Consider the following 111,325-nt stretch of genomic DNA (forward strand, 5'->3'; position numbering starts at 1 on the left):
ATGAGTCATTGCGTGTTAAGCTGAGGCCAGTTTGGTGTCTCGTGCGGGAATGGAAGTATATCCTCGGCAATCACGACACCGACAAACGTATGTTTTACGAATATCTGGTCGGCGATTATCCGGAAGGGAATTTGCACGGTCATGTTGCAATGGTCGACGGCAGGTTGATTTCGGGCCTTGGCGGGGTCTTCAAGGCAAAAATCTGGGTGTCCCGGCGTGAAGGTGAAGCGAACGTGGCCAGATATGATTCGGCGGCAGATATGATCCGCCGAGCCGCCCGCGCCGATCGGTGGCAGGCCATGGGCGATGAAATTCCAGGGCTGCTGCTGTCACATCGAGACACGATCTTTCCCGCGGATGTTGCTTGGCTCAAAAACGCGACATGCGATACCCTTGTAACTCATGAAGCGCCCGCCAGTCCCCCATATGGATTTGAGGAGCTCGATGCTTTGGCGCGGGATATGCGTGCGCGACTGTTTGTCCAGGGCCACCAGCACGTCGATTATACTGGCCGGTCGAAATATGGAACGGTTGTGCGAGGTGTGGCGGATTCGACGGTATGGCTGCTCGACGATGGTATCTTGGATGGTGCGTAGCCCGACAATTTGGCTGAAAATGAAGGGGGCATCGTGAACCAAGCGCTTCTCGCTAAATGGCCCTGATTTCATGATCTCTTGCCCATGCGCATAGTTTTTTATGGTGAGGCGACCGCGTCTCTTGCGTTGTATCTGGACGGTCTGGCGCCGGACCTTGCGGCCCAGTGCACACTCATGCCGCCGCGACGGATGGCAGCGGATTTCCCGCTCCTGGCCCGGGCCGGAATGGTCGTCTTTGTGCGCGGCTTCGAACAGGTCTGGCGCAGCGGATTGCTTGCCGCGCTGGACCGCGCCAGGGTGCCCTGCGCATGGTTTACCGACGATGACTTGACCGCGCTGCGCCATGAGCAACCGGGCTTTGGCTTCTACAGTTCCCGCCGCGTTCAGGCATTTGCGGAGAGGATGACGGCGCTGATCGGCACGACGCCAGGTATGTGCGCCCGGTTGGCGGCGTTTCATGCGAATGTGCTGCATTGGCCGTGCACACTGAATGAAGCCGCGCTTGACGGCATATCCCCCAGCGGCCAAGAGCGGCCCACAGTTGTGGCGTTTACCGGCGGCGCTTGCCGGGTTCAGGGGTTGCGGGACTATGTTGTACCGGCGCTCAACGTCATTCAGCGCCATGAATTATGGGTCGCCAACGGGCCGGCCGCCGCCATTCCGGGGACGCACGCCATCCCCTTTCAGCCTGTTTTTGCGCGCTTTCTGTCGGCTTGGCGCGACGTCGGCCCCCATATCCTGGTTCATCCCCCCGGAAAGACCCGAAACCTCGCTTACAAGAGCCCTGGAATTCTTCTTTGCGCTTTGTATCTCGGTGCAGCGCCGGTCGTTGCCTCGGAGCCGGCCTTTAAAGGCATTGGGGCTGATCAGGGATTGACGCGGGCGGATAGCGTCGCGGCATGGCGCGCCGCGTTCACCGCCCTGGCGGCGGCACCAGCACGGGAGCGGGCTCTTGCCCGCCTGCTGGTCCATGCCCGCAAGGCTTGGCCACCGGACGGTCCGCGGGCAACCATTAGCGCGCTGCTGGCCCTCGCAGCCCCCGGCGGCGATGCCGCCAAGGCGCGATATGATGCAGCCCTGGCCATGCGCTGGGCGCCTCTGGCGGGTTTTATGTGGCGCGAACGGGTGCGGCGCTTCGCCAGCCATAACCAATGAGCCGGGGCGGGCGCATTTCAATGCGGATCGTTACCTCCCGGCAGTCCGCGAGCAACACCTCCCGCATGGCTTGGGGGCTGAACCGGTAATAATCGCCTGGGTAGTCGTGGCGGACGAGCGTTGGCGTGGCGCTCTCCCAGCCTGGAGATAGGCGTTGCAAAAGCCGGCCCATGCCAGGAAGCCGAGCGGCGCCGAGGGCCCAGCGGCGCAAGGGGGAAGCGAGCGCGTCGGTATAGCCTGGCACGCCGATCACAATCAGCGCCCCCGGCCGCGCGACGCGCCCTATGCCCGCTAATGTGCGCCAGAACTGCGGGTCGTGCTCAAGCACCGAATTGCAGAGAACCGCGTCAAACCCGGCATCGGCGAAGGCCACCAGCCCGTCCGCCGCCACTTGGACAAAGCTGTGTCCGCTGGTCTCCGTTTCGCACGTAAGGTTGACACCCACCCGCAGTCCCGCGCCGCGCAGGGCGGGGAGGTTGAGCAGCGTATCCGGTGTGCTGGTCGCACCGACCTCCAGCACGCGCGCTCCGTCCGGCAAGTGCCGCCGGCAAATTTCCTCGAACACATTGAAGATGGCGGGATGCATGCGCTTAACCAGACACGGGTTGCAAATTGGCGTAGAGCGCTTCGATCCGGTCCACATTGCAGGAAAAATCATGCCGCGTGGCCAAGCGCCGGGCGGCTTGGCCCATCTCCGCCCGGCGCGCGGGGGCGCGCAGTTCGGGCAGCATTGCCGCCAGCGCGCGGCCATCGGGCCGATCGAGCACAAACCCCTCGCGGCCGGAGACCATGCCATCAGCCGCGCCGTTGCGCCGGGTCGTGACCACCGGCAGGCCCGAGGCCAGCGCTTCCAGCGTGGCTAGGCTGCAGGCATCATGCGCCGTGAGATGCACGAACACGTCAGCGGCTGAGAACAGCGCGGACATGTCATTGCGCTGGCCAAGAAAGCGTATGCGCTCAGCGACGCCGAGGCGGTGCGCGAGCGCGGCGAAGGCAGGGATGTCGCCTGCGCCGGCGACCAGCAAGATCGTCTCCCCGCTGTCTCGCGCCTCATGGGCAAGCGCGTGGAGCACATGATGCACGCCTTTGAGATGAAAATTGCCCGCCGCGGCGAGCAGCACCAGCGCCGTTGGCGGCAGGTTCAGGCTTTTACGCATGGCCTCACGCAGCCTCGGGGTGTGGCCGGGGTGGAAGCTGGCCGTGTCGATGCCGTTGGGAATAAGTACGATCCGCGCCTTCGGCACACCATAGCGGCTGCGAAACTGCGCGGCACTCTCTTGGGATACCGCAACGATTTGGCGCGAGCGCTCGAGTTGCAGGCGTTCGAGCCGCCGCAATGCTGACCGCCAGCGCCATTGCCGGGGCGAGACTGCACGGCGGAACCGCTGCGCTATATCCTGTGCCGCGTTGTCGCGCTCCAAATTCAACAGGCGGCACCCCGTCTGCGGCTGCAAAATATCCGCGCCAAGCCCCGCGCCGGTGTCGTGGATGATCCATCCCGGCAGGGTTTGCCGCGCTTCGGCGAATAGGCTTGCCTGCTCCAGCAGCCGCGGCGAACGCGGGATTAGCTGAATGCTCACCCCTGGCGGGCGACTCTCCGCCTCCGTGGTGATGATGCGCACATTATGCCCCCGGGCGGTGAGCTCCACAGCCAAGTCGTGAGACCATGACTCCAGCCCGCCCAGCTTGGGTACAAACCGTTCGACCATCAATGCGATCCGCGAGCCGTTGCCTTCATTGACCATTGAAGCCGCCTGTGTGTAGGAGTTTGAGGAAGAGTATCGCCCAGGGGGCAGTGACAAACAATGTGGCGCCCAGATTCGGGCGTTGGGGGGCGCTTCATGGGGCTCGACCTGGCCATTTCGTCTACCCTTGCCGCCCTGCCGCCACCGGTCATCGTGTTCAACAAGTCGCATTCGGGCAGCCGCTTGCTGGCGGCATTGCTGCGCGGCCAGGGCATATTCATGGGCAGCGTGCTGAACGAATCGCTTGACGCTTTGCCGTTCCTGCCTCTCGTTGAACACCTCGTACTGAACTATTACCCCGATTTTCAGCCGTTATGGCGACGGGCGACCTTGCCCGAGCCTGTGCAAACCCTGCTCGCGGCAGCTCTTGACGCGCATCTCGCCACGCATCCCCCCGGCGCCCCGTGGGGATGGAAGCTGTGTGAAACAGGCTATATTCTGCCGCTGCTGGCGGCGCTGTTTCCAAAGGCGCGTTATCTGCATCTGATTCGTGATGGCCGCGACGTGGCGTTTTGCGATCATGTCGCCCCCGAGCAGCCGTTTTGGCGGAAAATCTACTTTGGCGCCGATACCATGCAAAGCTGGCGCGGCATGAGCCTGACCCAGGCCGCCTATGAGCGGCGATCTTATTTATACAATGCCCGGCACTGGCAGGAGAGCGTCCGGGTGGGGCGTGCGTTTGGGGCAATGCTGGGGTCGGCTTATCGGGAGGTGCGGTATGAGGCGCTCTGCGCCGATTTGCCCGCTGAGGGACGCAAGCTGATGGAGTGGCTCGGTCTGCCAACCGATGAGGCAGCCTTGGCGGCGCTCGCGGCGCGCGTCGATCCCTCGTCGATTGGCAAACATCGCCGGTACAAACGTTCCTGGCAGCGGGCTGTGCAGGGCGTGGTCGAACCCACCTTGCTCGCCTGCGGCTATGATTGCGCGCCGTTGCCGCCGGGTCCTGGTGACAGGCTTGCCGCTTTGGCGCAGCGTTTTCGGCGGCGGTTGGCGCGCCAGGTCCATGGTTAAGCGGCGGCTCCCGGAAGCCTGGCGCGCCCCGTTGCGGCGGTGGCGGGACCATGTGCTCCGCAGCCTCGACCGGATGGCCACCGCCTATGCTCGCCCCAGCGGGCGGCAGGGCGTGGCTATTTTCATGCCGCATGGCCTCGGCGATCTGATCCTTTTCACCGCCGCTTATCAGCATCTGCGCGCCCATTATGCGGGACAGCCGGTCACGCTCATCTGTTCGCCTGCCAACATCGCTTATGCGCGGGCTTTTCTTGAGCCGGAACACGCCATCACACTGAACCGCCTGCGCTTCCGGCGCGACCCGCTCTACCGGTGTGGCGTGGTTCGCGCGCTCCACCGGGCTGGTGTTGCCATCGTTGTGCAGCCGGCGCGAAATCGCGAGCATATGGTCGAGGACGCGCTCGTTCGCGCCAGCGGCGCGCCGGTACGGATCGGGGCCGCCGGATCAGCGGATTTCATAACCGCCGCCGACCGGGAGGCAGGCGATCCGTGGTACACGAGCTTATATGCCGACCCGTGCACCATCACCCATGACGCCGAGCATTACGCCGCGTTTACGGCATGGACCACAGGTCGCCGCCCCACACGGTTGATCGCGCCGCTTCCCCGCCCGCCGAGGCCGGCCAGTGTGCCACAACGTCCCTATCTGGTTGTGGCCGGAGAGGCGTCGTCGCCCGTGAAGGCGTGGCTGCCAGAAAATTTTGCGCTGGCAGCGCAGCGGATCGCCGGTCTTGAGGGGATGCGGATCGTGCAGGCGGGAAGCCGCGAGAGGTATTCCATCCGGGAGTTCGCCGCCATTCTCGCCCATGCCCGGCTGGTGCTGTGCAACGACAGCGGCCCCGTCCATCTCGCGGCCGTGCTGGGTGTTCCTGCCGTGGCGGTGGGCAATGGGGGGATGCCCGGGCGTTACTTGCCTTACCCTGCGCCGCTGCTCGACGTGACAACGCCAGTACCCGCATTTGCGGATACCGTGTGCCCGGCTTTCGGCTGCGGCTGGCGCTGCCAATTCTTGCCAGAATCCGGCGGCCCGGTGCCCTGCGTGGCCGACGTAACGGTGGACGCCATGGTTAACGCCGCGCTTTCGGTTCTGCGGCAGGCTGATGGATAACTCTGGGTGGTGATGATGCCTTGGTCCTTATTGGCCTGCCTGCTGCGGCCCGTTTGTCAGCCTGCCCGGCCAACCCCCTCAAGCGCAGCGCGGGACGAGGTGATCATCCGTCGCCTGCGCGTGCGCGGCGCGGATATTTTTGATGGGTTCAGGCTGGGTGAGTCGGCGCGACGGCGGCTTATCATCGAGGATAGCAGGCTGCCTGACACGCCGGAGACCGGCCCATGACCAATCCAGCAACCGTACTGCGCTCGGATCCGGCGCGCGATCCACTTGATTTCGTTCGGCTGAGCGAGGCGATCGACGGTCTACGCGGCACACCGATCAGCGACGAAGCGGCGGCAGCGGCCGTCACCGTGGCCGACCTCATCGGTCTGCACGAAAACCTGCCGCCATGATTCTTATCACCGGCGGGGCCGGTTTCATCGGCTCCAACCTACAAGCGGCGCTGTTTGCGCGCGGATGCGAAACAATCGTGGTCGACCGGCTGCGCAACGAGGAAAAACGGTACAACCTCGCCAAGCATCCGCCCGCCTTGATGCTGACCCCGGAGGCGCTGGAAGATTTTCTCGGCACAGCGCCGCCGGTTGACCTAATCTTTCATTTGGCCGGCGGGGCCCCCACGCTGGATCCGGATGCCGATGCCCTTCTCGCGGCCCATTTGGAGCAGTCAAAATGGCTGTGGCAATGGTGCGCACGGCATGATCGCCGCTTTATCTACGTATCCACCGCCGCCACATATGGCGATGGCCGCGCTGGTTTTTCTGATGGCATCGCAGTTGCGGATCTTGAGCATTTGCGCCCTCTGAGTCCGTATGGCCAAGCCAAGCATGCATTTGATCTATACGTTGCCGGACAGGTCGCCGCCGGTACTCGGCTCCCACGCCAATGGGTGGGGCTAAAGCTGTTCAATGTTTATGGCCCCAACGAGTACCACAAGGCGCAATCAACATCTTTGGTGAAGGTCATTTATGATCAAATCCAAGTGGGACAGGTGCCACGCCTTTACCGCTCGAACCATCCCGAGATTGCCGACGGTACATATCAGCGCGATTTCATCTTTGTCGATGATGTGGTTGCCGTGATGCTGTGGTTCCTGCAAAGACCTTCGCTTAGCGGATTGTTTAACCTGGGCACTGGCGCGGCGCGTAGCTATCAGAGCCTCGCCCTTGCCGTATGCCGTGCCTTGGGGGCGGAGCCGCGGATTGATTTCGTCGATATACCGAAGGAGCTGCGCGGCAAGTATGTTGCGTTTTCTCAGGCTGAAATTCGGCGATTGCGGAGCGCGGGCTACACGGCGCCATTTGTGTCCCTTGAAGACGGGGTGGCGCAGTACATCAATACGTTTCTGGGCCAGGCTGACCCGTACCGGTGAGAAATGCGTAAAAACGGCCGGTAAGCAAAGCGGTTGTAAAGGAAGTATGTCTGTTTAACCGAGATTGGCAGTTGACCGGCACATGCTCGCTAGAAAAATTTCATCTGCCTGGAAAATCAATTTGAGCTGCTGTTTGTCAAAGAGCCTCATCGGCACAGCCGGCCAAACAACCGAATCCATATCGCAATGAAATGGGGCGTGTGTGGATGCCCCCGTTTTGCAAGAAGATTTTTTGATCATTTTTGCGGTCGGCACTTGTATCGGTCGTGTGCCAAGTCTGTTTTGTGGCGGTGTATATGTCTTGGCCGGTCCTTTGGCAATGCTCACGCCAAACTCGGCGAAGTGCCCGCGCAGCGCGGCCTCGGCAGTCGCTGCCGCGTCGGCGGCAGCAGCCACACCTCAGGGCTACAGGATTGCGCCACCCGCCCCAGCCTTGTGCGCGATAATAGAACCGTCCCCACCGATCGGTAGCGCAGATCTGGAAACGTCTTTTGGCAAGGTCAATCGCCAAAACATGAACATCCGGCATATTCCCCTCTTCCAGGGCGCCACCATGGCGCCAGACAGACAGCATATAATGCCGCCTAGGTGGGGGCATCGACCCCATCAGTTCAGGGCGGCAGCACACTATCTCCAAATTTAGCCGGATTGATGTTTATGGCCATCTTTGCCGAAATGGCCAAAAGCTTGGTCTTTACTCCCACAATGACCTTGTTCGCTATCTGAGAGATCTGCATTTGTCTTCTCTGGAAGAGGGGGCAGAAGTCAGATGGCTAACGAGCCTTTGCAATTTGTCGTGTCGTCGGAGATTCCTGATACGCGGCACATGATTGCCGGAGACGACAATGTCGGGTTCAGCGCGACCATATTGCCGTTCCTTTTGACCCATGCCGATTGAGAAGGAGTGGCACGATGACGGAACCTAGTTCGCGCCCCTCACGTGAGGAGACCTTTGCTCGGTATATGAAGGGAGCTTCGCGGGTGGCTGGCTTCACCCGCGACATGCCTTTGCTGGTACCCGACCGGTTGGAGGAGCGCGCCGCTGATAATGCCAGCACCCCCTTCATCCTGTTTGAGGAGCAGAGCATCACGTTTGCTGAGGCGAACCGCCGCGCCAACCGGGTAGCCCATGCGGCTTACGCTCTCGGCCTGAGGCGAGGTGATGTGGTGGCTCTGCTGATGAGCAACCGGCCTGAATTTGTTCTGACGTGGCTTGGTCTGGCAAAGGCGGGCATCGTCACCGCCTTGATCAACACCAGCGCGACCGGCAGCGTGTTGGGCCACGCCTTGTCGGAAGTGAAGGCGCGCGCCATGATCGTGGGCGGCGAATTGCTAGAGCTGCTCGATACGCTCGATGGTCCAGTAGGGATACCCGTCTTGGTGGACGCCGAGGCTGGACAGATTTTTTCGGTGGATTCCGAACGGAAGGACTTGGCGCCCCTTTTGGCCGCCGCATCTGACGAGAATCCCCCGAAATCATGGCGCGAGGGGTTGGTTGCCGCGGATACGCTTTATCTGATCTTCACGTCGGGAACCACCGGGCTGCCCAAAGCTGCAAAGATGAGCCATCTGCGCTTCCTTAACAGTGGCGAGATGATGGGCGGGCTGTTGTCTTTTGGCAAAGACAGTGTTTTTTACTGTGTTTTGCCATTATATCATGGTGCTGGCGGCATGGTTGTGCCCTCGGCCTGTCTGGCTTTTGGTATCCCCTTTGTGCTGCGCCGCCGGTTCAGCCGTTCAGGATTCTGGAGCGATGTGCGCCGGCACAACATCACGGCGATGTATTATATCGGTGAGATCATTCGCTATCTTCTGGCCACGGAACCGAGTGCCGGCGAGCGGGATCATAGTCTTCGCAAGATGGCGGGCGCAGGCTTGAAGTCTGACGTCTGGCGCGCCTTCACCGAACGATTTGGTATCGAACTGGTGATTGAAGGTCTTGGCGCGACCGAGGCGAATTATGGCCTGACCAATATAGACAATGTGGTTGGCGCCGTGGGCCGCATCACTCATCCCGAATACACCAATATACGTGTGCAGCGCTGGGATTTCGAAACCGACCAGCCGATGCGCGATGCCGCGGGGCGCCCACTGCTTGCGGGTCCGGATGAGGTGGGGGAGCTGATCGCGGAAGTTTTGCCGGGCAATGGCGTGGCGGGCTTTTTTGAAGGCTATACTTCGCAAGAGGCGACCGAGGCCAAGCTGGCGCGTGACTTGTTCCATCCTGGCGATACCTGGGTGCGCTCGGGTGATCTCGTGCGGGTGGATGCCGATGGCTATGTCTGGTTCGTGGACAGGGTGGGAGACACCTTTCGCTGGAAAAGCGAGAATGTTTCCACCCAGGAAGTCGAGGCCGTTCTTGTCGCGTTTCCCGGACTGGACATGGTCAATGTCTACGGTGTGCGGGTGCCCGGAACCGAAGGCCGGGCGGGGATGGCGGCGCTTAAATTCCATGAAGGAAACGTCTTTGATCCAGCCGTATTCTACGCTTTCGCCCGTGAGCGGCTGGCGTCTTACGCGGTCCCTGTGTTCGTTCGGCTTTGCCGGGCCATGGACATGACCACCACGTACAAGCTGCGAAAACTTCCTTTTCAGCGACAGGGATACGACCCTGCGTTGATAGGTGAGCCGGTTTTTATCGCCGATCCGCAGCTTGGAACCTATGTGCCCGTTACCCCTGAAACCCTTGAGAGGCTGGGGATTCCGCCATTTCAGAAAGAGGACGTCTGAGCGATGCATGTCGATTACAGCGCGGATCAGCGGCGCATACGCGCTGAATTCCGCGCCTATCTCAACGAATTGGTGACGGATGAAGTCCGCGCTGAGACCACTGGCGCGGAAGGCGGTCCGTGCTACCGCGAGGTTATCCGGCAGATGGGCCGGGATGGCTGGCTAACGCCGGGCTGGCCCGTGGAATATGGCGGACGGGGGATGGATCCGCAGGCGCAGAAGATCCTGCTGGAGGAGTTGGTCCTGGCCGATGCGCCCTATCCCTTCGTCACGGTGAACACTGTCGGCCCCGCCCTGATGCGGCTGGGAACGGACGAACAGAAGCGCCGTATTCTGCCGCGTATCGCCGCGGGCGATCTGATCTTCGCCATTGGGTATACCGAACCCGGCGCGGGTACAGACCTGGCCGCGCTTAAGACGCGCGCCGTGCGCGAGGGCGATCACTATCGGGTCAACGGACAGAAGATCTTCACCAGCGGCGCGGAAGGGGCGGATTATGTGTTTCTTGCGGCACGCACCGATCCCGATGCCCCGGCGCATAAGGGGATATCCATTCTGATGCTCGATACGCGCGATCCTGGCTTCTCGGTCTCGCCGATTATCACCGTGGGCGGCATCCGCACCAATGTGACCTATTACCAAGACGTCATGGTGCCCGCCAGTATGCTCATCGGGCAGGAAAATGCCGGCTGGCGACTGATTTCGGAGCAGCTGAACCATGAACGCATCGGGCTGGCCGCGCTGATTTATGCGGCGCATGGCATGTTCGACAAAGTGGCTAGCTGGGCGCGGGAAACCGCCGTTGGCGGCACCGGCGCGCGCGTGATGGATCTGCCCTGGGTTCAGAGCACGCTTGCTGAGGCCTATGCCCTGTTGCTGGCCAGCGAAATCATGGGCAACCGCGTGGGCTGGGAAGTGGCTCAAGGCATAACCCGGCCAGATTTAGCCGGCGCGGTCAAGGTTTTCGGCACTGAGGGCATGATCAAGATCATGCGCCTGTTGCTTGACGTGCTCGGCGCCGCCGGGCTGGTGCGCGCCGGGTCACCGGGGGCAATCCTCAAGGGCCGGATCGAACGTGAATACCGGCTTTGCCAGATCAATACATTTGGCGGCGGGACCGCCGAGGTGCTGCGCGACATGGTGGCGCAGTTCGGCCTCGGCCTGCCTCGCGCCGCACGCTGACCAAAGGAAGCCTGCATGAACGAAGCATCCGATCTTTATACTCAGGCCCTCGCCTGGCTTGGCAAGGAAGCCACGCGTCCCGTCGAGGCCCGTGATCCGGTCAATGTGCCGATGATCCGCCGCTGGTGTGAGGCCATAGGCGAGGAAAACCCGATCTATGTCGATGCCGAGGCGGCAGCGGCGCAGGGTTTTCCAGCACCTGTCTGCCCGCCTGCCATGCTGGAAGTGTGGACGATGGCGCGCTTTCGCCATACCGGGCGGGCGGTGGAGGATTCTATTCCCGTCCTCACCTTGTTCGACGAGGCCGGCTACACTGGCGTAGTCGCCACCAATATCGAACAAGAATACGACCGCTACCTCCTCGAAGGTGACCGCGTCTCTTACACCGCCATCGTCGATGAAGTATCGCCGGAAAAACGGACGGGCCTGGGAATCGGCCACTTCGTCACGATACGGTATGAATTTGCCGACCAGAACGGAGCTCCGGTGGGCCGGATGCTGTTCCGCGTGCTGAAGTTTAAGCCCAAACTCGCCCAACCCGCCACTGCGCCCGCGGCTCTGGACGCGCCGAAGCACCCGCGGCCGGCGATCACACATGATAACGCCCATTACTGGGAGGGTATCTCCCGGCGTGAATTGCTGATTCAGAAATGTTCCTCGTGTGGGCATTTGCGCCATCCGCCTGGGCCGGGCTGCCCCAAATGCCGGTCTCTTGACTGGGTGGCGGTCAAGGCTTCGGGGCGGGGCACGCTTTACAGCTTTGTCACAGTGCATCAGCCGCGCATTCCCGGCCTGCAATATCCCCTGCCAGTATTGCTGGTCGAATTGGAGGAAGGCGTGAGATTAATCGCCAACGGGCTGGATCTGCCCCCCGAGGATATCGCCATAGGCATGCCCTTGCGGCTTGACTGGGTGGAGGTCGAACCAGGCTATGTTCTGCCCGCCTTCCGGCCAGATGCCGGGGAGGGCTGAGCCATGGAATTCGGACTTGATCGCGATCAGGAGGCGTTGGTCGAACTGGCCCGCGCGATCTTCGCGGACCATAGCGGCGATGATCAGCTGCGTGCCTTCGCCGCTTCTGATAAAGCGTATGACGCCCATCTGTGGCGCCTGTTGGCTGAGGCTGGGCTTGTCGGGGTCGGCATCGAAGAGGCTCTCGGTGGAACCGGTTTTGGCATGATGGAAATCGCTTTGCTCCTGGAGCGCGCCGGCGCGGCGCTGGCCCCGGTGCCCCTGCGCGAAACGCTGATCTGCGCGCGGACGCTAGCCGTGGCGGGCGAACCCCATGCCCAGCTGGTGGCCGAAGCGGCGGCGGGCCAGGCGATCCTGAGCAGCGCCTGCGACGAGACTGGCAATGCCTGGCGGCATCCGGCCATGCTGGCGCGGCGCGACGATGACACCGGTGGCTGGCGGCTGGAGGGCGTGAAGGAGGCGGTCGCCTGGGGCATGGAGGCGCGCGCGATCCTGCTATCGGCACGGTTCGACGGGACCGACGGGGCGGGACTATTCCTGGTTCCGGCTGCATCCGCGGGGCTTGTCCGCGCAGCCCAGCTTGGTACAGATGCCACGCCGCTGGCCCAGCTCACGCTGGCTGATATACGGCTACCCGCCGATGCCCTGCTTGAGGGAGAAGACGGGCCGGGAGAGTTGCTGCGCTGGCACGTTGGCCAGATGCGCGTTGCTCTTGCCGCCAGCCAGCTCGGCATCGCAAGCGAGGCCTTGCGCCGCACCGCCGCCTATACCAGCGAACGGGTGCAGTTTGGCCGCCCGGTCGGCACGATGCAGGCTGTGCAGCAACGGGCGGCTGATGCCTACATCGATGTGGAGGCGATGCGCTCAACCGTCTGGCGCGCGGCTTGGCTGATCGACCAGGGCGTCTGCGACGACGCGGAAATCGCCGTGGCCAAATACTGGGCGGCGATCGGCGGGCATCGCGTTACTCATACCGCCCAGCACCAGCATGGCGGCATGGGCGCCGATGTAACCTATCCCATTCACCGGTTTTTTCTGGCCGCAAAGGCGGTGGAGATCGCGCTTGGCGGTACGCAACCAATGCTAGCCGAACTGGGCGGCGCCATTGCCACGGGAAATGCCCGTAAGCTTTCGGCTATCGGAGGAGGTCTTGATGCGCTTTGAAGACATCGTAGAGGGGGCGGAACTGCCCGAATTCGTGTTTCCCGTCACCGCTTCGGCGATTGCCGTTGGTGCAATCGCAACGAATGATTACGAGACGGTCCACCATGATAAGGCAGCGGCGGAAGCGTCCGGTGTGCCGAACATCTTTATGAATATCCTGACCACTAATGGTCTGGTGCAGCGCTTTGTCGGTGAATGGGGTGGTCCGGGCGCCAGGATCCGAAAGATCAAGATCAAGCTGGGCGCGCCAAACTTTGTGGGCGACACCATGCGGATCAACGGCAAAGTCAGCCGTGTCAATATGGACGCGGGTGAGGTTGATGTCAGCGTATCGGGCCGCAATGCCCTCGGTGAGCATGTCGGTGCGACGGTTACTCTCTATTTTCCAGAAAGGAATGCCGCATGAACGGGCTCTCTGGCAAGGCTGCTATCGCCGGTATTGGCGCGACTGAGTTTTCCAAGAATAGCGGGCGTTCCGAACTGCGTCTTGCGGTTGAGGCGGCGCTTGCGGCATTGGAAGATGCAGGTATCGATCCAGCCGAGGTTGACGGAATGTCGACCTATACCATGGATAACAATCCCGAAATTGAGCTCTTCCGCAATATCGGCGGGCGGGATCTAAAATTTTTCAGCCGCATTCATTATGGTGGCGGCGCCGCGTGCGCGCCGATCATGCATGCAGCCATGGCCGTCGCTACCGGCGTGGCACAAGTTGTTGTATGTTACCGGGCAATGAATGAGCGCTCGCAGTATCGTTTCGGTGCGGCGTTCACGCCCAATGCCCTGCCTACGGCTGAAATCGCCCATTACGGCAACTATGTGCCATTTGGTCTAGCCTCCCCGGCCAGTTGGATTGCCATGTCAGCCCAACGCTATATGTATGAACACGGCGCGACATCAGAGGATTTCGGCCGTATTGCCGTTAGCTTTCGTGATTTTGCGGCCACCAACCCTAAGGCGTGGTTCTATGAGCAACCGATCACGCTGGAAGATCATCAAGCGTCACGTTGGATCGTGGAGCCGCTGCATCTATTCGATTGCTGCCAAGAATCGGATGGCGCGGTGGCGGTTGTTGTCACAACTGCCGAACGTGCGCGCAAGCTTAAACAAGCGCCCGTCGTTATCCGGGCGGCGGCGCAAGGGGCGTGCGATGACCAGCAGATGATGACAAGCTATTATCGGCCGGATCTAACGTCGCTGTCGGAAATGAATCTCGTTGCGCGTCAGCTCTATGGCATGGCCGGGATAGGGCCGGATGACGTGCAGGCAGCTATCCTGTATGACCATTTTTCGCCATTCGTTCTTCCCCAAATTGAGGCGTTTGGCTTCGCTAAGAAAGGACAGGCCAAGGATTTTGTCCGCGAAGGGAATATCGCCCGCGGCGGCCGGCTACCCGTGAATACCAATGGTGGGCAGCTTGGCGAAGCTTACATTCACGGATTGAATGGTGTGGCGGAAGGCGTAAGACTTGTGCGTGGTCAGAGCGTCAATCAGCCGGGTGAGTGTCGTAACGTGATTATCACTGCCGGCACCGGCGTGCCGACTTCGGGACTGATACTTTCGTATGACTGATTGGGGAGTGAGGTGCTAAAAAATTCATGACAGACACGGTGACGCTAGGGGCGTGCAAAACTCAAATACTCGCCAGCATGACCACGCCTTGCATGATTGCACAGACGTTGGATATGGAGGTTCGACCCGAGAACGAGCTGCTTCTTAATGAGACGATGCATACCATAGCTCTGCAAAGGCAGGTGAAGCAGAATTTCGCGGCTGGACGATTCGAGAATGATTCTGGCCCATACCGTTATGCCGATATTGGAAGGCTTATGTTCGTTCCAGCAAAGACACCATTGCGGATAAAGTTTGAGGGAGAGCAGGTCAGTATCGCGCGGTGTATGTTTCCAGTCTCAACCTTTGCCGATCTGTTCGCTCATGAGAAAGGATTGATCAAAAGCAAAACAATGAGCATTTTAAATATTCGCAGTTCTTCAATTAGAGGTTTGGTTATCAGAATTGCAAGTGAAATTGAAAATCAACTCGATGATGCTGAAGAAATTGTCACATATTTAGGTCATATTCTAGTCATAGAGTTGAAGCGTTATTTTGACTCTCGCTACGCGGCTGATGGAGTCTCGCGAGGCGGGCTGAGCAGGGCAGCTTGGCGGAAAGCGATACAAAGGATCGAAGCGGATGCCCTGCCGCCCACCTTAGACGAATTGGCGCAATTGACAGGTTTGAGCAAGCGGCACTTAACCCGAGCGTTTCGCCAAAGTACAGGGCAAACTGTGCAAGAGAAAATCAATGAGGCGCGTTTCAATAGAGCAATCAATGAGTTGAGCAATAATTCAATTACAATCGATCAATTGGCACTCAAATCGGGCTTCTGTTCGGCATCGACGTTTTCAAATGCTTTCAAAAAATGGACGGGAAAAACGCCGGGCCGATACCGCAATAGTCATTAGGCTTTGTGTCGCATCAGTTTTTGAAGCAGAACAGAAATAAACATTTGGTTAGGGGAGTGCCGTCGGCGGCATCGCCTTATAGCGGACTGCGCAGTTCCAGCACGTCATCCGCCAGTCGTAGCGCCGCCGGGCGGTGGGTGATGAGGATGCATGTCCGCCCCCGACGCAGCCGTTCCAGCGCCGCGAGCACTCTCTGCTCGGTTGCGTGATCCAGCCCTTCGGTCGGCTCATCCAGGAGCAGTATCGGGCCGCTTTGCAAAAAGGCGCCGGCCAAGGCCAGCCTGCGGCGCTGCCCTCCTGAGAGCGCCGCGCCCTGCTCGCCCACAAGCTGTTCAAGCCCCGCCGGCATGGCGCGCACCTCATCAGCCAAGGCGGCCGCCTCCAGTGCCCGCCACAGCGCGGCCTCATCCGCGGCCGGGTTGGCCAAAAGCAGATTCTCCCGGATCGTCGTGTTGAACAGATACGGCGACTGGGCGACCACCGTGAACAGCCGCCGTCGGCTGGCAAATGATAGCGCCGCGAGCGGCACTCCTCCGACGGCGACCTCCCCCGCGCGTAACGGCCAGAACCCCTCAAGCGCGTTGAGGATGCTGGTTTTCCCGGCCCCGGATGGGCCGGTGATGGCCAGGCAGGTGCCGTGCGGCACCGTGAAGCTGAGGCCGGCGACGGCGGGCGGCTGTCCGGGCGCATAGCCCAGGGTCAGTCCACGCGCCACGAGGCTGGTGTCACATGGCAGGGCGGCGGGGCGGGCAGGCTCAGGCACCGGCGGTTCGGCGTCCGCGAGTTCGAATATCCGCGCGGCCGCGGCGCTGACCTCGGTGCGGGCCTTGAACGATGCTGGCAGTCCGGCGACAGCCTCAAAACTGCCCAGCACCAGCAGCGTGGCCAAGGCCAAGCCGGGGCCGGCCAGCGCCCTCTGCGCGACGGGCGCCGCCAGCGCGAACAGCACCGCCACCAGCATGGTGCCCAGAACCAGCATGGCAGCCGCGTTGCCGGCGGCATTCCACCAGGCCAGCCGCCGCTCCAGCACTTGCGCGGCTAGAGCGTTGGCCTCGGCCCGCGCCGCCAGCCGTTCCAGCGCGCCATCCACCAGCCATTCCGCGTAGCCGCGGGTCAGATCGGTGAGATCGGCGGCGTAGGCACCGCGCCGTTCGGGCAAAGCATTGCCGAAATGGCGATTGAGCCAGATCAGGCAAGCCGGCACGCCGAACCCTGCCAGGATCAGGCCAAGGCAGAGAATCCCTCCGGCGGCAGGAGCGATGCGGCCAGCCACCAGCGCCAGTAGCGGAATAACCGCCACCGCAACGCCCACCGGCAGCACAACGCGAAGATAAAAGCCCTCCAGGCTGTCGACATCCGCGCGCAGCCTGTTCAGCAGGTCGCCGCCGCGATAGCGCTGCAAGCCCGCCGGGGCCAATGGCTCCAGCCGTTGATAGAGCCATACGCGGAGGCGGGCGAGCAGGCGCAGCGTGGTGTCATGCGTTTGCACACGCTCGCCGTAGCGGCCCAATGTGCGCAGAATGGCCAGCCCGCGAATGGCGGCGGCGGGCGCGAAATACTCGATCCGCGGCCCGCCATGCCCGCTCAACGCCATGGCGGCGATGAACCAACCCGAGAGCGCCAGCAGCGCCACGTTGGACAGTGTGACACCGGCGCTCAGCGCCACGCCAGCCAGCGCCCGGCGCCATTCGGGCAACAGCAAAACGAGCAACCGGGTCAGCACAGCCGCCCCTCCGACAACTGGAGCACCCGGTCGAACCCGGCCACGGCCTCCGGCCGGTGGGCCACGACCAGCACCGCATGCTCGCGGGCCAGCTCGGTGCTCAAGGCGTTGATATGCCGGATCAGCGCACCATCGAGGCTCGCCTCCGGCTCGTCGAAAACATACAGTTCGGCGGGTTTGAGCAGGGCGCGGGCCAGGGCGAGGCGGCGGATCTGCCCGCCGGAGAGACCTGCCCCATGCTCGCCCAGCCGCGTGGAAAGCCCATGCGGCAGCTTGGCCAGAACCTCCTCCGCCCCAGCGCGGCGCAAGGCGGCGTAAAGCTCTTCGTCGCTCGCCGTGGGGCGGCTGAGGCGCAAAATCTCGGCCACGCTGCCAGCGCAGAGGGTCGGCGCCTGCGGCAGCCAGGCCACACGCGAGAACCAGGCGGCTTGGGCAGCATCGCGCAAATTGACGCCATCCACCAAGATCCGCCCGGCATTGGGCGTCTCCAGCCCCAGCAGCAGGCGGACCATGGTGGACTTGCCGCTGCCCGTCGCGCCCAGCAACGCGACGCGCTCACCCCGGCGCAGGGTGATGGAAAGATGGTCGAGCACCGGCCGCGCGGGTTGGTAGGCGAAGCTGACATCCTCAAGGCGGATCTCTCGTACTGAGCCATTCAGCGCCACAGCGGCGGTCGGGGATTCCGGCTCCGGCGTGTCGAGCAGGGCGGTGATCTCCTCCGCCACGGCCAGGGCCTCCATGCGCGCATGGTGCTGCGCGCCCATGGCTCGCAGCGGACGATAAAATTCCGGCGCCAGCAGCAGCACGAAGAATCCGGGCAAAAACGCTATCCCGCCGTAATAAAGCCGGAAGCCGACATACACCGCGACCATGGCGACGCTGAGCGTGGCGAAGAACTCCAATACGAGCGCCGAGAGAAAGGCGACACGCAGCACCGCCATCACGCTGCGGCGGTAATCCTCCGAGACCTCGGCCACGACCCGCGCCTGCATCGCGCTGGCATTCAGGCGCTTGAGCGTGGTCAGCCCCGCGATCACGTCGAACAAATGCGCGCCGAGCAGACTGAGCTGGTGCCAGGAGCGTTTATTCAGGGCTTCGGCCCCCTTGCCGACCACGATCATGAATAACGGCAGCAGCGGCGCGCTGAGCAGCATGATCACGCCCGCGACCCAATCAGCCGGAAACACCATCGCCAGCAGGGCGAATGGCAGAAATGCCGCCATCGCCGCCTGTGGCAGATAGGCGGCGTAGAACGGATCGAGCTTGGCGATGCCCTCGGTGAGGAGCGTGGCGACGCCGCCGCTGGGGCGCGCGGCTATCTCGCGCGGGTGAAGCCGGGTGAGCTTACGCAGCAATTCTGCGCGTAACCCGGCACGGACGGTCAACGCGGCGTCCTGGGCCAGCCCCTCGGCCATCGCGCCGAGCGCCGCGCGCGCGGCGAACACGGCCAGCAATGCCCAGAGCAAGGGGGTCTCGGCGCCCAGAGGCCGGTGATGGGTCAATACGCCATCCACCACCCTCGCCAGCAGCCAGGCTTGCGGCCCAAGCAGCAACCCGGCCAGCGCCGCGCCGCCAACCGCGCCGGCGAGTTCCTGCCGGGCGCCACCCGCCCGTCTGCGCAGCCAACGGCCCAGGCGGCGGCTCTCGGCGGCATCCAGCGGCGCGGCGTGGGCGGCCATCGCGGCTCAGTGATACGCGGCCAGGGCCGAGATGCGGGCGCGGAACACCCAGATCTGGTAGGCGTTGTACATGATCATGATGGGAATGAAGCCGCCCATGGCCAGAGTGAAGGTGAACAGGGACACCGCCGGGCTCGCCCCGGCATAGATCGTCCACGTGCCCGGCACCAGCCAGGGATACATGGTGGCCAGCATCGCCCCCGCCATCAGCGCCACACCCGCATTGAACCACAATATCGCCGCCAGATCGCGTTCCACCCGCATGGCCGCGCGCATGCGCACCACCACGAACAGCACAGCCAGCGGGATCATGGCCCATAGCGGCGTATACGGCCCGAACCAGCGTGCCTGCGCCCACGGAAACAGCAGCGCGCTGGCCAAGAGCGTGACGCCTACCGCCGCCAGGGCGAGATAGAACACCGCGTTGGTCCAGGCGGCCGCTTGCCGGCGGATCGGCTCGCCCTTCTCGAAGCGCGCCCGCACGAATAGCAGCCCGGCAAGCAAGACCGCGACCACCGCCGCCACGCCGGTCCACAGGCTGAACGGCGAGATGAAGCGCAGCGCCCCGCCAATATAGGTCGGCACTTGGCCCGGCGCGTTGGTGAGCGGGTAGCCCTGCAACACCGCCCCCACCGCCATGCCGCCGAAGAAGGTCGTGGTCAGGCTGCCGAAGCCGAAGGCGAAATCGGTGAAGCGCAGCCAGCGCTGATGCGCGAGATGGCGGAACTCGAGCGCCACCGCGCGCGTGATCATGCCCCACAGCGCGAGCGCCAAGGGCAGCATGAGATAGCTGAACGTCGCTCCGTAAACGAAGGGAAACGTGCCGAACAGCACGCCACCGGCCACGATCAGCCAGGTCTCGTTGGCGTCCCAGGTGCCGGCCATGGCCGACATGATCGCCCCGCGCTCAGCCTCGTCGCGCACGAAGAGCGAGAATATGCCGGCGCCCAGATCGGCGCCATCCAGCACCACGTAGAGCAACACGCAGAGATCGAGCGCCAGCCACCAGGCAAAGGTGACGATGGTCTCGATTTGGGTGAGATTGTCCATGTCCGGTCTCCCTCAGATCGGGCGGATGTAGGAGGGCGTCGCGATCGGCCCGTGTGGAGCCGGCTCGAGATGACCGAGCGGCTGCTGCCCCTCGGCGACCACGGGAGTTGTGACGTCCGGCCCCCGGCGGACGATTTTGGCCAGGAAATACCAGACGCTACCCCACACGGTGAGCTCAAACGCCATGTAGCCAACCAGCCAAAAGGCTGCTGCGGCGACACTCATATGGCTCACGCCTTGCTCGGTGCGCATCAGACCATAAACCACCCAGGGTTGGCGGCAGACCTCACGCACCCACCAGCCGCACCACACCGAAACATAGGGCAGCACGCCGCCCGCCAGCACCGCGCGCAGGAACCAGCGCTGCGCCGTGACGTTTTGCGCGCCCAAGCGTCCGCGCAGCAGCAGGAACAGCCCCCAAAAGGCCAGCGGCACCAGGGCGAACCCGGCGGCCACCATCACGCGGAAGGCGTAAAAGGGAACCACCACCGACGGGCGAGCCTGGGCTGGAATATCGTCAAGTCCAGTCACCTTGCCGTTCCATGTGTGGGTCTCGATCAGGCTGAGCGCGTGCGGAATGCTGATCGACCAGGCAAAATCATCACCTTTGGCATTCGGCCAGCCGATCACCTGCCAGGAGGTGTCGACCGAGCCATCGGCGTTGTAGGTGTGATAATGACCCTCCATCGCCGCCAGAGCGGCGGGCTGGTCATCGGCCACCACGCGGCCTAGGCCGTCGCCCAGATAAACCTGCAGCGGCGCCACCACCGCAAGCGCCGCGACGGTGTAAACGAGGCTCCGCCGGAACAGCGCGACATGCCGCTTATTCAAAAGGAACCAGGCGGAAATGGCGGCGACAAAGCACAATGCCAGTTCCAGCGCGGCCAGCAGCATATGCGGAAAGCCCAGCCATACATCCGGGTTGAGCAGCGCCGCCGCCCAATCGGTGACCTGGAAGATGCCGTTTTTGAACAGCACGCCGGCGGGCGTCTGCATCCAGGAATTGGCGTCCATGATCCACATGGCCGAGAGGCTGGAGGACAGCGCCACGTTGAAGGTGGCGAACAGATGCATGCGCCGGCTGATCTTGCCCCAGCCGAAGATCATCAACCCGATAAAGCCGGCCTCATACATGAAGGCGGTGATGGTCTCGTACCCCAGAACCTGGCCGAAAAACGGCCCCGCCGCCTGCGAGAACGGACCATAAAGAATGCCGAACGCCATCTCCATGGTGATGCCCGTGGCAACGCCAGCAGCGAAATTCACGACGAAGAGCTTCTCGAAAAAGCGCGTGAGCCGGTACCATGCCTCATCTTGGCTGTTCAGCCAGCGCCATTCGGTGAAAAACAGCAGCATCGCCAGCCCGATGGTGAGCGGCGGGTAGAGGATGTGCATGGAGGTGATCCAGGCAAAGTCGAGCCGCGACAAAAGCACGGCCAGCGGGCTGTCTTGCATATCTAGTCCCCAGTGATATGAACGGCCGGTTCTCCGGCCTTTATACGATCCGGCGAGCGGATCAGATCTGTGCGGCGCTGTCCTCAGGCGGGGACGTCTCGCGGCGTTTTTGCCCGATGAAGGGCAAACGGTGCTTGAGTTCCAGCAGGCCCACCACCCGGCTGCCCAGCTTCAGCAGCGACACCAATTCCGCCGTGTCGAGTTTTTGCACCTCATCGGCCCAGCCCGTGAGCAATTCGATGAGATCGTGCATCTGGCGCAGCTTATCCTGGGCCCGGCGCTCATCCTCGTTGCTGGGCTGCGCGACGATGAGATCGCGCAGCACGCTCAAAGTCGGGTCGATCTCGCGGCGGCGGCGCTGTTCGGCCAGGGTGCGCACGATCTGCCAGATATCGTCGGGGGTGGAGAAATGCTCGCGGCGGTCGCCAGGCAAATGCTGCAACTTCACCAGCTGCCAGGATTGCAGCTCCTTGAGCCCCATGGAGACATTCGAGCGGGAGAAATTAAGCGTTTCCGCGATCTCGTCAGCCGGCAGCGGGCGGCCGCTAATATAAAGCAGCGCGTAGATCTGCCCAACCGTCCGGTTGATTCCCCACCGGCTGCCCATCTCGCCGAAGTGCAGCACAAAGGCTTCAGCTAAAGGTGACATCCCTAATTCCGTTCTTTCAGAAATTTCTGAAAGTTCAGATATGCCAAGCGCTGACCCTCGGCAATATCGGAGAATGCGTGTTTTTCGCATTTACCCATGCGCGGTACGCATGATCCAAATCGTGCAGGGCCGGGAGGGCAGGTTAAGTCGCCGCTTACCCCTTGCCCCGCGGCTGGAGACGCGCACCGCCACCTCATTGCGCCGGAGGGACGGGATCGTCCAAGGTGGATCATAAAACCAAATCGCAGGCTCGCCCTGGGCCTGCCACGGACTATTTTCGAGCCCCGCCAGCAGGGTCTGCGTTTTGCGGGCGACGCGCGCCGGGGCAGGCCGCCCCGCGAAGCGCACCACCGCGTAGATCTCGGGCGGCACTTGGACCAGAGCGACCCGCGGGTCGGCCGGGTGCGGCAAGGTATCGAGCGTGTAGCTGGCGGGCATGAAAAATCTGATCGTCCACGTTTCGCCCTGTGCGCGGCTTTGCGCGACGGGCGCCGTCATGGCGATGGTTTCCGCGCCCTGCGCCACGGGGGCTGTCATCGCGATCTTCGTGCGCGCCTGGTTGGCGCCAAAAATATACCCGGCGAGACGGCGGAAGCCTTCGTATCGCGCGCCCGTCTCGGGGGCCGCGACCACCGTCTCCGCCGCGATGCGTGCGTGGTATTGGCGGATCTCGGCCGCCCCCGCGCGCCCCAGAAGATCATATCGCGGCTCCTCGATCCCCGACCGCCTGCCAAAGAGGGCACCGGCCATGCGCCACATCCCCGCCAACCGCACGGCGCGCTCGTCCTTGGTCATGGCTCATCTCCGAAATGCTTTTGAGGGCACAAAAATCCGAAGCAGTAATGTGGACCGGTCTCATTAATCGCACCGCTAGGCGTCGCTCTGCGGGGGGCGCACCGTCAGCCAGCCAAGCGCCCACAGGTTCTGGACCTAACCAATCGCCGCACAAACTCAGCCCCCTGCTCTCCCGCCCACAGCCTCTCGGCAACAATCAGCGCCTTCTCCTCCGGCCACCGCCGACGGTGAACCAGACGGGTCAAGACTTCAATCCACGCACCCCACCCGTCGCGTTGCCCTGCAGTACGCCAGAGCGACCGCGCGACACCGAATCGGCGCATCGATCGAGCGCAAATCACTTTGTACAGTTTGAACGATCATCGCCCAAAAATGCCCCACCATGTGTCGTTTTATTGCGGAACTGGCGTCAGGGCGCCTCCGGCGCCCCGTCAGCCCCCGGCGTAACCCGCGCCTCGCCCGCGCTCAGCTCCTTGCCCAGCGCATCCAGCCGCAGCATGGCCAGCGCCAGACGCCCGGCGGTGGAGCGGATCTCGCCCACCTCCTGCCCCTCGGCCAGCACCTTGCTGCCGGGCGGCACCGGGGCGGAGAGCGTCACCGGCAGCAGGCGGCGCTTCACCAGCCCGCGATATTTGGTCCGCGCCGTGATCTCCTGGCCCATGTAGCAGCCCTTGTCCCAGGCGATGCCGTGCAGCTCGTCGAACCCAGCTTCCAGCAGCAGGGTCTTGTCCGGCTCCAGATCGGGCGGGCCGTCGGGCAGGCCGAGCGCGATGCGGTGGGTGGCGTAATCCGCCGCGCTGACGTTGGCGGGCAGCGCGGCGGGGCTGAGCAGGCGCCATCCGGCCTCGGGGCGGCGCGGGTCGGGCGCGGCGATGGCGGCCTCCGGCGGCGGGCCGTCCCAGGCGGCGTACACGGCGTAGTCGTCCGCGGCGTCCGCCAGCTCCACCTGGGCGCGCAGCCGGTAGCGGCGCAGCTTGGTCAGCAGCGCTTCGATGCCGTCGCGCGGCGTGTCCAGCAGCAGCGCGTCGGCGGTGGCGAACACGAAGAAATCGGCCAGATATTTGCCCTGCGGGGTGAGCAGCGCGGCCCATACCGCGCGGCCGGGGGCGGCGCTGGCCACGTCGTTACTGACGAGGCCGTTGAGGAAGGCGACGCGGTCGGGGCCGGTGAGGCGCAGCACGCCGCGCCCGGGCAGAAGGGCAAGTTTCGTCATGCGCCGAAGATGGGCGCGGCGGCGCGCGGCGGCAAGCCCGGTTTGCGGCGGCGGACAAACGCGCTAGAGGCGGCGTTGCATGAAGAAAATCCTGTTCATCACCTCCTCGCGCATTGGCGATGCGGTGATCTCCTGTGGCATTCTGGAGCGGCTGCGGCTTGAGCACCCGGAGGCGCGCTTCACCATCGCCTGCGGGGCGGTGGCCGAGGGCGTGTTCGCCCGCTTCCCGGCGCTGGAGCGGCTGATCGTGTTCGAGAAACGCCGCTTCAGCCTGCATTGGCTGTGGCTGTGGCGGCAAGTGGCCGGGCAAATTTGGGACCTGGTGGTGGATGTGCGCAGCTCCGGCATCTCGCTGTTTCTGGCGGCGCGGCGGCGGGTCATTATCAAGGGCGGCCGGCGCCCGGGGCGGCGCTATCAGCAGCTTGGCGCAGCGCTGGGTTATGAGCCGGCGCCGCTGCCAGTGACCTGGACCGCCCCGGCGGACGACGCCAAGGCCGCGGCGCTGCTGGGTGATGGCCCGGTGATCGCGCTCGCCCCCACCGCCAATTGGGACGGCAAGATCTGGCCGCCGGAACGCTTCGTTGCGGTGTTCGAGGCGCTGGCGGCGGCGCTGCCGGGGGCGCGGGCGGCGATATTCGGCGGGCCGGGGGCGGATGAGGCGCGCCGCGCCGCGCCCGTGCTGGCCGCGATTCCCGGGGCGGTTGATCTTGTCGGCAAGCTCAGCCTGCCCGAGGCCGCCGCCTGTCTGCGCCGCAGCGCGATCTTCATCGGCAATGATTCCGGGCTGATGCATCTGGCCGCCGCCGCAGGCACGCCGACGCTGGGGCTGTTCGGCCGCTCCAAGGCCAGCGAATACGCCCCGGCCGGGCCGCGCACCGCCATCGCCGTGGCGCCGGGGCCCGAGGGCGAGGCGCCGATGACGGGCTTGCAGGTGACAGATGTGCTGAAAGCGGCGAGAACGCTGTTATGCGCATAGCCCAGGTGATGGCAGGTGCCGCCAATGGCGGGGCCGAACTGTTCTACGAACGCATGACCGGGGCGCTGGCCCGCGCCGGGCAGGAGGTTCTGCCGGTGATCCGGCGCGAGCCGGGGCGCGCCGCGCGCCTCGCCGCGCTGGGGTTGCACCCGGTGCAACTGCGCTTCGGCGGCAGGCTGGACCTACTCACCAAGCCCCGCATCGCGGCCGCCCTGCGCGCCTTCAAGCCCGATATCGCCATGGCCTGGATGAGCCGGGCGGCGGCGCATCTGCCGCAGGGGGATTGGGTGAATATCGGCCGTCTCGGCGGGTATTACGATCTCAAATATTTCCGCGCCTGCCGCTATCTAGTCGGGAACACGCACGGCATTGTCGATTACATCGCCGGCACCGGTTTTCCGCGTGAGCGCACCGCGTATCTGCCGAATTTCGTCGCCGATTTCGCCGCCGAGGTTCCGGCGGCGCGGGCGGAGTTCGGCATCCCCGAGGGCGCGCCGCTGCTGCTTGGGCTGGGCCGACTGCACAAGGTGAAGGGGTTCGATACGCTGATCCAGGCGCTGGCGCGGCTGCCGGAGGTGTATTGCGTGATCGCGGGCGAAGGTCCGGAGCGCGCGGCGCTGGAGGCGCTCGTGGCCGAGCTGAAACTGGGCGCGCGGGTGAAGCTGCCGGGCTGGCGGCGCGACACCGGGGCGCTGCTGAAGGCGGCGGATATGTTTGTCTCCTCCTCGCGCCATGAGCCGCTGGGCAATATGGTGCTGGAGGCGTTTTCCGCCGCCACCCCGGTGCTGGCGGCGCGGGCCGAGGGGCCAGGCGAGGTGATCCGCGACGGCGAGGATGGGCTGCTGGTGCCGGTGGATGATGCCGGGCGTCTGGCCGAGGCGGCGCGCGGGCTGCTGGGCGATGCCGGGCTGCGCGCCAGGCTGGCCGCCGCCGGGCGGGCGCGGTTCGCGGCGGAATTCGCGGAGCCGGCGGTGGTCGCCGCGTGGCTGGATTTCTTTAACAAGGTGCGTCGCTGATGTGCGGCATCGCCGGAATCTCGCTGCGCCCTGGCGCCACGCTGGACGAGGCGATGCTCACGCGCATGCTGGCGGCGCTGGCGCATCGCGGGCCGGACGGGCAGGGGCGCTACACCACCGCCACCGGCGCGCTTCTGCACACCCGCCTCGCCATCATCGACCTCGCCACGGGCGACCAGCCTTTGGCCGACGGCCCGCTGCGGCTGGTGGCGAATGGCGAGATCTATAACTACCGCGAGCTGCGCGAGCGCTTCGGCGGCGACTACGCGACGCAGAGCGATTGCGAACCGCCGCTCAAGGTGTTCGCCCGCGCGGCGCTGGATTTCGGGCGGCATCTGCGCGGCATGTACGCCATTGCCATCCACGACGCCGCGTTCCGCACTCTCACCCTCTCGCGTGATCTGTTCGGCATCAAGCCGCTTTATATCGCCGCCGGGGCGGATGGGCTGGCCTTCGCCTCGGAGCCGGGGGCGCTGCTGGCGGGCGGCGTGGCGCGGCGCGAGATCGACCCGCGCAAGCTGGGCGAGCTGCTCAATTTGCAATTCACCACTGGGGCGCAGAGCATCTTCCCGGACATCCAGCGCGTGCTGCCGGGCGAGACGCTGGAAATCCGGCGCGGCCAGGTGAGCCGGCGCCAGCGCCTTGAGATGCCCACGGCCTGGAACGCGCCGAAGGACGAAGAGACCGCGCTGGCCGCACTGGACGCGGTGCTGACCGAGGCGGTGGACCTGCATCAGCGCTCGGATGTGCCTTATGGCATGTTCCTCTCGGGCGGCATCGACAGCGCCGCCATCCTGGCCCTGATGGCGCGGCTGAACACCAGCCCTGTGCTGGCCTTCACCGCCGGGTTCGACGTGCCCGGCGTGGCCGATGAGCGCGACGCCGCCGCCGCGATGGCGGCCAGCGTCGGCGCGCGGCATGAGCGGCTGGAGGTGACCCAGGCGATGATGTGGGCGCATCTGCCCGAAATCGTGGCCGGGATGGATGATCCGGTGGCCGATTATGCCATCATTCCCACCTGGTTCCTGGCGCGCGAGGCGCGCAAGAGCGTGAAGGTGATCCTCTCCGGCGAGGGCGGCGACGAGATGTTCGCCGGCTATGGCCGCTACCGTGCGGCGGCCCGGCGGTTCTTCCCCAGGAAGATGCGCGCGCGCGGCGTGTTCGACGGGCTGGACGTGCTGCGCGAGGCCCCGCGAGGCTGGCGCGAGGGCATCGCCGATGCCGAGCGGGCGGCGCGGCACCTGACCCGGCTGAAGCGCGCCCAGCAGGCCGACATGGCCGATTGGCTGCCGCATGACCTGCTGCTGAAGCTCGACCGCTGCCTGATGGCGCATGGCGTGGAAGGGCGCACCCCGTTTGTGGATAAAGAGGTGGCCGCCTTCGCCTTCTCGCTGCCCGATTCGCTGGCCGTGCGCGGGCGGCTGGGCAAATATCTGCTGCGCCGCTGGCTGGAGACGGCGCTCCCGGCGGCGCAGCCCTTCGCCCGCAAGCAAGGGTTCGACGTGCCGGTGGGCGCCTGGATCGCCGCCCAGGCCAAGCCCCTAGCCGAGTTGCTGGCCCGCCAGCCGGTCATTCAGGATCTGGTGGCGCCCGACCGGCTGCGCCCGCTGCTGGAACGCGCGGGCGAGAAGCGTGCCGGAGCGGCGGCCTGGGTGCTATTATTCACCGCGCTGTGGCACCGGCGGCATGTGCTGGATTTGCCCGCCGCGGGCGACGTGTTTTCCACATTGAGGCAGATATGAGCTTTGACCTTCTGATCCGTGACGGCATCGTGGTGCTCCCCTGGGGCGAGGTGGAGGCCGATATTGGCGTCAAGCGCGGCAAGATCGCCGCCATCGGCAAAAATCTCGGTCCCGCCGCCGAGGAATTCAACGCCGCCGGGCTGCATGTGCTGCCGGGCATCATCGACCCGCATGTGCATTTCCGCGATGGCGGCTATGGCGGCATTCCGGGGGTGGAGGATATGCGCTCCGGCTCGCTGGCCGCCGTGCTGGGCGGGGTGACCACGGCGCTGGACATGCCCAACACCAAGCCGCCCACCACCTCCGAGGAGACGGTACGGACCAAATACGACTACATCCCCGGCCACGCTTATTGCGATTTCGGCTTCTATGTGGGCGCCACCAAGGAGAACGCCGATGATCTCGGCCGCCTGGAGGAGATGCCGGGCGTGTGCGGGATCAAGGTGTTCGCGGGCTCGTCCACGGGCGATCTGCTGGTCGAGGATGACGAGAATATCGAGCGCGTGCTGCGCGCCTCGCGCCATCTCGTCGCCTTCCATTCCGAGGATGAATACCGCCTGCAGGAGCGCAAGCCGCGCTTCCAGGTGGGCGACCCCTATGCCAGCCACGCCGAATGGCGCGATCCGGAATGTGCCTATCGCGGCACGCGGCGCATCGCGGCGCTGGCGCGCAAGACCAATAAGCGCGCGCATATCCTGCATGTCTCGACGCGCGAGGAATTCGCCTTCATCAAGGACCACAAGGACCTGATGAGCGGCGAGGTGCTGGTGAACCATCTGCTGCAATGCGGGCCGGAGGCGTATGAGCGCCTGGGCGGCTATGCGGTGATGAACCCGCCGATCCGCTCCAAGGAGCATCAGGACGCCGCCTGGGCCGCGGTGGCCGATGGCACGGTGGACACCATCGCCACCGACCACGCCCCGCACGCCGCCGAGGCCAAGGAGCGCCCCTGGCCGACCTGCCATTCCGGCCTGACCGGGGTGCAGACCGCGCTGCCGCTGATGCTGACCCAGGTGAATGCCGGGCGGCTCTCGCTGTTGCGGCTGGTGGATCTGATGTCGGCCGGGCCGGCGCGGATTTACGGCGCGGTCGGCAAGGGGCGCATCGCCGCCGGGTACGACGCCGATTTCTCCATCGTCGATATGAAGGCCAAGCGCCGGATCGAGAACAGCATGATCGCCAGCCAATGCGGCTGGACGCCCTTCGCCGGGACGGACTGCACCGCCTGGCCGATGGCGACCATCATCCGCGGGAGCGTGGTGATGTTCGAGGGCGTGGTGCCGGGCGAGCCGCAGGGGCGGGCGGTGACCTTCCGGCATTGACATCGCCGCGCCGCCGCCGCACCTCCGCGCCAATATGTGAGGAGTGATGACATGACGGCGCGGACCGAGCCAACCAGCCTGCAGGTGAATCTGGCGCTGTTCGCGCTGGCGATGGGCGGGTTCGCCATCGGCACCACCGAATTCGGCACCATGGGGCTGCTGCCCTATTTCTCGGCCGGGCTGGGGATGAGCGCGCCGCAAGCGGGGCATGTGATCAGCGCCTATGCGCTGGGCGTGGTGGTGGGCGCGCCGGTGCTGGCGCTGCTGGCGGCGCATCTGCCCCGGCGCGATGTGCTGGTCGGGCTGATGCTGCTCTACGCGCTGGGCAACGGGCTCACCGCCTTCGCCCCCTCGGCCGGCTGGATGCTGGCGTTCCGCTTCATCGCCGGGCTACCGCACGGGGCGTATTTCGGGGTCGCGGCGCTGGTGGCGGCCTCGCTGGTGCCCGAGCATAAACGCGCTCAGGCGATGTCGCGCGTGCTGGCCGGGCTGACCGTCGCCACGATTTTCGGCGTGCCGCTGGCCAATTTCATCGGCCAGACGGTGGGCTGGCGCTGGGCTTTTGGGCTGGTGGCGCTGCTGCCGCTGCTCACCGCCGCGCTGGTGCAGGCGCTGGCGCCACGGCAGAAGCGGCATGGGGGCGACGCGCCCTCGCCGCTGGGCGAGTTGGCGGCGCTGGGGCGGCGGCAGGTCTGGCTGGCGCTGGGCATGGGCGCCATCGGCTTCGCCGGCATGTTCGCGGTTTACACTTATCTGGCCTCCACCCTGCTGGGCGCCACCCATGCCTCGCCTTATGTGGTGCCGGTGATGCTGGCGCTGCTCGGCACCGGCTTCACCGCGGGCAATCTGGTCAGCGCCTGGTGCGCCGACCGCGCGCTGATGCCGACCATCGCCGGGGTGCTGGTGTGGACCATCGCCTGCCTCTGTTTATACCCGTTCATGATCCATGCGCTGTGGAGCATGGCGGTGATCGTGCTGCTGATCGGCGGTATTGGCGGGCTGGGCACGCCGCTGCAGGCGCGGCTGATGCAGGTGGCCGAGGGCGCGCAGACCCTGGCCGCCGCGCTCAACCACTCGGCCTTCAACACCGCCAACGCGCTGGGGCCATGGCTGGCGGGGATGGCGATCGCCGCGGGCTGGGGCTGGGGCGCCTCGGGCTGGGTGGGGGCGGCGACCGCCACGGGCGGCCTCGTGCTATGGGGCGTGGCGATGCTGGATGAGCGCCGCCGCCCGGCCTGAAGGCCGGAGCCGCCGGGGCTTCATGGTTTCGCCGCAATCGGGCTGCATGTGGGGGCGCTCTTGCCATTGCCCGATGACCCCGCCAGAAACTCACGCCATGCCGCGCCGCCTGCACCTCACCCGGATCGACCGATATATCGGCACCCAGCTCAGCGTGGCGCTGCTGCTGGTCACGCTCGGCTTCGTCGCGCTGATCTGGCTCACGCAATCGTTGCGCTTCATCCAGATCATCGTCGCGCATGGGTTGTCGCCGCTGGTGTTCATCCGCCTCACCTCGCTGCTGGTGCCGAGCTTCATCGCCACCATCCTGCCGATCACCAGCTTCATCGTGGTGCTGTTCGTCTATGGCCGCCTCTCGGGCGACCGCGAGTTGACGATCATGCGCGGCATCGGCCTCTCCGATCTCTCGCTCGCCCGCCCGGCGCTGGGCGTGGCGGCGGGGGCGGTGCTGCTGGGCTATGCGCTCACCCTGGGCGTGGTGCCGGCCTGCCTCGGCGCCTTCCGCGACTACCAATACGAGATCCGCAACCAGATCGCCGCCTTCCTGCTGGAGCCGGGCGTGTTCACCCCGGTCACCGGCCAGATCACGGTTTACGTGCAGGCGCGCGGGCCGGATGACGCGCTGCGCGGCATCCTTATCGAGGATGGGCGTGACCCCAACGCCCCGGCCACCATCCTGGCCCGCACCGGGCGGCTGATTGTTAACCCCGATGGGCCGGTGGTGGAGTTGGAGAATGGCTCGCGCGAGCAGATCGACCCCAAGACCGGGCAGCTCGACGTGCTGAGCTTCAAGAGCAACATCCTCTCGCTCGCGCAGCCGGCCAAGCTGGGCGGGCGCGACTATGTCGATGCCTCGGAGGCGTCGCTGCCCGCGCTGCTGCATCCGAGCCCTGAGCTGCGCCCCGATGAGCGCGGCAAATGGCTGGTTGAGGCGCAGCGCCGGCTGACCGCGCCGCTGAGCACGCTGAGTTACACGCTGGTCGGGCTGGTGGCGGTGCTGGGCGGGGCGTTCCGCCGGTATGGCGGCATTCTGCGCCCCGCCGCCGCGGTGGCGGTGGTGACGGTGCTGGTCGCGCTGGGGTTGGGGGTGAGCAATCTGGCCGCGCGCGATGTGCGGCTGCTGCCGCTGATCTGGGCGGTGACGCTGCTGCCCGGGCTGTGGGCGGCCTATCTGCTGGCGCGCCAGGGCGCCCCGCGCGCATGAAGTTGCCTTTCACCCTGTCCCTCTATTTCGGCCGCAGCTTCGCGCTCGCGGTGCTGGTGATGCTGTTCGCGCTCACCGGGCTGGTCTCGCTGTTCGATTTCCTGGAATTGCTGCGCGAGGCCGCGACGCGCCCGCAGGCCGGGCTCGGGGTGATCTTGGAAATCGAGGCGCTGCGCGTGCCCTGGAGCGTGATGCAGATCCTGCCCTTCGCCGTGCTGCTGGGCGGCATCTTCGCGTTCTGGCGGCTGGCGCGCTCCTCGGAATTGGTGGTGGCGCGCGCGGCGGGCATCTCGGCCTGGCAGTTTCTGGCCGGGCCGGTGCTGCTGGCGGCGCTGCTCGGGGCGTTTGGCACGGGCGGGATCAGTCCGATTTCGGCGCTGATGTATGGCCGCGCCGAGACGCTGGACAATGTCTATCTCAAGCCCGGCGGCGGGCCGCTCTCGCTCAATGGCGGCGAGTTATGGGTGCGCCAGGCCGATTCGGGGATGGTGCCCGACGGCGTGGCGGTGCTCCATGCGAGCAATGTGGTGCTGCACGGCAACTCGCTGGAGGCCGATAAGGTGATGGTGCTGCGCCTGGATGGGCAGACCACGCTGCTGGCGCGCATCCAGGCGGCGCATGCCACGCTGGATCCGGGCGCCTGGACGCTCACCGATGTCAGCGTACTGGCCCCGGATAGCGCGCCGCAGCATGCCGATACGCTGGAATTCCCCACCGATCTCACCGTGCACCGGGTGCAGGAGAGTTTCGCCTCGCCGGATTCGCTGTCCTTCTGGGCGCTGCCGGGCTTCATCCGGCTGCTCAAGCAATCCGGCTTCTCGGCCACCCAGCATGAGCTGGCCTTCCAGGCGCTGGCGGCGCTGCCGCTGTTCTGCGCCACCATGGCGCTGGTCGCGGCCGGGTTCTCGATGCGCCCGTCGCGCCGGGGCGGGGCGCTGCGCATGGGCGTGCTGGGCGTGGGCAGCGGCTTCGCGCTGTTCATGGTGTCAGAGGTCGCCAACCAGTTCGGCACCTCGGGCGCGGTGCCGGTGGTGCTGGCCGCCTGGGCCCCGGCACTGGCCGGATTGTTTTTGGCGCTTGCGTTGTTGCTGCATCTGGAAGATGGCTGAAGCATGACCCGCACTGGCAAATTTCTGCTCCTGCTCGCCGCCTCCACCAGCCTGGCCGGCGTGGCCGGGGCGCAACAAACGCCATCGGCGCCGGTGGCCTCATCCCAGGCGCCGGTCAGCTTCACCGCCGATTCGGTGAGCTATGACAAGACCGGCAACATCGTCACCGCCAGCGGGCATGTGCGCGCGATCCAGAACGGGCAGACGCTCTATGCCGACGAGGTGACGCTGGACCGCACCACCGGCGAGGTGACGGCGAGCGGCCATGTCGCGCTGAGTCAGCCGGGGGGCGACACGGTTTATGCCAATCATGCGGTGCTGGAGCGCGGCATGAAGGACGCCGTGATGCGCGGCGTGGCGGCGCGGCTCGGCGATAATGCGCGGCTGATCGCCAATGGCGGCGAGCGCTATAACGGCCAGGTCGATGAGCTCGCCAAGGTGGTGTATTCCGCCTGCGACCTGTGCAAGACCAACCCGCGCGCCGCGCCCACCTGGCAGATCAAGGCCGATAGCGCGACCCGCGACCTGCAGCACCACATGATCGAATTCCGCGGTGCGCGCATGGAGTTTGAGGGCGTGCCGGTGTTTTACCTGCCCTACATGACACAGCCCGACCCCTCGGTGAAGCGCCAGAGCGGGTTCCTGATCCCCGGCATCGGCGCCACCTCGCGGCTCGGCGCCTTTGTCAGCCTGCCGTATTACTGGGTGCTTGGTCCCTCCTCCGACCTCACCCTGACCCCGATCATCGCCAGCAAGCAGGGCCCGGCGCTGCGCGCCGAATACCGCCGCGCCTTCAATGATGGCGCGTTGAACATTACCGCCTCGGGCGGGCAGGATCGCGGGCATTTGGGCGATGCGGTGTTCGCGCAAGGCACGTTCGACCTCAACCAGGATTGGCGCGCCGGCTTCCAGTACAACCGCGCCTCCAGCGCCTTGTATCTGGATGATTTCACCATCCTGCCGAACGCCTCGTTCCTGACCAGCAATGCCTATCTCGAAGGCTTCTCGCCCGGCGCCTATGCGCGGCTGGATGCCGAGACCTTCCAGGGCCTGGTGGCGAGCGTGGATCAGGCGCGCCTGCCGATCGTGCTGCCTTATGGCCAGTATCACTTCGTCTCGGCGCAGGATTCGCTGGGCGGGCAGTTCAGCGTTGATGCCAGCGTGTTCAACGTGTTCCGCAAGGTCGGCACCAACACCGTGCGCGCCGCGGTGGTGCCGGGCTATGCGGTGCCGTTCATGCTGCCCGATGGCATCACCGGTACGGCGCGGGTGCAACTCATCGCCGCCTCATATGAAGCGGGCAAGCTCTACCAGCAGCCCAATTACGGCCGCTTCGGCTCGGCCAGCACCGGGCGGGTACAGCCCTATGGCGCGGTGATGCTGCGTTGGCCCTGGGTGCGCAGCGCGGGGCATCTGGGCACCCAGCTGATCGAGCCGGAGGTGCAGCTCGTCGCCTCGCCCAATGTCGGCATCAGGCAGAATATCCGCATCCCGAACGAGGACAGCCTCGATCTCGAATTCTCCGACGCCAATCTGTTCGACCTCAACCGCTACCCCGGCATCGACCGGCTGGAGGGCGGCGAGCGGGTGGATTACGCGCTGCATGCCGCGTGGTATCTGCCCTCGGGCGCGAGCGTGGACGGGATGCTCGGCCAGTCCTACCGCTTCCATAAGGATCACAACTACCTGCCCGGCTCGGGGTTGACCGATAATGTCTCCGACATCGTCGGGCATCTGATCGTCACCCCGGCGCCGTGGCTGAGCCTTTCCTACCGTACCCGGCTGTCGCATACCGATCTCGGGGCGCGGATGATTGATGGCACCGCCAGCGTCGGCACGCATTTGCTCACCGTCACGGGCGGCTATCTCTACACCAACACCGACCCGTATGTGCTGTATGACACCGCCAGCCCGACCGGGCAGATCACGCTGAACCCGCCAGCCGGGTATTTTACGCCGCGGCACGAATTCACCGCCGGCGTGACCACCAATTTCGGGCCATGGTCGTTCTCGGCCGGGACCCAGCGCAATTTGCAGACCGGGCGCTTCGACAACGCCAATTTCAGCGCCGGCTGGCAGAATAATTGTTTCGGTGTGAACCTGATTTACAGCCAGCGCTTCACCTCGTTCAACCTGGACACCGGCAATACGCTGGTGCTCGTCCAGTTCAATTTCAAAACCCTCGGTAATGTTGGATTCAGCGCCCTATGAAGCATTTTCTCCGCGCCGCCCTGCTCGCCTCAGCCTGCCTCGCCGCCCCCGCCGGGGCGCAGACGGTCTCGCTCGCCAGCGCCGCGCCGCAATCGGCCAGCATCGCCGCGGTGGTCAACGGCCAGGTCATCACCTCGCAGGACGTGTATAACCGCGCCCGGCTGCTCGCCATCTCCACCGGCATGAATCCGACGCCGGACGTGATCACCCGGCTCTCGCCGCAGGTGACCAAGCAGCTCATCGACCAGACGCTGGAGCAGCAGGAGATTGCCAAGCGCAATGTCACCGTCAGCGATGACGACGTGGCGCAGGCGGTGGCGCATATCGAGCAGGGCAACAACATGCCGGCGGGCGGGCTGCGGCAGCGCCTCGCCGCGGTTGGCGTGCCGTTTAGCACGCTGCTGGCGCAGATCCGCACGCAGCTCGGCTGGCAGCAGGTGCTGCACCAGGTGCTCGGGCCGGGGCTGCAGCCGACTCCGGGCGACATGAATGCCGAGAAGGCGGCGCTGAAGGCGACGATCGGCAGCACGCAATATCACCTGGCGGAAATCTTCATCCCCGTCACCGGCCCCGATGACGAGGTCACGGCGCGCAACTTCACCAACACGGTGATCGCGCAGCTGCGCGCGGGCGCGCCGTTCCCGGTGATCGCGGCGCAGTTCAGCCAGGACCAGACGGCGCTCTCGGGTGGCGATCTCGGCTATGTGCAGCTCAGCCAGCTCGACGCCCCGGTGGCGGCCACCGTGAGCGAGATGCCGGTGGGCGCGATCTCCAATCCCATCCGCGTGCCCGGGGGGTATGAGGTGGTGCAGCTGCTCGACAAGCACGAGGTCGGCAACCAGCCGCAGACCGTGCTGAACATCCGGCAAGCCTACGCCCCGTATCCGACGCCGATCACCTCCGGTCAGGTCGGCCCGGCGCAGGCGGCGGTGATCAACCAGCTCGTCGCCAAGTCGCACCAGGTGCAGTCCTGCGACGACATGACGGCGCTGAACGCCACCTATGGCAATGTGCGCCCCGCCGATCCCGGCCCGGTCAACCTCGCCACCGTGACCCCGCCGGCGTTTCAGACGCTGTTGGGCGACCTGCCCATCGGCAAGGTGAGCGAGCCGCTGGTGTCGCGCGATGGCGTGTCGGTGGTGATGGTGTGCTCGCGCCAGCAACAGGCCGAGGCGCTGCCCTCGGATGAGGATATTGGCAACATGATCATCCAGCAGCGCGTGCAGATGGAGTCGCAGCAATTGCTCGACGATCTGCGCCACCGCTCGGTCATCGTGCAGGACTGAGCCGCCATGCTGCGCCGGAGCTATGACCGCGTGCTCGCCCTGGCCGAGCGGCCCACGGCGCCGCTCTGGCTGTTCGCCATCGCCTTCGCCGAGGCCAGCTTCTTTCCGGTCCCGCCGGATGTGCTGCTGATTCCGATGGCGCTGGCGCAGCCGCGCCGGGCACCATGGCTGGCCCTGGTGGCGACGCTGGGCAGCGTGAGCGGCGGCGCGCTCGGCTATCTGATCGGCTACGCGCTATTCGCCAAGCTGGCGCAGCCGATCATCCATTTCTACCATTACGAGGCGGCCTTCGCCGCCTTTCAGCACAAATTCGCCGAATACGGCGTCGCCATCATCCTGATCAAGGGTCTGACCCCGATCCCGTACAAGATCGTCACCATCGCGGCCGGGGCGGCGGCGTTCAGCTTTCCGCTGTTCATGGGCGCGAGCGTGGTGACGCGCGGCGGGCGGTTCTTTATCGAGGCCGTGCTGCTGCGCCTGTTCGGCGCTCCGGCGCGCGATTTCATCGAGGACCGGCTGGGGTTGATCACGGCGGGCATCGCGGTGCTGATCGTCGCCGGGTTCGTCGCGCTGAAATTCGCCTGACGGCGGCTATTGCAGGGCGGCCTCGATGCGCGCCAGCGCGGCGCGCGCCTTGTAGAGCGTATAGCCGAAATTCGCGCCATGGGCGCAGACGAACACCGCCCCGTAATCAGGATAAAGCCGCCCGCGCAGGAATAAATGCGTCGAGGTCTCGCCATTGACGATGAGTTCGCGCGGCGTGGTGGGAAAGCTGGCGCCGGTCAGGCGGGCATCGAACAGCGCCAGCGGGCCGGGGGTGAACAGCCCCATCCAGGCCAGCGGCAGGTTTTCGCGCAGCGCCGGCGTCAGCGCGTCGCGCGCCGCCATGTGCAGCGCCACCCCGGCGGCGAGGTCAAGATAGGCGGCGGCGAGGCAGCCCGGCACTTCACCGATGGCCGCCTCGACCGCGCCATGGATATCGGCGGCGCTCATGCGCCTTGTTACCTCCTGGCGGGGGGCAAGGCCAAGCCGCGCCGGGTCAGATCACCAATTCGCGGTCGACTTCCTGCACCTTGCGCCGGGTGAGAGCGAGGTTGCTGCCGTCGCGGTCGAACACGACGTAGAGGAACAGGTCGCGCGAGCACTGGATGGGGCGCAGGATCTGGTATTGGCTGTCGAGGGTGACGATGATGTCCTCGATCCCGCCTTGCAGGCCGAGATCCTTCATCGTGCGCAGCTTGGCGCGGATCACCTCGGTATCGCCCGCGGCGGCGACATCCATGTCGATGCCGTTACCCTTGCTGCCGATGATCATGCCGCTATTGGAATCCACCACCGCCGCGCAGATCGCGCCGGTCATGTTCATCAACGCGCTGAGTGACGATTCCAGATTGCTCATTCCCGGCCCCTTCAATTTTACCGCGAACAGGCTAGGTGCAGAGGCGGGAAACTGTCAACATCGCCAGCGCCTGCGGGGGAGTTTGTGAAGCCGATGAAAACCTTGCTGATCGTGTATCACAGCCGCACCGGCGGCGCCGCGCAGATGGCGCGGGCGGCGGCGCGCGGGGCGGCGGCGGAGGCGGCGCTCCGCACCCGGCTGCTGCCCGCGGCGCAGGCGCGGGGCGAGGATGTGCTGGCGGCGCAGGCCTATATTTTCGCCGCGCCCGAGAATTTGGGGGCGCTGAGCGGGGCGATGAAGGAGTTTTTCGACCGCGCCTATTATGCCGCGCTCGGGCGGATCGAGGGGCGGCGCTATGCCAGCCTGATCTGCGCCGGAACCGACGGCGCCAACGCCGCGCGGCAGATCGAGCGCATCACCACCGGCTGGCGGCTGCGCCCGGTGGCGGAGCCGCTGATCATCTGCACCGGGGCGCAAACGCCCGAGGCGATCTGGGCCGAGAAAACCCTGCCGCAGGCGGCGCTGGCGCAATGCGCCGAGCTAGGGGTGGCGATGGCGGCCGGGCTGGCGGCGGGGATTTTCTAGCCCGTCACCAGCTGCACCCCGGCGGCGGCGCAGCGTGCGGCGAACTCCTCGGGCGGGGCGGCATCGGTCACGATCTTCTGCACCTGGGCGAGCTCGCACACTTTCACCGGCGCCTCGCGGCCAAATTTGGAATGGTCGGTGATCACCCAGCTTTCCGCCGCCTGGGCCATCGCCGCGCGGGAGAATTCGGCCTCGAACAGGTGGAAATCGACCAGCTCGCTGCGCGCATTGATGCCCGCCACCGTGATCAGGGCGCAGCGCACCTCGAACTGCTTCAGGAACTCGATGGAAGCCGGGCCGAAAGCGGCGGCGTCGTCGCCGCCCAGCTCGCCGCCGGCCATGAACACGCGGTTATTGTTGCGGTTGGCGAGGCGGCAGGCGATCTGCGCCGAGTTGGTGACAACCACGAGATTGGCGCGCGCGGTCAGCGCCTCGGCGACATAGGTCGCCGTGGTGCCGTTATCCAGGATCAGCGTGTCGCCATCGCGCACCATGCCCAGCACCAGCGCCGCCACCTGGCGCTTGCCATTGCGGTTGAGCTGCATGCGCCGCTGGAAGGGCGGATCGTCCATGTGCTCGGGGCTCATGATGCCGCCATGGAAGCGCAGCACGCTGCCCTGCGCGATCAGCGGCTTCAGGTTCCGCCGGATCGTTTCGGTCGAGACGCCCAGCCGCGCTGCCAGATCGGTGATGCTGGCGCTGCCGGACTCGCGCACGACTTGCAGGATGTCGGATTGGCGTTTCAAGGACATTTTGTAACCCGCTCGAATTGAAATGCATATTCGGGGGTTTCGTCAGCGAATTCAAGCGCGGGCGGAATGGTCGCGGTAATGTTGCGGAGCGATGAAATTCGCGCGCCGGGCTCGCCCCGCGGCGCGGGGTTGGCTATCCGGGCGCGCCATATGCCGTTGAGGTTGGACAGATGAAATTTCGGACTGCCATTGCCGCGCTGCTGCTGATCAGCGCATTCACCGCGCCCGCCGCCGCCGCGCCGCTCTACCATCTGGCGCGGGAGGTGCAGTTGGCCGGGCCGGTGCGCTGGGATTATCTCCGCCTCGACGCCGCCACGCACCGGCTATTCATCTCCCATGGCCCCGTGGTGACCGTGCTGGATGCGCGCAGCCTCAAGGTCGTTGGCGCGCTGAATGTAGGCTCCGGCAGCCATGGTATCGCTATAGACCCGGTGAGCGGCACCATCTACGCCGATAGCGGCGACAAGGCCGAGGTCATCGCCTTCAATCCACGGACATTCGCGCCCATCGCCACCATCCCCGTGGTGCGCGACGCCGATGGCATGCAATACGATCCGGCCAGCAAGCGGATTTACGTCGTCGGCGGTGATGGCCAGGGGATTACCGGCATCGATCCCGCGGAGAACAAGGCCCTGCCCACCGTGGCGCTGGGCGGCACGCCGGAATTCTTCGCGCCGGACGGCAAGGGCGCGCTGTATATCGCCATCAACGACAAGAACGAGATCGCCCGGTTCGACACCGCCACCAACACCATCACCGCGCGCTGGCCAACCACGGGCTGCGCCGCCCCGACGGGCTTGGCCGTGGACCCGGTGAAGCGGCTGGTGTTCACCTCCTGCCGCTCCGGGGTGATGGATGTGTTGAACGCCGATACCGGCGCCGTGGTGGCGGTGCTGCCGATCGGCAAGGGGACGGACGCCGCCGCCTTCGACCCGGCGCGCAGCCGCGCCTTCTCAAGCAATGGCGTGGGTAGCCTGAGCGTGATCGGCGACAGCGCCGCGCCGGTCTTGCTGGGCACCGTGCCAACCCAGCCCGGCGCGCGCACCTTGGCGGTCGATCCGGCGAGCGGGGATGTGTACACCGTCACCGCCAAGGTCACTGGGATGAAGCCGCCCCAGGGGCCGGCTGGACGGCCTTATTTCACCTTCGCGCCGGACAGCCTGGAACTGCTGGTCTACGCTCCCGCCGGCTGACCGCCTTATGCCGCGAAGGGCTTGCTGCCGGTGAAAGCTTTCCAGCGTTTTTCCAGCAGCGCGTTATCGGCCAGCGCGGCATGCGTGCACCAGCCGAGCACGATGCCGATGGCCCGCGCCGTTTCGGGGCGGCTGCCATCCAGCCGGGCCAACAAGTCGCGGGCGGTGGCGAGGTCGTTGAGATGGCCGAGCTCCTCCTGCAATTCGGCGGCGGTCTCGGCGTAGGCTTTCACCTTGCCCTTGGTGTCGAACAGCCCGCCGAACAGATCGGTGGCGTAGCGCAGCTTTTTCAGTTCGATGCGCACCAGATGCCGCTCTTCGGGCGAGAGGTGCAGCAGATGCCTGCCGCGTTTGCGCACCTTGCGGTGCAGGCGCAGCAAGTTGGCGGCGGCGAAATCGCGCGCCGGGGCGGTGAGCAGTTCCAGCGCCTCGGCGGGCACGGCGTTGCGCCAGCCATGCCGGGCCAGGAAGGCTTCGACCGTCAGCACGAAGCGCGAGGTCGCCGGGGCGGCGAGCAGCGCGTGCGCGGCCTCATACCCGGCGGCGCGGAACTGGCGGCATTGGCCGAGGATCGCGGCGATGCCCGGCTCACGGGCGAAGGCGGCGGCGGGGCCGTCCTGCAACAGGCGGATGAAGACGTCCCAGTTGCGCGCCTCGCCCATCACATTGGCGATGCGCTTGGCCTCGGCCCGGAAGGCGGCGATCTCGGGCGCGGGCAAGGCGCGGTTGAACAAGCCCAGCACCGAGCGCAGCCGCCGCATGGCCACGCGCATCTGATGCACCGCGCCGATCTCGTCGCCGCGGTAGAAGGCGGGCCAGTTGGCCAGGAATTGCGACAGGCAGGATTGCGTGAGCGCGACCACCGCTTCGTCGAGACTCGGTGTTCCGGACAGCCCCGCCCCGGCCTTTACCTGCCGGGGCGCGGGGGCGCCGGCGAGCTGCGCGCCGCGCCCGGCCAGGCTGTCGGCTTGCAACGGCATCGGGAATTTCCTGGTCAGCGCCAGGGCGAAGGGAAACAGCGCCAAGGCCGGGCCGGTGAGGGTGATCTCGCGCACCGGCTGCGTTTCCTCCCCGGCGGCGATGCTGCCGGTTTCCAGCCCGATCTCGACCTCGCCCGCGCGCCGGGTGAGGCGGCGGATGATCGTGGTGAACACGGGATGCAGCGCCGCCCCGCCCAGCCATTCCGCCAGCTTGGCCTCCCAATCCGGGTCGAATCCGGCGGGGTCGGGATGCGGGCCGGGAATATCGGCGGCGGTGTCGCCGTCCGGCGTGCGGAGCTCCATGCGCTGGCCGCGCCGGGTCTTGCTCAGCCGCAGAAAGACATGGTGCCGGGCGAGCGTGAAATCGGCGGTATCGTAATAGTTATGCACCGTGCGGCGGGCACGCACCGGGGCGGGCGGGGTGTCGAGCAGCGGGCTTGCGGGCAAAGCCGACATAATTTCGGCGCTGGCAAGAAAGCGCAGGGTCAGGGCGGGCGCGGCGGTTGTGTCGGACATCTCGGGCGGCCGTGAATAGGGGATGCGCGCAGCATAAACCGGCCGTTAGCGTTGTCCAGCGCGCTTTGGGGGCTCAGCCGAGCGCGTATTCGGCTTCCGGCGTGTAGGTCGGCTGGTCCTTGCCGAGAAAGGAGCTGAACAGGGTGACGTTGTCGGCCCGGATGGGCGCGGAACGGTAGAGGTTATGCGCCTGCACGAAGCTGGTGAGCGCCGGGGTGACCTGGCTATCCATGCGCGCCAGGGTGACATGCGGAGTGAATTTGCGCCGGTCGGGCGGCAGGCCGCAGCGGTGCAGCGCGGTCTCCACCTTGGTTTGCAGACGGGCGAGGTCGTCATTGCGCTCCACCCCGGCATAGAGCGTGTTCACCCGCCCGTTCTTCTCGAACCAGCCAAGGCCGGAGAGGCAGAACTCAAAGCTGCGCCCGCGCAAGCTGGCGAGGGCGAAGTCGATCTCCTCGGCTTGCAGGCGGTTGGCCTCGCCGATGAAGCGCAAGGTGAGGTGGAAATTATCGGTGGGCACCCAGCGGGCGCCGGGCAGATTAAAGGAGAGATCGCTGAGCTCTTCTTTCACCTCCCAGGGGAGGTCGAGGGCGACGAACAGGCGCATGGTCCGGCCTTTCTGCTAGAGGTCAGCGACTCGCTTGCTAGAATTTTGCAATGCCGGGCCAAGCCCGGTCAACGGTTATATGGGGGCGGTGGCGGCGTGCAGCCAGCGCCGCGCCGGCTCGTCCAAGGCCGGGGCCAGGGTGTCGTAAACCCGGGCGTGATAGGCGTTGAGCCAGTCCAGCGCGTCGCGCCCCAGCAGCGCGGGGTCGATCAGTGCGCGGTCGAACGGGGCGAGGGTGAGCGTCTCAAAGCACAGGAAGGGCTTGCGCGCGGCGGGGAACTCGGCTTGCTGCACCAGCACCAGGTTTTCCAGGCGGATGCCGTAGGCGCCGGGCAGATAATAGCCCGGCTCGTTGGACAGGATCATGCCCGCCGCCAGCGGCACGGGTTTGGCGGCGCGGGAGATCCCGGTCGGGCCCTCATGCACCGAGAGATAGGAGCCGACGCCATGGCCGGTGCCGTGGTCGTAATCCAGCCCGGCGCGCCACAGCTCCTGGCGGGCGAAGGCGTCGAGATGCGCCCCGGCCACGCCCTCGGGGAAGACCGCGCGGGCCAGCGCGATATGCCCGGCGAGGACGCGCGTGACATGCGCCCGCACCTCGGCCGGGGGCGGGCTGGGGCCGGTCCAGATGGTGCGGGTGATGTCGGTGGTGCCGTCGAGATACTGGCCGCCGCTATCGATCAGATACACCTCGTCCGGGCGGATCGGGCGGTCGCTCTCGGGGGTGACGCGGTAATGGATGATGGCGCCATGCTCGCCGGCGCCAGAGATGGCGGGGAAGCTCTCGCCCTTGAACAGCGCGCCCTGGGCGCGCAAGCCGAGCAGCCGGGCGGCGGCGGAGCGCTCGGTCTCGCCCTGGGCGGTGCTCAGCCAGGCCAGGAATTTCACCATCGCCACGCCGTCGCGCTGATGCGCGGCGCGCGCCCCCGCCTGCTCGGTGGGGTTTTTCAGGGCGCGGGGCAGGGCCACAGGGTCCGGCCCGGCGGCGAGGCGCGCGCCGGCGGCGGTGAGCGCCGTCTCAAACCAGGCGGGCTGGCTGGCGGGGTCAAAGCGCACGCATTGCCCCTTGAGCGCGGCGATGGCCCCGGGCAGGGCGGCGCGGCCCAGCACCGTCACCTCGGGGCCGAGATGCGCCAGCAGATCGGGAGAGAGTTTCTCCGGCGCCATGAAGATCGTGGCCGAGGCGTCGGCGCGCAGCAGCGCGTAGCCGAGCGCGAAGGGGCAGAATTCGAGATCGGCGCCGCGGATGTTGAACAGCCAGGCGAGCGAGGCGGGGTCGGTGAGGATGGCGGCGTCCTGCCCGGCCTCGCGCAGCTGGGCGGCCAGCCGGGCGCGCTTGGCGGCGGCGCTCTCGCCCGCGAATGGCGCGGGGTGCGCCACCGCTGGGGCCAGCGGTGGGGCGGGACGGTCGGGCCAGATCGCGTCCACCGGGTTGGTCTCCACCGCCACCAGCTCCACTCCGGTGAAGCGCTTCAGCCCCTCCGGGCTGATCAGCCAGGGGTCGTAGCCAATGCGCTTGCCGGCGGCGCGGGCCAGCAGCCAGGCTTCGGGCTTGTCCTCGATGATGTGCAGGCGCTGCCACAGCGCCGGGTCGGTCTCCTGCGCCAGTTGCAGTGTGTAGCGGCCATCGGAGAACACCGCCGCCTCCCCGGCCAGCACGATGGCCAGCCCGGCGCTGCCGGTGAAGCCGGTGAGCCAGGCGAGACGCTCGGCGCTGGGCGGCACGTATTCGCCCAGATATTCATCGGCGCGCGGGATGATGAAGCCATCCAGCCCGGCGGCGGCGAGGTGGGCGCGCAGGGCAGCGAGATGGCGGCTATGTTCTGAGTTCATGCGTCAACTCCATGACATGCGGGGGATGCAATGCTGCATCGCCGCAAAATATTCCCGGAAACGGCCTGTTCCGCGGTATAAGCGCCGCCGAGGAGAGTTGAACCTCTCCATTTGCGGAGTGCCGCTGGGTCGTGGTGACTCGGCCGCTCCCCGGTAAAACAGGTGAACCATGTCTGCGACTATCCATAACCCGACCACCCTGGGCAAGTTCGGGGCGTTCGTCTTCGCGCGGGAGCCGCGCCAGACGGGCGACAACCCCCGCATGACCTTGGCTGAACGCTTCCGCGCCTGGCGCGAGCGCCGGGCGGCGGTGGCGGAGCTGAGCCGGCTTTCCGACCGCTGCCTGGCCGATATTGGCCTGACCCGCGACGGGATCGAGGAGCTGGTCCGCGCCGCACATTAAGGCGCCCCGGCCCGCCAGATACAAAAAACGCCGCCCGAGAGTTTCGGGCGGCGTTTTTATTGGGGCTGTGCCCCGCCGGATCAGCGGCGCAGATTCAGGCGGCCGATGAGGTCCTGGTAGCGCTTGACGTTCTTGCGCTTCAGGTAGTCCAGCAGCGAGCGGCGCTGGCCGACCAGCACGAGCAGGCCGCGGCGCGAATGGAAATCCTTCGCGTGGGTCTTCAGGTGCTCGGTGAGGTTGGCGATGCGCTCGGAGAGCAGGGCAACCTGCACTTCCGGGCTGCCGGTGTCGTTGGCGGCGGTGGCGTATTCCTTGATGAGCTCCGTGCGGCGCTCTGGCGTGATCGACATCGTGATGTTCCTTAAAAACAGAGGTTAAAACAAGCGTTCCGGCTTCAGCCAGCCCTCATGGAGCCGGGCCAGCGCCGCAACGCGCCCCGCCGCCGTAATGCGTACCAGCCCGTTATCGGGGTTGGCGCTTTCCGGAATCCGCCCCATCAGGTCCACCAGGCTGATCGCCTGGCCCTGAGACAGGGCGTGGAACTCTGCGGCGTTCAGGGCCAGAGCCGGGATGTCGTCCAGCGCGGTCGAGAGTGGCAGCAGCGTTTCGGCAAGAGTGGCGGGCGTATGCGCCGGATCGAGGAATTTGTCCAGCGGAACCGCCATTTTTTCAAGAAACGGGCCGACCCGCAGGCGGCGCAGCTTGGCGATATGGCCCACCGTGCCGCAGGCGCGGGCGAGGTCGCGGGCGAGGGCGCGCATATACACGCCCTTGCCGGACTGCACCTCGAACTCGGCATGGTCGGCATCGGGGCGGCCGATCAGCTCGAAGCGGTCCACCTGCGCCGGGCGCGGCGGCAATTCGGGCGGGCGGCCTTCGCGCGCCATGTCATAGGCGCGCTCGCCCTCCACCTTCAGCGCCGAAAACACCGGCGGCACCTGCATGATGTTGCCGATGAACTGCGGCAGGGCGGCGCGGATCTGCGCATCGCTGGGCCGGGCCTCGGAGGTTTCGGTCACCTCGCCCTCGGCGTCGTCGGTGTCGCGCGCCTCGCCGAAGCGGATGGTGAAATGGTAGATCTTGGTGCTGTCCATCACATAGGGGACGGTTTTGGTCGCGGCGCCGAAGGCGATCGGCAGCACGCCGGTGGCCAGCGGGTCCAGCGTGCCGCCATGGCCCGCCTTCTGCGCGTCGAGCGCGCGTTTGATCTTGTTCAGCGCCTGCGTGCTGGTGATCCCTTGCGGTTTGTCGAGGATGATCCAGCCGTCGAGTTTGCGGCCTTTTTTCTGCCGAGCCATGCGAATCCTGAGTCGTGGTGAAGCGGCGCTGATAGGCCATGCCGCGCCGCGGGAAAAGAAGGCAAAGCGAAATACCTGCCCCCCGCGCCATGGTCGTTAATGGGAGAGCAATCATTGTCTGCTCAGATCGGGGCGTCAGGAAAAATTCCGGCACCGTGCTTCCGCCCGACCCCGTTTCCCCGATCCAGCCCGAGGATTGCCGCCATGCCAGATGACAGCCGGACCCTTACCGCGCCGCCCGAGCGCCCCAGCTTCGCCATGCCGGCGCTGCCGCGCCCGGCGCTGGGGAAGCGGGAGACATTCATCGGCTTCGTGCGCGACGAGGCGAGCGCCGCGCTGCTGCATGAATGCCTGGCCGGGCGCATCCCCAATGATAACCGGGTGCATGTCGTTGATTTCCGCGCCAGCCTGGAGATTTTGGCGGCGATGACGACGCCGGAGGTGGTGCTGGTCGATCTCTCCGGCGAGGCCCAGCCGGTGAACGCGATCATGGATCTGGCCGAAATGGTGGAGGAAGGCACGGTGGTGCTGGCCGTCGGAGAGCACCAGAGCATCAATTTCTACCGCACCGTGACCAAGGGCATGGGCGTGCGCGAATATCTGCAAAAGCCGCTGACCAGCGAGGCGGTGGCGCGCAACTTCCTGCCCTGCTTCGCCGCGGGCGGCGCGCCACCCGCGGCGGCGCAGGCGCGGGGCGGGCGCATGGCGGCGGTGGCCGGCACGCGCGGCGGCGTGGGCACCACCACCATCGCCGTGAATCTGGCCTGGTATATCGCCACCGAGCTGCGCCGCCACACCACCTTGCTGGATGGCGCTCTGAATAACGGCACGGTGGGGTTGCACCTCAACCTGCCGCCCTCGCGCGGGTTGACCGCCGTGCTGGAGGCGCCCGAGCGGGTGGATGGCTTGCTGCTCGAACGCTCGATGCAGGACGCGGCGGACCGGCTGCATGTACTGGCCGGGATGGAGGAGCTGGAGCGCAATGCCGCGTTTTCCGCCGAGAGCGCGGTGAAATTCATCCAGCTGATCCGGGGGCGCTATAATTTTGCCGTGGCCGATGCCGGGGCGCGGCTGGAGCCCTTTGCCCGCGACCTGCTGTTCAACGCGCAGCAGCGCATCATCGTCATGGACCCGAGCATGATCTCGGTCCGCAATCTGGAGCGGCTGGCCACGCTGCCGGGCGGCTCGGCGCAGGCGCCGCGGCCGCTGCTGGTGCTCAACCGCGCCGGGGCGCCGGGCGGGCTGGCGCAGAGCTATATGGAGCAGACCATGGGGTTGCGCTTCGACGCTGTGATCCCCGATTTGCCGCGCATCGTGCCGCGCAGCACCCAGCTCGGCACCCCGGCGGCGGCGTTGCGCGGGCCGTTCCGCGACGGCATCGCGGCGCTGGCCAAGGCGGTGGGGGAGGTCCATTTCTCCGGCTAAAGCCGGTTGCCCGTCAGGACGCGGATGGACAACGCGGCGCTGTGCGTTAAATATCGAAATCCTGCTGAATAGCGAAAATTTCCGAGGAGTTTCGTATGACCGCACAACTGCCCCCGGCGCCGACGCTGCGCCTCGCCAATGGCGTGGAGATCCCCCAGCTCGGCCTCGGCACCTGGCCGATGGACGACGCCCAATGCGCCGTGGCCGTGACGGCCGCCATCGAAATGGGCTACCGGCTGATCGACACCGCCGAGAATTACGGCAACGAGGCCGGGGTGGGCGAGGGCGTGCGCAATGCCAGCGTGCCGCGAAGCGAGGTGTTCATCACCACCAAGTTCAACCGCAAATGGCATAGCGCCGCGGGTGTGCGCGAAGCCTGTGAGGCCAGCCTGAAGCGCTTGGGCACCGATTATATCGACCTGTTCCTGATCCACTGGCCCAACCCGGACCAGGACCGCTATGTGGAAGCCTATGAGGCCCTGACCACGCTACTGGCCGAGGGCAAGCTGCGCGGCATCGGCGTGTCCAATTTCAAGCCCGCGCATCTGCGGAAGCTGTTCGAGGCCGGCTTCGTGCCGCATCTCAACCAGATCCAACTCGACCCGTACCGCCAGCGGCGGGACATCGTGGCCATCCACCAGGCCAAGGGCATCGTTACCGAGACCTGGAGCCCGATCGACCGCAACGGGCCGATGCTGCACGACCCGGTGATCGCGGGCATCGCCAAGGCGCATGGCAAGACTGTGCCGCAGATCGTGCTGCGCTGGCATGTGCAGTCGGGCTATGTGACCACGCCGAAATCCGCCGATCCGCGCCGCCAGGCGGAGAATCTAGACATTTTCGGCTTCGCCCTGAGCGCGGCGGAGATGGCGGCGCTGCACGCGCTCGACAACCCGGCCGCGCCGGTGCTGAACGCCGACGAGTTCGGGCATTAGGCAGCAGGGGGAAATTCTGCTAGAAGCGGGGCTCCAAACCCGATCCTGGAGCCCCCGGAGCACGAATGTCTGACGTTACCCCGCCGACCCCGCATGACGATGCCTATGACGCCGCTTCGATCAGCGTGCTGAGGGGGCTGGATGCCGTGCGCAAGCGTCCGGGCATGTATATCGGCGACACCGATGACGGCTCGGGCCTGCACCATATGGGCTTCGAGATCATCGACAACGCGGTGGACGAGGCCCAGGCGGGCTTCGCCGACCGCGTCGAGGCCGTGCTGAACGGCGACGGCTCCATGACCATCCGCGATAATGGCCGCGGCATCCCCACCGACATTCACCCCGAGGAGGGCATTTCCGCCGCCGAGGTGGTGCTGACCAAGCTGCATGCGGGCGGCAAGTTCAACCAGAACAGCTACAAGGTCTCGGGCGGGTTGCACGGCGTGGGTGCGGCGGTGGTGAACGCGCTCTCCGAGTGGATGGAGGTGCGGATCTGGCGCAATGGCCAGGAGCATTTCATCCGCTTCGAGCATGGCGACACGGTGCAGCCGCTGATGGTGGTCGGCGCCTCCGACCGCCCGACCGGCACCGAAGTCACCTTCAAGCCCTCCGCCGCCACCTTCACCCATACCGAGTTCGATTACGCGGTCTTCGAGCGCCGGCTGCGCGAGCTGGCCTTCCTCAATTCGGGCCTGGCCATCCAGCTCAGCGATGAGCGGCACGAGCCGGCGCAGCGGGCGGAATTCCATTATGATGGCGGCATCGCCGAGTTCTGCAAATGGCTGGACCGGGCCAAGACCTCGCTGATCCCGGTGCCGATCACCGCCGCCTCTGAGGTCAAGGAGTCGGGGATCAAGGTCGAGTTCGCCTGTTCGTGGAATGATTCCTACCACGAGACCATGCTGTGCTTCACCAACAACATCCCGCAGCGCGATGGCGGCACGCATCTGGCCGGGTTCCGCGGGGCGCTGACGCGCGTGCTTGGCAATTACGCCAAGAGCATGGGCAAGAAGGACGGCACGGAAATCTCCGGCGAGGATATGCGCGAGGGGCTGACCGCGGTGCTCTCGGTGAAGGTGCCGGATCCGAAATTCTCCTCGCAGACCAAGGATAAGCTGATCTCCTCCGAGGTGCAGCCGGTGGTGCAGGCAGCGGTGGCCGACGCGCTCGGCCATTGGTTCGAGACGCACCCCAAGGAAGCCAAGCTGATCGTGCAGAAGGTGATCGACGCCGCGGCGGCGCGCGAGGCGGCTCGCAAGGCGCGTGAGCTGACGCGGCGCAAGGGCGTGCTGGACATCTCCTCGCTGCCCGGCAAGCTGGCCGATTGCCAGGAGCGCGACCCGGCGAAATCCGAGCTGTTCCTGGTCGAGGGTGACTCCGCCGGCGGCTCAGCCAAACAGGGGCGCGACCGCAAATTCCAGGCGATCCTGCCGCTCAAGGGCAAGATTCTGAACGTGGAGCGCGCGCGCTTCGACAAGATGCTGGCCTCGGCCGAAATCGGCACGCTGATCACGGCGCTAGGGGCGGGCATTGGCCGGGCCGAGCCGGAGCAGGGCGGGTTCGACGAGGGCAAGCTGCGCTACCACCGTATTGTCATCATGACGGACGCCGACGTGGACGGCTCGCATATCCGCACGCTGCTGCTCACCTTCTTCTACCGGCAGATGCCGGCGCTGATCGAGAAGGGCTATCTGTATATCGCGCAGCCGCCGCTCTACCGCGCCAAGCGCGGCAATGACCAGCGCTATTTGAAGGATGACGACGCGCTGGAAGCCTTCCTGCTGGAGCGCGCGATGGGCGAGGCGGCCCTGGTCTCCGGCGCCCTGACCCTGGCCGGGGACGAGCTGCGCGCCGAGACAGGCTGGATCGGCCAGGTGGTGCACCGGCTGAAGGCGCTGAGCAGCCTGCTGCCGTTGAATTATCTGGAGCAGATCGCCATTGCCGGGCTGTTCGCCCCGGCGGCGCTGGGCGATGCAAGCAAGGACGCGGCGCTGGTGGCGCGGCTGAACGCGCTTTCCCACCCCACCGAGCGCGGCTGGGTCGTGACCTCCGACGCCACGGGCGTCACGCTCGGGCGCACCGTGCGCGGCGTGGCCGAGCGCTACCATCTGGACGCCGCCGCCCTGCGCACCGCCGAGGCGCGCTATCTGGCCGAGCGCGCGCCGCGCCTGGCCGAGCTGTTTGGCGGCGGCGCGACCCTGGCCATCGACGGCCCGGCCAAGCCCGTGCATGGCCCGGCCGCGATGTGGGAGGCGCTGCTCGCCTATGGCCGCAAGGGCCTGACCATCAGCCGCTTCAAAGGCCTGGGCGAGATGAACCCGGAGGAGCTGTGGGCCACCACGCTCGATCCGTCGGCGCGGCGGCTGTTGCAGGTGAAGATCTCGGATGCCGAGGATACCGACCAGATCTTCGCCACGCTGATGGGCGATATCGTGGAGCCGCGCCGGGAGTTCATCGTCTCCAACGCGTTGAAGGTCGCCAATCTGGACGCCTGAGCCCCCGCGGCATTGAATCCATGCCCGGCCGGGCATGGATTCCCCGGGGGCGCGTGCCTAACTCTCAGGGCGCGGGCTGGCATCGGCGCCAGCCGCTCGAGGAGAGTGATGATCTTTCGCCCCCGTTTCTGGCTGCCGGGTTTGGCGGCCCTGGTTTTCTCAGCCGCGCAGGCGCGCGCCGCCGTGCCACCCCCGGCTTATGACCCGCCTGACGCCGCCAGCACGGAAACGGCGATCCTCTCCGGGGGCTGCTTCTGGGGCATGCAGGGCGTGTATGAGCATGTGCGCGGTGTGAGGAAGGTTTATGCCGGATATACGGGCGGCCCGGCGGCGGCGGCCAATTATGAGAGTGTCAGTACCGGCGCCACCGGCCATGCGGAGTCGGTGCAGATCATGTTTGACCCGCGCGTGATCTCCTATGGCCGCATCTTACAAATTTATTTCGCCGTGGCGGCCGACCCGACGGAGCTGAACGAGCAGGGGCCGGATGTGGGCACGCAATACCGCGGCGAGATCTGGTACGAGACCCCGGCGCAGCACCAGATCGCCATCGCCTATATCGCCCAGCTTTCCGCCGCGCATAACTTCGCCGCACCGATCGTCACCCGCGTCGACCCGGCCATGCCGTTTTACCAGGCCGAGGCGTATCACCAGGACTTCCTGGAGAACCATCCCGACTACCCGTATATCGTGATCAACGACCTACCCAAGCTGCAGGCGTTGCGGGCGTTGTTTCCGGCGGATTACCAGGCCCAGCCGGTGCGCGCGCTGCCTGCGCCCTGAGGGTTACAGCGTTGCCGCCAGCTTGCGCAGCGCGCCGTCGTCGAAATCGCGCTGGACGATGTGGATCGGGCAGGAGATGAAACGCGCCAGCGTGGCGGCGGTCTCCTCGGGCAGCACGGGGGACACCTCGCTCTCGCTCAGCACCACGGCGGCGACGCGGATGCCATGCGCGGCCAGGAACGCCCCGGTGGTGACGGTGTGGCTGATGGTGCCGAGATACGTGCCCGCGACCAGGATGGCGGGCAGTTTGAGCGCCACCATGAGGTCGACGATCAGATGCTGGTCGTTCAGCGGCACCGCCGCGCCGCCGACGCCCTCGATGAGCAGCGTGCCGCGCGCGGCCTCGATGGCGGCCTGGCAGAAGATGGTGACATCGTTGAACACGATCCGCCGCCCCTCGCGCACGCCGGCCATGTCGGGCGAGAGCGGGGCGGCGAAGCGCCAGGGCGAGATGGTGGCGATATTTTGCGCGGTGATCGGCCGGCCCATGGCGGCGAGCAGGCGGGCGGGGTCGGTGCCGGAGACATCTTGCGGGTCGTAGCCGGAGAGCACCGGCTTGATCGCCGCGAAATCGCGCTTCAACTCACGCCCGGCCCGGATCAGCCCGGCGGTCACATAGGTCTTGCCGACATCCGTCCCGGTGCCGGTGATGAAATAGCTTGCCATACTCGTCCTTTTGCCTCTCTTGAAGCATGGGATTAACCTGTGCCGCAATTGAGTGATGGAGTTGAAGCGTGCCTGAGAGCCATATCGCCACCAAGCCGCGCTGGAGCCGCGCGGATGTCGCCGCCCTGCTGGCGTTGCCGTTTCCGGAGCTGCTGTTCCGCGCCATGAGCGTGCACCGCGAGCATTTCGACCCGACCAAGGTGCAGATCTCCACGCTGCTTTCCATCAAGACCGGCGGTTGCCCGGAGGATTGCGGCTATTGCCCGCAGGCCGCCGGGGCGGAGACGGGGCTGAAGGCGAACAAGCTGATGGAGGTGGAGACGGTGCTGGCGGAAGCCCGCGCGGCCAAGGAGAAGGGGGCCTCGCGCTTCTGCATGGGCGCGGCGTGGCGCAGCCCCAAGGACCACGATCTGGACGCGGTGTGCAGCATGGTCTCGGGCGTGAAGGCGCTGGGCATGGAAACCTGCGTGACGCTGGGCATGCTCACCCCCGCGCAGAGCGGCAAGCTGAAAGAGGCCGGGCTGGATTACTACAACCACAACCTCGACACCTCGCCCGAGTATTACGGCCAGATCATCACCACCCGCACCTATCAGGACCGCTTGGACACGCTGGAGGCGGTGCGCGACGCGGGCATCAATATCTGCTGTGGCGGCATCGTCGGCATGGGCGAGGATGAGACCGACCGCGCCGGGCTGCTGGCCACGCTGGCCAGCCTGCCGGAGCCGCCCGAATCGGTGCCCATCAACGCGCTGGTGGCGGTGGAGGGCACGCCGCTCGCCAAGGCCGAGAAGATCGACCCGATCGATTTCGTGCGCGTGGTGGCGGCGGCGCGCATCACCATGCCGCGCAGCTATGTGCGGCTCTCCGCCGGGCGCGAGGCGATGACCGACGAGGCCCAGGCGCTGTGCTTCCTGGCCGGGGCGAACTCGATCTTCCATGGCGAGAAGCTGCTGACTACCAAGAACGCCACGGTGCCGCATGACGAGGCGCTGTTCGAGAAGCTCGGCCTCTCGGCCGCGTGAGCAGATGAGCTGGCTGGAGACGGGCTGGCGCCATGTGTGGCTGCCCTATGCCCAGATGCAGACCGCGCCGCTGCCCCTGCCCGCGATGCGGACCGAGGGCAGCCGCATCTTTCTGGAAGACGGGCGCGTGCTCATTGACGGCATCGCCTCCTGGTGGACGGCGGCGCATGGCTACAACCACCCGCATATCATTGGCGCGGTGGCGGCGCAGCTGGAGCGTATGCCGCATGTGATGTTCGGCGGGCTCGGGCATGAACCGGCCTATCAGCTGGCCACGCGCCTCGCCGCGCTGCTGCCCGGCGCGCTCAACCGCGTGTTCTTCACCGATTCCGGCTCGGTGGCGGTGGAGGTGGCGATCAAGATCGCGGTGCAGGCGAGGCTCAACCGGGGCGAGCGCGGGCGCACCAAGGTGCTGGCCTTCACCGGTGGCTATCATGGCGATACGTTGGGCACGATGGCGATCTGCGACCCCGAGGAGGGGATGCACGCCATGTTCACCGGGCTGCTGCCGGAGCATCCGGTGATCCCGCTGCCGCGCGAGGCGGCCAGCATCGCGGGGTTCGAGGCTTTTCTGGAACGCGAGCATCAGAGCCTGGCGGCGATCATCGTGGAGCCGCTGGTGCAGGGCGCGGGCGGCATGGTGCTGCACCCGTCCGAGGTGCTGCGGCGGCTGCGCCAGGCGGCCGATCATTACGGGCTGACGCTGATCTTCGACGAGATCTTCACCGGCTTCGGGCGCACCGGCACGATGTTCGCCTTTGAGCAGGCGGGGGTGGCGCCGGATATCATCACGCTGTCGAAGGCGCTCACCGGCGGCACCTCGCCGCTCGCCGCCACCATCGCCACGGATGAGCTGTTCGACGCCTTTCTCTCCGACAGCCCGATGACGGCGCTGATGCACGGGCCGACCTTCATGGCCAACCCGCTGGGCTGCGCGGCGGCCAATGCCTCGCTCGATTTGTTTGAGACCGAGCCGCGCCTCGCCCAAGCCGCCGCCATCTCGGCGCAGCTGGCGCGTGAGCTGGCGCCCTGCCGCGGCTTGCCCGGTGTGAAGGATGTGCGCATGCTGGGCGCGATCGGCGTGGTGGAGCTGGAGCGGATCGAGAACCCGGCGGCGCTGCGCCAGGCGCTGGTCAGGCAGGGCGTGTGGATCAGGCCGTTCCGCAACATCCTCTACCTCACCCCGGCGCTGACCATCGCCGCGGACGAGTTGTCGGCGCTGACCGGGGCGATCAGGGCCGTGCTGGCGGGTTGACCAAACCTGCCTCGTCTGCAACCTGACCGGGCAATGCCGCGCCCCGCCCATGAGATTCTCCGCCCCGATTGCCCCGTGAAGCCCGCCTGGGGCGTGTTCGACGCGGGCTGGTATCTGCATCATTACGCCAAGGCCCGTGAAGCCTGCGCGGGGCAGGGGACGGAGGCGGTGCTGGATTATTACCTCGCCACCGGGGCGCGGCTGGGCCACAGCCCCAACCCGGTATTCGACGAGGCGTATTACCTCGCCGCCAACCCGGATATCGCGGAACTGGTGCGCGCGGGGGGGTATGCCTCGGGCTTCGACCATTTCTGCCAGAGCGGGCATCGCGGCGTGTCGCCACATTGGCTGTTCGACGACGCGCTCTATGCCGATCTCTACGAGGATATGACGCTGGAGATCCTTGACGCGCATGGCTGTTTCGGGCGCTACGATCATTATCTACGCTCCGGCCAGCGCGAGCGACGGATGGGGCATTTTCTGTTCGATGGTGCCTTCTACCGCGCGCGGGCGCTGGAGGCGGGGATTCCGGCGGACCAGATCGACGGGCCGGGGCCGTATGCGCACTTCCTGGCCACGCTGGGCGGTGGCGGGGATGAGCTGGCACCCGCCGTCTATTTCGACACGGCTTGGTATGTGGAGCATCATCCGGGGGCGAAGGCGGAGATCCTGCAGGGGCGCTACCGGGGCGCGCTGCATCATTACCTCACCAACCCCGCCCCGGTGCATTTCGACCCGGTGGCGCAATTCTCCGAGGCGTTCTACCGCCGCCGCTACCCCGATATCGCCGCCGCCATCGAGGCCGGGCTGTACCGCAACGCCTATCAGCAATTCGTGCAGTTCGGCTGTTTCGAGCTGCGCCAGCCCGCGCCGGATATCGATCTCGCCTATTACCGTGACCTGCATGAGCGGGTGCGCAACGATCTCAACGCCGGGACGGTGCGCGACGCCTTCGCGCATCTGCGCCTGATCGGGCTGCCCGAGGGGCTGGCCTATTGCCCGCCCGAGGCGCCGCCAGCGCTGGACGAGGCCGGCACGCGCGAGGCGTTTTTGAAGAAGGCGCGGGCGGATCTCGCGATTTTCGCCCGCCAGCGGCTGGATTTCAGCTTTGCGGGCGCGCCGGCGGTGAGCGTGATCATGGTCGCGCATAACCGCTTCGAGCTGACGATGCGCGCTTTGGCCTCGCTGCGGCGCAATTTCGCTGGGGCGATCGAGCTGATTCTGGTGGATAACGGCTCCGGCGACGATACGCGCCGGATCGGCACCTATGTGCAAGGCGCGCGGATTTTGCGGACGGGGCAGAATTTCGGCTTTCTGCGCGCGGCGAATCTGGCGCTGGCGGAGGTCTCGGCTCCGGCGCTGCTGTATCTGAACAACGATGTCGAGCTGGGATACGGCGCGGTGGCGGCGGCGCTGGCGCGGCTGGAGAGCGCCCCGGAGATCGGCGCGGTGGGCGGCAAGGTGGTGCGCTCCAACGGGCTGTTGCAGGAGGCCGGCTCGATCATCTGGAATGAAGGCACCACGGCCGGCTATCTGCGCGACGCGCCGCCGCTGGCGCCGGAGGCGAATTTCCTGCGTGCGGTGGATTACTGCTCGGCCGTGTTCCTGCTCTGCCGCACGGCGCTGGTGCGCGCGCTGGGCGGCTTCGACGAGGATTACGCCCCCGCCTATTACGAGGACGCGGATTTATGCGTGCGCATGCTCGGCGCCGGATACCGCGTGATTTACGACCCGGCGGTGACGCTGGAGCATATGGAGTTCGGCAGCGCCGCCACCACCGAGGCGTCGATGGCGCTGATGCGCCGGGGGCGGCGGCTGTTCCGCGCCAAGCAGGCGGCCTTCCTGCAAGGTCAATATCCGCCCGCGCCGGAAAACCTGGTGCTGGCGCGCGGGCGCGGCGGCCGGAAGCGCGTGCTGTTCATCGAGGATACGGTGCCGCTGCGCCGGCTCGGCTCGGGCTTCGTGCGTTCGGCCGATATCGTGCGGGCGATCACGGCGGCAGGGTATGAGGTGCATGTCTTCCCGATCAACGGCGCGCCCTATGACCATATGAGCCTGTATGGCGAGCTGCCCGAGGGGGTGGAGGTGATGGCCGGGCGGGATTTCGTCAGCCTGCCGGAATTTCTGGCCGGGCGGCGGGCGGTTTACGATCTGGTCTGGGTGGCGCGCACGCATAACCTCGCCCGCGTGCGGCCCTTGCTGGAGGAAGCCGGGATCGCGGTGCCGGTGGTGCTGGATACCGAGGCGATCGCCACCGGGCGCGCGGCGGCGCTGGCCGCGCTGCGCGGCGAGGCGTTTGACTTCGCCGCCGCCTTCGCCACGGAATTCGCCTGCGCCGGGGCGGCGGCGAAGCTGCTGGCGGTGAACGCGCCTGAGACGGCGCTGCTGCGTGCCGCGGGGCTGGATGCGGAAATGCTGGGCACCGCGCGCCGCCCCGCGCCCACGCCGCGCGGCTTCGCCGGGCGGGCGGGACTGCTCTTCGTGGGCGCGATGCACCAGCCGGACAGCCCGAATCTTGATGCGCTGCGCTGGTATGTGGATGAGATCTACCCGGCCCTAGCGGCGGCATTGGACGAGGCGCCGGTGCTGCACGCCGCCGGGCACATGGCGCGCGGCGTGGCGCTGGCGGGGATCGCCGATCATCCCGGCATCGTCTGGCATGGCGAGCTGGATGATTTGACCCCGCTCTACGACGAGGCGCGGCTGTTCATCGCGCCCACGCGCTACGCCGCGGGCACACCGTATAAACTCTACGAGGCCGCCGCCTTCGGCCTGCCCTGTGTGACGACAACGCTGCTCGCCGGGCAGCTGGGCTGGGCGGACGGGCGGGAGCTGCTCGCCGTACCGGTGGGCGATGTGCGCGGCTTCGCGGTGCAAATCGCGCGGCTCTACCGCGACGAGGCGCTGTGGACGGCGCTGCGCGAGGCGGCCCTGGCGCGGCTGGCGGCGGCGCATCGGCCGGAGGATTTCGCAGCCGAGGTGTCGGCGATCCTGGCCGGGGTGCTGGGCTAGGCGCTGGGCGCGGGGGCGCGGCCGGGCTGGCGGTGGCGGTAGGCCAGCGCCTCGGCCACGTGTTGTTTATGCACCACCTCGCTGCCGGCGAGGTCGGCGATGGTGCGGCCCACGCGCATCGCGCGGGTAAAGCCGCGGGCGGAGAGGCGCAGCCGCGTGGCGGCATGTTCGAGGAAGTGCCGCGCCTCGTCGGTCAGCGCGATCAGCTCGCCCCCGGCCTCGGCATTGCTGGTGGGGCCATCCTCGCCATAGCGGGCGCGGGCCAAGGCGCGGGCGGCGGCGACGCGCGCGGCCACGGCGGCGCTCGGCTCGCCGGGCGGGGCCCAGGCCAGCTCCTTGGGCGAGAGCGGTGTGATCTCGATGACGATGTCCATGCGGTCGAGCAGCGGGCCGGATAGCTTGTTCTGGTAATCCTCGCCGCAGCGCGGGGCGCGGCTGCATTCGCGCGCGCCATCGCCCAGATAGCCGCAGCGGCAGGGGTTCATGGCCGCCACCAGCTGGAAGCGCGCCGGGTAGGTGATATGCGCGCTGGCGCGGGAGACGGTGGTGTGCCCGGCCTCCAGCGGCTGGCGCAGGGCCTCCAGCGTGGCGCGGGGGAATTCGGGCATCTCGTCGAGGAACAGCACGCCGCGATGCGCCAGCGAGACCTCGCCCGGCCGGGCGCGGTTGCCCCCGCCAGCGATGGCGGCCTGGCTGGCGGAGTGGTGCGGCTCGCGGAAAGGCGGGCGGGTGATGAGCTGGCCGTCGCGCAGCAGCCCAGCGACGGAATGCACCATGCTCACCTCCAGCGCCTCGCGCGCCGACAGCTCGGGCAGCAGCCCCGGCAGCCTTGCCGCCAGCATCGACTTGCCGCCCCCCGGCGGGCCGATCATCAGCAGGTTGTGCCCGCCCGCCGCCGCGATTTCCAGCGCCCGCCGTGCGGTTTCCATGCCGCGCACATCGGCGAGGTCGAGCGCGGGGCCGCCGCCGCCGAGCTGCCCGGCGGGCGGGGCGGGCATGAGCTGCGTGCCGCGGAAATGGTTGACGAGGCTGAGCAAGTCCGGCGCGGCGAGCACCTCGATCTCCCCGGCCCAGCCCGCCTCGGCGCCCTGGGCCTGCGGGCAGATCAGCCCCCAGCCGCGCCGCGCCGCGCCGATGGCGGCGGGCAGCACCCCGGCCACGGGGTTGATGCGGCCATCGAGCGAGAGTTCGCCCAGCGCGGCGAATTGCGCCAGCTCCTCGGCGGGCAGCACATCCATCGCCGCCAGCACGCCGAGCGCCACCGGCAGGTCGAAATGGCTGCCCTCTTTCAGCATGTCGGCGGGGGCGAGGTTGACCAGCACGCGCTTGGGCGGCAGCGCCAGCCCCATGGCGGTGAGCGCCGCGCGCACCCGCTCGCGCGCCTCGCCCACGGCTTTGTCCGGCAGCCCGACCATCAGGAAGCCCGGCAGCCCGGCGCTGATCTGCACCTGCACCTCGACCCGCTGGGCCTCGATGCCGGCGAAGGCGAAGGAGTTGACGCGCGTGATAGCCATGACCTGCCCGCAAAAGTTACGGGCAGGTTAATAATGCGACTGGAAGTTGTCTAGCCGCGCTTGATGACGAACGGCCCGGTGGATTGGCAGGTCGGCATCATCTCGATGCGGTTGATGTTCATGTGTTTGGGTAGCGACACGATCCAGGACGCGGCCTCGGCGATGTCGTCGGGCGTCAGCGGCGTGGTGCCGGCATAAACTGCGGCGGCTTTTGCCTCGTCGCCATGGAAGCGCACCTGTGAGAATTCCGAGCCGCCGCACAGGCCGGGCTCGATATCGGTGACGCGGATGTTCCGCCCGACCAGATCGGCGCGCAGATTGAGCGAGAACTGGCGCACGAAGGCCTTGGTCGCGCCATACACATGGCCGCCGGGATAGGGGTATTCGCCCGCCACCGAGCCGAGATTGAGGATGGTGCCCTCATCGCGCGCCACCATTTGCGGCAGGATCGCGCGGGTCATGTGCACGAGGCCGGAGATGTTGGTGGCGATCATCGTGTCCCATTCGGCGAGATCGGCTTCCCAGGCCGGGGAGAGGCCCAGCGCCAGCCCGGCATTGTTGATCAGCACGTCGATGCGCCGCCAGGCTTCCGGCAGGCTGTCCACGAAGCCGGTGACGGCCGTGGCGTCGGTCACGTCCAGCGCCACGGGCAGCAGCTTGTCGCCCAGCTCCGCCGCCAGCTCTTGCAGCCGCTCGGCCCGCCGCCCAGTGGCGATGACGCGATGGCCATCGCGCACGAACCGCCTTGCGATGGCGGCCCCGAACCCGGCCGTGGCGCCCGTTACCAGAATTGTCTTCATGTTCACCCCAGATTTGCGCGTGTGAAATCGATGGCTAGGTCAGCGCCGTCCACCCGCACCCGGCTCTCACGCGGGGCGGTTTGGGCGATGACCTGGCCACGCCGGATAACATAGAGGCGCTCGGCGCGAATGCGAATCGCCTCGAACGCGTTTTCCGCCTGCAGCACCACCAGATTCGCATCGCATCCTGGCGCCAGGCCGTAATTCGGCAAGCCGAGAATTTTCGCCGGGGTCTCGGTGACGGCGGCGAAGCTGGCGCGGATCTCGCTCTGCGCGGTGAGCTGGCCGACATGCAGGCCCATGCCCGCGACTTCCAGCATGTCATGCGTGCCGAACGAGTACCACGGGTCCATCACGCAATCATGCCCAAAGGCGACCGGCACGCCCGCCGCCATCAGCTCCTTCACCCGCGTCATGCCGCGGCGCTTGGGGTAGGTGTCGTGCCGGCCCTGCAAGGTGATGTTGATGAGCGGGTTGGCGATGACGCCGACCCCGGCCTCGGCGATCAGCGAGATCAGCTTGGAGGCGTAATAATTATCCATGGAATGCATCGAGGTGAGATGCGATCCGGCGACGCGCCCCTGCATGCCGTGGCGCACGGTTTCCGCGGCCAGGGTCTCGATATGGCGCGAGAGCGGGTCGTCGGATTCGTCGCAATGCATGTCCACCCGCGCGCCGCGCTCGGCGGCGATGCGCATCAGCGCGCGCACGCTCTCCGCGCCGTCTTGCATCGTGCGCTCGAAATGCGGGATGCCGCCGATCACGTCCACGCCCATGTCGAGCGCGCGTTGCAGGTTGATGGCGGCGTTGGGGTAGCGCAGATAGCCGTCTTGCGGGAAGGCGACGAGCTGGATGTCGAGATAGGCGCGCAGATCGCGGCGCAGGCGGGTGAGCGCCTCCACCGCCAGCAGCCGGTCGTCGCAGATATCGACATGCGAGCGGATGGCCAGCGTGCCGCGCGCGATCGCCCACAGGCAGAGCTTCTTCGCGCGCTCGTAAATCGCCTCGACGGTGAGATGCGGCTTCAGTTCGCTCCATAGCGCGATGCCCTCCAGCAGCGTGCCGGATTCGTTGAGCCGGGGCTGGCCGAGCGAGAGCGCGGAGTCGAGATGCAGATGCGCGTCGGCGAAGGGTGGGGTGACGAGGCGGCCGGTGGCGTCGATCACCTGGCCCGCCTCGGCCTGGAGGTTGGGCTGCACGGCGGTGATGCGCCCGGCCTGGATGCCGATATCGGTGTTGGTGCGGCCATCCGGCAGGGCGGCGCCGCGGATGATCATGTCGAGCATGGTCTGGTGAAGTCCTCCGGCTGAAATGTCCGGCCCAGCATGGCCGCCTGCCTGTTGCCGCGCAAGCCGCCTGTGGCTACACGGAAACCATGCGCGCCCTTGCCCTTCTGGCTGTTCTGCCTCTCGCCGCCTGCGCCCTGCCGGGGCGGGAAACCCTGGCGCCCAACCCGGTGACCCCCGGCATGGCCGAGATCGCCGCTGCCGAGGCCTTCGCCGGGCGCATTCCGCTGGTCAGCATCCAGCCCGGCACCACCGATTTCGCCGCGCCGCTGAAGAGCGCGGTGGCGCAGGCACTGGCGATCAAGCCGCAAGCGTTGTTTGAGGTGGCGGCCGAAGCCCCCGCCGCCAGCCCCGATGCGCAGGCGCAGGCGCTGCAGAGCCTCGCCCCGCAGGCGCAAGCCGTGGCCCAGGCGATCACCGCCGATGGCGTGGCGCCGGGGCGCGTGAGCCTGGCCGCGCGCGGCGGCGGCGCGGCACCGGTTATCCTTGTTTACGTGAAATGAGTTCTGATGCTCCCGTCCTCCCTGCTAATGCCGGCGCTGCGCCGGCTGGACCCGGAAACCGCGCATAATCTCTCGATCCGGGCGCTGAGCCTGGGTCTGGGCGGCGAGGATGCCAGCCCCGCCGACCCGGTGCTGGAGACCCGCGCCTTCGGCCGCACGCTCGCCAACCCGATCGGCCTCGCCGCCGGGTTCGACAAAAACGCCGCCGCGGTGAACGCGCTGGCGCGGCTGGGCTTCGGCTTTGTCGAGGCCGGGACGGTGACGCCCCGGCCGCAGCCGGGCAATCCGCGCCCGCGCCTGTTCCGCCTGACCGAGGACCGCGCGGTGATCAACCGCATGGGCTTCAATAATGAGGGGCTGGAGGTGTTCCTGCGCAATCTGCGCCAAGCCGACCGCCGCCGCGTGGTGCTGGGCGCCAATGTCGGCATCAACAAGGAGGGCGCCGACCCCGAGCGCGACTACCCGGCGCTGGTGCAGGCGGTGTCGCCGCATGCCGATTACATCACCATCAACATCTCCTCGCCCAACACGCCCGGGCTGCGCGACCTGCAATCCGGCCAGCGCCTCGCCGCGATCCTCTCCGGCATCCAGGCGGCCAAGCCGGTATTCGTGAAAATCGCGCCGGATCTCGACGAGGAAGCGCTGGAGGCGGTGATCTCGGTGGCGGTGCAGCATGGGGTGACGGGGCTGATCGTCTCCAACACCACCATCGCCCGCCCGGCCAGCTTGCAAAGCCGCTTCAAGGGCGAGACGGGCGGGCTTTCGGGCGCGCCGCTCTTTGCGCCCTCCACCGCCATGCTGGCCAAGGCGTATAAGCTGGCCGGGGGGCGGCTGATGTTCATTGGCGCGGGCGGGATTTTCACGCCAGAGGACGCGCTGGCCAAAATCCTGGCCGGGGCGTCGCTGGTGCAGCTTTACACCGGCTTCGCCTATCAGGGCCCGGCGCTGCTGCCCCGGCTCAAGGCCGGACTGGCGGCGTTGTTGCGCGCGCGCGGCTTCGCCAGCGTGGCCGAGGCGGTGGGGGCCGGCGCGTGAGCGGGTTCAGCGAACTGGCGCGCCGCTATGACGGCTTCATCGTCGATCTCTGGGGCGTGGTGCATGACGGCGTGCGGCCCTTGCCCGGTGTGCTGGACTGCCTGGCCCGGCTGCGCGAGGCGGGCAAGAGGGTGGTGTTCCTCTCCAACGCGCCGCGCCGCCCGCATGGCATCGCCGCGCAGCTCGCCAATATGGGCGTGGTGCCGGAGCTGTATCACGGCATCATGTCGAGCGGGGAGGCGGTGTTTTTGATGCTGCGCGACCGCACGGATGAGGCGGCGGCGCTCGGGCGGCGGCTCTATCACCTCGGCCCGCCGCGTGACCGCGACGTGTTCGACACCCTGCCCTATGAGGAGGCGGGCGACCCGGCGGCGGCGGATTTCATCCTCAATACCGGGCCGGACGATGTGCTTGGCCCGCAGGACCCCGAGCTTTACCGCCCGGTGTTGGCGGCGGGGCTGAAGGCGGGGATTCCGATGATCTGCGCCAACCCGGATTACGAGGTGATCCGCGCCGGGCAGCGCATCATCTGCGCCGGGCTGCTGGCCGAGCTGTATAAGGCCGAGGGCGGCGTGGTGATCCAGCGCGGCAAGCCGGACCCGGCGATTTACGCCCCGACCCTGGCGATGCTGGGTACGGCGCCGGAGCGCACGCTGGCGGTGGGCGATTCGCTGCGCACCGATATCGCGGGGGCGACGGCGGCGGGGATCGATGCGTGCTGGGTGCTGTCGGGCATCCACGCTTTACACCCCGAAAACGCCCCGGCCGAAGCGGCGGCGCATGGCCTGACCCCGCGCGCGGTGCTGCCGGGGCTGGGGTGGTAGCGGGTTAGCGCGCCGCGTCTCGCGCCGTGGCGATGACGCTGCCCACTGGCCGGAGGACACAGGCCGGATGCCACGGCGGCCCCGGCCTGTTTTTTGTGGCAAAGGACAATACGTCTCAGTACGGGTCGACGTAAATCTGCACTGTCTGGCCATCGCGCTGGGCGGTGCCGTTCCAGCCCTGACGGACAAATACGCTGCCCTGGTTGTTAGGGGTGTTCAGTTCCGGGTGCGGATTCTGCCGGCTGGGCTCATGGGCCGTAAGGCTGACATTGGTATACCCCTTGCCGTTGAGTTGCTGAGCCAGCTGCGCCTGCGATTCATCGGCCGAGACCGTGAGGGCAACGCTGTTCGCCGGGGTGAACGGGCCTGCGGCACAAGCGGGGAACGCGGCAGCCAAACCGGCAACCAGGCTCAAGGCCGACACGGCCTTGCGCGTCATAGACATGCGGAACACTCCTGAGGGAAAATGTTGGTGGAGGTGATTTGGTCTGGAGCCAAATCTTCGCGCCAGCCTGAGCATGGAGAAAAGCCTGCGCAGAAAAATGATAAGCCCAGAAAAATGCAAAACACTATGAACCAAAAGTTTATATTAACGTTTGTGCGCCGCTCTCACGCCCATTGCTGCCCAGGCGATACCCCCTCCGCTTTTAACGGAGCCTGTTCATAGATTTCACGCGGCGCGGTTGCGTTTCTGAGCGGACGTCATCTCACCGAATCCTCATGTTCGGGCTTTTTGTTGTAAATAAAAAACGATTACGGTCGAGCATCACGGTGCAGACGGCCTACGCCGCCTTCGGCCACGATCCGCCTGAACCCGCCAGGCTTTCAATGATGCGCCGGGTACTGTCAGGCCGCCGCGCTGCCCCCCGAAAACGCCCCGGCCGAAACGGCGGCGCATGGCCCGCCCCCGCGCGCGGTGCGGCCGGGGCTGGGGTGGTAGGGGCTGGCCGGCAGGACCGCGGCTCAGACGAGCCGCGACTGTTTCACCGCGGCGGCGATGAAGCCCTTGAACAGCGGGTGCGGATCGAACGGCTTCGACTTCAGCTCCGGGTGATACTGCACGCCGATGAACCAGGGGTGATCCGGGTATTCGACGATTTCGGGCAGCACGCCGTCGGGCGAGAGGCCGGAGAAGCGCAGGCCGGTGGCTTCGAGCTGCTCGCGGTAATGGATGTTGACCTCGTAGCGGTGGCGGTGGCGCTCGGAGATGGTGGCGGCGCCGTCATACACCTCGCGCACCAGCGACTCGGCGGCCAGCGCGGCGGGGAAGGCGCCGACGCGCATGGTGCCGCCGAGGTCACCGCCCTCGCGGCGGCGCTCGATCTCGTTGCCGCGCGCCCATTCGGTGAGCAGGCCGACGATGGGGATCTCGCACGGGCCGAACTCCGTGGAGGAGGCCTCCTTCAGCCCGGCCAGATTGCGCGCCGCCTCGATCACCGCCATCTGCATGCCGAAGCAGATGCCCAGGAACGGCACCTTATGCTCGCGGGCGAAGCGCACGGCCTCGATCTTGCCCATCGCCCCGCGCTCGCCAAAGCCGCCGGGGACGAGGATGCCATGCACGCCCTCAAGCTGCTCGATCGTGTCGGGCTGCTCGAAGATCTCGGAATCGACCCATTCCAGCTTCACCTTCACCTTGTTGGCGATGCCGCCATGGGTGAGCGCCTCGGCCAGGGATTTATAGCTGTCCAGCAGGTTGATGTATTTGCCGACCACGGCGATGCGGACCTCGCCCTCGGGGTGGCGCACGGTGTCGACGATGTGCTGCCAGCGGGCGAGATTGGGCTCGGTCTCGAAGGGCAGGCTGAAATGGCGCAGCACTTCGCGGTCCATCCCCGCCTCGTGATAGGAGATGGGCACGGCATAAATATTGTCGATATCCAGCGCCGGGACCACGGCTTCCGTGCGGACATTGCAGAAACTGGCGATCTTACGCCGCTCATTCTCGGGGATCGGGCGGTCGCAGCGGCAGATCAGCATATGCGGCTGGATGCCGACATTCTGCAGCTCCTTCACCGAATGCTGGGTCGGCTTGGTCTTCAGCTCGCCAGCCGAGGGGATGTAGGGCACCAGGGTGAGGTGCACGAACATTGCGCGCTCGGGCGACAGCTCGTTGCCGAGCTGGCGGATGGCCTCAAGGAAGGGCAGCGACTCGATATCGCCCACCGTGCCGCCGATCTCGACCAGCACAAAGTCGAACTCCGAGGTCTTGTGGACGATGACATCCTTGATGGCGTCGGTGATGTGCGGGATGACCTGCACGGTGGCGCCGAGATAATCGCCCCGGCGCTCCTTGGCGATCACCTCGGAATAGATGCGCCCGGTGGTGGCGTTGTCGGCCTTGGTGGCGGCGACGCCGGTGAAGCGCTCGTAATGGCCGAGGTCGAGGTCGGTCTCTGCCCCGTCATCGGTCACGAACACCTCGCCATGCTGATACGGGCTCATGGTGCCCGGATCGACGTTGAGATAGGGGTCGAGCTTACGCAACCGCACGGAATAACCGCGCGCCTGCAACAGGGCGCCGAGCGCCGCCGAGGCAATGCCCTTGCCGAGCGAAGACACCACGCCGCCGGTGATGAAAACAAACCGCGTCATGGAATCCAACCTTACACGAGTCGTTGAGAAAACGGGAGGGGGCGGTCTTACTGCGCGCTGCCGGGCGCCGGGGCGCTCGGTGCGGGCAGGGCATCGGCCGGGGTTTGCGGCAGGGTGCTCGGCAGCGGCGCCGGGGTGGGCGCGGCCGGGGCGGGCACGGCCGGGGTGCCTTGCGCCGGGGCGTTGAGGATGGCGGCGGCGTTATTGGCCGCGCTGCCCTTGTAAAGCATCGCCAGCGAGAGCGAGAGCACGAAGAACAGCGTGCCCAGCACCGCCGTGGTGCGGGTAAGCAGATTGGCGGTGCCGCGCCCGGTCATGAAGCTGCCCATGCCCTGGCCGCCGCCCAGACCCAGCCCGCCGCCCTCGCTGCGTTGGATCAGCACCACGCCGATCAGCGCGATGGTGACGAAGACATGCAGGACAAGGAGAACTTTGATCATGAGCGGGCCTGGCTGGAAAAGGTTTCGCGGCTTCTAAAGCGCCCGGGCCGAATGTTCAACCACGGGCGCGGGCGGGGCTCAGCCGCGCGGGGCGGCGGCGGCGATCGCCAAGAGGTCTTCGGCCTTGAGGCTGGCGCCGCCGACCAGCGCGCCACCCACCTCGGGCAGGGACAGCAGGCTGGCGGCGTTGCCCGGTTTCACCGAACCGCCATACAGGATGCGCAAGCCCTTGCCGGCTTCGCCCAGCTTTTCCACCAGCGCGGCGCGGATGGCGCCATGCATGGCGACGACATCGGCCTCGGTCGGGGTGCGCCCGGTGCCGATGGCCCAGACCGGCTCATAGGCGATGACCCCCGCGAAGCCCGCGGGCAGGCTGTGCGCGAGCTGGCTGCGCACCACATGCTCGGCCTCGCCGGCATCGCGCTCGGCCTCGGTCTCGCCGACGCAGATAATCGGCGTCAGCCCGGCGGCAATGGCCGCCTGGGCCTTGCCGGCGACGGTAGCGCTGGTCTCGCCATGGTCGTGCCGACGCTCGGAATGGCCGAGGATGACGAAGCTGGCCCCCGCCTCGGCCAGCATGGCGGCGGCGACATCGCCGGTATGCGCGCCTTGGGCGGCGCCATGGCAATCCTGCCCGCCCACGCCGACGCCCGCCCCCGCCAGCGCCGCCGCCAGACGCTCGATGAGCGTGAAAGGCGGGCAGATCAGCAGATCGGTATGCGCGCTGGCGGCGCGCAGGGCCGCGGCATAGGCCGGGATGTCGGCCAGGCGGCCATGCATTTTCCAGTTACCAGCAATAAGTTGCCGCATGTCGTGAGCTCCCATGATCAATAGTGCAATTTGTCGCGAAAATCGATTTTGCTGTTATGCAGCATAAACATTGGACAGCGCCTGTTGCATTGCAGCATAATGCCTCCGAACGTGTAAGGAGTGCGATCGATGCTCATGTTTTTGGCGATCCTGTTTGGTTGCGTGGCGTTGCTGCTGGCGGCGCAGGCGATGGACGTTGAGTGCCAGAAGCCGCGCGCGCGCCGCCGCGCCATGGGGCGCAGCGCCGCCACGCAGAGCGGCTACCCGAACCACCACGCCATGGGCGGTGCCCGCTAAGCGCGGGCCGCGATCAACCTCGCCGCGGCCCAGGCTGGCGGCGATAGGTAAACAGGGCGCCCCTCGCCGGGCGCCTTTATTTTTTTCGGCCATCTCGCACATCCAGGCGGTCATTCCATACATCATTTGCCCAGTTCCGGGGGCCTAGCTATAGAGGCGACGGTTTTGGGTAAAGAGAGCCGATGCTGGTCTGGGTCCGTAATTTGATGAGCAGCTGGGTGGCGCGGGGGTTTTTTGGCCTCCTGATCGCCGTTTTCGTGCTGTGGGGCATCTCCAACGTGTTCACGCTGACGGGTGGCAGCACCACGGTCGCGCATGTCGCCGGGCAGCCGGTGGATATGGCGGCGGTGCAGGCCGCGTATCAGGCCGGGCTGAACCAGGCCGCGCAAAACGGCCAGGCGCAGCCTGACCTCGCCACCCGCCAGCAGATCGCGGGGCAGGCCCTGGCGCAGGTTTTGCGCAAGCAGGTGCTGGCGCAGGAGGCGGCGCATCTGGGTCTCGCGGTGCCCGATGACGCGGTGCGCCAGATGCTGGACAACATCCCGCAATTCCAGACCAACGGCGCCTTCGACAAGACGAAATTCACCCAGGTGCTGGCGCAGAACAATATGTCGCCCGACCAGTTCATCGGCGATGTGCAGAATGATCTGCGCAACCGCCAGCTGCTCGGCCCGATCTTCGCCGGGGTGCAGGCGCCGGATGCGCTGCTCAAGCCGCTCTTCACGGCGCTGGCGCAGCAGCGTTTCGCCAGCCTGGTGCAGATCCCGGTGGCGGCGCAGCCCATGCCGGCGGCGCCGGATGACGCGGTGCTGCAACGCTATTGGCGCAACCACCCGGACCAGTTCACCGCCCCGGAATACCGCAAGATCAAGCTGGTGATTCTTTCCCCGGCGCTGCTTGCCCCGCATGAGCAGGTGGCGCAGGCGGATGTGGATGCCGCCTATGCTCGCGCCCAGGCGAGCGCGCCGAGCGTGCCCGCGCGCAGCGTGCAGGTGCTCTCGGTCGGTGATCTCGCCAGCTCATCGCGGCTGCAGGCAGCGTGGAAAAAGGGCGCCTCCTGGGACAAGATGCAGGCGATGGCCAAGAGCTACGGCGCCAGCGCGATCGTGCTCGACCACGCGACGCAGACGCAGATCCCCAACCCCAGCCTCGCGGCGGCGGTGTTCGCGGCGCAGCCGGGCGCGGTGGTCGGGCCGGTGGCGGGCGATACCGGCATGTATGTGTTCAAGGTGACCGAGGCCGGACAGGGCGGGCCGGACGAGGCGGCGCTGAAGGCGCAGATCACCCAGCAGCTGCAATTGCAGAAAGCGCAGGCCGATGTCGCGCAGGCTGTGGACGCGGTGCAGGACGCGCTGGCCGGGCAGACGCCGCTCGACCAATTGCCCGGCAATCTTGGCCTGACGGCGGTGGAGGGCACGCTGGACGCCAATGGCAACACCCCGGATGGCACGCCCGCGCCGCTGCCGGGCGGCGATGACCTCCGGCAGGCGGTGCTGAAGGCGGCGTTCGCGGCGCATCAGGGCGACCCGGCGCAGCTCACCAACGGCCCTGATGGCAGCTATTTCGCGCTCACCGTGGATCAGGTGATCCCGCCCGCGCTGGCGCCCTTCGCGCAGGTGCGCGGCAAGGTGCTGGCCGCCTGGACCGCCGACGCGCAGAGCCGCGAGGCCGAGCAGAAGGCGGCCGACATGTTTTATGCCGTGAACCACGGCCAGGCGCTGCCGGCGCTGGCCGCCGCCGGGCATGAGAGCGTGACCACCACCGCCGCCATCACGCGCGACGGCCAGCCCCCCGCCGGGCTCGATTCGCAATTCGTCTCGGTGATCTTCAGCCTGAAGCCGGGCGAGGCGACGATGGTGCAGACCGCGACCGGCTTCACCGTGGCGGTGCTGAGCCAGGTGGTGAACCCGACGCCGGAGCAGGACGCGGCGGATTACGCCCAACTCGGCCAGGCGATGACAAAGCTGCTGCAGCAGGATATCGGTGGCAGCTTCCTTGACGGGCTGCAGCAGCGCGACAAGGTGAATGTGAACCAGAAGCTGTTCTCGCAGCTTTATCAGTGACGTTGGACAGAGCATGAACGCCGTTTCCCCCGACCGTTTCGAGACCTTCCGGGCCGCCTATGAACAGGGACGCGGCGCGCTGGTCTGGCGGCACGGGATCGCCGATCTGCTGACCCCGGTGGCGGCATTCCTCAAGGTGGCGCACGGTCAGCCCTACTCGTTCCTGTTTGAGAGCGTGGAGGGCGGCGTGGCGCGCGGGCGCTACTCGATCATCGCCATGGCGCCGGACCTGATCTGGCGCTGCGAGCACGGCATCGCCTCGATCAACCGCGACGCGCGGACCAGCCCCGATGCCTTCGCGCCGGTGGGCGAGGCGCCGCTGAAAAATCTGCGCGGACTGATCGAGCAGGCGCGGCTCGACGTGCCCGAAGGGCTGCCGCCGATGACCGGCGGGCTGCTCGGCTATCTGGGCTATGACATGGTGCGGCTGATGGAGGAGCTGCCGGCGCTGAAGCCGGATGTGCTCGGCATCCCCGACGGCATTCTCGCCCGCCCCGGCCTGTTCATCATCTTCGACGGCGTGACCGACGAGATGACGCTGGCTGCGCCGGTATATCCGCGCGAAGGCGTGAGCGCCGCCGCCGCCTATGCCGCCGCCGAGGCGCGGTTGAACGGGCTGGCCGAGGCGCTGGACCGCCCCGTGCCGCCGCTCACCGGGCGGCTGCTGGAGCCGCTGGAGCAGAGCTCCAACATGGACAAGGATGAATTCCTCGGCGTGGTGGAGACGGCGAAGAACTACATCCGCGCCGGCGATGCTTTCCAGATCGTGCCCTCGCAGCGTTTCGAGGCGAAATTCTCGCTGCCGCCCTTCGCGCTCTATCGCAGCCTGCGCCGTATCAACCCGGCGCCGTTCCTGTTCTTCCTGGATTTCGGCAGCTTCACCGCCGTCGGCTCCAGCCCGGAGATCCTGGTGCGCTGCCGCGATGGCAAGGTGACGATCCGCCCGCTGGCGGGCACGCGCCGCCGCGGCGCCGATACCGCCGAGGATCTGGCGCTGGAGGCCGAATTGCTGGCCGATCCCAAGGAGCGGGCCGAGCATCTGATGCTGCTCGATCTCGGGCGCAACGATGTCGGCCGGGTTTCTGAGATCGGCTCGGTGCGGGTGGTGGAGAGCTTCGTGATCGAGCGCTTCTCGCATGTGATGCACATCTCTTCGACCGTCGAGGGCAAGCTGCGCTCCGATCTCGACGCGCTGGACGCGCTGATCGCCGGCTTCCCCGCCGGCACGCTCTCGGGCGCGCCGAAGGTGCGGGCGATGGAGATCATCGAGGAGCTGGAGCCCTCGCGCCGCGGGCTTTATGCCGGGTGCATCGGCTATTTCGCCGCCAATGGCTCGATGGATACTTGCATCGGTCTGCGCACCGCGGTGGTGAAGGATGGCATGATGTATGTGCAGGCGGGGGTTGGCGTGGTCGCCGATTCGGATGCCGAGGCCGAATACATGGAATCGGTGCAGAAGGCGCGCGCGCTGTTCCGCGCCGCGGAGGACGCGGTCCGCTATGTCACCGCGCCGGAGGCTTGAGCCATGATCCTGCTGATCGATAATTATGACAGCTTCACCTTCAACCTCGTGCAGTTCCTGGGCGATCTGGGGGCGACCTGCGTGGTGAAGCGCAACGACACGCTGACAGCCGAGGAGGCGCTGGCGCTGAACCCCGAGGCCGTGGTGCTCTCGCCCGGCCCGTGCACGCCCAATGACGCGGGGATTTGCCTCGACATGGTGAAGCTGGCGGCAGAGCGGCGGGTACCGCTGCTGGGCGTGTGCCTCGGCCATCAGTCGATCGGCCAAGCCTTTGGCGGCGAAGTGGTGCGCGCCGCCGAGCCGGTGCATGGCAAGACCAGCCCGATCTTCCACGACAATACCGACGTGTTCGCCGGGCTGCCCAACCCGTTCACCGCCACGCGCTACCACTCGCTGATCGTGCGCCGGGCCACCCTGCCGGAGAGCCTGGTGGTGACCGCCTGGACCGAGGATGGCACCATCATGGGTCTGCGCCATGCCACGCTGCCGATCTATGGCGTGCAGTTTCATCCCGAGAGCATCGCCACCGCAGGCGGGCACCAGATCCTGGGCAATTTCCTCAATCTGGCGCGCGAGGCGCGGAGCGTGGCGGCGTGAGCACCTCGCTCAAACCGGTGCTGGCGCGGCTGGGCCGGGGCGAGACGCTGAGCCGCGCCGAGGCCGAGGTGGCGTTTGGCGTGATCATGGACGGCCAAGCCACCCCGGCGCAGATCGGCGGCATGCTGATGGCGATGCGCGCGCGCGGCGAGACGGTGGCGGAGCTGACCGGGGCGGTAACGGCGATGCGCGCGCGCATGACCCGCATCGAGGCACCCGACGACGCGATCGACGTGGTGGGCACGGGCGGCGACGGCGCGGCCAGCCTGAACATCTCCACCGCCACCAGCTTCGTGCTGGCCGGGTGCGGCGTGCCGGTGGCCAAGCATGGCAACAAGGCGCTGTCGTCGCGCTCGGGCGCCGCTGATGTTTTGGCGGCGCTAGGCGTGAATATCGAAGTGCCGATCGAGCGGCTCTCGGGCATTTTGCGCGAGGTTGGCTGCGTGTTCCTGTTCGCGCCGCGCCACCATCCGGCGATGCGCCATGCCGCGCCGGTGCGCGTGGAGCTCGGCACGCGCACGATTTTTAACCTCACCGGCCCGATGGCCAACCCCGCCGGGGTGAAGCGCCAGCTGGTGGGTGTGTACGACCCGGCCTGGGCGCGGCCGATGGCGGAGACGCTGCGTGATCTGGGCAGCGAATCGGCCTGGGTGGTGCATGGCGGCGGACTGGACGAGTTGGTGCTCTCGGCCCCCAACCATGTGGCGGAGCTGCGCAACGGGGTGATCCGTGAATTCACCGTGTCGGCCGCGGATGCGGGGCTGGACGAGGTGCCGCTGGAGACGCTGAAGGGCGGCGATGCGGCGGAGAACGCGGCGGCGCTGCGCGATGTGCTGCGCGGCGCGCGCAATGGTTATCGCGACACGGTGCTGTTCAACGCCGCGGCGGCGCTGGTGGTGGCCGGGCTGGCCGCGACCCTGCCCGATGGCGTGGCCCGCGCCGCCGTGGCCATCGACCGGGGCGCTGCGGCGGATGTGCTGGAGCGGCTGAAAACGATGTCCGGACAATGAGCGGAACAGTGAACGAAACAGATGTGCTGGCGCGGATTTGCGCCGATAAGCGGGAGGAAGTCGCCGCCCGGCAGGCCCTGGTGCCGCTGGAGGCGATGAAGCAGGCGGCGCGCGAGGCGGATAAGCCGCGCGGCTTCGGCCGGGCGCTGATGGACGCGGTAGCGGCCGGGCGGCCCGGGCTGATCGCCGAGATCAAGAAGGCGTCGCCCTCGGGCGGGCTGATCCGGCCCGATTTCGAGCCCGGCGCGCTGGCCCAAGCCTATGCCGAGAGCGGCGCGGCCTGCCTCTCGGTGCTGACTGACGAGAAATATTTCCAGGGCACGGCGGAATATCTGCGCGCCGCCCGCGCGGCGGTGAAGCTGCCGGTGCTGCGCAAGGATTTCATGCTCGACCCGTGGCAGATCTATGAAAGCAGGGCGATGGGCGCCGATTGCGTGCTGCTGATCATGGCCGCGCTCGATGACGCGCAAGCCCGCGAGCTGGAGGGGCTGGCCCGGGCGCTGGATATGGACGTGCTGGTCGAGGTGCATAACGAATCCGAGCTGGACCGCGCGCTTTGCCTGCAAACGCCGCTGCTCGGCATCAATAACCGCAATCTCAAGACCATGCAGACCTCGCTGGCGACCTCGGAAGCACTCTCGCGCCTGTGCCCGCCGGATAAATTCCTGATCTCGGAATCGGGGATCAAGACGCATGACGACGTGGTGCGGCTGCAAGAGGCCGGGGTACAGGGCTTCCTGGTCGGCGAGTCGCTGATGCGGGAAGCGGATGTTGGCGCCGCGGTGCGCCGCCTGCTCGGCACGGCGTGAGCGGTCTCACCCATATCGGGGAGACGGGCGAGGCCTGCATGGTCGATGTGTCGGCCAAAGCGGAAACGGTGCGCGAGGCCGTGGCCAAGGGCCGGGTGGCGATGCGCCCCGAGACCTGCGCGCTGATCGCGGCGGGGGACATGAAAAAGGGCGACGTGCTGGGCGCGGCGCGAATCGCCGGGATTATGGCCGCCAAGCGCACGGCGGAGCTGATTCCGCTCTGCCACGCCTTGGCGCTTGACGCGGTGAAGCTGGACCTGACCCTGGCCGAGGACGCGGTGGAGATCACCGCTACGGTGAAGACCACCGGGCGCACCGGGGCGGAGATGGAGGCTCTGACCGCCGTGAGCGTGGCGGCGCTGACCGTGTATGACATGGCCAAGGCGGTGGATCGCGGGATGCGAATCGAGGCGGTGCGGCTGGTTTATAAATCCGGCGGCAAGACGGGGGAGTTCAGCCAGCCATGATCAGTGTGGACGAGGCGCGCGGGCGGATTCTGGCGGGGCTGCGACAGGTGGGTGACGAGATCGCGCCGCTGGCCGAGGGGCTTGGCAGAGTCTTGGCCGCACCGGTGGTGGCGCGGCTGACGCAGCCCCCGGCGGATGTCTCGGCCATGGATGGCTATGCGATTCGCGCGGCGGATGGCGCGGCGGGAGCGCAGCTCAGGCTGATCGGCGCGGCGCCGGCCGGGCGGCCCTTCGCCGGGCGCGTCGGGCCGGGCGAGACGGTGCGGATCTTCACCGGCAGCTTCGTGCCCGAGGGCGCCGATACCATTCTCATCCAGGAAGATGCCGAGGTCGCGGGCGAGGTGGTGAGCGTGCGCGACAACCCAGGGCCGGGGCGGCATATCCGCCGCGCCGGGTTGGATTTCGCGGCGGGCGATGTGTTGCTGCCCGCTGGCCGGCGGCTCGGCCCGCGCGAGATCGGGTTGGCCGCGGCGGGTAATCAGCCCTCGCTGCGCGTGCATCGGCGTCCGCGCGTGGCGATCCTGGCCACGGGGGACGAGATCGCGCTGCCCGGCACCGAGATCCGCCACGGCGGCATCGCCAATTCCAATTCACCGATGCTGGCGGCTTTCGTGGCGGCGCAGGGCGGCGTGCCGCTGGTGCTGCCGCCGGTGCCGGATGACGGCGCGGCCATCGCCGCCGCGCTGGCTGGCGCGCGCGGGGCGGATATGCTGGTGACCACGGGCGGCGCCAGTGTCGGTGCGCATGATCTGGTGCTGGAGGGGCTTTCGGCCGAGGGCTTCGTACTGGATTTCTGGAAAATCGCCATGCGCCCAGGCAAGCCGCTGATCTTCGGCCGGGTGGAGGGGATGCCGGTGCTCGGCCTGCCGGGCAACCCGGTCTCGGCCTATGTCTGCGCCGCGTTGTTTCTGGAGCCGGCGCTGCGCGTATTGGCGGGCGGCGCGCCGGCGGGGCCAGTGCTGGAGCCCGCGCGGCTGGGGGCGGCGTTGCGCGCCAATGACCAGCGCGAGGATTATCTACGCGCCACCCTGACACGCGAGGCCGGGGGCTGGGTGGCGACGCCGCTGCCGGTGCAGGATTCCTCGATGCTGCGGGCGCTGGCGGCGGCCCAGGCGCTAATCCGCCGCCCGCCGCACCAGGGCGCGCTGGATGCCGGGGCGATGGTCGACATCATCCGCCTGGACGCCGCTAACGCTTGACGTGTAAACGAGAACCAAACTAGAACATTACGCGAGTTAGCGCTTTGTTCCCGGTATGGCCGGGCTGGTTTGGAGAGATGCATGCTGACGACGAAGCAACATGAGCTGCTGGTGTTCATCGACAAGCATCTGCGTGAGACCGGGTGCAGCCCGAGCTTCGAGGAAATGAAGGCGGCACTGGATCTGCGCTCGAAATCCGGCATTCACCGGCTGATCACGGCGCTGGAGGAGCGCGGCTTTCTCAAGCGCCATAAACACCGCGCGCGGGCGCTGGAGGTTGTGCGCCTCTCGGAGGATCTGGCCCCGCCCACGCGTGGCGCTTCGCGCTTCGCGCCGAATGTGATCCAGGGTAATTTCTCGGGCAAGCTGCCGGGCGTGCGCGCCGCCAACGAGGCCGGGGCGGTGAGCCTGCCGCTCTACGGCAAGATCGCCGCGGGCCTGCCGATCGAGGCGCTGCGTGACGAGGCCGAGCAGGTCGAGGTGCCGATGGCGATGCTTGGCCAGGGCGAGCATTTTGCCCTGCGGGTGGAGGGCGACTCGATGATCGAGGCCGGGATTTTGGACGGCGATATCGTGATCATCCGCAAGGGCGAGACGGCGGAGACCGGGCAGATCATCGTGGCGCTGGTGGATGAGAGCGAGGTGACGCTGAAGCGCCTGCGCCGCCGGGGCAACTCGATCGCGCTGGAGCCGGCGAATATCCGCTATGAGACGAAGATCTACCCGGCCGAGCGCGTGCGCGTGCAGGGGCGGTTGGCGGCGCTGCTGCGGCAATATTGATGTGAATGTTCCGGGCGCCGCCTTGTTGCCAAGGCGGCGTTTTCCGTACCCCGGAAATTCAGGTTATTTCAGGCCCTTGGCGGATTTGTTCTGGCGTCGGCGCTGCTGCTCGTTTGGCGGGCCAGCGTGGTCGCGGGCTGGGTTGGTGCGGGGTTTGCCCATGGGCTTGCCGCCCGGCATGCCCGGCCCGGATGACGGGCTGGGCGGGCTGGCGGGTTCGATCGGCAGATCGGCCGGCGTGGCCTGGCTGGCCGCGGCGTAGAACGATTCGGCGGCCGGCGCCGCGATCTCGAACTTGGTCTCGCGGTCGAAGATGCGGATGGCGCCGATCTCGGCCTTGGTGATGCCGCCGCGCCGGCACAGCAGCGGGATCAGCCATTTCGGATCGGCATTGTTCTTGCGCCCCGCCGGTAGGCGGAACCATACGCCATGACCGCTGCCGGTGACCGCCGCGAGGGGGTGCGCCTTGGCAGGCTTGGCCGGGCGCGCCGGGGCCAGCGGCAGGATGGTGACGGCGGCGGCCTCGGGCAGATGCGCCTGGGCGAGGCTGATGAAGGCCGCGGCGATGGCCTCGGGGCTGAACCGTTCCAGCAGGGCCAGGGCGGTGCGCTGCCGCTCCTCATCCGGGATTTGGCTGAGCAGCGGGTGTTCGAGCAGGCGCTGCCCGTCCAGGGCGCGGATCTCCTCGGGCGCGGGCGGGTTGTGCCAGCTGGCCTCGATATTGGCCGAGGCGAGCAGCATTTCGGCGCGGCGGCGCTTGACCGGCGAGACCAGCAGCAGGCACACGCCTTTGCGCCCGGCGCGGCCGGTGCGGCCCGAACGGTGCAGCAGCGTGGCCTTGTTGGTCGGCAAATCGGCATGGATGACGAGGCCGAGATCGGGCAGGTCCAGCCCGCGGGCGGCCACGTCGGTGGCGATGCAGACCTGGGCGCGGGAATCGCGCAGCGCGTTGAGCGCGGCGGTGCGTTCGGCCTGCGAGAGTTCGCCCGAGAGCGCCACGGCGTTGAAGCCACGCGCGAGCAGGCTGGCATGCAGGTGGCGCACGCCGTCGCGCGTGGCGCAGAACACGATGGCGCGCGAATCCTGCGCGCGCAGCAGGTTGACCAGCGCCGCCTCGGTCTCATGCCCCGGCACCAGAATGGCGCGATATTCGATATCGGCATGCGGCTCGGAGCGGGAGACGGTGTCGATGCGCAGGGCGTTATGCTGATAGGCGCGGGCCAGGGCCGCGATCTCGCGCGAGATGGTGGCGGAGAAGAGCAGGGTGCGGCGGCTCTCGGGGGCGCTGGAGAGGATGAAATCCAGCTCGTCCTTGAAGCCGAGATCGAGCATCTCGTCGGCCTCGTCGAGCACCACGGCCTCGAGTTCGGCGAGGCTGAGATTGCCGCGGTCGATATGGTCTTGCAGGCGGCCGGGCGTGCCGACCACGATGTGGCAGCCAGCGGCGAGCTGGCGGGATTCGCGGCGCGGGTCCATGCCGCCGACGCAGGCGACGATGCGCCCGCCCGCCTTTTCATACAGCCAGGTCAGCTCGGCATGCACCTGCAAGGCCAGCTCGCGCGTGGGGGCGATGACCAGCACCAGCGGGCGCAGCGTGGCGGGCAGGGCCGGGTTAGCGCCGAGGATGGTGCTGGCCAGGGCGAGGCCGAAGGCGACCGTCTTGCCCGAGCCGGTCTGGGCGGAGACCAGCAGGTCGCGCCCCTCGGCTTCGGGTTGCAGCACGGCGAGCTGCACGGCGGTGGGGGTGGCATAGCCGCGCGCGGCCAGGGCTTCGGCCAGGGCGGGATTGTCGATGGGGAAAGTCATGCAGGCTCTTACGGCGCCCCGGCGGGCGGGACAAGCGCGCTAAACGCCGGGCAGTCGTGAAAAACCGGTGAAAATAACGGCGAATTATGCCGGGCGGCCGGGCCTTGCCCGCATTTCAGGATTGAAGGCCCTGTCTGCCTGCCCTATGCTGTTTCCCGTCCGGTTTCCACCTGGACGCCCCGAACGATCACAGAGGACAGTTTTTATAGTGCGACCCCCGAAAAACGACCGCCAGCGGCAGAACCGTCGCCGTGGTTTCGATGACGATAATTTCTTTGGCAACGCTCCCTTTCCCCCGCCGTCTTTTTCCGGGTTTGGGTCCGCATCTTCCTCTCCTGAGGCGAAGGCAACGGTGAAATGGTATAACCCCGAGAAGGGGTTTGGTTTCGTCGAGATGGCCGACGGCTCGGGTGACGTCTTCCTGCATGCGAATTCGCTGCAGAATGCTGGCTTCCAGTCTGTCACGCCGGGCTCCATCCTGCAGGTGCGGGTGGGTCAGGGCCAGAAGGGCCGCCAGGTCGATCAGGTGATCTCGGTCAAGGAAGGCGATGCGCCGCCGCCGCAGGCCCGCCAGGGCGGGTTCGACCGTCCGCGCGCGCCGCGCCCGCCCCGGCAGCAGGCGAGCGGCCCGGCCGTGGAGATGAACGGCATCGTCAAGTGGTATAACGCCACCAAGGGCTTTGGCTTCATCAGCCCGGAGAACGGCGGCAAGGATGTGTTCGTGCACGCCACCGCGCTGGAAGCTGCCGGGCTCGGCCCGCTGCAGGAAGGCCAGGCGGTGCGGATGAGCGTGGTGCAGGGCTCCAAGGGGCCGGAAGTCTCCGCCATCAACGTCGATTGATCGTTCTGACCGACGGATTTGGGAAAAGCGGCCTCCGGGCCGCTTTTTTCATGCCTGCAATTCAGGCGGCAGGGCGCCGCTGGCGAGGCGCCGCACCCCGGACGCGGTGAGCCGCGCCCAGGCGGCGGCGAGCGAGCCGTCGAGATCGATGGCGCGGCAGGCATCCTCGATGATGGTCGCGCTGAAGCCGGCGCGCACCGCGTCCTCCGCCGACCAGGCGACGCAGAAATCGGTGGCGAGGCCACAGAGATAGAGTTCGGTGACGCCGAGATCGCGCAGATAGCCCGCGAGCCCCGTGTGGCTCACGCGGTCGGCTTCCAGAAAGGCGGAGTAGCTGTCCACGAGCCGGTTACCGCCCTTGCGCAGAATGAGCCTGGCATGGGGGATGTGCAGCACCGGATGCAGCGCCGCGCCCGGCGTGCCCTGCAGGCAATGGGCGGGCCACAGCACTTGCGGGCCGTAGGGCAGGTTGATGGTCTCGAAGGGCTGGCGGCCGGGATGGCTGGCGGCGAAGGAGATATGGTCGGCGGGGTGCCAGTCCTGCGTGAGCACGACATTGGCGAAGCGGGCGGCGATGCGGTTGACCAGTGGGATGATGGCGTCGCCCTCCGGCACGGCCAGCGCGCCGCCAGGGCAAAAATCGGGCTGGATATCGATGACGAGCAAGGCCGCGCGGTTCTGCATGGCAGGCATTATAGAGGGAAACCGGCGCGGGGATATAGACAGGGGAGAGGGGATGGGCTAAGGCTTCGCCCCTTACCGGAACGTGGGAGGCTTGGCGAAGGTTCGCAGGGCCGGATGTACCACGGTCCATTGGCGTGCGCCAAAGGATAAGGAGCCAGAGATGGCAAAGAAGGTTGTAGGCTATATCAAGCTGCAAATTCCTGCAGGCAAGGCGAATCCGTCGCCGCCGGTTGGTCCGGCGCTCGGTCAGCGCGGTCTGAACATCATGCAGTTCGTGAAGGAATTCAACGCGGCGACGCAGCAGATGGAGCCGGGCATGCCGGTGCCGGTGGTTATCACCGCCTATGCCGACCGCACGTTCTCCTTCATCATGAAGACTCCGCCCAACACGTACTTCCTGAAGAAGGCGGCGAAGATCGACAAGGGCACGACGACCCCCGGCAAGGGCGCGGCCGTCGGCAAGGTGACGATCGAGCAGCTGCGCGAGATCGCCAAGGTCAAGATGAAGGACATGAATGCCAATGACGAGGATGCGGCTGTGCGCATGCTCGCTGGCTCCGCCCGTTCCATGGGCGTGACTGTGGTGGAGGGCTAATCCATGGCACATGATAAGCGTATGGCCGCCGCCCGCGCCACGGTTGAGCGCGCCAAACTGTATCCGCTGACCGAAGCCGTGGCTCTGGCCAAGGCGAACGCGAAGGCGAAGTTCGACGAGACCATCGAGATCGCCCTGAACCTGGGCATCGACCCCCGCCATGCCGACCAGATGGTCCGCGGCCTGATCTCTCTGCCGAATGGCACGGGCAAGGTGCTGCGCGTGGGCGTGTTCGCCCGCGGCGCCAAGGCTGAGGAGGCGCTGGCCGCCGGGGCTGATGTGGTGGGCGCTGACGATCTGGCCGAGAAGGTGCAGGCGGGCGACATCCAGTTCGACCGCTGCATCGCCACCCCGGATATGATGGGTCTGGTCGGTAAGCTCGGTAAGATCCTGGGCCCGCGCGGCCTGATGCCGAACCCGAAGCTCGGCACCGTGACCATGGATGTGAAGGGCGCGGTAACCGCCGCCAAGTCCGGCCAGGTTGAGTTCCGCGCCGAGAAGGCGGGTATCATCCATGCCGGTATCGGCAAGGCGAGCTTCGCCGATGATAAGCTGGTGGAGAACGCGAAGGCGCTGATCGACGCCGTGCAGAAGGCGAAGCCGACCGGCGCCAAGGGCACCTACCTGCAGAAGGTGGCGCTGTCCTCGACGATGGGCCCTGGCGTCCGCGTGGATGTCAGCACCGTCGCCTAAGTTGTTTTGACGAGATACGCGGCGCCCGCGAGGGCGTCGCGGGCAGGGGCGGGAAACCGCCCCGACCTGTCCGAGACCGTATGTACCGCGAGGTTTGATGGGGCTTGCCCCGCATCCGGTAGAGAGGTGCCAAAGACTTTCCGTAAGCGGTGGGGCTTTGGTGGTTCGACGATAAGGACAGGCGAAAAGATGCCCGGGATGGTCCCGGCATCTTCGGTAACCTGGCGGTGCGCGGGGCTATCCCGCATATCGCCGCAAGTTGGAGACGGATGTGGATCGCATAGAGAAGCGTGAATTCGTCGCCGAGCTGTCTTCGGTGTTTGCCGAGACCTCGATGGTGGTTGTGACCCAGAACAAGGGCATGACCGTCGCCGAAGTCACCGAGCTGCGCCGCAAGATGCGCGAGGCTGGCGCAAGCTTCAAGGTTGCGAAGAACCGTCTGGCCCTGCTTGCCCTCGATGGAACCCGGTTTGATGGCATTAGCCCGCTCCTGAAGGGGCCCACCGCGCTCGCCTGGTCGACTGACCCGGTGGCGGTGGCGAAGGCTGCTGTCGACTTCGCCAAGACCAATGACAAGTTTGTGCTGCTCGGTGGCTCCCTCGGGAGCCGGGTGCTGGACGCCAATGGCGTGAAGGCCCTTTCCGAGCTGCCGTCGCTCGACGCGCTGCGCGCCAAGCTGCTGGGGCTGCTCCAAGCCCCGGCGACGAAGGTGGCGGGCGTGCTGCAGGCGCCGGCGGGTCAACTTGCCCGGGTCTTTGCGGCGTATGCCGATTCCAAGAAGGGCGAGGCGGCCTGATAACGCTTCAGACCCTTGTCGCATGAAATCTGGCAAGGCCGCATGGTGCGCCTTGCCTTGAACCAACCGAAGTCTAGTTATACGAAAGAGTGTAGAAATGGCTGACCTGAACGCGCTCGTTGAAGAGCTGTCGAAGCTGACCGTGCTGGAGGCCGCTGAGCTCTCCAAGCTGCTCGAAGAGAAGTGGGGCGTTTCCGCCGCCGCTCCCGCCGCCGTGGCCGTTGCCATGCCGGCTGGTGGCGCCGCCCCGGCTGCCGCCGCCGAAGAGCAGACCGAGTTCACCGTGATCCTCGCCAATGCCGGCGACAAGAAGATCAACGTGATCAAGGAAATCCGCACCATCACCGGTCTGGGCCTGAAGGAGGCCAAGGATCTGGTCGAGGGCGCGCCGAAGACCGTCAAGGAGAACGCCACCAAGGATGAGGCGGCGGCGATCAAGAAGACTCTGGAAGAGCAGGGCGCGACTGTCGAAGTCAAGTAACCCTCTTCCCCGCCGGGCCGGTTTCGGCCTTGGCGTGCAGATGGCCTAAAGGGCAGGCGATCACCTCCGGGCGATCGCCTGCCACCCGTTTTTGTGTGACTGAGCTGGATTTTTTTTCGAGGGTGATGCGATGAACGCGATCAGTGGTGGTTTGGGTAAGGGGTCTTTCACCAACCGGAAGCGCATTCGTAAGAGCTTCGGCCGCATCCCCGAAGTCGCGCCGATGCCGAATTTGATCGACGTGCAGCGCGCCAGCTATGATTTCTTTTTGCAGATGCATACCAAGCCGGATGCGCGCTCGCATTCCGGGTTGCAGGAAGTTTTCAAATCGGTCTTCCCGATCGACGATTTCGCCGGCCGCGGCCGGCTTGAGTTCGTGCATTACGAGCTGGAAGAGCCGAAATACGATGTTGAGGAGTGCATTCAGCGCGGCATGACCTATGCCGCCCCGCTGAAGGTGATCCTGCGCCTGATCGTGTGGGATCTGGACGAGGATACCGGCGCGCGCTCCATCCGCGATATTAAAGAGCAGCCCGTTTACATGGGCGACATGCCGCTGATGACCGATAACGGCACCTTCGTCGTGAACGGCACCGAGCGCGTGATCGTCTCGCAGATGCACCGCAGCCCGGGCGTGTTCTTCGACCATGACCGCGGCAAGACCCATTCCTCGGGCAAATATCTGTTCACCGCCCGCGTGATCCCGTATCGCGGCTCCTGGCTCGATTTCGAGTTCGACGCCAAGGATCTCGTGTATGTGCGCATCGACCGCAAGCGCAAGCTGCCGGTGACGACGCTGCTCTACGCGCTACCGAGCCTGGCGACCGAGAAGCTGAGCGAGGCTCGCGCCGCCAAGGGCGAGCAGGTCGAGATTGGCGAGATCAAGGGCATGGACGCCGAGGAGATGCTGAATTTCTTCTACGGCCAGGTTGTGTACACCGCCCGCAACGGGCAGTGGGCGCGCCCGTTCGAGGCTGATGCGTTCCGCAATGTGAAGCTGATCGAGGATCTGGTCGATGCCGAGACCGGCGAGGTCGTGGCCAAGGCCGAGGAGAAGCTGACCGCGCGCGCGGTGCGCAAGATCGCCGAGAAGACCAAGAGCGTGCTGGTGGCACGCGGCGACTTGATCGGCCGCTATGTGGCCGAGGATCTGTATGACCCGGCGACGGGCGAAATCTTCGCCGAGGCGGGGGAGGAGCTGACCGAGCCGAAGCTGGCGCTGCTGGAGGATAAGGGGATCGACGCCCTGCCGACGCTGGCGATCGACCAGAATAACGGCCCGTGGATCCGCAACACCCTGGCCGCCGACAAGAATAATAACCGCGAGGATGCGCTGATCGACATCTATCGTGTCATGCGCCCCGGCGAGCCGCCGACCAGCGAGACCGCGGAAGCGCTGTTCAAGGGGCTGTTCTTCGACGCCGACCGCTACGACCTCTCGGCCGTGGGCCGCGTGAAGATGAACATGCGCCTGGGCATCGACGTGCCGGATACCGTGCGCGTGCTGCGCAAGGATGACATCCTGCGCACGATCAAGATCATGTGCGAGCTCAAGGACGGGCGCGGCGCCATCGACGACATCGACAATCTCGGCAATCGCCGCGTGCGCTCGGTGGGCGAGCTGATGGAGAACCAGTACCGCGTCGGCCTGCTGCGTATGGAGCGCGCGATTCGCGAGCGCATGGGCTCGGTCGATATCGACAGCGTGATGCCGCACGACCTGATCAACGCCAAGCCGGCGGCGGCGGCGGTGCGCGAGTTCTTCGGCTCGTCGCAGCTCTCGCAGTTCATGGACCAGACCAACCCGCTCTCCGAGGTCACGCATAAGCGCCGCCTCTCGGCCCTGGGGCCGGGCGGTCTGACCCGCGAGCGCGCCGGTTTCGAGGTGCGCGACGTGCACCCGACGCATTATGGCCGCATCTGCCCGATTGAGACGCCGGAAGGCCCGAATATCGGCCTGATCAACTCGCTGGCCACCTACGCCAAGGTGAACAAATACGGGTTCATCGAGACGCCGTACCAGATCGTCAAGGACGGCGTGGTGCAGCCCGATTACAAATATCTCTCCGCCATGGAGGAGGAGCGCCTGACGGTGGCGCAGGCCGACGCGGTCAAGGATGAGTCCGGCCGTCTGGCCACCGATCTCGTCTCCGTGCGCCGCAATGGCGACTTCCTCATGGTCAAGCCGGAGGAGGTGACGGCCATTGACGTGTCGCCCAAGCAGCTCGTCTCGGTGGCGGCGGCGCTCATCCCCTTCCTGGAGAATGACGACGCCAACCGCGCGCTGATGGGCTCGAACATGCAGCGTCAGGCGGTGCCGCTGGTGCAGTCCGACGCGCCGATCGTGGGCACCGGCATGGAAGCCGCCGTGGCGCGCGACTCGGGGGCGACCATCGTCGCCAAGCGGGCGGGCATCATCGACCAGATCGACGGTGCGCGCATCGTGGTGCGCGCCACCGCCGAGGATGGCGCGACCATGGGCGTCGATATCTACCGCCTGCGCAAATATATGCGCTCCAACCAGAGCACCTGCATCAACCAGCGGCCGCTGGTGAAGGTGGGCGACCGCGTGGCCGCGGGCGACATCATCGCCGACGGCCCGTCCACCGAGCTGGGCGATCTGGCGCTGGGCCGCAACGCGCTGTGCGCGTTCATGCCCTGGAATGGCTATAACTTCGAAGACTCCATCCTGATCTCCGAGCGTATCGCGCGCGATGACGTGTTCACCTCGATCCATATCGAGGAGTTCGAGGTCATGGCCCGCGACACCAAGCTGGGCCAGGAGGAAATCACCCGCGACATTCCGAACGTGGGCGAGGAGGCGCTGCGCAACCTCGACGAGGCGGGCATCGTGTATATCGGCGCCGAGGTGAACCCGGGCGATATTCTGGTCGGCAAGGTGACGCCGAAGGGCGAGAGCCCGATGACGCCGGAAGAGAAGCTGCTGCGCGCGATCTTCGGCGAGAAGGCCTCGGATGTGCGCGACACCTCGCTGCGCCTGCCGCCGGGCACCTCGGGCACCATCGTCGATGTGCGCGTGTTCAACCGCCGCGGCGTGGACAAGGATGAGCGCGCGTTGGCGATCGAGCGCGCCGAGATCGAGCGCCTGGCCAAGGACCGCGATGACGAGAAGGGCATCCAGGAGCGCGCCTTCCTGAACCGGCTGCGCGAGTCGCTGCTGGGTCAGGTCGCGGGTTCGGGCTTCAAGGGCATCAAGGCCGGCACGGTGCTGACCGAGGAGGTTCTGGCCGAGCATCCGCGCGGCGCGTGGCGCAATGTCGTGGTGCAGGACGACACCGTGATGGCGCATATCGAGACGCTGAAGCGCGAGTTTGACGCCGCGGTGAAGCGCTTGCAGGAGCGCTTTGAGAGCAAGGTCGAGAAGCTGCAGCGCGGCGACGAGCTGCTCCCCGGCGTGATGAAGATGGTCAAGGTGTTCGTGGCGGTGAAGCGCAAGCTGCAGCCGGGCGACAAGATGGCCGGCCGTCACGGCAACAAGGGTGTGGTCTCGCGCGTGGTGCCGGTGGAGGACATGCCGTTCCTTGAGGACGGGACCACGGTGGACCTAGTGCTGAACCCGCTGGGCGTGCCCTCGCGGATGAATGTCGGGCAGATCCTGGAGGTGCATCTGGGCTGGGCCTGCGCCAATCTCGGCAAGCAGATCCACCGCGCCATGGAGGAATACCGCCGCACCGGCGAGGCCAAGGAGGCGATGCTGGCGCAGCTCAAGGGCGCCTATGGCGAGGAGATCTTCAACGAGCAGATCGCACATCTGGACGATGAGGAGCTGTTCGAGCTGTGCAGCAACCTGAAGAAGGGCGTGCCCATCGCCACCCCGGTGTTCGACGGCGCGCGCATCCCGGATATCGAGGAGATGCTGGCGAAGGCGGGCATCGACGTGTCCGGCCAGTCCACCCTGATCGACGGGCGCACGGGCGAGCCGTTCGAGCGCAAGGTGACGGTGGGCTACATGTACATGCTCAAGCTGCACCACTTGGTCGATGACAAGATCCATGCCCGTTCGATCGGCCCGTATTCGCTCGTCACCCAGCAGCCGCTGGGCGGCAAGGCGCAGTTTGGCGGCCAGCGCTTCGGCGAGATGGAGGTGTGGGCGCTGGAAGCCTATGGCGCCGCCTATACGCTGCAGGAAATGCTGACGGTGAAGTCCGACGACGTGTCCGGCCGCACCAAGGTCTACGAGGCCATCGTGCGCGAGCAGGACAATTTCGAGGCCGGCATCCCTGAAAGCTTCAACGTGCTGCTGAAGGAACTGAAATCCCTCGGCTTGAACGTCGATCTGGAACAGGACGCCACCTAAACTTCATTTTGCCGGGCGCGAGCGCATGCTCCGCCTGGCTTTGCAAGGATGACGCAGATGAGTGACTTGATGAAGATTCTGGGCCAGCCGGGGCAGGCCACGTCTTTCGACAAGATGAAGATTCAGATCGCCTCGCCGGAGCAGATCCGTTCCTGGTCCTATGGTGAGATCAAGAAGCCGGAGACGATCAACTACCGCACCTTCAAGCCCGAGCGCGACGGCCTGTTCTGCGCCCGCATCTTCGGGCCGATCAAGGATTACGAGTGCTTGTGCGGCAAGTACAAGCGCATGAAGTTCCGCGGCATTATCTGCGAGAAATGTGGCGTTGAGGTGACGCTGGCCAAGGTGCGCCGCGAGCGCATGGGCCATATCGAGCTGGCCTCGCCGGTCGCGCATATCTGGTTCCTGAAGTCGCTGCCGAGCCGCATCGCGACGATGCTGGATATGACGCTCAAAGACGTCGAGAAGGTGCTGTATTTCGAGAGCTACATCGTGCTCGAGCCGGGCACGACGGATCTCAAGCTGTATCAGCTCATCTCCGAGGACGAGCTGTATAACAAGCAGGATGAGTTCGGTGAGGACGGCTTCCGGGCCGGCATCGGCGCCGAGGCGATCAAGGTGATCCTGAACAGCATCGACCTCGCCGAGGAGCGCGCGAGGATGCGCGCCGAGCTGAAGGAGACCACCAGCGAGACCAAGCGCAAGAAGCTGGTCAAGCGGCTGAAGCTGGTCGAGAACTTCCTCGAATCCGGCACCCGCCCGGACTGGATGGTGCTCGATGTGGTGCCGGTGATTCCGCCCGAGCTGCGCCCGCTGGTGCCGCTGGATGGCGGGCGCTTCGCCACCTCCGACCTCAACGACCTGTATCGCCGCGTGATCAACCGTAACAACCGCCTCAAGCGGCTGATGGAGCTGCGCGCGCCGGACATCATCGTGCGCAACGAGAAGCGCATGCTGCAGGAGTCGGTTGACGCGCTGTTCGATAATGGCCGCCGCGGCCGCGCCATTACCGGCACCAATAAGCGCCCGCTGAAGTCGCTCTCCGACATGCTGAAGGGCAAGCAGGGCCGCTTCCGCCAGAACCTGCTCGGCAAGCGCGTGGACTACTCGGGCCGTTCGGTCATCGTGGTGGGCCCGGAACTGAAGCTGCACCAGTGCGGCCTGCCGAAGAAGATGGCGCTGGAGCTGTTCAAGCCATTCATCTACGCCAAGCTGGAGAAATACGGCCTCGCCACCACCATCAAGGCGGCCAAGCGCATGGTGGAGAAGGAGCGGCCGGAGGTTTGGGATATCCTCGAGGAGGTGATCCGCGAGCATCCGGTGATGCTGAACCGCGCGCCGACGCTGCACCGCCTGGGTATCCAGGCCTTCGAGCCGGTGCTGATCGAGGGCAAGGCGATCCAGCTGCACCCGCTGGTCTGCACCGCCTTCAACGCGGATTTCGACGGCGACCAGATGGCGGTGCATGTGCCGCTCTCCATCGAGGCGCAGCTCGAAGCCCGCGTGCTGATGATGTCCACCAACAACATCCTCTCGCCCGCCAACGGCAAGCCGATCATCGTGCCCAGCCAGGACATCGTGCTCGGGCTCTACTACCTCTCGCTGGAGACGCCGGAATTCCTGGCGACCAAGGATGAGGAGGCGAAGGCCTTCGGCCATGTCGGCGAGATCGAGTTCGCGCTCACCGCGGGCGTCATCAAGCTGCATGACAAGATCCGCGCCCGCGTGAAGTCGGTCGACCATGACGGCAATGTGAAGACCTCGATCGTGGTGACCACGCCGGGGCGCATGCTGATCGGCCAGATCCTGCCGCTCGACCCGAACGTGCCGTTCGCGGTGGTCAACAAGATGCTGACCAAGAAGAACGTGCAGGATGTGATCGACCTCGTCTACCGTCATTGCGGGCAGAAGGAGGCGGTGATCTTCTGCGACCGGATGATGGGGCTGGGCTTCCGCCATGCGGCGAAGGCCGGCATCTCCTTCGGCAAGGATGATATGCGTATCCCCGCCTCCAAGGCCGAGCTGGTTGCCACGACCCAGGCCGAGGTGCGCGAGTATGAGCAGCAATACCAGGACGGTCTGATCACCGCCGGCGAGCGCTACAACAAGGTAGTGGACGCGTGGTCGCGCTGTAAGGACCTCGTGGCCGGGGCGATGATGAAGGAGATCTCCAAGCAGGAGTCCGGCAAGCCGACCAACTCCGTGTGGATGATGAGCCATTCCGGCGCGCGTGGTTCGGCGGCGCAGATGTCGCAGCTGGCCGGTATGCGCGGGCTGATGGCCAAGCCCTCGGGTGAGATCATCGAGCAGCCGATCATCGCCAACTTCAAGGAAGGCCTGACGGTTCTCGATTACTTCAACTCCACCCACGGCGCCCGCAAGGGTCTGGCCGACACCGCGCTGAAGACCGCGAACTCGGGCTACCTGACCCGCCGACTCGTCGATGTGGCGCAGGATTGCATCATCATCGAGGATGATTGCGGCACTGAGCGCGGGTTGAGCGTGAGCGCGGTGCGCGATGGCGGCGAGATCGTTTCCTCGCTGGCCGAACGCGTGCTGGGCCGCACCGCCGCCGCCGATGTGGTCGATTTGGCCACGGGCGAGGTGATTGTCGCCGCGAACGAGCTGATCGAGGAGGCGCAGGCCGAGCGCATCGAGAAGGCGGGCGTGGAGACGGTGAAGATCCGCTCCGTGCTGACCTGCGACACCAAGATCGCCGTCTGCGGTAAGTGCTATGGCCGCGACCTGGCGCGCGGCACCCCGGTGAACGTGGGCGAGGCCGTGGGCGTGATCGCGGCGCAGTCGATCGGCGAGCCTGGCACGCAGCTGACCATGCGCACCTTCCATATCGGCGGGGCGGCGCAGCGTGGTGCCGAGCAGTCCAACGTGGAAGCCAGCCATGACGGCACCATCGTCATCCGCAACCGCAACGTGGTGACCAACTCGCAGGGCGTGCCGGTGGTGATGAGCCGCAACTGCGAAATCATCATCTCCGACGCGGCCAAGCGCGAGCGCGCCCGCTTCCGCGTGCCTTATGGCGCGCGCCTGCTGGCGGATGAGGGCGCCGATGTCGCCCGTGGCCAGAAGCTGGCGGAGTGGGATCCGTACACCCTGCCGATCATCACCGAGCGCGCCGGCATCGTCGAATATGCCGACCTGATCGAGGGCATCACCCTGGTCGAGCGCGTGGACGAGGTGACGGGCCTGACCTCCAAGGTGGTGGTGGACTACAAGCAATCCGCCCGCGGCGCTGATCTGCGCCCGCGCCTGATCCTGAAGAACGAGAAGGGCGAGGTGCTGCGCCTCGCCAACGGCACCGAGGCCCGCTACTTCCTGGCGCCGGACTCGATTCTCTCGGTGGATAACGGCGCGACCGTGGCCGATGGCGACGTGCTGGCCCGCATCCCGCGCGAAGGCTCGAAGACCCGCGACATCACCGGTGGTCTGCCGCGCGTGGCGGAGCTGTTCGAGGCCCGCCGGCCGAAGGATCACGCGATCATCGCCGAGATCGACGGCCGCGTGGAATTCGGCAAGGATTACAAGGCGAAGCGCCGCGTGATCGTGAAGAACGACGAGACCAGCGAAGAGACCGAGTACCTGATCCCCAAGGGCAAGCACGTCTCCGTGCAGGAGGGTGACTATGTCCGCAAGGGCGACCCGCTGGTGGACGGGCCGCGCGTGCCGCACGACATCTTGCGCGTGCTGGGCGTCGAGGCGCTGTCCGACTACCTGGTCAACGAAATCCAAGACGTTTACCGTCTGCAGGGCGTGAAGATCAACGACAAGCATATTGAAGTGATCGTCCGCCAGATGCTGCAGAAGGTGGAGATCGTGGAGCCGGGCGATACGACCTTCCTGGTCGGCGAGCTGGTGGACCGCGTGGAGTTCGACCAGGAGAACGCCAAGCTGGCCGAGGATGAACGCCGCGCCGTGGCGCTGCCAGTGCTGCAGGGCATCACCAAGGCGTCGCTGCAGACGCAGAGCTTCATCTCCGCCGCCTCCTTCCAGGAGACGACTCGGGTGCTCACCGAGGCCGCCACGGCGGGCAAGGTGGACGCGCTCAGCGGCCTGAAGGAGAACGTGATCGTCGGCCGCCTGATCCCGGCGGGCACGGGCTCGGTGATGAAGCGCCTGCGCAGCATCGCCGCGGGGCGCGACCGCCAAGCTTTGGGCGGCAGCCGGCCGGCCATCGCCAAGCCGGAAATCGCCGCAGAATAAGGCGGACACTCTTAAAGATGCGAGTCGGAACGGCGTCCTTTCGGGACGCCGTTTTGATTCGGTGGATCTGCCATGAAGATTCCGCCGGTCTGCGATTTTCTGCCCTGCGGCAGCGGCAGAAACGCTTGACTTGCGGGTGGGTGGGTCCTAAGGAAAGCGCTCTCGCGGTGCCGGAGTCTTCGGGCGCGGGTCGTCTATACAATCTGGCGCGTGCGGCGCCGTCCGGAGAAGCTCTCCGAACCTAGGCCGCGTGCTGGAGGGACATTCCGTAAGGTGGGACACCGCCTTGCGGAGGTTTTTTTTATGGATGACCTGATGCTCAGGCAAAAGCGCCGCCGGGATACACACGAACCAGGATGAGATATGCCGACCATTAATCAGTTGATCGCCAAAGGCCGTGAGCCGGCGCCGAAGCGGAATAAGGTGCCTGCCCTTGAGGGCTGCCCCCAAAAGCGCGGCGTTTGCACCCGCGTCTACACGACCACGCCGAAGAAGCCGAACTCGGCGCTTCGTAAGGTCGCCAAGGTGCGTCTGACCAATGGCTTCGAGGTCGTGAGCTACATCCCCGGTGAAGGGCATAACCTGCAGGAGCACTCGGTGGTGCTGATCCGCGGCGGGCGCGTGAAAGACCTTCCCGGCGTTCGTTATCATATTCTGCGCGGCGTGCTGGATACGCAGGGCCTGCCGAAGCGCCGCAAGCGCCGCTCGCTCTACGGCGCGAAGCGTCCGAAGTAAGGGGAGATTGAGATGAGCCGTCGCCGTCGCGCGATCAAGCGTGAAGTTCTGCCGGACGCCAAGTTCGGCGATGTCGTGATCAGCCGTTTCATGAACGTGCTGATGCATGACGGCAAGAAGTCTGTGGCCGAGAGCATTGTCTACGGTGCGCTGGACGTGTTGAAGAAGCGTGGCGGGGCGAATGCCGACCCGGTGCGTCTGTTCCACGAAGCGCTGGACAATGTGAAGCCGGCCATCGAGGTTCGTTCCCGTCGCGTTGGCGGTGCGACCTATCAGGTGCCCGTCGAGGTTCGCGCCGAGCGCCGCCAGGCGCTTGCCATTCGCTGGATCATCGACTCCGCGCGCAAGCGTGGTGAGCACACGATGGAAGAGCGGCTTTCGAACGAGCTGCAGGATGCGGTGAACAACCGTGGCTCTGCGGTGAAGAAGCGCGAAGATACCCATCGTATGGCCGAAGCCAACAAGGCTTTCAGCCACTACCGGTGGTAATCGGACTCAACGTTACTGTTTTTAGCCTGCACACGGAGCAGTTAAATGGCCAAAGCTAAATTTGAGCGCACCAAGCCTCACGTCAATATCGGCACGATCGGTCACGTCGACCACGGCAAGACCTCGCTGACCGCCGCCATCACCAAGGTGCTGGCCGAGACTGGTGGCGCCACCTTCACCGCCTACGACCAGATCGACAAGGCGCCGGAAGAGCGCGCCCGCGGCATCACCATCTCCACCGCGCATGTGGAGTATGAGACCGCCAACCGCCACTACGCGCACGTCGACTGCCCCGGCCACGCCGACTACGTGAAGAACATGATCACCGGTGCCGCCCAGATGGACGGCGCGATCCTGGTTGTGTCCGCCGCTGACGGCCCGATGCCGCAGACCCGTGAGCACATCCTGCTCGCCCGCCAGGTCGGCGTGCCGGCTCTGGTCGTGTTCCTGAACAAGATGGACCTCGCCGACCCCGATCTGGTCGAGCTGGTCGAGATGGAAGTGCGCGAGCTGCTCTCCAACTACGGCTTCCCCGGTGATGACATCCCCATCATCAAGGGTTCCGCCGTGTGCGCGCTGAACGACACCAACCCGGAGATCGGCCGCGACGCCATCCTGAAGCTGATGGAAGCGGTGGACAACTACATTCCGCAGCCGGAGCGCGCCGTTGACAAGCCGTTCCTGATGCCGGTGGAAGACGTGTTCTCCATCTCCGGCCGCGGCACCGTGGCGACCGGCCGCGTGGAGCGTGGTATCGTCAAGGTTGGCGACGAAGTCGAGATCGTCGGCCTGCGTGCGACCACCAAGACCACCGTCACTGGCGTGGAAATGTTCCGCAAGCTGCTCGACCAGGGCCAGGCTGGCGACAACATCGGCGCCCTGCTGCGCGGCACCAAGCGTGAGGACATCGAGCGCGGCCAGGTTCTGGCGGCTCCGGGCTCCATCACCCCGCACACCAAGTTCTCTGGCCAGGCCTACATCCTGACCAAGGAAGAAGGTGGCCGTCACACCCCGTTCTTCACCAACTACCGCCCGCAGTTCTACTTCCGCACGACGGACGTGACCGGCGTGGTGACGCTGGCTGAGGGCACCGAGATGGTGATGCCGGGCGACAACGTGACCATCGACGTCGAGCTGATCGCTCCGATCGCCATGGACGAAGGTCTGCGTTTCGCTATCCGCGAGGGTGGCCGCACCGTCGGTTCGGGCGTCGTCGCCAAGATCGAGAAGTAAGACTACCGGCCCCCGTATTTGAGAAGAGCTTGAGTTAAGATGGACAATCAAAACATCCGTATCCGCCTGAAGGCGTATGACCATCGCGTGCTGGACAACAGCACCAAGGACATCGTCAACACGGCGAAGCGCACGGGCGCTCAGGTGCGGGGGCCGATTCCTTTGCCGACCCATATCGAGCGGTTCACCGTGAACCGTTCGCCGCATGTCGATAAGAAGAGCCGCGAGCAGTTCGAGATCCGGACGCATCGCCGCTTGCTGGATATCGTTGACCCGACCCCGCAGACCGTGGACGCGCTGATGAAGCTCGACCTGGCCGCCGGCGTCGAAGTCGAAATTAAGATCTGAGCTTAGGTGGTATTGGTATTATGCGTACCGGTGTGATCGCAAAAAAGTTGGGGATGACCCGGCTATTCAAGGAAGACGGCACGCATGTGCCGGTCACGGTGCTGCATCTCGACGAGGTGCGGGTTGTGGCGGCGCGGACGGTTGAAACCGACGGCTATTCCGCCGTGCAGCTCGGCATTGGCAAGGCCAAGCCGAAGAATGTGAGCAAGGCGCAGAAGGGCCACTTCGCCAAGGGCAAGGTGGAGCCGGCGCAGAAGCTGGTCGAGTTCCGCGTGGCTGACGATGCCGTGCTCGAGGCTGGTTCGATGGTGTCCGCCGCGCATTTCGCGGTCGGTCAGTTTGTCGACGTGGCCGGTGTCACCAAGGGCAAAGGCTTTGCCGGCCCGATGAAGCGCTGGAACTTCCGCGGTTTGGAAGCCTCGCACGGCGTCTCCATCAGCCACCGTTCGCATGGTTCGACCGGTAACCGCCAGGACCCCGGCAAGACCTTCAAGAACAAGAAGATGGCCGGCCATCTCGGCCAGGAGCGCGTGACCACCCTGAACCTGCAGGTGGCGGGTGTGGACGCGGAACGTAACCTTGTCCTCGTGCATGGCGCGGTTCCCGGTTCCAAGGGCGGCTACGTGCTGGTGCGCGATGCGATCAAGAAGGCGCGGCCGGCGGATGCCGCCTATCCCGCGGCGCTGAAGGGCTAATCCGATGAAGCTGGATGTTGTAGATTTTGATGCGAAGGCCGTGGGCAGCGCCGAGCTGCCGGACGAGATCTTCGCCGTCGCGCCCCGCGTGGACATCATCGCACGCGTGATCCACTGGCAGCTGGCAAAGCGCCGCGCCGGCACGCACAAGGTGAAGGGCATGGGCGAGGTTTCGGGCACCACCCGCAAGCCGTACAAGCAGAAGGGCACGGGTAATGCCCGTCAGGGCTCGCTGCGTGCGCCGCAGTTCCGTACCGGCGGCGTGGTGCATGGCCCGGTGGTGCGTGACCATGGCTATTCGCTGAACAAGAAGGTGCGCCGTCTAGGCCTGGTTTCCGCGCTGTCGCAGAAGGCGGCGGAGGGCAAGCTGGTGATCCTGGATGCCGTTGGCGGGGTCGAGAAGACCAAGGACGTGGCGTCCCGCGTGAAGAACTTTGGCTGGCGCTCGGCGTTGATCGTCGATGCCGCGGTGGAGGAGAAGTTCCTCCGCGCCAGCCGTAACGTGCGCGGCCTCGATGTGCTGCCCGTCATTGGTGCGAATGTCTATGACATCATGCAGCATGACGTGCTGGTGCTGACCAAGGCCGGCATCGAGGGGTTGAAGGAGCGCCTGGCATGAGCACCGTAAAGATTTCCCAGGAGCGTATGTACGAGATCGTGCGCGCTCCGCACATCACCGAGAAGGCGACCTTGCTCTCCGAAAAGAACCAGTTCGTGTTCAAGGTGGCGAGCGACGCGACGAAGCCTGAGATCAAGGCGGCGATCGAAGGTCTGTTCAAGGTTAAGGTTGCCGGCGTGAACACGCTGGTCACGAAGGGCAAGACCAAGCGCTTCCGTGGTCGTCCGGGTGTGCGTTCCGACGTCAAGAAGGCGTTCGTGACGCTCGCCGAGGGCGAGAGCATCGATTTCACCACCGGTCTGGCGTGAGGCGCGGATTATGGCATTGAAACATTTTAATCCGGTCACGGCGAGCCTCCGCGGCACCGTTCTGATCGACCGCAGCGAGCTGTGGAAGGGTAAGCCCGTCAAGGGTCTGACCGAGGGTAAGACCTCCACCGGCGGCCGCAACAACCATGGCCGCATCACCAGCCGTTTCCGCGGCGGTGGACACAAGCAGTCCTACCGTCTGGTGGACTTCAAGCGCCGCAAGTTCGATGTGCCGGCGACGGTCGAGCGTCTGGAATATGACCCGAACCGCACCGCCTTCATCGCGCTGGTCAAGTATGCCGATGGCGAGCTGGCCTATATTCTGGCCCCGCAGCGCCTGAAGGCTGGCGATCAGGTGATCGCTGGTGCGCGCGTGGACATCAAGCCCGGTAACGCGATGCCGCTCTCGGCTATCCCGGTGGGTACGATCATCCACAATATCGAGCTGAAGGCTGGTGCCGGCGGCAAGCTGGCCCGGTCTGCCGGGACCTTCGCGCAGCTGGTCGGCAAGGACCAGGGCTACGCGCAGATCAAGCTGATGTCCGGCGAGCTGCGCATGGTGCGCGCCGAGTGCATGGCGACCGTGGGCGCGGTGTCCAACGCCGACCACCAGAACGAGCAGATCGGTAAGGCTGGCCGTAATCGCTGGCTGGGCCGCAAGCCGCATAACCGCGGTGTGGTCATGAACCCGGTCGATCACCCGCATGGTGGTGGTGAAGGCCGTACCTCGGGTGGCCGTCATCCGGTTACGCCGTGGGGCAAGCCGACCAAGGGTTACAAGACGCGCAGCAACAAGCGCACGGACAATCTCATCATCCGCCGTGCGAAAGGCGGGAAGGGCTAATCGATGTCACGTTCTGTTTGGAAAGGTCCGTTCGTGGACGGATACCTCCTTGGCAAGGCGGAGGCGTCTCGCGCCTCCGGCCGCAACGAGATCATCAAGATCTGGTCCCGGCGCTCCACGATTCTCCCGCAATTCGTCGGTCTGACCTTCGGCGTTTACAACGGCCGGAAGTTCCTGCCGGTGCAGGTGAACGAGAACATGGTCGGCCACAAATTTGGTGAATTCTCGCCGACGCGCACCTTCCCGGGGCATGCGGCGGACAAGAAAGCGAAGCGGGGCTAAGATGAGCAAACCGAAAGCCGAGCGCGGCCTGGCCGACAATCAGGCGGAGGCCATTGCGCGCAACATTCGCGTGAGCCCGCGCAAGCTGAACCTGGTTGCCGGGTCCATCCGCAACCTGCCCGTGCAGCGTGCCCTGGCCGATCTCACCTTCTCCAAGCGCCGCATCGCCAAGCAGGTGAAGAAGGCTCTGGAGAGCGCGATCGCCAATGCCGAGAACAACCACCAGCTCGACGTGGACAAGCTGTTCGTGAAGCTGGCCGAGGTTGGCCGCGGCATCGTCATGCGCCGCTTCCATGCGCGTGGCCGTGGCCGTTCGGCCACCGTTGAGAAGTGGTTCAGCCATCTGAAGATCGTTGTTGAGGAGCGTGAGCCGGAGCAGAAGCCGGCGCGTGACGCGCGTCCGGGCTTTGGTAAGTCCGCGAAGTCTGCCGGGGAGGCTGCGTAATATGGGTCACAAGATTAATCCGATCGGCCTGCGCCTCGGCATTACCCGCACCTGGGACAGCCGCTGGTATGCCGATAAGGACTACGCCAAGCTGCTGCATGACGACATCAAGCTGCGCAATCATCTGCGCGGCAAGCTGTCGCAGGCCGGTGTATCGCGCGTCGTCATCGAGCGCCCGGCCAAGAAGCCGCGCGTGACCATCTATGCCGCCCGCCCTGGTGTGGTGATCGGCAAGAAGGGCCAGGATATCGACAGCCTGCGCAAGGAGCTGTCGGCGATGGCGAAGGCCGATGTGGCCCTCAACATCATGGAAATCCGCAAGCCGGAAATCGACGCCACGCTGGTGGCCGAGAACATCGCCCAGCAGCTGGAGCGCCGCGTGGCGTTCCGCCGTGCGATGAAGCGCGCCGTGCAATCCGCGATGCGTCTGGGCGCCCAGGGCATCAAGATCACCTGCTCCGGCCGCCTCGGCGGCGCCGAGATCGCCCGCGTTGAGTGGTATCGCGAGGGCCGCGTGCCCCTGCACACGCTGCGCGCCGATCTCGATTACGGTGTCGGCACCGCGAAGACCACCTATGGCACCTGCGGTGTGAAGGTTTGGATTTTCAAGGGCGAGATCCTGGTTCAGGACCCGTTCGCGCAGGATAAGCGCGCGGCCGAGCAGGCCCCGCAGCGCTAAGGAATTTTTAAGCCATGATGTCTCCAAAGCGTACCAAGTTCCGCAAGGCGCATAAGGGCCGCATCCACGGCAACGCCAAGGGCAACACGCAGCTGAATTTCGGCGCGTTCGGCCTGAAGGCGCTGGAGCCGGAGCGGATCACCGCGCGTCAGATCGAGTCCGCCCGCCGCGCCATCACCCGCTGCATGAAGCGTGCTGGCCGCGTGTGGATCCGCATTTTCCCGGATCTGCCGGTCTCCACCAAGCCAGCCGAAGTGCGTATGGGCTCCGGTAAGGGCAGCCCGGAATACTGGGTGGCCCGCGTGCAGCCCGGCCGTATCATGTTCGAGATCGACGGTGTGGCCGAGCCGCTGGCCCGTGAAGCGCTGGCCCTGGGTGCGGCCAAGCTGCCGATCCGCACTAAGTTTGTCACCCGTATCGGGGAGGCCTAAGAGATGACCGCTGCTAGTGACATCCGGGCGAAGACCCCGGACGAGCTGAAGAGCCTGTTGCTCGATCTGCGCAAGGAGCAGTTCAACCTGCGTTTCCAGCGCGCCACCGGCCAGCAGGAAAACACCAGCCGCGTGCGTGCGGTGCGTCGCGACATCGCGCGGGTGAAGACGGTTCTGGCTGAGCGCGCGCGTTCGGCTGTGAAGGGTTAAGAGGGTACCATGCCGAAACGTGTTCTGACCGGGCGTGTCGTGAGCGACAAGATGGACAAGACGATTACCGTGCTTGTCGAGCGTCGCATCATGCACCCGCTGTACAAGAAGTTTATCCGCCGCTCCAAGAAATATGCGGCGCATGACGAGGGCAATCTGTGCGTCGAAGGTGATGTGGTTCGCATTGAGGAATGCGCGCCGATCAGCAAGCGCAAGACCTGGGTTGTGACGGAGCGCAACGGCGCCGCCATCACCGACCAGCAGGCCGGCTGAGGGGGCTGAAGCATGATTATCGTAGAATCCAACCTCGACGTTGCCGACAACTCTGGCGCGCGCCGCGTGCAGTGCATCAAGGTGCTCGGCGGCTCCAAGCGCAAGACCGCGTCGGTGGGCGATGTTATTGTCGTCTCCATTAAGGACGCCATTCCCCGCGGCAAGGTGAAGAAGGGTGACGTGCACCAGGCCGTGGTCGTGCGCACCGCCTTCCCGGTGCGCCGCGCCGATGGCTCCGCGATCCGCTTCGACCGCAACGCCGCCGTGCTCATCAATAAGCAGATGGAGCCGATCGGCACCCGTATCTTCGGGCCAGTGGTGCGTGAGCTGCGTGCGAAGAAGTTCATGAAGATCATCTCGCTGGCACCGGAGGTGCTGTAACATGGCCGCTCGTATCAAAAAGGGCGATAAGGTGCAGGTGATTTCCGGCGCCTCCAAGGGGGCTCGCGGCGAAGTGCTGCGTGTGATCCCGTCCGAAAATCGCGCCGTTGTGCAGGGCGTGGCTGTGGCCAAGCACCACACCAAGCCGACCCGCATGGGCGAGCCCGGAGGCATCATCGAGCGTGAAGCCGCTGTGGATCTGTCGAATCTGGCGCTGATCGACCCCGCCACGGACAAGCCGACCAAGGTTGGCTTCCGCGTGCTGGACGATGGCCGCAAAGTGCGTGTGGCTCGCAAGAGCGGCACCGCGATTGATGGCTGAGGAGGCCGTAATGAGCGAAGTGAAAGAGCTGCCGCGCCTGCAGAAGCACTACCGCGAGGTGGTCCGTGCGCAGCTGCAGCAGGAGTTCGGGTATAAGAATCCGTTCGAGGTTCCGACCCTGCAGAAGATCGTGATCAACATGGGCGTTGGCGAAGCCGCCGGTGACCAGAAGAAGCTGGACGCCGCGCTGGCCGAGCTGACCCTGATTTCGGGCCAGAAGCCGGTGAAGACCCTGGCCAAGAAGGCGATCGCGGGCTTCAAGATCCGCGCTGGCCTGCCGATCGGCTGCAAGGTGACGCTGCGCCGCGAGCGCATGTACGAGTTCCTGGACCGCCTGGTTACCATCGCGCTGCCGCGCGTGCGTGACTTCCGTGGCATGCCGGGCAATAAGGGCTTCGATGGCCGCGGCAATTTCGCCATGGGCCTGAAGGAGCAGATCATTTTCCCTGAGATCGTGTATGACAAAGTCGACGCGGTCCGCGGCATGGACATCATCTTCGTCACCAGCGCGAAGACCGATGCCGAGGCCAAGGCGCTGCTCAAGGGTTTCAACTTGCCGTTCCAGAAGTGAGCGGCATCGCGAAAAATTTTGTTGGAAAACGGCCGGTAGTGACCGGCAGGTTCCGGAGGGTATCAGAAGATGGCTAAGACATCGCAGGTCAACCGAAACGGCAAGCGTGAGCGCATGGCTGCCCGTGATCAGGCGAAACGCGCGGCGCTGAAAGCGACGATCATGGATCGTTCGCTGCCGGTGGAGGACCGCTTTGAGGCGAGCCTCAAGCTCGCGCAGTTGCCGCGCAACGGCGCGAAGGTTCGCGTGCGTCTGCGCTGCGAGCTGACGGGCCGCGCCCGCGGCAATTATCGTAAGTTCAAGCTTTGCCGCGTCGCGTTCCGCGATCTGGCCAGCACCGGGCAGATCCCCGGTGTCGTTAAGGCCAGCTGGTAAGGAAAGGGCGGTTTAAACAATGTCGATGTCCGATCCTTTGGGCGATATGCTCACCCGAATCCGCAACGCGCAGCACGCTCGTCAGACGTCTTGCGTTGCCCCGGCCTCCAACCTGCGCGCCAACGTGCTGGACGTGCTCAAGCGCGAGGGCTTCATCCGCGGTTTCTCCCGCGAGGAAGTGCGCCCCGGCATTGCGCAGTTGCGCATTGAGCTGAAGTACAATGACGGTCAGCCCGTCATCAAGGAGATCAGCCGCGTGTCCCGTCCGGGCCGCCGCGTCTACTCCAAGATCAAGGAGCTGCCGCGCGTGTATAATGGTCTGGGTGTGTCCATCCTCTCCACGCCGCGCGGCGTGATGAGCGATGCCGAAGCCCGCGCCGCCAATGTCGGCGGCGAAGTTCTCTGCCGCGTGTTCTAAGGGAGGGAGCAGATATGTCGCGCGTAGGCAAATATCCCGTTGAGATCCCCGCTGGCGTCACCGTGGCGCTTGCCGGCAACGTGCTCACCGCCAAGGGCAAGCTGGGTGAACTGGCTCTGACCCTGACCGACCTGGTCGAGACCAAGGTCGAGGGCAACAAGGTGTCCGTAGAGCCCAAGACCAAGGCGGCTCAGGCCCGCATGATGTGGGGCACCACCCGCGCCAATATCGCCAACATGGTGAAAGGCGTGTCGCAGGGCTACTCCAAGACGCTGGAGATCACCGGCACTGGTTACCGCGCCGCGGTGCAGGGCAGCAATCTGGTGGTCAATCTCGGCTTCTCTCACGACGTGGTGTACCCCATCCCGGCCGGGATCAAGGTGACCTGCGAGAAGCCGACCTCGATCAAGGTCGAGGGCGTCGATAAGCGCCAGGTTGGCCAGGTTTGCGCCGAGCTGCGCAGCCACCGTCCGCCCGAGCCGTATAAGGGCAAGGGTGTCAAGTTTGAAGGCGAAGCGATCCGCCGGAAAGAGGGTAAGAAGAAATAATGTCGAGCAATCTGGAACTGCAGGCGCGCCGCCGGGCCCGCCTTCGCTATCAGCTCCGGCAGAAGTCCGGCGGGCGTCCGCGCCTGTCGGTGTTCCGCTCCGGCAAGCACATCTATGCCCAGATCATCGACGACGCGCAGGGCCGCACCCTCGCCGCCGCCTCGACCCTGGACAAGGAGCTGAAGGCTTCGCTGCGCACCGGCGCCGACAAGGATGCCGCGACCGCCGTGGGCAAGCTGATCGCCGAGCGCTGCAAGGCGGCGGGCGTCGTCTCCGTGGTGTTCGACCGCGGGTCTTATCTGTATCATGGCCGGGTGAAAGCCCTGGCAGAGGCGGCCCGCGAGGGCGGCCTCGACTTCTAAGAGGGTTTGCACATGGCACGTGAAGCACGCGAAGGCGGCAGCGGCGGCAGGAATCGCGAGCGTGATCGCGATCGTGAGCGCGAGGCTGGTGACGAGTTCGTCGACAAGCTGGTGACGATCAACCGCGTCGCCAAGGTTGTGAAGGGCGGTCGCCGGTTTGCGTTTGCCGCGCTGGTGGTCGTGGGCGACCAGAAGGGCCGCGTCGGCTACGGCGCCGGTAAGGCCCGCGAGGTTCCCGAGGCGATCCGCAAAGCGACCGAGCGCGCGAAGAAGACCATGATCCGGGTGCCGATGAAGGAAGGCCGCACGCTGCACCATGATGTGCGCGGCATCTTCGGCGCCGGTGATGTGGTCATCCGCTCCGCTCCGGCTGGTACCGGCATCATCGCCGGCGGCCCGCTGCGCGCGGTGTTCGAGACCCTGGGCATTGGCGACGTGGTCGCGAAGTCGCTGGGCAGCCGCAACCCGCACAACATGGTGAAGGCCACGTTCGCGGCGCTGCAGAATGTCACCAGCCCGCGCCAAGTGGCGAGCCGCCGCGGCAAGAAGGTGGCTGAGCTGTACGGCACGGCTGAGAAGCCGGCGCAGGAGGTGGCTGATGTCTGAGGTGAAGAAGATCCGCATCACGCAGGTCGCTTCTGGCAATGGCCAGAAGCCCGGCATGCAGGCGACGCTGATCGGCCTGGGGCTGAACAAGCTTCGCCGCAGCGTCGAGAAGGCCGCCACCCCGGAAGTGCTGGGCATGGTGAACAAGGTCAAGCACCTGCTCAAGGTCGAGGAGCTGGGTTAAAATGAAGCTCAATGAAATTCGTGACAATCCCGGCGCGCGGCTGAAGTCCAAGCGTCTGGGCCGCGGTATCGGCTCCGGCAAGGGCAAGACCTCGGGTAAGGGCGTGAAGGGCCAGAAGGCGCGCGAGGGCGTGTCCCTGAACGGCTTCGAGGGTGGTCAGCTCCCGATCTATCGCCGTCTGCCCAAGCGTGGCTTCCACAACATCAACCGCAAGGAATACGCGCCGCTGAACCTCGGCACCCTGGCGGCGGCGATCGAGTCCGGCAAGCTGGACGCCTCGCTGCCGATCACCGAGGCGGTGCTGGCCCAGGCCGGTGTGGTTCGCCTGAACAAGGTGGATGGCGTGCGCCTGCTGGCGCGCGGCGCCATTAGCCAGGCCGTGACCATCGAAGTCTCCGGCGCCTCCGCCGCGGCTGTCGCCGCGATCGAGCAGGCCGGTGGCAAGGTGACGACGCTGGTGGCCAAGGGCGACGCCGAAGCGGCCTGAGCCTCTTGCCTCCGCCGGATAAAATCCGGCAAATAGCGCTGTAAAACGGCGCTTGCCAGTCGCGCAAAGCACCGGCAAGCGCCGTTTTTTATTGGATTTAAGGATAGAGTGATGGCATCCGCCGCAGAACAGATGGCCGCGAACCTGAATTTGGGCGCGTTTGGCAAGGCCACGGATCTTCAGAAGCGCATCTGGTTCACCCTGGGTGCGCTGATCGTGTTCCGTTTGGGGACATATATCCCCGTTCCCGGCGTGGACGGGGCCGTGATGGCGAAGCTGATGACGCAGAATGGCGGCGGCATCCTCGGCATGTTCAACATGTTCACCGGCGGCGCGCTCGGGCGCATGACCATCTTCGCGCTGAACATCCTGCCTTATATCAGTGCCTCGATCATCATTCAGCTGATGTCCTCCACCATTCCGGCGCTGGAGGCGCTGAAGAAGGAGGGCGATTCGGGCCGCCAGCGCATCACGCAATATACGCGCTACCTCACCGTCATCATCGCCACCGTGCAGGCCTATGGCATCGCGGTCAGCCTGGAGCGGGTGAAGAGCGCGCTCGGCCCGGCGGTGATCGACCCTGGCGCCTTCTTCGTGTTCACGGCGGTCGTCACGCTGGTTGGCGGCACCATGTTCGTGATGTGGCTGGGTGAGCAGATCACCTCGCGCGGCATCGGCACCGGCTCCAGCCTGCTGATCTTCACCGGCATTGTCGCTAATTTGCCGCTGGCGGTCGCTAATATCCTGGAGCTTGGCTCCACCGGGGCGCTGTCCACCTTTTTCATCATCGTGTTCTTCATCGTCGCGCTGGCGGTGATCGGCTTCATCGTGTTCATGGAGCGCGCGCAGCGGCGGATTCTCATCCAGCACCCCAAGCGCCAGGTTGGCCAGCGCATCTATGGCGGCGAGAGCAATTACATGCCGCTCAAGGTCAATGCGTCGGGTGTGATGCCGCCGATCTTCGCCAGCTCGCTGCTGGTGATCCCGGCGACTTTTGTCGGCTTTTCGGCCGGAGGCCCCGGCTGGCTGCAGGCGATCGCGCACATGCTTTCGCGCGGGCAGCCGCTCTATATGGCGCTTTACGCGGCGCTCATCATCAGCTTCTCCTTCGTCTGGGCGGCCATCGCCTTCAACCCGGACGAGACGGCCGAGAACCTGAAGAAGAACGGCGCTTTCATTCCTGGCATCCGCCCCGGCACCAACACGGCGAAGTATTTTGACACCGTGCTGACCCGTCTCACCGCCATCGGCGCGGGATATCTGGTGCTGGTCTGTCTGCTGCCTGATTTTGCGATGAGCAAATACAGCCTGCCGTTTTATTTCGGCGGCACCTCGCTGCTGATCATCGTGTCGGTGACGATGGATACGGTGACGCAAATCCAGTCTCATTTGCTGGCGCACCAGTATGAGGGGCTGATCCGCAAGGGGCGGGGCAAGAATCGGAAGTAAGGGAGAACATCGTGGAATTAATCCTTCTCGGACCGCCGGGCGCAGGCAAAGGCACGCAGTCCAAGCTGCTGGAGACGAAATACGGCATTGCCCAGATTTCGACGGGCGACATGCTGCGTGCCGAGGTCAAGGCGGGCTCGCCGATCGGGCTTGAGGCCAAGGCGGTCATGGATGCCGGCAAGCTGGTCTCCGACGATATCCTGATCCGGATGATCGGCGAGCGCATCAAGCGCCCCGACTGTGCCAAGGGCTTCATCCTCGATGGCTTCCCCCGCACCGTGCCGCAGGCCGAGGCGCTTGATAAGCTGCTGCATGAAACGGCGGTCGATCTTGATGTGGTGATCGAGCTGAAGGTGGATGAGGCGATTCTGGTCGAGCGCATCTCCGGACGTTTTACCTGCGCCAAATGCGGCGAGGGCTACCACGACAAGTTCAAGCAGCCGAAAACGGCCGGGGTGTGCGATGTCTGCGGCGGTACCGAATTCGTCCGCCGCCCGGACGACAAGGCCGAAACCGTGCATGCGCGGCTTGAGGCCTATAACGCCCAGACCGCGCCGATTCTGCCCTATTACAAGGCGCAGGGGCGGCTCTTCACGGTGGACGGCATGGCCGAGATGGACGAGGTGGAGCGCCAGATTGAGGCGGTTCTCCGTCAGGTCGGCGTGCCGGCCCCGGTGGCGTGACTTCAACTCTTGACACGATCACGAAAAATTGATCAGTCGTTGTTGACTCTAAGTTCGCGGGCGCTATAACCCGCTTTCGCGGCGCTTCCCGGTGGGGCGCCGCTACTTGTTATGACCTCAGGAGAGACCACGTGGCGCGTATTGCCGGCGTAAACATTCCCACGAATAAGCGTGTTGTGATTAGCCTTCGCTATATTTATGGCATTGGCCCGGCGAAGGCGCAGGAGATCTGCTCGGCCCTGGCGATTCCCGCCGAGCGCCGCGTGAATGAGCTCTCTGACGACGAGATCCAGCGCCTGCGCGAGATCATCGACCGCGATTTCCGCGTCGAGGGTGATCTGCGCCGCGAGGTGGCGATGAACATCAAGCGCCTGATGGATCTCGGCTGCTATCGTGGTCTGCGTCACCGTAAGGGGCTCCCGGTCCGCGGCCAGCGCACCCACACCAACGCCCGCACCCGCAAGGGCAAGGCCGTGGCGATCGCCGGCAAGAAGAAAGCCACCCGCTAATTTTCCGCGCATAGCGTCAGATACAGGAATACCGATATGGCGAAGCCCGCCTCCAACCGCCCCCGTAAGAAAGAGCGCAAGAACATCATCGCCGGTGTTGCGCACGTTCTCGCCAGCTTCAACAACACGATGGTCAACATCACCGACGCGCAGGGCAACACCATTGCCTGGTCGTCCGCTGGCAGCCAGGGCTTCAAGGGGAGCCGCAAGTCGACCCCGTATGCTGCGCAGGTTGCCGCCGAGGATGCCGGCCGCAAGGCCCGAGAGCATGGCATGGAGACCCTTGAGATCGAGGTGAGCGGCCCGGGTTCGGGGCGCGAGAGCGCGCTGCGCGCCCTGCAGGCCGTTGGCTTCCAGATTTCCGCGATTCGTGACCTGACGCCGATCCCGCACAATGGCTGCCGGCCGCGCAAGCGCCGCCGCGTCTAATCCAGGGTTCGGGTTTTCTTGAGGCCGCGGCGGGCCGCGCACCGCACGGCCCGGAGGGGTGAAAGTTGAAAGACTCTACTTTGTCTCTGCAACGCAATTGGCAGTTGCTGATCAAGCCGGAGCAGCTCGACGTGGAATTCGGGGCCGACGCCGGGCGCGTCGCCACGATTATCGCGGAGCCGCTGGAGCGGGGCTTTGGCCTCACGCTCGGCAACGCGCTGCGGCGCATCCTGCTGTCCTCGCTGCAGGGCGCGGCCGTCACCGCTGTGCGGATTGACGGCGTGCTGCATGAGTTCTCCACCCTCGCCGGTGTGCGAGAGGATGTGACCGACATCGTGCTCAACATCAAGCAGCTCGCGGTGCGTATGCATGGCGAGGGGCCGAAGCGCATGGTGCTGACCGCGACCGGGCCGGGCGAGGTCAAGGCCGGGCAAATCCAGGCCGGGCATGACATCGAGATCATGAATCCCGATCTCGTGCTTTGCACGCTGGACGAGGGAGCGACGTTGGGCATGGAATTCACCGTCGGCACGGGCCGCGGCTATGAGCCGGCCTCAGCCAACCGCCCCGAGGACGCGCCGATCGGGCTGATCCCCGTCGATGCGATCTACTCGCCGGTGCGCCGCGTGTCCTACCGGGTCGAGAAGACCCGTGTCGGTCAGGTGACGGATTACGACAAGCTGATCCTGGAAGTGGAAACCAACGGCGCGGTGTCGCCGGAGGACGGCGTGGCCCTGGCCGCGCGCATCCTGCAGGACCAGCTCAGCATGTTCGTCAACTTCGAGGAGCCGCAGCGCGCCCGCGCCGAGGAACCGCGCATCGAGCTGCCGTTCAACCCGAACCTGCTGCGCAAGGTCGACGAGCTGGAACTCTCCGTGCGCTCGGCCAACTGCCTGAAGAACGACAATATCGTGTATATTGGCGATCTGGTGCAGAAGACGGAGCAGGAGATGCTGCGCACGCCGAATTTCGGCCGCAAATCTCTCAATGAAATCAAGGAAGTGCTGACCGCCATGGGGCTTTCCCTTGGCATGACCGTGCCGGATTGGCCGCCCGAGAATATCGAGGAACTGGCCAAGCGTTCGGACCAGCCTTTCTAAAGTCTTAACAGGAACACTTCATCATGCGTCACGGTCTCAGCGGTCGTAAACTCGGCGTCACCTCCTCCCATCGCGCTGCCATGTTCCGGAACATGGCCGTCGCTCTCATCAAGCATGAGCAGATCACCACCACCCTGCCGAAGGCGAAGGAGCTTCGCCCGGTGGTGGAGAAGCTGATCACGCTCGGCAAGCGCGGCGGGCTGCACGCCCGGCGCCAGGCTTTCGACCAGCTGCGCGACGAGACGATCGTGGCCAAGCTATTCTCCACCGTGGCCGAGCGCTACAAGGCCCGCGCCGGTGGCTATACCCGCGTGCTGAAGGCCGGCATGCGCTATGGCGATGCCGCCGACATGGCGGTGATCGAGCTGGTGGACCGCGATCTGGCTGCCAAGGGGCAGGATTCCGGGCCGAAGCCGGAAGTCGCCGCCGAGGCTGAGGGCGAAGCGTAAGTCTTCGCCCAACGGGCAAAACAAAAAAGGGCGGACCCTCGCGGGTTCGCCCTTTTTTGTTGGCGTCAGGCGGCTCAGCCCAGCGGCTGGTGCGCCTTGTCGAGCAGGCGGGAGAAGAAGCCCTTCTTCTTCGGCATTTTCGGCGCGGCCTCTTTGGCGGCGTCCTCGGCCTTGCGGGCCTTGGCCTTCATCCAGTCATCCAGGCTCATACCGGCCTTGGCGGCGCGCTTCTGCTCATAAGCGAGCTGGCCCTTGCTGAGTTTGGTCGTGTCGTCGGTCATGTCGGTCTCCCAATTTGCCGCCTGCGTCGCAGGTTCCGCGGTGGATTTCAAGCGCCATCGCGCCGGTGCAGCAGCACCGCCTCCAGCCAGCCCAGCGCAGTGTAGATGACAATGCCCGACAGCCCCAGCAGCACCAGCGCCGCGAACATGCGCGGGATCTCCAGCCGGTAACTGGCCTCGATGATCCGGTAAGCGAGACCAGAGGCAAAGCCGCCCGACCCGGCCACGAACTCGGCCACCACCGCCCCCACCAGCGCCAGCGTGCCGGAGACGCGCAAGCCGGTGAGGAAGCTCGGCAGCGCCGAGGGCAGGCTGAGCAGGATGAGGGTCTGCCAACGCGTGGCGCCATTCAGGCGGAAGAGGTCTTGCAGCTCGGGCGGGGTGGCGGCCAGCCCCGCCGCGGTGCTGGAGAGAATCGGAAAAAACGCGACGATCACCGCGCACACCACCAGCGCCAGGAAGGGCTGGTTGACCCAGATGATGATGAACGGGGCGATGGCGACCACCGGCGTCACCTGCAAAATCACGGCCCAGGGCTGGATGGCGGCGCGGAACAGGCGGCTCGCGGCCATCGCCACCGCCAGCGCCACGCCGATGATGGTGGCGCCCAGCAGTGCCGCGACGGTGACGCTGAGGGTGGAGAGCAGCGCCGAGTCGAGCACGGCATGGTCGTCGAGATAGGCCTGGATGATGGCGATGGGCCCGGGCAGCACATAAGACGGCACGCCCAGCGCCCAGACCAGCCCCTGCCAAAACCCCAGGGCCGCCAGCCCGAAGGCGAAGGGCGCGATGCGTTCGATGGTCTTAGTCATGCTCCGGCATCACCCGCTTGAAGGTGTCGGTGATCTCGGCCACGAGATCGGTATAGGCGCCGCTGCTGCGCCGGTGCGGCCCCTCGGGGATGGCGGGGCGCAGATCCGCCGCTACCCGCCCCGGGCGCGGCGAGAGCACCAGGATGCGGTTGGCGAGATAGGCGGCCTCGTAGATGGAATGGGTGACGAACACGATGGTCTTGCCGCTGCGCCGCCACAGCGCGTGCAGATCGTCCTGCAATTTGTGGCGGGTGAATTCGTCCAGCGCGGCGAAGGGCTCGTCCATCAGCAGCAGCATCGGGTCGGAGACCAGAGCGCGGGCGATGGAGACGCGCATGCGCATGCCACCCGAGAGGCCGCGCGGCTTCACCTGGGCGAAATCACTCAAGCCCACCTGGGCCAGGGCGGCGGTTACCAGCGGCGCGGCCTCGTCCCGCGTGCGCCCGCGCAGGCGCAGCGGCAGATACACGTTATCTGCGGCCGTGGCCCAGGGCAGCAGCGTGGCGTCCTGAAACACGAAGCCGATATCGCCGGGGCCAGGGCGGGCGGCCTTATCCCATTCGATGCGGCCGGCGCTCGGTTCCTCCAGCCCCGCCAGCAGCCGCAGCAGGGTGGATTTGCCGCAGCCCGAGGGGCCGAGCAGGGCGACGAACTCGCCCGGCTCAAACCCGGCCGTGACGCTTTCGAGCGCGATCGTGGCGTTCGGGTAGGTCTTGGCGACCTCGCGCAGCGAAAACATTATTTCGACTGCAGGCCGAACCCGTGATCGACGAATTGCAGCGTATAGCCGGCCTTGTAGTTCATCGACTTATCATACAGCCCGGCGGCGGCCATCTGGTTGAAGAAGCTGGCCCAGCGCGCATCGGTCATGGCGTAGATACCAAGTGTCTTGGCGTCGCCCGAATCGACGATGCCGCGCTGCTTGATCTGCTCATAGCCGAATTTCAGCAGCCCGTCGGTCATATCCGGGTTGGCCGCCTTGATCGCGGCGAAGGCCGGGCTGGGGTCGCCGTAGAGATAAGAGTACCAGCCCTCGGTCGAGGCCTCGATGAAGCGGCGGACCAGATCGGGATTGGTCTGCACCAGCTTGTCGCTGGTCGCCACCAGGCTGGCATAGCCGTCGAACCCAGCATCGGCCAGCGACATCACCACCGGCCATTGCCCGGTTTGCTGATGCACCAGATACGGCTCGTCGGTGACATAGGCTTCCTGGATGTCGTCCGGGTTGGTGAAGAATGGGGTGAGCGAGAAGCTGAAGGTGCGCAGCTGGTCGTCGGTATAGCCATATTTGGCCTTCAGATAGAGCCACCAGCTGGCGCGGGTGTCGGTGCTGATGGCGATCGGCTTGCCCTTGAGTTCCGCGAAATTGTCATTGCCGCGGCCGGGATGCGCGATCAGCGCGTCCGGGTCTTTCTGAAACCCGGCGGCGACGACGACGAAGGGAATGTTCTCCTGCGCGAAGTTCAGCGCCAGGAAGGCGTTGGAGGTGATGTCGAAGGTCAGCCGTCCGGCGATCAGCAGCTGGGCGTTGTTCACCTGCGGGCCGCCCTGCACGATCTTCACGTCCAGCCCGTATTTTTTGTAAAGGCCGGTGGCGAGCGCCTGATAGTAGCCGCCATATTCAGGCTCGGCCACCCAGTCGAGCCCGAAGGTCACCTGGTCGGCCGCCTGGGCGGCGCGGGCAAGGGGGAGAAGGCAGAGGCAGGCGGCCAGCAGGCTGCCGGTGAACCGGACCGGTCGGAACATTGCGGAGTCTCCTTACAGACTTGAGCAAACGAATGGTTGCACGCAGAGTGGACCGGATTGCGCCGCCAGGCTGTGGTTTGGCGGCTCATCGGTGGATCGACAACTCAGGGATTAGCATGAGCGAGCCAAGGATCAAGGCCGGAATTTGGGTGTCGGCGGCGCTGCGGCTGGGGATGCATGACGGCAAGCCCGGCGTGGTGGTGCGCAAGGGCGACCCTGATGCCGGCGGCGTGCTGGTGGTGCTGCACGGGCGCACGGGCGACATGGTGCTCACCCAGTTCCGCGACACGGCGGGCGAACTGGCCTGGATGCGCGGCACCGGGCCGTCGCCGGTGAGTGAGGAAGCCGCCAATGCCTATGTGCAGAAGCAGCTCCGCTTCGACCCCGATCTCTGGGTCATCGAGTTCGACGCGCCGGATTATCTGCCGCCCTTCGAGGGCAAGCTAATCTAGCGTGCGGCGCACCGCCGCCGCCAGGGCCGGGTTTTCCGCCTCAGCCCCGGCGATCACGCCTTCGCGGTCGGCCAGGCTCTTGTTCTGGCTCAGCTTGGCCACGCCCTCCAGCCGGGTGATGTGCAGCACCACCCCGACAATGCCGTTCAGCATCGCCTGGATGTAATCCTCCGGCGCGTCGCTCACCGCCCAGGGCGTGGCGCGCGGCGACTCGTAGCGGCTGGTCAGCCGGGTCACGATGTCCAGCAGCGCGGCGCGGTCCTCGATGATCTCCAATCGCCCATGCGCGTGCACGGCCTGATAATCCCAGGTCGGAACCACCTTGCCGGTCTCCGCCTTGGTCGCATACCAGCTGGGGCTCACATAGCCGTCCACGGCGGTGAAGATGGCCAGCGACTCGGCATGCGGGTCGAACTCCCGCCAATGCGGGTTGGCCCGCGCCATGTGGCCCACCAGCCGGTCCGGCGCCTCCAGCATGAGCGGCAGATGCGTCGCCGCCAGCCCGGTGGCGGCGGTGGGCGAGACCAGCACCGGCAGTGAGGCGGCGCGCATGATCGCATGCAGCTCCTCAGGCCGGGTCTCGACGAAGGCGGGGGGGATATACATGGGGTACGACTCCGCTCAGCCCGCCCCAAGGCGGTGCATGTAAAGCTCGAACAAGGCGCTGGCCGTGGCGCCGGGAGCGCCATTGCCGATGGCCGCGCCATCGAGCCGGATGACGGGTTTGACGAAAGAGGTGGCGCTGGTGAGGAAGATCTCCCGTGCCGCGCGCAGCTCCGCCAGCGAGATTTCCCGCTCCTCGGCCGTCAGCCCCTCGGCGGCCAGGGCTTCGAGCAGCGCCGCGCGGGTGCAGCCGGGCAGGATGTGGCGGTCCAGATTGCGGGTGACCAGCGCGCCCTGGGCGGATACGATCCACACCGTGCTAGCCGCGCCCTCGGTCACGTTGCCGGCGCTGTCATACAAAATCGCCTCATAAGCCCCGGCGCGCTGGGCGGCCGTGCGCGCCAGCACATTGGGCAGCAGGTTGGTGGATTTGATGTCGCAGCGGCCCCAGCGCGTATCGGGCTGGGTGATCGCCTCGGCGGTCCAGTCCTCGATGCGCGCGGGCGGCGCCGGCTTGCGCCGCGCGGTGATGACCAGGCTCGGCCGCGGCGCGGGGCTGGGGATCGGGTGGTCGCGCCGGGCCACGCCGCGCGTGATTTGCAGATAGACCAGCCCGGTCTCGATGCGGTTGCGCCGCAGCACCTCGCCGA

117 protein-coding genes (1 of these 117 cut by a window edge) are annotated in these 111,325 nt (G+C 66.1%); 83 read left to right on the plus strand and 34 right to left on the minus strand.

All coding sequences use genetic code 11. The features are described 5' to 3' along the window. Together LI953_RS01610 and LI953_RS01615 are read left to right on the plus strand one after the other, a co-directional pair. Nucleotides 1-596 (plus strand): metallophosphoesterase (locus LI953_RS01610; protein ID WP_227074228.1); only part of this gene is annotated, 596 nt, incomplete at its 5' end. Between the two features lie 189 nt (nt 597-785). Then, on the plus strand, nt 786-1,751 hold the full coding sequence (locus LI953_RS01615) for a hypothetical protein (RefSeq protein WP_227074229.1): 966 nt from the start codon (nt 786-788) through the stop codon (nt 1,749-1,751). On the opposite strand, the gene LI953_RS01620 is transcribed toward LI953_RS01615, so the two are convergent. Next, the gene (locus LI953_RS01620; RefSeq protein ID WP_227074230.1) at nt 1,705-2,337 is read right to left on the minus strand and encodes a bifunctional 2-polyprenyl-6-hydroxyphenol methylase/3-demethylubiquinol 3-O-methyltransferase UbiG; all 633 of its coding nucleotides are present in this window, start codon (nt 2,335-2,337) and stop codon (nt 1,705-1,707) included. The two genes, LI953_RS01615 and LI953_RS01620, sit on opposite strands and share 47 nt — an antisense overlap. 4 nt (nt 2,338-2,341) lie before the next feature. Beyond that, on the minus strand, nt 2,342-3,496 hold the full coding sequence (locus tag LI953_RS01625) for a glycosyltransferase family 4 protein (protein WP_227074231.1): 1,155 nt from the start codon (nt 3,494-3,496) through the stop codon (nt 2,342-2,344). Between the two features lie 96 nt (nt 3,497-3,592). On the opposite strand from LI953_RS01625, the gene LI953_RS01630 reads away from it, so the two are divergent. The 4 genes from LI953_RS01630 (at nt 3,593) to rfaD (ending at nt 6,990) form a co-directional block, all read left to right on the plus strand. Next, nucleotides 3,593-4,507: a sulfotransferase gene (locus tag LI953_RS01630; protein WP_227074232.1), complete on the plus strand. Its 915-nt coding sequence runs from the start codon at nt 3,593-3,595 to the stop codon at nt 4,505-4,507. A gap of 52 nt (nt 4,508-4,559) precedes the next feature. Beyond that, nucleotides 4,560-5,615, plus strand: coding sequence for a glycosyltransferase family 9 protein (locus tag LI953_RS15560; protein WP_227074233.1), 1,056 nt, complete (start codon nt 4,560-4,562; stop codon nt 5,613-5,615). Nucleotides 5,616-5,839: 224 nt separating this feature from the next. After that, nucleotides 5,840-6,013, plus strand: coding sequence for a hypothetical protein (locus LI953_RS01640; protein ID WP_227074234.1), 174 nt, complete (start codon nt 5,840-5,842; stop codon nt 6,011-6,013). Next, nucleotides 6,010-6,990, plus strand: coding sequence for an ADP-glyceromanno-heptose 6-epimerase (rfaD, locus tag LI953_RS01645; RefSeq protein WP_227074235.1), 981 nt, complete (start codon nt 6,010-6,012; stop codon nt 6,988-6,990). The genes LI953_RS01640 and rfaD overlap by 4 nt, the downstream gene beginning before the upstream one ends. Nucleotides 6,991-7,044: 54 nt before the next feature. Here rfaD and LI953_RS01650 read toward each other — a convergent pair whose 3' ends face one another. After that, on the minus strand, nt 7,045-7,386 hold the full coding sequence (locus LI953_RS01650; RefSeq protein WP_227074236.1) for a hypothetical protein: 342 nt from the start codon (nt 7,384-7,386) through the stop codon (nt 7,045-7,047). A 516-nt stretch (nt 7,387-7,902) separates the two neighbouring features. Between LI953_RS01650 and LI953_RS01655 the strand changes: the two genes are divergently transcribed. From LI953_RS01655 to LI953_RS01685, 7 genes are read left to right on the plus strand one after another with little or no spacing between them, the layout of a single operon-like run. After that, nucleotides 7,903-9,720, plus strand: a complete 1,818-nt coding sequence (locus tag LI953_RS01655) for a long-chain-acyl-CoA synthetase (RefSeq protein WP_227074237.1) — start codon at nt 7,903-7,905, stop codon at nt 9,718-9,720. Between the two features lie 3 nt (nt 9,721-9,723). Further along, on the plus strand, nt 9,724-10,902 hold the full coding sequence (locus tag LI953_RS01660; RefSeq protein WP_227074238.1) for an acyl-CoA dehydrogenase family protein: 1,179 nt from the start codon (nt 9,724-9,726) through the stop codon (nt 10,900-10,902). 15 nt (nt 10,903-10,917) lie between these two features. Then, on the plus strand, nt 10,918-11,874 hold the full coding sequence (locus tag LI953_RS01665; RefSeq protein WP_227074239.1) for a bifunctional MaoC family dehydratase N-terminal/OB-fold nucleic acid binding domain-containing protein: 957 nt from the start codon (nt 10,918-10,920) through the stop codon (nt 11,872-11,874). Between the two features lie 3 nt (nt 11,875-11,877). After that, nucleotides 11,878-13,038 (plus strand): acyl-CoA dehydrogenase family protein, encoded by a 1,161-nt coding sequence (locus LI953_RS01670; protein WP_227074240.1) that lies wholly within the window; start codon nt 11,878-11,880, stop codon nt 13,036-13,038. Further along, nucleotides 13,028-13,444, plus strand: coding sequence for a MaoC/PaaZ C-terminal domain-containing protein (locus LI953_RS01675; protein ID WP_227074241.1), 417 nt, complete (start codon nt 13,028-13,030; stop codon nt 13,442-13,444). The genes LI953_RS01670 and LI953_RS01675 overlap by 11 nt, the downstream gene beginning before the upstream one ends. After that, the gene (locus LI953_RS01680) at nt 13,441-14,610 is read left to right on the plus strand and encodes a lipid-transfer protein (protein ID WP_227074242.1); all 1,170 of its coding nucleotides are present in this window, start codon (nt 13,441-13,443) and stop codon (nt 14,608-14,610) included. Before LI953_RS01675 ends, LI953_RS01680 begins: the two co-directional genes overlap by 4 nt. A gap of 26 nt (nt 14,611-14,636) precedes the next feature. Then, complete coding sequence (locus tag LI953_RS01685; RefSeq protein ID WP_227074243.1) at nt 14,637-15,503, plus strand: AraC family transcriptional regulator; 867 nt, start codon at nt 14,637-14,639, stop codon at nt 15,501-15,503. 76 nt (nt 15,504-15,579) lie between these two features. Here the strand turns inward: LI953_RS01685 and cydC are convergent, their stop codons facing one another. The 7 genes from cydC to LI953_RS01720 all read right to left on the minus strand — a co-directional run bounded on the left by cydC (nt 15,580) and on the right by LI953_RS01720 (nt 24,067). Then, nucleotides 15,580-17,226 (minus strand): thiol reductant ABC exporter subunit CydC, encoded by a 1,647-nt coding sequence (cydC, locus tag LI953_RS01690; protein ID WP_227074244.1) that lies wholly within the window; start codon nt 17,224-17,226, stop codon nt 15,580-15,582. Beyond that, entirely contained in the window at nt 17,220-18,905 is a 1,686-nt protein-coding gene (gene cydD, locus LI953_RS01695) for a thiol reductant ABC exporter subunit CydD (protein ID WP_227074245.1), read from the minus strand. The genes cydC and cydD overlap by 7 nt, the downstream gene beginning before the upstream one ends. 6 nt (nt 18,906-18,911) lie before the next feature. Next, nucleotides 18,912-19,955: a cytochrome d ubiquinol oxidase subunit II gene (locus LI953_RS01700; RefSeq protein ID WP_227074246.1), complete on the minus strand. Its 1,044-nt coding sequence runs from the start codon at nt 19,953-19,955 to the stop codon at nt 18,912-18,914. A gap of 12 nt (nt 19,956-19,967) precedes the next feature. After that, entirely contained in the window at nt 19,968-21,410 is a 1,443-nt protein-coding gene (locus tag LI953_RS01705) for a cytochrome ubiquinol oxidase subunit I (protein ID WP_227074247.1), read from the minus strand. Nucleotides 21,411-21,471: 61 nt separating this feature from the next. Beyond that, nucleotides 21,472-22,059 (minus strand): GbsR/MarR family transcriptional regulator, encoded by a 588-nt coding sequence (locus LI953_RS01710; RefSeq protein WP_227074248.1) that lies wholly within the window; start codon nt 22,057-22,059, stop codon nt 21,472-21,474. A 90-nt stretch (nt 22,060-22,149) separates the two neighbouring features. Further along, the gene (locus LI953_RS01715) at nt 22,150-22,854 is read right to left on the minus strand and encodes a heme-binding protein (RefSeq protein WP_227074249.1); all 705 of its coding nucleotides are present in this window, start codon (nt 22,852-22,854) and stop codon (nt 22,150-22,152) included. Nucleotides 22,855-23,263: 409 nt separating this feature from the next. Beyond that, nucleotides 23,264-24,067: a folate-binding protein YgfZ gene (locus LI953_RS01720; RefSeq protein ID WP_227074250.1), complete on the minus strand. Its 804-nt coding sequence runs from the start codon at nt 24,065-24,067 to the stop codon at nt 23,264-23,266. A gap of 79 nt (nt 24,068-24,146) precedes the next feature. Between LI953_RS01720 and LI953_RS01725 the strand changes: the two genes are divergently transcribed. The 10 genes from LI953_RS01725 (at nt 24,147) to LI953_RS01770 (ending at nt 36,757) form a co-directional block, all read left to right on the plus strand. Further along, nucleotides 24,147-25,043, plus strand: a complete 897-nt coding sequence (locus tag LI953_RS01725) for a glycosyltransferase family 9 protein (RefSeq protein WP_227074251.1) — start codon at nt 24,147-24,149, stop codon at nt 25,041-25,043. Next, nucleotides 25,034-26,059 carry a glycosyltransferase gene (locus LI953_RS01730; protein ID WP_227074252.1) on the plus strand — a complete coding sequence of 342 codons (1,026 nt, stop codon included), beginning with the start codon at nt 25,034-25,036 and terminating at the stop codon, nt 26,057-26,059. The genes LI953_RS01725 and LI953_RS01730 overlap by 10 nt, the downstream gene beginning before the upstream one ends. Further along, nucleotides 26,059-27,801, plus strand: a complete 1,743-nt coding sequence (asnB, locus tag LI953_RS01735; protein WP_227074253.1) for an asparagine synthase (glutamine-hydrolyzing) — start codon at nt 26,059-26,061, stop codon at nt 27,799-27,801. Before LI953_RS01730 ends, asnB begins: the two co-directional genes overlap by 1 nt. Then, nucleotides 27,798-29,123: a dihydroorotase gene (locus LI953_RS01740; protein ID WP_227074254.1), complete on the plus strand. Its 1,326-nt coding sequence runs from the start codon at nt 27,798-27,800 to the stop codon at nt 29,121-29,123. The genes asnB and LI953_RS01740 overlap by 4 nt, the downstream gene beginning before the upstream one ends. Nucleotides 29,124-29,174: 51 nt before the next feature. Next, nucleotides 29,175-30,362, plus strand: coding sequence for an MFS transporter (locus tag LI953_RS01745; protein ID WP_227074255.1), 1,188 nt, complete (start codon nt 29,175-29,177; stop codon nt 30,360-30,362). Between the two features lie 97 nt (nt 30,363-30,459). Beyond that, nucleotides 30,460-31,566 carry an LPS export ABC transporter permease LptF gene (gene lptF / locus LI953_RS01750; RefSeq protein WP_227074256.1) on the plus strand — a complete coding sequence of 369 codons (1,107 nt, stop codon included), beginning with the start codon at nt 30,460-30,462 and terminating at the stop codon, nt 31,564-31,566. Then, nucleotides 31,563-32,675, plus strand: coding sequence for an LPS export ABC transporter permease LptG (gene lptG / locus LI953_RS01755; protein ID WP_227074257.1), 1,113 nt, complete (start codon nt 31,563-31,565; stop codon nt 32,673-32,675). The genes lptF and lptG overlap by 4 nt, the downstream gene beginning before the upstream one ends. A gap of 3 nt (nt 32,676-32,678) precedes the next feature. Further along, nucleotides 32,679-34,886, plus strand: a complete 2,208-nt coding sequence (locus LI953_RS01760; protein WP_227074258.1) for an LPS-assembly protein LptD — start codon at nt 32,679-32,681, stop codon at nt 34,884-34,886. Beyond that, nucleotides 34,883-36,172: a peptidylprolyl isomerase gene (locus LI953_RS01765; RefSeq protein ID WP_227074259.1), complete on the plus strand. Its 1,290-nt coding sequence runs from the start codon at nt 34,883-34,885 to the stop codon at nt 36,170-36,172. The genes LI953_RS01760 and LI953_RS01765 overlap by 4 nt, the downstream gene beginning before the upstream one ends. Nucleotides 36,173-36,178: 6 nt before the next feature. Continuing rightward, nucleotides 36,179-36,757, plus strand: coding sequence for a YqaA family protein (locus LI953_RS01770; protein WP_227074260.1), 579 nt, complete (start codon nt 36,179-36,181; stop codon nt 36,755-36,757). Nucleotides 36,758-36,763: 6 nt separating this feature from the next. Here LI953_RS01770 and LI953_RS01775 read toward each other — a convergent pair whose 3' ends face one another. Together LI953_RS01775 and LI953_RS01780 are read right to left on the minus strand one after the other, a co-directional pair. Then, a complete protein-coding gene (locus LI953_RS01775; RefSeq protein WP_227074261.1) occupies nt 36,764-37,165 on the minus strand; it encodes a hypothetical protein in 402 nt (133 codons plus the stop codon). Between the two features lie 46 nt (nt 37,166-37,211). Beyond that, a complete protein-coding gene (locus LI953_RS01780) occupies nt 37,212-37,571 on the minus strand; it encodes a roadblock/LC7 domain-containing protein (RefSeq protein WP_227074262.1) in 360 nt (119 codons plus the stop codon). A 93-nt stretch (nt 37,572-37,664) separates the two neighbouring features. On the opposite strand from LI953_RS01780, the gene LI953_RS01785 reads away from it, so the two are divergent. Beyond that, entirely contained in the window at nt 37,665-38,156 is a 492-nt protein-coding gene (locus tag LI953_RS01785; protein ID WP_227074263.1) for a flavodoxin family protein, read from the plus strand. On the opposite strand, the gene LI953_RS01790 is transcribed toward LI953_RS01785, so the two are convergent. Beyond that, entirely contained in the window at nt 38,153-38,908 is a 756-nt protein-coding gene (locus LI953_RS01790) for a DeoR/GlpR family DNA-binding transcription regulator (RefSeq protein ID WP_227074264.1), read from the minus strand. The two genes, LI953_RS01785 and LI953_RS01790, sit on opposite strands and share 4 nt — an antisense overlap. A 170-nt stretch (nt 38,909-39,078) precedes the next feature. On the opposite strand from LI953_RS01790, the gene LI953_RS01795 reads away from it, so the two are divergent. Continuing rightward, on the plus strand, nt 39,079-40,101 hold the full coding sequence (locus LI953_RS01795) for a YncE family protein (RefSeq protein WP_227074265.1): 1,023 nt from the start codon (nt 39,079-39,081) through the stop codon (nt 40,099-40,101). A 5-nt stretch (nt 40,102-40,106) separates the two neighbouring features. Here LI953_RS01795 and LI953_RS01800 read toward each other — a convergent pair whose 3' ends face one another. The 3 genes from LI953_RS01800 to LI953_RS01810 all read right to left on the minus strand — a co-directional run bounded on the left by LI953_RS01800 (nt 40,107) and on the right by LI953_RS01810 (nt 44,037). Next, nucleotides 40,107-41,597 (minus strand): CHAD domain-containing protein, encoded by a 1,491-nt coding sequence (locus LI953_RS01800; RefSeq protein ID WP_227074266.1) that lies wholly within the window; start codon nt 41,595-41,597, stop codon nt 40,107-40,109. A gap of 73 nt (nt 41,598-41,670) precedes the next feature. Beyond that, nucleotides 41,671-42,204, minus strand: coding sequence for an RNA 2',3'-cyclic phosphodiesterase (thpR, locus tag LI953_RS01805; RefSeq protein ID WP_227074267.1), 534 nt, complete (start codon nt 42,202-42,204; stop codon nt 41,671-41,673). A 75-nt stretch (nt 42,205-42,279) separates the two neighbouring features. Beyond that, complete coding sequence (locus LI953_RS01810) at nt 42,280-44,037, minus strand: aminopeptidase P family protein (RefSeq protein ID WP_227074268.1); 1,758 nt, start codon at nt 44,035-44,037, stop codon at nt 42,280-42,282. 169 nt (nt 44,038-44,206) lie between these two features. On the opposite strand from LI953_RS01810, the gene LI953_RS01815 reads away from it, so the two are divergent. Further along, nucleotides 44,207-44,440: a DUF1127 domain-containing protein gene (locus tag LI953_RS01815; RefSeq protein WP_227074269.1), complete on the plus strand. Its 234-nt coding sequence runs from the start codon at nt 44,207-44,209 to the stop codon at nt 44,438-44,440. 80 nt (nt 44,441-44,520) lie between these two features. Here the strand turns inward: LI953_RS01815 and rpsO are convergent, their stop codons facing one another. Further along, entirely contained in the window at nt 44,521-44,790 is a 270-nt protein-coding gene (rpsO, locus tag LI953_RS01820; RefSeq protein WP_227074270.1) for a 30S ribosomal protein S15, read from the minus strand. Nucleotides 44,791-44,814: 24 nt separating this feature from the next. After that, on the minus strand, nt 44,815-45,738 hold the full coding sequence (truB, locus tag LI953_RS01825) for a tRNA pseudouridine(55) synthase TruB (RefSeq protein WP_227074271.1): 924 nt from the start codon (nt 45,736-45,738) through the stop codon (nt 44,815-44,817). A 204-nt stretch (nt 45,739-45,942) separates the two neighbouring features. On the opposite strand from truB, the gene LI953_RS01830 reads away from it, so the two are divergent. The 4 genes from LI953_RS01830 (at nt 45,943) to msrA (ending at nt 51,376) form a co-directional block, all read left to right on the plus strand. Next, on the plus strand, nt 45,943-47,163 hold the full coding sequence (locus tag LI953_RS01830) for a pilus assembly protein CpaE (RefSeq protein ID WP_227074272.1): 1,221 nt from the start codon (nt 45,943-45,945) through the stop codon (nt 47,161-47,163). Between the two features lie 95 nt (nt 47,164-47,258). Beyond that, entirely contained in the window at nt 47,259-48,098 is an 840-nt protein-coding gene (locus tag LI953_RS01835; RefSeq protein ID WP_227074273.1) for an aldo/keto reductase, read from the plus strand. 65 nt (nt 48,099-48,163) lie between these two features. After that, on the plus strand, nt 48,164-50,593 hold the full coding sequence (gene gyrB / locus LI953_RS01840) for a DNA topoisomerase (ATP-hydrolyzing) subunit B (protein WP_227074274.1): 2,430 nt from the start codon (nt 48,164-48,166) through the stop codon (nt 50,591-50,593). A gap of 108 nt (nt 50,594-50,701) precedes the next feature. Then, the gene (msrA, locus tag LI953_RS01845) at nt 50,702-51,376 is read left to right on the plus strand and encodes a peptide-methionine (S)-S-oxide reductase MsrA (protein ID WP_227074276.1); all 675 of its coding nucleotides are present in this window, start codon (nt 50,702-50,704) and stop codon (nt 51,374-51,376) included. A 3-nt stretch (nt 51,377-51,379) separates the two neighbouring features. Here msrA and bioD read toward each other — a convergent pair whose 3' ends face one another. After that, entirely contained in the window at nt 51,380-52,042 is a 663-nt protein-coding gene (bioD, locus tag LI953_RS01850; RefSeq protein WP_227074277.1) for a dethiobiotin synthase, read from the minus strand. A 68-nt stretch (nt 52,043-52,110) separates the two neighbouring features. On the opposite strand from bioD, the gene bioB reads away from it, so the two are divergent. From bioB to LI953_RS01865, 3 genes are read left to right on the plus strand one after another with little or no spacing between them, the layout of a single operon-like run. Continuing rightward, entirely contained in the window at nt 52,111-53,067 is a 957-nt protein-coding gene (gene bioB, locus LI953_RS01855) for a biotin synthase BioB (protein WP_227074279.1), read from the plus strand. 4 nt (nt 53,068-53,071) lie between these two features. Next, a complete protein-coding gene (locus tag LI953_RS01860) occupies nt 53,072-54,322 on the plus strand; it encodes an adenosylmethionine--8-amino-7-oxononanoate transaminase (protein ID WP_227074280.1) in 1,251 nt (416 codons plus the stop codon). A 33-nt stretch (nt 54,323-54,355) separates the two neighbouring features. Continuing rightward, complete coding sequence (locus LI953_RS01865) at nt 54,356-57,334, plus strand: glycosyltransferase (RefSeq protein WP_227074281.1); 2,979 nt, start codon at nt 54,356-54,358, stop codon at nt 57,332-57,334. On the opposite strand, the gene LI953_RS01870 is transcribed toward LI953_RS01865, so the two are convergent. Genes LI953_RS01870 through LI953_RS01880 form a run of 3 tightly spaced genes read right to left on the minus strand, consistent with a single transcriptional unit; the run spans nt 57,331 to nt 60,934 of the window. After that, nucleotides 57,331-58,848, minus strand: coding sequence for a YifB family Mg chelatase-like AAA ATPase (locus LI953_RS01870; RefSeq protein ID WP_227074282.1), 1,518 nt, complete (start codon nt 58,846-58,848; stop codon nt 57,331-57,333). The genes LI953_RS01865 and LI953_RS01870 overlap by 4 nt on opposite strands. Before the next feature lie 50 nt (nt 58,849-58,898). Next, nucleotides 58,899-59,648 carry an SDR family oxidoreductase gene (locus tag LI953_RS01875; protein WP_227074283.1) on the minus strand — a complete coding sequence of 250 codons (750 nt, stop codon included), beginning with the start codon at nt 59,646-59,648 and terminating at the stop codon, nt 58,899-58,901. Nucleotides 59,649-59,650: 2 nt separating this feature from the next. Continuing rightward, the gene (locus LI953_RS01880) at nt 59,651-60,934 is read right to left on the minus strand and encodes an amidohydrolase family protein (protein ID WP_227074284.1); all 1,284 of its coding nucleotides are present in this window, start codon (nt 60,932-60,934) and stop codon (nt 59,651-59,653) included. A gap of 89 nt (nt 60,935-61,023) precedes the next feature. Between LI953_RS01880 and LI953_RS01885 the strand changes: the two genes are divergently transcribed. The 3 genes from LI953_RS01885 to LI953_RS01895 are packed head-to-tail and all read left to right on the plus strand — an operon-like array spanning nt 61,024 to nt 63,296. After that, a complete protein-coding gene (locus LI953_RS01885) occupies nt 61,024-61,437 on the plus strand; it encodes a hypothetical protein (protein WP_227074286.1) in 414 nt (137 codons plus the stop codon). A 6-nt stretch (nt 61,438-61,443) separates the two neighbouring features. Beyond that, nucleotides 61,444-62,472 (plus strand): quinone-dependent dihydroorotate dehydrogenase, encoded by a 1,029-nt coding sequence (locus tag LI953_RS01890; RefSeq protein WP_227074287.1) that lies wholly within the window; start codon nt 61,444-61,446, stop codon nt 62,470-62,472. Continuing rightward, the gene (locus tag LI953_RS01895) at nt 62,469-63,296 is read left to right on the plus strand and encodes a TIGR01459 family HAD-type hydrolase (RefSeq protein WP_227074288.1); all 828 of its coding nucleotides are present in this window, start codon (nt 62,469-62,471) and stop codon (nt 63,294-63,296) included. Before LI953_RS01890 ends, LI953_RS01895 begins: the two co-directional genes overlap by 4 nt. A gap of 115 nt (nt 63,297-63,411) precedes the next feature. Here LI953_RS01895 and LI953_RS01900 read toward each other — a convergent pair whose 3' ends face one another. The 4 genes from LI953_RS01900 to tpiA all read right to left on the minus strand — a co-directional run bounded on the left by LI953_RS01900 (nt 63,412) and on the right by tpiA (nt 67,141). Further along, nucleotides 63,412-63,741, minus strand: coding sequence for a hypothetical protein (locus LI953_RS01900; RefSeq protein ID WP_227074290.1), 330 nt, complete (start codon nt 63,739-63,741; stop codon nt 63,412-63,414). Nucleotides 63,742-64,259: 518 nt separating this feature from the next. After that, nucleotides 64,260-65,891: a CTP synthase gene (locus LI953_RS01905; protein ID WP_227074291.1), complete on the minus strand. Its 1,632-nt coding sequence runs from the start codon at nt 65,889-65,891 to the stop codon at nt 64,260-64,262. 47 nt (nt 65,892-65,938) lie between these two features. Beyond that, complete coding sequence (gene secG, locus LI953_RS01910; protein ID WP_227074292.1) at nt 65,939-66,331, minus strand: preprotein translocase subunit SecG; 393 nt, start codon at nt 66,329-66,331, stop codon at nt 65,939-65,941. A gap of 78 nt (nt 66,332-66,409) precedes the next feature. After that, a complete protein-coding gene (gene tpiA / locus LI953_RS01915) occupies nt 66,410-67,141 on the minus strand; it encodes a triose-phosphate isomerase (RefSeq protein ID WP_227074294.1) in 732 nt (243 codons plus the stop codon). Between the two features lie 129 nt (nt 67,142-67,270). Here tpiA and LI953_RS01920 point away from each other — a divergent pair, with 129 nt between their 5' ends. The 9 genes from LI953_RS01920 to lexA all read left to right on the plus strand — a co-directional run bounded on the left by LI953_RS01920 (nt 67,271) and on the right by lexA (nt 75,885). Continuing rightward, nucleotides 67,271-67,438 carry a hypothetical protein gene (locus LI953_RS01920; RefSeq protein WP_227074295.1) on the plus strand — a complete coding sequence of 56 codons (168 nt, stop codon included), beginning with the start codon at nt 67,271-67,273 and terminating at the stop codon, nt 67,436-67,438. Between the two features lie 182 nt (nt 67,439-67,620). After that, the gene (locus LI953_RS01925; protein WP_227074296.1) at nt 67,621-69,501 is read left to right on the plus strand and encodes a peptidylprolyl isomerase; all 1,881 of its coding nucleotides are present in this window, start codon (nt 67,621-67,623) and stop codon (nt 69,499-69,501) included. Between the two features lie 13 nt (nt 69,502-69,514). Next, entirely contained in the window at nt 69,515-71,023 is a 1,509-nt protein-coding gene (gene trpE, locus LI953_RS01930) for an anthranilate synthase component I (protein WP_227074297.1), read from the plus strand. Nucleotides 71,024-71,026: 3 nt separating this feature from the next. Further along, nucleotides 71,027-71,620 carry an aminodeoxychorismate/anthranilate synthase component II gene (locus LI953_RS01935; RefSeq protein ID WP_227074298.1) on the plus strand — a complete coding sequence of 198 codons (594 nt, stop codon included), beginning with the start codon at nt 71,027-71,029 and terminating at the stop codon, nt 71,618-71,620. Further along, nucleotides 71,617-72,630 carry an anthranilate phosphoribosyltransferase gene (trpD, locus tag LI953_RS01940; protein ID WP_227074299.1) on the plus strand — a complete coding sequence of 338 codons (1,014 nt, stop codon included), beginning with the start codon at nt 71,617-71,619 and terminating at the stop codon, nt 72,628-72,630. The genes LI953_RS01935 and trpD overlap by 4 nt, the downstream gene beginning before the upstream one ends. Nucleotides 72,631-72,638: 8 nt before the next feature. Beyond that, nucleotides 72,639-73,439 carry an indole-3-glycerol phosphate synthase TrpC gene (gene trpC, locus LI953_RS01945; RefSeq protein WP_370635730.1) on the plus strand — a complete coding sequence of 267 codons (801 nt, stop codon included), beginning with the start codon at nt 72,639-72,641 and terminating at the stop codon, nt 73,437-73,439. Beyond that, entirely contained in the window at nt 73,436-73,906 is a 471-nt protein-coding gene (gene moaC, locus LI953_RS01950; protein WP_227074301.1) for a cyclic pyranopterin monophosphate synthase MoaC, read from the plus strand. Before trpC ends, moaC begins: the two co-directional genes overlap by 4 nt. After that, nucleotides 73,903-75,105, plus strand: coding sequence for a gephyrin-like molybdotransferase Glp (gene glp, locus LI953_RS01955; protein WP_227074302.1), 1,203 nt, complete (start codon nt 73,903-73,905; stop codon nt 75,103-75,105). Before moaC ends, glp begins: the two co-directional genes overlap by 4 nt. Nucleotides 75,106-75,186: 81 nt before the next feature. Next, nucleotides 75,187-75,885 carry a transcriptional repressor LexA gene (gene lexA / locus LI953_RS01960; protein WP_227074303.1) on the plus strand — a complete coding sequence of 233 codons (699 nt, stop codon included), beginning with the start codon at nt 75,187-75,189 and terminating at the stop codon, nt 75,883-75,885. 63 nt (nt 75,886-75,948) lie between these two features. Here the strand turns inward: lexA and LI953_RS01965 are convergent, their stop codons facing one another. Continuing rightward, a complete protein-coding gene (locus LI953_RS01965; protein ID WP_227074305.1) occupies nt 75,949-77,691 on the minus strand; it encodes a DEAD/DEAH box helicase in 1,743 nt (580 codons plus the stop codon). Nucleotides 77,692-78,043: 352 nt separating this feature from the next. Here LI953_RS01965 and LI953_RS15525 point away from each other — a divergent pair, with 352 nt between their 5' ends. Further along, a complete protein-coding gene (locus LI953_RS15525; RefSeq protein WP_370635731.1) occupies nt 78,044-78,532 on the plus strand; it encodes a cold-shock protein in 489 nt (162 codons plus the stop codon). A gap of 48 nt (nt 78,533-78,580) precedes the next feature. Here LI953_RS15525 and pncA read toward each other — a convergent pair whose 3' ends face one another. Beyond that, entirely contained in the window at nt 78,581-79,216 is a 636-nt protein-coding gene (gene pncA, locus LI953_RS01980) for a bifunctional nicotinamidase/pyrazinamidase (protein ID WP_227074550.1), read from the minus strand. 160 nt (nt 79,217-79,376) lie between these two features. Between pncA and rplK the strand changes: the two genes are divergently transcribed. The 36 genes from rplK to rplQ all read left to right on the plus strand — a co-directional run bounded on the left by rplK (nt 79,377) and on the right by rplQ (nt 106,781). Next, on the plus strand, nt 79,377-79,811 hold the full coding sequence (gene rplK / locus LI953_RS01985) for a 50S ribosomal protein L11 (RefSeq protein ID WP_227074306.1): 435 nt from the start codon (nt 79,377-79,379) through the stop codon (nt 79,809-79,811). 3 nt (nt 79,812-79,814) lie between these two features. Then, nucleotides 79,815-80,504 carry a 50S ribosomal protein L1 gene (gene rplA / locus LI953_RS01990; protein WP_227074308.1) on the plus strand — a complete coding sequence of 230 codons (690 nt, stop codon included), beginning with the start codon at nt 79,815-79,817 and terminating at the stop codon, nt 80,502-80,504. 271 nt (nt 80,505-80,775) lie between these two features. Further along, the gene (rplJ, locus tag LI953_RS01995) at nt 80,776-81,300 is read left to right on the plus strand and encodes a 50S ribosomal protein L10 (protein WP_227074551.1); all 525 of its coding nucleotides are present in this window, start codon (nt 80,776-80,778) and stop codon (nt 81,298-81,300) included. 97 nt (nt 81,301-81,397) lie between these two features. Next, entirely contained in the window at nt 81,398-81,781 is a 384-nt protein-coding gene (rplL, locus tag LI953_RS02000) for a 50S ribosomal protein L7/L12 (protein WP_227074309.1), read from the plus strand. A 130-nt stretch (nt 81,782-81,911) separates the two neighbouring features. After that, complete coding sequence (rpoB, locus tag LI953_RS02005; RefSeq protein WP_227074310.1) at nt 81,912-86,099, plus strand: DNA-directed RNA polymerase subunit beta; 4,188 nt, start codon at nt 81,912-81,914, stop codon at nt 86,097-86,099. Nucleotides 86,100-86,156: 57 nt separating this feature from the next. Next, complete coding sequence (rpoC, locus tag LI953_RS02010; protein ID WP_227074311.1) at nt 86,157-90,317, plus strand: DNA-directed RNA polymerase subunit beta'; 4,161 nt, start codon at nt 86,157-86,159, stop codon at nt 90,315-90,317. Between the two features lie 363 nt (nt 90,318-90,680). Next, nucleotides 90,681-91,052, plus strand: coding sequence for a 30S ribosomal protein S12 (rpsL, locus tag LI953_RS02015; RefSeq protein ID WP_183265836.1), 372 nt, complete (start codon nt 90,681-90,683; stop codon nt 91,050-91,052). 12 nt (nt 91,053-91,064) lie between these two features. Then, nucleotides 91,065-91,541 (plus strand): 30S ribosomal protein S7, encoded by a 477-nt coding sequence (gene rpsG / locus LI953_RS02020; RefSeq protein ID WP_183265837.1) that lies wholly within the window; start codon nt 91,065-91,067, stop codon nt 91,539-91,541. A 45-nt stretch (nt 91,542-91,586) separates the two neighbouring features. Beyond that, nucleotides 91,587-92,774, plus strand: a complete 1,188-nt coding sequence (gene tuf / locus LI953_RS02025) for an elongation factor Tu (protein ID WP_227074313.1) — start codon at nt 91,587-91,589, stop codon at nt 92,772-92,774. Between the two features lie 39 nt (nt 92,775-92,813). Then, nucleotides 92,814-93,122, plus strand: coding sequence for a 30S ribosomal protein S10 (gene rpsJ / locus LI953_RS02030; RefSeq protein ID WP_008494541.1), 309 nt, complete (start codon nt 92,814-92,816; stop codon nt 93,120-93,122). A gap of 20 nt (nt 93,123-93,142) precedes the next feature. Continuing rightward, nucleotides 93,143-93,817 (plus strand): 50S ribosomal protein L3, encoded by a 675-nt coding sequence (rplC, locus tag LI953_RS02035; RefSeq protein WP_227074315.1) that lies wholly within the window; start codon nt 93,143-93,145, stop codon nt 93,815-93,817. 4 nt (nt 93,818-93,821) lie between these two features. After that, nucleotides 93,822-94,436, plus strand: a complete 615-nt coding sequence (gene rplD, locus LI953_RS02040) for a 50S ribosomal protein L4 (protein ID WP_227074316.1) — start codon at nt 93,822-93,824, stop codon at nt 94,434-94,436. Further along, nucleotides 94,433-94,744 (plus strand): 50S ribosomal protein L23, encoded by a 312-nt coding sequence (locus LI953_RS02045; RefSeq protein WP_227074317.1) that lies wholly within the window; start codon nt 94,433-94,435, stop codon nt 94,742-94,744. The genes rplD and LI953_RS02045 overlap by 4 nt, the downstream gene beginning before the upstream one ends. A gap of 10 nt (nt 94,745-94,754) precedes the next feature. Beyond that, nucleotides 94,755-95,588, plus strand: a complete 834-nt coding sequence (rplB, locus tag LI953_RS02050) for a 50S ribosomal protein L2 (RefSeq protein ID WP_227074318.1) — start codon at nt 94,755-94,757, stop codon at nt 95,586-95,588. Nucleotides 95,589-95,591: 3 nt separating this feature from the next. Beyond that, nucleotides 95,592-95,870 (plus strand): 30S ribosomal protein S19, encoded by a 279-nt coding sequence (gene rpsS, locus LI953_RS02055; protein WP_227074319.1) that lies wholly within the window; start codon nt 95,592-95,594, stop codon nt 95,868-95,870. 1 nt (nt 95,871) lies between these two features. Further along, entirely contained in the window at nt 95,872-96,315 is a 444-nt protein-coding gene (rplV, locus tag LI953_RS02060) for a 50S ribosomal protein L22 (RefSeq protein ID WP_227074320.1), read from the plus strand. A 1-nt stretch (nt 96,316) separates the two neighbouring features. Continuing rightward, nucleotides 96,317-96,994 (plus strand): 30S ribosomal protein S3, encoded by a 678-nt coding sequence (gene rpsC / locus LI953_RS02065; RefSeq protein WP_227074321.1) that lies wholly within the window; start codon nt 96,317-96,319, stop codon nt 96,992-96,994. A gap of 14 nt (nt 96,995-97,008) precedes the next feature. Then, on the plus strand, nt 97,009-97,425 hold the full coding sequence (gene rplP, locus LI953_RS02070; protein ID WP_227074322.1) for a 50S ribosomal protein L16: 417 nt from the start codon (nt 97,009-97,011) through the stop codon (nt 97,423-97,425). A gap of 3 nt (nt 97,426-97,428) precedes the next feature. Then, nucleotides 97,429-97,635 (plus strand): 50S ribosomal protein L29, encoded by a 207-nt coding sequence (gene rpmC / locus LI953_RS02075; protein WP_227074323.1) that lies wholly within the window; start codon nt 97,429-97,431, stop codon nt 97,633-97,635. A gap of 9 nt (nt 97,636-97,644) precedes the next feature. Continuing rightward, complete coding sequence (gene rpsQ / locus LI953_RS02080) at nt 97,645-97,908, plus strand: 30S ribosomal protein S17 (RefSeq protein ID WP_227074325.1); 264 nt, start codon at nt 97,645-97,647, stop codon at nt 97,906-97,908. 12 nt (nt 97,909-97,920) lie between these two features. Continuing rightward, nucleotides 97,921-98,289: a 50S ribosomal protein L14 gene (rplN, locus tag LI953_RS02085; RefSeq protein ID WP_227074326.1), complete on the plus strand. Its 369-nt coding sequence runs from the start codon at nt 97,921-97,923 to the stop codon at nt 98,287-98,289. A 1-nt stretch (nt 98,290) separates the two neighbouring features. Beyond that, complete coding sequence (gene rplX / locus LI953_RS02090) at nt 98,291-98,611, plus strand: 50S ribosomal protein L24 (protein ID WP_227074327.1); 321 nt, start codon at nt 98,291-98,293, stop codon at nt 98,609-98,611. A 10-nt stretch (nt 98,612-98,621) separates the two neighbouring features. Beyond that, complete coding sequence (rplE, locus tag LI953_RS02095) at nt 98,622-99,182, plus strand: 50S ribosomal protein L5 (protein ID WP_227074328.1); 561 nt, start codon at nt 98,622-98,624, stop codon at nt 99,180-99,182. 69 nt (nt 99,183-99,251) lie between these two features. Then, complete coding sequence (gene rpsN / locus LI953_RS02100; protein ID WP_227074330.1) at nt 99,252-99,557, plus strand: 30S ribosomal protein S14; 306 nt, start codon at nt 99,252-99,254, stop codon at nt 99,555-99,557. A 19-nt stretch (nt 99,558-99,576) separates the two neighbouring features. Beyond that, nucleotides 99,577-99,975, plus strand: coding sequence for a 30S ribosomal protein S8 (rpsH, locus tag LI953_RS02105; RefSeq protein ID WP_227074332.1), 399 nt, complete (start codon nt 99,577-99,579; stop codon nt 99,973-99,975). 14 nt (nt 99,976-99,989) lie between these two features. Then, complete coding sequence (rplF, locus tag LI953_RS02110; RefSeq protein WP_227074333.1) at nt 99,990-100,523, plus strand: 50S ribosomal protein L6; 534 nt, start codon at nt 99,990-99,992, stop codon at nt 100,521-100,523. Continuing rightward, entirely contained in the window at nt 100,523-100,885 is a 363-nt protein-coding gene (rplR, locus tag LI953_RS02115) for a 50S ribosomal protein L18 (protein ID WP_227074334.1), read from the plus strand. The genes rplF and rplR overlap by 1 nt, the downstream gene beginning before the upstream one ends. A gap of 12 nt (nt 100,886-100,897) precedes the next feature. Continuing rightward, nucleotides 100,898-101,491: a 30S ribosomal protein S5 gene (rpsE, locus tag LI953_RS02120; protein ID WP_227074335.1), complete on the plus strand. Its 594-nt coding sequence runs from the start codon at nt 100,898-100,900 to the stop codon at nt 101,489-101,491. Further along, entirely contained in the window at nt 101,481-101,675 is a 195-nt protein-coding gene (gene rpmD, locus LI953_RS02125) for a 50S ribosomal protein L30 (protein WP_227074552.1), read from the plus strand. Before rpsE ends, rpmD begins: the two co-directional genes overlap by 11 nt. 1 nt (nt 101,676) lies before the next feature. Beyond that, the gene (gene rplO, locus LI953_RS02130; protein ID WP_227074337.1) at nt 101,677-102,162 is read left to right on the plus strand and encodes a 50S ribosomal protein L15; all 486 of its coding nucleotides are present in this window, start codon (nt 101,677-101,679) and stop codon (nt 102,160-102,162) included. A gap of 111 nt (nt 102,163-102,273) precedes the next feature. Further along, complete coding sequence (gene secY, locus LI953_RS02135) at nt 102,274-103,611, plus strand: preprotein translocase subunit SecY (protein WP_227074339.1); 1,338 nt, start codon at nt 102,274-102,276, stop codon at nt 103,609-103,611. An 11-nt stretch (nt 103,612-103,622) separates the two neighbouring features. Beyond that, nucleotides 103,623-104,294 carry an adenylate kinase gene (locus LI953_RS02140; RefSeq protein WP_227074340.1) on the plus strand — a complete coding sequence of 224 codons (672 nt, stop codon included), beginning with the start codon at nt 103,623-103,625 and terminating at the stop codon, nt 104,292-104,294. 131 nt (nt 104,295-104,425) lie between these two features. Then, nucleotides 104,426-104,803: a 30S ribosomal protein S13 gene (gene rpsM, locus LI953_RS02145; RefSeq protein ID WP_227074342.1), complete on the plus strand. Its 378-nt coding sequence runs from the start codon at nt 104,426-104,428 to the stop codon at nt 104,801-104,803. A gap of 36 nt (nt 104,804-104,839) precedes the next feature. After that, entirely contained in the window at nt 104,840-105,232 is a 393-nt protein-coding gene (rpsK, locus tag LI953_RS02150; RefSeq protein WP_227074343.1) for a 30S ribosomal protein S11, read from the plus strand. Between the two features lie 80 nt (nt 105,233-105,312). Further along, nucleotides 105,313-106,332, plus strand: coding sequence for a DNA-directed RNA polymerase subunit alpha (locus LI953_RS02155; RefSeq protein ID WP_227074344.1), 1,020 nt, complete (start codon nt 105,313-105,315; stop codon nt 106,330-106,332). 23 nt (nt 106,333-106,355) lie between these two features. Then, complete coding sequence (gene rplQ, locus LI953_RS02160) at nt 106,356-106,781, plus strand: 50S ribosomal protein L17 (protein ID WP_227074346.1); 426 nt, start codon at nt 106,356-106,358, stop codon at nt 106,779-106,781. 74 nt (nt 106,782-106,855) lie between these two features. Here the strand turns inward: rplQ and LI953_RS02165 are convergent, their stop codons facing one another. The 4 genes from LI953_RS02165 to LI953_RS02180 are packed head-to-tail and all read right to left on the minus strand — an operon-like array spanning nt 106,856 to nt 109,620. Next, nucleotides 106,856-107,062: a hypothetical protein gene (locus tag LI953_RS02165; protein WP_227074347.1), complete on the minus strand. Its 207-nt coding sequence runs from the start codon at nt 107,060-107,062 to the stop codon at nt 106,856-106,858. 47 nt (nt 107,063-107,109) lie between these two features. After that, on the minus strand, nt 107,110-107,874 hold the full coding sequence (locus LI953_RS02170) for an ABC transporter permease (RefSeq protein WP_227074348.1): 765 nt from the start codon (nt 107,872-107,874) through the stop codon (nt 107,110-107,112). Further along, nucleotides 107,867-108,613: an ABC transporter ATP-binding protein gene (locus LI953_RS02175; RefSeq protein WP_227074350.1), complete on the minus strand. Its 747-nt coding sequence runs from the start codon at nt 108,611-108,613 to the stop codon at nt 107,867-107,869. The genes LI953_RS02170 and LI953_RS02175 overlap by 8 nt, the downstream gene beginning before the upstream one ends. Further along, a complete protein-coding gene (locus LI953_RS02180) occupies nt 108,613-109,620 on the minus strand; it encodes an ABC transporter substrate-binding protein (protein WP_227074351.1) in 1,008 nt (335 codons plus the stop codon). Before LI953_RS02180 ends, LI953_RS02175 begins: the two co-directional genes overlap by 1 nt. A gap of 116 nt (nt 109,621-109,736) precedes the next feature. Between LI953_RS02180 and LI953_RS02185 the strand changes: the two genes are divergently transcribed. Next, nucleotides 109,737-110,072 (plus strand): DUF1491 family protein, encoded by a 336-nt coding sequence (locus LI953_RS02185; protein WP_227074353.1) that lies wholly within the window; start codon nt 109,737-109,739, stop codon nt 110,070-110,072. Here LI953_RS02185 and LI953_RS02190 read toward each other — a convergent pair. Together LI953_RS02190 and LI953_RS02195 are read right to left on the minus strand one after the other, a co-directional pair. Beyond that, nucleotides 110,064-110,678, minus strand: a complete 615-nt coding sequence (locus LI953_RS02190; protein ID WP_227074355.1) for an FMN-binding negative transcriptional regulator — start codon at nt 110,676-110,678, stop codon at nt 110,064-110,066. The genes LI953_RS02185 and LI953_RS02190 overlap by 9 nt on opposite strands. Nucleotides 110,679-110,693: 15 nt before the next feature. Then, on the minus strand, nt 110,694-111,325 hold the 3' portion of the coding sequence (locus tag LI953_RS02195; protein ID WP_227074356.1) for a D-amino-acid transaminase. It continues 223 nt past the right edge of the window; only the last 632 of its 855 coding nucleotides appear in the window; its start codon lies beyond the right edge, outside the window; the stop codon is at nt 110,694-110,696.

This window comes from Acidocella sp. KAb 2-4 (genome assembly GCF_020567705.1).
Taxonomy (GTDB): Bacteria; Pseudomonadota; Alphaproteobacteria; order Acetobacterales; family Acetobacteraceae; genus Acidocella.

Coding starts and splice junctions, on each gene's coding strand:
- LI953_RS01615 (WP_227074229.1), top strand. CDS start 786: ATGGCAGCGGATTTCCCGCTCCTGGCCCGGGCCGGAATGGTCGTCTTT.
- LI953_RS01620 (WP_227074230.1), bottom strand. CDS start 2,337: ATGCATCCCGCCATCTTCAATGTGTTCGAGGAAATTTGCCGGCGGCAC.
- LI953_RS01625 (WP_227074231.1), bottom strand. CDS start 3,496: ATGGTCAATGAAGGCAACGGCTCGCGGATCGCATTGATGGTCGAACGG.
- LI953_RS01630 (WP_227074232.1), top strand. CDS start 3,593: ATGGGGCTCGACCTGGCCATTTCGTCTACCCTTGCCGCCCTGCCGCCA.
- LI953_RS01640 (WP_227074234.1), top strand. CDS start 5,840: ATGACCAATCCAGCAACCGTACTGCGCTCGGATCCGGCGCGCGATCCA.
- rfaD (WP_227074235.1), top strand. CDS start 6,010: ATGATTCTTATCACCGGCGGGGCCGGTTTCATCGGCTCCAACCTACAA.
- LI953_RS01655 (WP_227074237.1), top strand. CDS start 7,903: ATGACGGAACCTAGTTCGCGCCCCTCACGTGAGGAGACCTTTGCTCGG.
- LI953_RS01660 (WP_227074238.1), top strand. CDS start 9,724: ATGCATGTCGATTACAGCGCGGATCAGCGGCGCATACGCGCTGAATTC.
- LI953_RS01665 (WP_227074239.1), top strand. CDS start 10,918: ATGAACGAAGCATCCGATCTTTATACTCAGGCCCTCGCCTGGCTTGGC.
- LI953_RS01670 (WP_227074240.1), top strand. CDS start 11,878: ATGGAATTCGGACTTGATCGCGATCAGGAGGCGTTGGTCGAACTGGCC.
- LI953_RS01675 (WP_227074241.1), top strand. CDS start 13,028: ATGCGCTTTGAAGACATCGTAGAGGGGGCGGAACTGCCCGAATTCGTG.
- LI953_RS01680 (WP_227074242.1), top strand. CDS start 13,441: ATGAACGGGCTCTCTGGCAAGGCTGCTATCGCCGGTATTGGCGCGACT.
- LI953_RS01685 (WP_227074243.1), top strand. CDS start 14,637: ATGACAGACACGGTGACGCTAGGGGCGTGCAAAACTCAAATACTCGCC.
- cydD (WP_227074245.1), bottom strand. CDS start 18,905: ATGGCCGCCCACGCCGCGCCGCTGGATGCCGCCGAGAGCCGCCGCCTG.
- LI953_RS01700 (WP_227074246.1), bottom strand. CDS start 19,955: ATGGACAATCTCACCCAAATCGAGACCATCGTCACCTTTGCCTGGTGG.
- LI953_RS01705 (WP_227074247.1), bottom strand. CDS start 21,410: ATGCAAGACAGCCCGCTGGCCGTGCTTTTGTCGCGGCTCGACTTTGCC.
- LI953_RS01710 (WP_227074248.1), bottom strand. CDS start 22,059: ATGTCACCTTTAGCTGAAGCCTTTGTGCTGCACTTCGGCGAGATGGGC.
- LI953_RS01715 (WP_227074249.1), bottom strand. CDS start 22,854: ATGACCAAGGACGAGCGCGCCGTGCGGTTGGCGGGGATGTGGCGCATG.
- LI953_RS01720 (WP_227074250.1), bottom strand. CDS start 24,067: ATGACGAAACTTGCCCTTCTGCCCGGGCGCGGCGTGCTGCGCCTCACC.
- LI953_RS01725 (WP_227074251.1), top strand. CDS start 24,147: ATGAAGAAAATCCTGTTCATCACCTCCTCGCGCATTGGCGATGCGGTG.
- LI953_RS01730 (WP_227074252.1), top strand. CDS start 25,034: ATGCGCATAGCCCAGGTGATGGCAGGTGCCGCCAATGGCGGGGCCGAA.
- asnB (WP_227074253.1), top strand. CDS start 26,059: ATGTGCGGCATCGCCGGAATCTCGCTGCGCCCTGGCGCCACGCTGGAC.
- LI953_RS01740 (WP_227074254.1), top strand. CDS start 27,798: ATGAGCTTTGACCTTCTGATCCGTGACGGCATCGTGGTGCTCCCCTGG.
- LI953_RS01745 (WP_227074255.1), top strand. CDS start 29,175: ATGACGGCGCGGACCGAGCCAACCAGCCTGCAGGTGAATCTGGCGCTG.
- lptF (WP_227074256.1), top strand. CDS start 30,460: ATGCCGCGCCGCCTGCACCTCACCCGGATCGACCGATATATCGGCACC.
- lptG (WP_227074257.1), top strand. CDS start 31,563: ATGAAGTTGCCTTTCACCCTGTCCCTCTATTTCGGCCGCAGCTTCGCG.
- LI953_RS01760 (WP_227074258.1), top strand. CDS start 32,679: ATGACCCGCACTGGCAAATTTCTGCTCCTGCTCGCCGCCTCCACCAGC.
- LI953_RS01765 (WP_227074259.1), top strand. CDS start 34,883: ATGAAGCATTTTCTCCGCGCCGCCCTGCTCGCCTCAGCCTGCCTCGCC.
- LI953_RS01770 (WP_227074260.1), top strand. CDS start 36,179: ATGCTGCGCCGGAGCTATGACCGCGTGCTCGCCCTGGCCGAGCGGCCC.
- LI953_RS01775 (WP_227074261.1), bottom strand. CDS start 37,165: ATGAGCGCCGCCGATATCCATGGCGCGGTCGAGGCGGCCATCGGTGAA.
- LI953_RS01780 (WP_227074262.1), bottom strand. CDS start 37,571: ATGAGCAATCTGGAATCGTCACTCAGCGCGTTGATGAACATGACCGGC.
- LI953_RS01785 (WP_227074263.1), top strand. CDS start 37,665: ATGAAAACCTTGCTGATCGTGTATCACAGCCGCACCGGCGGCGCCGCG.
- LI953_RS01790 (WP_227074264.1), bottom strand. CDS start 38,908: ATGTCCTTGAAACGCCAATCCGACATCCTGCAAGTCGTGCGCGAGTCC.
- LI953_RS01795 (WP_227074265.1), top strand. CDS start 39,079: ATGAAATTTCGGACTGCCATTGCCGCGCTGCTGCTGATCAGCGCATTC.
- LI953_RS01800 (WP_227074266.1), bottom strand. CDS start 41,597: ATGTCCGACACAACCGCCGCGCCCGCCCTGACCCTGCGCTTTCTTGCC.
- thpR (WP_227074267.1), bottom strand. CDS start 42,204: ATGCGCCTGTTCGTCGCCCTCGACCTCCCCTGGGAGGTGAAAGAAGAG.
- LI953_RS01810 (WP_227074268.1), bottom strand. CDS start 44,037: ATGAACTCAGAACATAGCCGCCATCTCGCTGCCCTGCGCGCCCACCTC.
- LI953_RS01815 (WP_227074269.1), top strand. CDS start 44,207: ATGTCTGCGACTATCCATAACCCGACCACCCTGGGCAAGTTCGGGGCG.
- rpsO (WP_227074270.1), bottom strand. CDS start 44,790: ATGTCGATCACGCCAGAGCGCCGCACGGAGCTCATCAAGGAATACGCC.
- truB (WP_227074271.1), bottom strand. CDS start 45,738: ATGGCTCGGCAGAAAAAAGGCCGCAAACTCGACGGCTGGATCATCCTC.
- LI953_RS01830 (WP_227074272.1), top strand. CDS start 45,943: ATGCCAGATGACAGCCGGACCCTTACCGCGCCGCCCGAGCGCCCCAGC.
- LI953_RS01835 (WP_227074273.1), top strand. CDS start 47,259: ATGACCGCACAACTGCCCCCGGCGCCGACGCTGCGCCTCGCCAATGGC.
- gyrB (WP_227074274.1), top strand. CDS start 48,164: ATGTCTGACGTTACCCCGCCGACCCCGCATGACGATGCCTATGACGCC.
- msrA (WP_227074276.1), top strand. CDS start 50,702: ATGATCTTTCGCCCCCGTTTCTGGCTGCCGGGTTTGGCGGCCCTGGTT.
- bioD (WP_227074277.1), bottom strand. CDS start 52,042: ATGGCAAGCTATTTCATCACCGGCACCGGGACGGATGTCGGCAAGACC.
- LI953_RS01860 (WP_227074280.1), top strand. CDS start 53,072: ATGAGCTGGCTGGAGACGGGCTGGCGCCATGTGTGGCTGCCCTATGCC.
- LI953_RS01865 (WP_227074281.1), top strand. CDS start 54,356: ATGCCGCGCCCCGCCCATGAGATTCTCCGCCCCGATTGCCCCGTGAAG.
- LI953_RS01870 (WP_227074282.1), bottom strand. CDS start 58,848: ATGGCTATCACGCGCGTCAACTCCTTCGCCTTCGCCGGCATCGAGGCC.
- LI953_RS01875 (WP_227074283.1), bottom strand. CDS start 59,648: ATGAAGACAATTCTGGTAACGGGCGCCACGGCCGGGTTCGGGGCCGCC.
- LI953_RS01880 (WP_227074284.1), bottom strand. CDS start 60,934: ATGCTCGACATGATCATCCGCGGCGCCGCCCTGCCGGATGGCCGCACC.
- LI953_RS01885 (WP_227074286.1), top strand. CDS start 61,024: ATGCGCGCCCTTGCCCTTCTGGCTGTTCTGCCTCTCGCCGCCTGCGCC.
- LI953_RS01890 (WP_227074287.1), top strand. CDS start 61,444: ATGCTCCCGTCCTCCCTGCTAATGCCGGCGCTGCGCCGGCTGGACCCG.
- LI953_RS01900 (WP_227074290.1), bottom strand. CDS start 63,741: ATGTCTATGACGCGCAAGGCCGTGTCGGCCTTGAGCCTGGTTGCCGGT.
- LI953_RS01905 (WP_227074291.1), bottom strand. CDS start 65,891: ATGACGCGGTTTGTTTTCATCACCGGCGGCGTGGTGTCTTCGCTCGGC.
- secG (WP_227074292.1), bottom strand. CDS start 66,331: ATGATCAAAGTTCTCCTTGTCCTGCATGTCTTCGTCACCATCGCGCTG.
- tpiA (WP_227074294.1), bottom strand. CDS start 67,141: ATGCGGCAACTTATTGCTGGTAACTGGAAAATGCATGGCCGCCTGGCC.
- LI953_RS01920 (WP_227074295.1), top strand. CDS start 67,271: ATGCTCATGTTTTTGGCGATCCTGTTTGGTTGCGTGGCGTTGCTGCTG.
- LI953_RS01925 (WP_227074296.1), top strand. CDS start 67,621: ATGCTGGTCTGGGTCCGTAATTTGATGAGCAGCTGGGTGGCGCGGGGG.
- trpE (WP_227074297.1), top strand. CDS start 69,515: ATGAACGCCGTTTCCCCCGACCGTTTCGAGACCTTCCGGGCCGCCTAT.
- LI953_RS01935 (WP_227074298.1), top strand. CDS start 71,027: ATGATCCTGCTGATCGATAATTATGACAGCTTCACCTTCAACCTCGTG.
- glp (WP_227074302.1), top strand. CDS start 73,903: ATGATCAGTGTGGACGAGGCGCGCGGGCGGATTCTGGCGGGGCTGCGA.
- lexA (WP_227074303.1), top strand. CDS start 75,187: ATGCTGACGACGAAGCAACATGAGCTGCTGGTGTTCATCGACAAGCAT.
- LI953_RS01965 (WP_227074305.1), bottom strand. CDS start 77,691: ATGACTTTCCCCATCGACAATCCCGCCCTGGCCGAAGCCCTGGCCGCG.
- pncA (WP_227074550.1), bottom strand. CDS start 79,216: ATGCAGAACCGCGCGGCCTTGCTCGTCATCGATATCCAGCCCGATTTT.
- rplK (WP_227074306.1), top strand. CDS start 79,377: ATGGCAAAGAAGGTTGTAGGCTATATCAAGCTGCAAATTCCTGCAGGC.
- rplA (WP_227074308.1), top strand. CDS start 79,815: ATGGCACATGATAAGCGTATGGCCGCCGCCCGCGCCACGGTTGAGCGC.
- rplL (WP_227074309.1), top strand. CDS start 81,398: ATGGCTGACCTGAACGCGCTCGTTGAAGAGCTGTCGAAGCTGACCGTG.
- rpoB (WP_227074310.1), top strand. CDS start 81,912: ATGAACGCGATCAGTGGTGGTTTGGGTAAGGGGTCTTTCACCAACCGG.
- rpoC (WP_227074311.1), top strand. CDS start 86,157: ATGAGTGACTTGATGAAGATTCTGGGCCAGCCGGGGCAGGCCACGTCT.
- rpsL (WP_183265836.1), top strand. CDS start 90,681: ATGCCGACCATTAATCAGTTGATCGCCAAAGGCCGTGAGCCGGCGCCG.
- rpsG (WP_183265837.1), top strand. CDS start 91,065: ATGAGCCGTCGCCGTCGCGCGATCAAGCGTGAAGTTCTGCCGGACGCC.
- tuf (WP_227074313.1), top strand. CDS start 91,587: ATGGCCAAAGCTAAATTTGAGCGCACCAAGCCTCACGTCAATATCGGC.
- rpsJ (WP_008494541.1), top strand. CDS start 92,814: ATGGACAATCAAAACATCCGTATCCGCCTGAAGGCGTATGACCATCGC.
- rplC (WP_227074315.1), top strand. CDS start 93,143: ATGCGTACCGGTGTGATCGCAAAAAAGTTGGGGATGACCCGGCTATTC.
- rplD (WP_227074316.1), top strand. CDS start 93,822: ATGAAGCTGGATGTTGTAGATTTTGATGCGAAGGCCGTGGGCAGCGCC.
- LI953_RS02045 (WP_227074317.1), top strand. CDS start 94,433: ATGAGCACCGTAAAGATTTCCCAGGAGCGTATGTACGAGATCGTGCGC.
- rplB (WP_227074318.1), top strand. CDS start 94,755: ATGGCATTGAAACATTTTAATCCGGTCACGGCGAGCCTCCGCGGCACC.
- rpsS (WP_227074319.1), top strand. CDS start 95,592: ATGTCACGTTCTGTTTGGAAAGGTCCGTTCGTGGACGGATACCTCCTT.
- rplV (WP_227074320.1), top strand. CDS start 95,872: ATGAGCAAACCGAAAGCCGAGCGCGGCCTGGCCGACAATCAGGCGGAG.
- rpsC (WP_227074321.1), top strand. CDS start 96,317: ATGGGTCACAAGATTAATCCGATCGGCCTGCGCCTCGGCATTACCCGC.
- rplP (WP_227074322.1), top strand. CDS start 97,009: ATGATGTCTCCAAAGCGTACCAAGTTCCGCAAGGCGCATAAGGGCCGC.
- rpmC (WP_227074323.1), top strand. CDS start 97,429: ATGACCGCTGCTAGTGACATCCGGGCGAAGACCCCGGACGAGCTGAAG.
- rpsQ (WP_227074325.1), top strand. CDS start 97,645: ATGCCGAAACGTGTTCTGACCGGGCGTGTCGTGAGCGACAAGATGGAC.
- rplN (WP_227074326.1), top strand. CDS start 97,921: ATGATTATCGTAGAATCCAACCTCGACGTTGCCGACAACTCTGGCGCG.
- rplX (WP_227074327.1), top strand. CDS start 98,291: ATGGCCGCTCGTATCAAAAAGGGCGATAAGGTGCAGGTGATTTCCGGC.
- rplE (WP_227074328.1), top strand. CDS start 98,622: ATGAGCGAAGTGAAAGAGCTGCCGCGCCTGCAGAAGCACTACCGCGAG.
- rpsN (WP_227074330.1), top strand. CDS start 99,252: ATGGCTAAGACATCGCAGGTCAACCGAAACGGCAAGCGTGAGCGCATG.
- rpsH (WP_227074332.1), top strand. CDS start 99,577: ATGTCGATGTCCGATCCTTTGGGCGATATGCTCACCCGAATCCGCAAC.
- rplF (WP_227074333.1), top strand. CDS start 99,990: ATGTCGCGCGTAGGCAAATATCCCGTTGAGATCCCCGCTGGCGTCACC.
- rplR (WP_227074334.1), top strand. CDS start 100,523: ATGTCGAGCAATCTGGAACTGCAGGCGCGCCGCCGGGCCCGCCTTCGC.
- rpsE (WP_227074335.1), top strand. CDS start 100,898: ATGGCACGTGAAGCACGCGAAGGCGGCAGCGGCGGCAGGAATCGCGAG.
- rplO (WP_227074337.1), top strand. CDS start 101,677: ATGAAGCTCAATGAAATTCGTGACAATCCCGGCGCGCGGCTGAAGTCC.
- secY (WP_227074339.1), top strand. CDS start 102,274: ATGGCATCCGCCGCAGAACAGATGGCCGCGAACCTGAATTTGGGCGCG.
- rpsK (WP_227074343.1), top strand. CDS start 104,840: ATGGCGAAGCCCGCCTCCAACCGCCCCCGTAAGAAAGAGCGCAAGAAC.
- rplQ (WP_227074346.1), top strand. CDS start 106,356: ATGCGTCACGGTCTCAGCGGTCGTAAACTCGGCGTCACCTCCTCCCAT.
- LI953_RS02165 (WP_227074347.1), bottom strand. CDS start 107,062: ATGACCGACGACACGACCAAACTCAGCAAGGGCCAGCTCGCTTATGAG.
- LI953_RS02170 (WP_227074348.1), bottom strand. CDS start 107,874: ATGACTAAGACCATCGAACGCATCGCGCCCTTCGCCTTCGGGCTGGCG.
- LI953_RS02175 (WP_227074350.1), bottom strand. CDS start 108,613: ATGTTTTCGCTGCGCGAGGTCGCCAAGACCTACCCGAACGCCACGATC.
- LI953_RS02180 (WP_227074351.1), bottom strand. CDS start 109,620: ATGTTCCGACCGGTCCGGTTCACCGGCAGCCTGCTGGCCGCCTGCCTC.
- LI953_RS02185 (WP_227074353.1), top strand. CDS start 109,737: ATGAGCGAGCCAAGGATCAAGGCCGGAATTTGGGTGTCGGCGGCGCTG.
- LI953_RS02190 (WP_227074355.1), bottom strand. CDS start 110,678: ATGTATATCCCCCCCGCCTTCGTCGAGACCCGGCCTGAGGAGCTGCAT.